105 protein-coding genes, 4 tRNA genes and 1 pseudogene (2 of these 110 running past the window's edge) are annotated in these 113,517 nt (G+C 63.0%); 73 read left to right on the forward strand and 37 right to left on the reverse strand.

All coding sequences use genetic code 11. The features are described 5' to 3' along the window. The 14 genes from X751_RS151060 to X751_RS150995 all read left to right on the forward strand — a co-directional run. On the forward strand, nucleotides 1-1,251 hold the 3' portion of the coding sequence (locus X751_RS151060; RefSeq protein ID WP_023744762.1) for a four-carbon acid sugar kinase family protein. 84 nt of this gene lie to the left of the window's left edge; 1,251 of the gene's 1,335 nt are visible here — the last part of the coding sequence; its start codon lies beyond the left edge, outside the window; it ends in the stop codon at nucleotides 1,249-1,251. Between the two features lie 233 nt (nucleotides 1,252-1,484). Further along, complete coding sequence (locus X751_RS151055; protein ID WP_023744763.1) at nucleotides 1,485-3,002, forward strand: FGGY-family carbohydrate kinase; 1,518 nt, start codon at nucleotides 1,485-1,487, stop codon at nucleotides 3,000-3,002. Then, entirely contained in the window at nucleotides 2,999-3,775 is a 777-nt protein-coding gene (locus X751_RS151050; protein WP_031193112.1) for a DeoR/GlpR family DNA-binding transcription regulator, read from the forward strand. The genes X751_RS151055 and X751_RS151050 overlap by 4 nt, the downstream gene beginning before the upstream one ends. Further along, complete coding sequence (locus X751_RS151045) at nucleotides 3,772-5,484, forward strand: glycerol-3-phosphate dehydrogenase/oxidase (protein ID WP_023744764.1); 1,713 nt, start codon at nucleotides 3,772-3,774, stop codon at nucleotides 5,482-5,484. Before X751_RS151050 ends, X751_RS151045 begins: the two co-directional genes overlap by 4 nt. A gap of 325 nt (nucleotides 5,485-5,809) precedes the next feature. After that, complete coding sequence (locus tag X751_RS151040; RefSeq protein ID WP_023706021.1) at nucleotides 5,810-6,823, forward strand: sugar-binding transcriptional regulator; 1,014 nt, start codon at nucleotides 5,810-5,812, stop codon at nucleotides 6,821-6,823. Nucleotides 6,824-6,943: 120 nt separating this feature from the next. Next, on the forward strand, nucleotides 6,944-7,504 hold the full coding sequence (locus tag X751_RS151035) for a DUF2291 domain-containing protein (RefSeq protein WP_245265775.1): 561 nt from the start codon (nucleotides 6,944-6,946) through the stop codon (nucleotides 7,502-7,504). Then, nucleotides 7,501-9,039, forward strand: coding sequence for a sugar ABC transporter ATP-binding protein (locus tag X751_RS151030; protein WP_023744766.1), 1,539 nt, complete (start codon nucleotides 7,501-7,503; stop codon nucleotides 9,037-9,039). The genes X751_RS151035 and X751_RS151030 overlap by 4 nt, the downstream gene beginning before the upstream one ends. Nucleotides 9,040-9,065: 26 nt before the next feature. Continuing rightward, the gene (locus X751_RS151025; protein WP_023681691.1) at nucleotides 9,066-10,199 is read left to right on the forward strand and encodes an ABC transporter permease; all 1,134 of its coding nucleotides are present in this window, start codon (nucleotides 9,066-9,068) and stop codon (nucleotides 10,197-10,199) included. Nucleotides 10,200-10,230: 31 nt separating this feature from the next. Beyond that, a complete protein-coding gene (locus tag X751_RS151020; protein WP_023744767.1) occupies nucleotides 10,231-11,178 on the forward strand; it encodes a D-ribose ABC transporter substrate-binding protein in 948 nt (315 codons plus the stop codon). A gap of 109 nt (nucleotides 11,179-11,287) precedes the next feature. Continuing rightward, nucleotides 11,288-12,847, forward strand: coding sequence for an FGGY-family carbohydrate kinase (locus X751_RS151015; protein WP_023744768.1), 1,560 nt, complete (start codon nucleotides 11,288-11,290; stop codon nucleotides 12,845-12,847). Then, the gene (locus X751_RS151010; protein ID WP_023744769.1) at nucleotides 12,844-14,361 is read left to right on the forward strand and encodes a glycerol-3-phosphate dehydrogenase; all 1,518 of its coding nucleotides are present in this window, start codon (nucleotides 12,844-12,846) and stop codon (nucleotides 14,359-14,361) included. Before X751_RS151015 ends, X751_RS151010 begins: the two co-directional genes overlap by 4 nt. Further along, the gene (locus X751_RS151005) at nucleotides 14,361-15,299 is read left to right on the forward strand and encodes a TIM barrel protein (protein ID WP_023744770.1); all 939 of its coding nucleotides are present in this window, start codon (nucleotides 14,361-14,363) and stop codon (nucleotides 15,297-15,299) included. The genes X751_RS151010 and X751_RS151005 overlap by 1 nt, the downstream gene beginning before the upstream one ends. A gap of 78 nt (nucleotides 15,300-15,377) precedes the next feature. After that, a complete protein-coding gene (locus X751_RS151000) occupies nucleotides 15,378-16,145 on the forward strand; it encodes a triose-phosphate isomerase (RefSeq protein WP_023744771.1) in 768 nt (255 codons plus the stop codon). Between the two features lie 26 nt (nucleotides 16,146-16,171). Beyond that, nucleotides 16,172-16,609, forward strand: coding sequence for an RpiB/LacA/LacB family sugar-phosphate isomerase (locus tag X751_RS150995; protein ID WP_023672592.1), 438 nt, complete (start codon nucleotides 16,172-16,174; stop codon nucleotides 16,607-16,609). A gap of 15 nt (nucleotides 16,610-16,624) precedes the next feature. Here X751_RS150995 and dhaL read toward each other — a convergent pair whose 3' ends face one another. The 3 genes from dhaL to X751_RS150980 form a co-directional block, all read right to left on the reverse strand. Beyond that, nucleotides 16,625-17,266 carry a dihydroxyacetone kinase subunit DhaL gene (gene dhaL, locus X751_RS150990; protein WP_023744772.1) on the reverse strand — a complete coding sequence of 214 codons (642 nt, stop codon included), beginning with the start codon at nucleotides 17,264-17,266 and terminating at the stop codon, nucleotides 16,625-16,627. A 24-nt stretch (nucleotides 17,267-17,290) separates the two neighbouring features. Continuing rightward, a complete protein-coding gene (locus tag X751_RS150985; RefSeq protein WP_023667709.1) occupies nucleotides 17,291-18,298 on the reverse strand; it encodes a dihydroxyacetone kinase subunit DhaK in 1,008 nt (335 codons plus the stop codon). A 207-nt stretch (nucleotides 18,299-18,505) separates the two neighbouring features. After that, nucleotides 18,506-18,580: transfer RNA gene (locus X751_RS150980), tRNA-Asn, on the reverse strand. Between the two features lie 231 nt (nucleotides 18,581-18,811). Here X751_RS150980 and X751_RS0133325 point away from each other — a divergent pair. From X751_RS0133325 to X751_RS150965, 4 genes are all read left to right on the forward strand, one after another. After that, entirely contained in the window at nucleotides 18,812-19,072 is a 261-nt protein-coding gene (locus tag X751_RS0133325; protein WP_031203994.1) for a PGPGW domain-containing protein, read from the forward strand. 336 nt (nucleotides 19,073-19,408) lie between these two features. Beyond that, nucleotides 19,409-19,482, forward strand: a tRNA-Cys gene (locus tag X751_RS150975). A gap of 110 nt (nucleotides 19,483-19,592) precedes the next feature. After that, nucleotides 19,593-20,267 (forward strand): protein-L-isoaspartate O-methyltransferase, encoded by a 675-nt coding sequence (locus X751_RS150970; protein WP_023744773.1) that lies wholly within the window; start codon nucleotides 19,593-19,595, stop codon nucleotides 20,265-20,267. A gap of 184 nt (nucleotides 20,268-20,451) precedes the next feature. Next, a complete protein-coding gene (locus tag X751_RS150965) occupies nucleotides 20,452-21,837 on the forward strand; it encodes a TolC family outer membrane protein (RefSeq protein ID WP_023667706.1) in 1,386 nt (461 codons plus the stop codon). A gap of 146 nt (nucleotides 21,838-21,983) precedes the next feature. Here the strand turns inward: X751_RS150965 and X751_RS1000000167495 are convergent, their stop codons facing one another. Next, entirely contained in the window at nucleotides 21,984-22,223 is a 240-nt protein-coding gene (locus tag X751_RS1000000167495; RefSeq protein WP_196814986.1) for a hypothetical protein, read from the reverse strand. On the opposite strand from X751_RS1000000167495, the gene X751_RS150960 reads away from it, so the two are divergent. The 5 genes from X751_RS150960 (at nucleotide 22,165) to X751_RS150940 (ending at nucleotide 30,496) form a co-directional block, all read left to right on the forward strand. Then, complete coding sequence (locus X751_RS150960; protein WP_023744774.1) at nucleotides 22,165-23,046, forward strand: PopZ family protein; 882 nt, start codon at nucleotides 22,165-22,167, stop codon at nucleotides 23,044-23,046. The two genes, X751_RS1000000167495 and X751_RS150960, sit on opposite strands and share 59 nt — an antisense overlap. 266 nt (nucleotides 23,047-23,312) lie before the next feature. After that, nucleotides 23,313-26,096: a valine--tRNA ligase gene (locus X751_RS150955; RefSeq protein ID WP_023744775.1), complete on the forward strand. Its 2,784-nt coding sequence runs from the start codon at nucleotides 23,313-23,315 to the stop codon at nucleotides 26,094-26,096. Nucleotides 26,097-26,456: 360 nt separating this feature from the next. Further along, nucleotides 26,457-27,671 (forward strand): OmpP1/FadL family transporter, encoded by a 1,215-nt coding sequence (locus tag X751_RS150950; protein ID WP_023701680.1) that lies wholly within the window; start codon nucleotides 26,457-26,459, stop codon nucleotides 27,669-27,671. Between the two features lie 289 nt (nucleotides 27,672-27,960). Beyond that, the gene (gene ilvD, locus X751_RS150945; protein ID WP_023744776.1) at nucleotides 27,961-29,685 is read left to right on the forward strand and encodes a dihydroxy-acid dehydratase; all 1,725 of its coding nucleotides are present in this window, start codon (nucleotides 27,961-27,963) and stop codon (nucleotides 29,683-29,685) included. Continuing rightward, on the forward strand, nucleotides 29,672-30,496 hold the full coding sequence (locus X751_RS150940; protein ID WP_023667701.1) for a tetratricopeptide repeat protein: 825 nt from the start codon (nucleotides 29,672-29,674) through the stop codon (nucleotides 30,494-30,496). Before ilvD ends, X751_RS150940 begins: the two co-directional genes overlap by 14 nt. Nucleotides 30,497-30,695: 199 nt before the next feature. Here the strand turns inward: X751_RS150940 and X751_RS150935 are convergent, their stop codons facing one another. The 4 genes from X751_RS150935 to erpA form a co-directional block, all read right to left on the reverse strand. Beyond that, nucleotides 30,696-30,995, reverse strand: coding sequence for a hypothetical protein (locus X751_RS150935; RefSeq protein WP_023744777.1), 300 nt, complete (start codon nucleotides 30,993-30,995; stop codon nucleotides 30,696-30,698). A 71-nt stretch (nucleotides 30,996-31,066) separates the two neighbouring features. Further along, nucleotides 31,067-31,861, reverse strand: a complete 795-nt coding sequence (xth, locus tag X751_RS150930; protein WP_023667698.1) for an exodeoxyribonuclease III — start codon at nucleotides 31,859-31,861, stop codon at nucleotides 31,067-31,069. An 8-nt stretch (nucleotides 31,862-31,869) separates the two neighbouring features. Beyond that, entirely contained in the window at nucleotides 31,870-32,262 is a 393-nt protein-coding gene (locus X751_RS150925; protein ID WP_023681658.1) for a VOC family protein, read from the reverse strand. A 4-nt stretch (nucleotides 32,263-32,266) separates the two neighbouring features. Next, a complete protein-coding gene (gene erpA / locus X751_RS150920) occupies nucleotides 32,267-32,614 on the reverse strand; it encodes an iron-sulfur cluster insertion protein ErpA (protein WP_027050337.1) in 348 nt (115 codons plus the stop codon). A 76-nt stretch (nucleotides 32,615-32,690) separates the two neighbouring features. On the opposite strand from erpA, the gene X751_RS150915 reads away from it, so the two are divergent. The 13 genes from X751_RS150915 to X751_RS150855 all read left to right on the forward strand — a co-directional run bounded on the left by X751_RS150915 (nucleotide 32,691) and on the right by X751_RS150855 (nucleotide 48,888). Continuing rightward, nucleotides 32,691-33,905: a deoxyguanosinetriphosphate triphosphohydrolase gene (locus tag X751_RS150915; protein WP_023688214.1), complete on the forward strand. Its 1,215-nt coding sequence runs from the start codon at nucleotides 32,691-32,693 to the stop codon at nucleotides 33,903-33,905. A 62-nt stretch (nucleotides 33,906-33,967) separates the two neighbouring features. After that, on the forward strand, nucleotides 33,968-35,731 hold the full coding sequence (gene argS / locus X751_RS150910) for an arginine--tRNA ligase (RefSeq protein ID WP_023744778.1): 1,764 nt from the start codon (nucleotides 33,968-33,970) through the stop codon (nucleotides 35,729-35,731). 103 nt (nucleotides 35,732-35,834) lie between these two features. Then, nucleotides 35,835-39,209, forward strand: coding sequence for an SPOR domain-containing protein (locus tag X751_RS150905; protein WP_023744779.1), 3,375 nt, complete (start codon nucleotides 35,835-35,837; stop codon nucleotides 39,207-39,209). A gap of 133 nt (nucleotides 39,210-39,342) precedes the next feature. After that, entirely contained in the window at nucleotides 39,343-40,362 is a 1,020-nt protein-coding gene (nagZ, locus tag X751_RS150900; protein ID WP_023681654.1) for a beta-N-acetylhexosaminidase, read from the forward strand. A gap of 174 nt (nucleotides 40,363-40,536) precedes the next feature. Beyond that, nucleotides 40,537-41,337, forward strand: coding sequence for a ScpA family protein (locus X751_RS150895; protein WP_023744780.1), 801 nt, complete (start codon nucleotides 40,537-40,539; stop codon nucleotides 41,335-41,337). Then, complete coding sequence (scpB, locus tag X751_RS150890; protein ID WP_023667689.1) at nucleotides 41,334-42,101, forward strand: SMC-Scp complex subunit ScpB; 768 nt, start codon at nucleotides 41,334-41,336, stop codon at nucleotides 42,099-42,101. Before X751_RS150895 ends, scpB begins: the two co-directional genes overlap by 4 nt. A gap of 180 nt (nucleotides 42,102-42,281) precedes the next feature. Continuing rightward, nucleotides 42,282-42,503, forward strand: coding sequence for a twin-arginine translocase TatA/TatE family subunit (locus X751_RS150885; RefSeq protein ID WP_023681650.1), 222 nt, complete (start codon nucleotides 42,282-42,284; stop codon nucleotides 42,501-42,503). An 86-nt stretch (nucleotides 42,504-42,589) separates the two neighbouring features. Continuing rightward, nucleotides 42,590-43,330 (forward strand): Sec-independent protein translocase protein TatB, encoded by a 741-nt coding sequence (tatB, locus tag X751_RS150880; protein WP_023688218.1) that lies wholly within the window; start codon nucleotides 42,590-42,592, stop codon nucleotides 43,328-43,330. Then, nucleotides 43,327-44,202 carry a twin-arginine translocase subunit TatC gene (gene tatC, locus X751_RS150875; protein ID WP_023667686.1) on the forward strand — a complete coding sequence of 292 codons (876 nt, stop codon included), beginning with the start codon at nucleotides 43,327-43,329 and terminating at the stop codon, nucleotides 44,200-44,202. Before tatB ends, tatC begins: the two co-directional genes overlap by 4 nt. 116 nt (nucleotides 44,203-44,318) lie before the next feature. Beyond that, nucleotides 44,319-45,623 carry a serine--tRNA ligase gene (gene serS, locus X751_RS150870; protein ID WP_023667685.1) on the forward strand — a complete coding sequence of 435 codons (1,305 nt, stop codon included), beginning with the start codon at nucleotides 44,319-44,321 and terminating at the stop codon, nucleotides 45,621-45,623. Then, a complete protein-coding gene (surE, locus tag X751_RS150865) occupies nucleotides 45,623-46,384 on the forward strand; it encodes a 5'/3'-nucleotidase SurE (RefSeq protein WP_023744781.1) in 762 nt (253 codons plus the stop codon). The genes serS and surE overlap by 1 nt, the downstream gene beginning before the upstream one ends. Before the next feature lie 26 nt (nucleotides 46,385-46,410). Beyond that, on the forward strand, nucleotides 46,411-47,064 hold the full coding sequence (locus X751_RS150860) for a protein-L-isoaspartate(D-aspartate) O-methyltransferase (protein WP_023667683.1): 654 nt from the start codon (nucleotides 46,411-46,413) through the stop codon (nucleotides 47,062-47,064). Between the two features lie 324 nt (nucleotides 47,065-47,388). Next, the gene (locus X751_RS150855; protein WP_023667682.1) at nucleotides 47,389-48,888 is read left to right on the forward strand and encodes a peptidoglycan DD-metalloendopeptidase family protein; all 1,500 of its coding nucleotides are present in this window, start codon (nucleotides 47,389-47,391) and stop codon (nucleotides 48,886-48,888) included. Between the two features lie 110 nt (nucleotides 48,889-48,998). On the opposite strand, the gene X751_RS150850 is transcribed toward X751_RS150855, so the two are convergent. Continuing rightward, a complete protein-coding gene (locus X751_RS150850) occupies nucleotides 48,999-49,874 on the reverse strand; it encodes an ATP-binding protein (protein ID WP_023667681.1) in 876 nt (291 codons plus the stop codon). Nucleotides 49,875-50,145: 271 nt separating this feature from the next. Between X751_RS150850 and yajC the strand changes: the two genes are divergently transcribed. The 5 genes from yajC (at nucleotide 50,146) to X751_RS150825 (ending at nucleotide 55,558) form a co-directional block, all read left to right on the forward strand. Further along, complete coding sequence (yajC, locus tag X751_RS150845; RefSeq protein WP_023667680.1) at nucleotides 50,146-50,493, forward strand: preprotein translocase subunit YajC; 348 nt, start codon at nucleotides 50,146-50,148, stop codon at nucleotides 50,491-50,493. Nucleotides 50,494-50,547: 54 nt separating this feature from the next. Continuing rightward, nucleotides 50,548-51,543: a hypothetical protein gene (locus X751_RS150840; RefSeq protein ID WP_023744782.1), complete on the forward strand. Its 996-nt coding sequence runs from the start codon at nucleotides 50,548-50,550 to the stop codon at nucleotides 51,541-51,543. 217 nt (nucleotides 51,544-51,760) lie between these two features. Further along, nucleotides 51,761-54,313: a protein translocase subunit SecDF gene (secDF, locus tag X751_RS150835; protein WP_023667677.1), complete on the forward strand. Its 2,553-nt coding sequence runs from the start codon at nucleotides 51,761-51,763 to the stop codon at nucleotides 54,311-54,313. 11 nt (nucleotides 54,314-54,324) lie between these two features. Continuing rightward, nucleotides 54,325-54,714, forward strand: coding sequence for an Mth938-like domain-containing protein (locus X751_RS150830; protein ID WP_023667676.1), 390 nt, complete (start codon nucleotides 54,325-54,327; stop codon nucleotides 54,712-54,714). Between the two features lies 1 nt (nucleotide 54,715). Then, complete coding sequence (locus X751_RS150825; protein ID WP_031203697.1) at nucleotides 54,716-55,558, forward strand: phytoene/squalene synthase family protein; 843 nt, start codon at nucleotides 54,716-54,718, stop codon at nucleotides 55,556-55,558. A gap of 36 nt (nucleotides 55,559-55,594) precedes the next feature. On the opposite strand, the gene trmFO is transcribed toward X751_RS150825, so the two are convergent. Next, nucleotides 55,595-57,007, reverse strand: a complete 1,413-nt coding sequence (gene trmFO, locus X751_RS150820; protein WP_023681640.1) for a methylenetetrahydrofolate--tRNA-(uracil(54)-C(5))-methyltransferase (FADH(2)-oxidizing) TrmFO — start codon at nucleotides 57,005-57,007, stop codon at nucleotides 55,595-55,597. A gap of 18 nt (nucleotides 57,008-57,025) precedes the next feature. On the opposite strand from trmFO, the gene X751_RS150815 reads away from it, so the two are divergent. Continuing rightward, a complete protein-coding gene (locus tag X751_RS150815; protein ID WP_156935994.1) occupies nucleotides 57,026-57,352 on the forward strand; it encodes a hypothetical protein in 327 nt (108 codons plus the stop codon). A gap of 171 nt (nucleotides 57,353-57,523) precedes the next feature. Here the strand turns inward: X751_RS150815 and X751_RS1000000165610 are convergent, their stop codons facing one another. Further along, nucleotides 57,524-57,667, reverse strand: a complete 144-nt coding sequence (locus X751_RS1000000165610) for a DUF1127 domain-containing protein (protein ID WP_023667673.1) — start codon at nucleotides 57,665-57,667, stop codon at nucleotides 57,524-57,526. A 51-nt stretch (nucleotides 57,668-57,718) separates the two neighbouring features. Further along, the gene (locus X751_RS1000000165615) at nucleotides 57,719-57,859 is read right to left on the reverse strand and encodes a DUF1127 domain-containing protein (protein WP_006335194.1); all 141 of its coding nucleotides are present in this window, start codon (nucleotides 57,857-57,859) and stop codon (nucleotides 57,719-57,721) included. 234 nt (nucleotides 57,860-58,093) lie between these two features. Between X751_RS1000000165615 and X751_RS150810 the strand changes: the two genes are divergently transcribed. The 3 genes from X751_RS150810 to X751_RS150800 all read left to right on the forward strand — a co-directional run bounded on the left by X751_RS150810 (nucleotide 58,094) and on the right by X751_RS150800 (nucleotide 61,308). Beyond that, the gene (locus tag X751_RS150810; protein ID WP_023744783.1) at nucleotides 58,094-59,206 is read left to right on the forward strand and encodes a DUF2157 domain-containing protein; all 1,113 of its coding nucleotides are present in this window, start codon (nucleotides 58,094-58,096) and stop codon (nucleotides 59,204-59,206) included. Continuing rightward, a complete protein-coding gene (locus X751_RS150805) occupies nucleotides 59,203-59,784 on the forward strand; it encodes a GDYXXLXY domain-containing protein (RefSeq protein WP_023744784.1) in 582 nt (193 codons plus the stop codon). The genes X751_RS150810 and X751_RS150805 overlap by 4 nt, the downstream gene beginning before the upstream one ends. Before the next feature lie 75 nt (nucleotides 59,785-59,859). Further along, nucleotides 59,860-61,308: an aromatic amino acid lyase gene (locus X751_RS150800; RefSeq protein ID WP_023744785.1), complete on the forward strand. Its 1,449-nt coding sequence runs from the start codon at nucleotides 59,860-59,862 to the stop codon at nucleotides 61,306-61,308. Between the two features lie 101 nt (nucleotides 61,309-61,409). On the opposite strand, the gene X751_RS150795 is transcribed toward X751_RS150800, so the two are convergent. Next, nucleotides 61,410-61,494: transfer RNA gene (locus X751_RS150795), tRNA-Leu, on the reverse strand. Between the two features lie 352 nt (nucleotides 61,495-61,846). Here X751_RS150795 and tig point away from each other — a divergent pair. The 4 genes from tig (at nucleotide 61,847) to X751_RS150775 (ending at nucleotide 66,047) form a co-directional block, all read left to right on the forward strand. Then, nucleotides 61,847-63,322 (forward strand): trigger factor, encoded by a 1,476-nt coding sequence (gene tig, locus X751_RS150790; RefSeq protein ID WP_023697608.1) that lies wholly within the window; start codon nucleotides 61,847-61,849, stop codon nucleotides 63,320-63,322. A 260-nt stretch (nucleotides 63,323-63,582) separates the two neighbouring features. Next, on the forward strand, nucleotides 63,583-63,963 hold the full coding sequence (locus tag X751_RS150785) for a cytochrome c family protein (protein ID WP_023667668.1): 381 nt from the start codon (nucleotides 63,583-63,585) through the stop codon (nucleotides 63,961-63,963). Nucleotides 63,964-64,113: 150 nt separating this feature from the next. Continuing rightward, nucleotides 64,114-65,046, forward strand: coding sequence for a heme o synthase (locus tag X751_RS150780; protein WP_023667667.1), 933 nt, complete (start codon nucleotides 64,114-64,116; stop codon nucleotides 65,044-65,046). Nucleotides 65,047-65,225: 179 nt separating this feature from the next. After that, entirely contained in the window at nucleotides 65,226-66,047 is an 822-nt protein-coding gene (locus X751_RS150775) for a DUF2189 domain-containing protein (RefSeq protein ID WP_023667666.1), read from the forward strand. A 62-nt stretch (nucleotides 66,048-66,109) separates the two neighbouring features. On the opposite strand, the gene X751_RS150770 is transcribed toward X751_RS150775, so the two are convergent. The 7 genes from X751_RS150770 to X751_RS150740 all read right to left on the reverse strand — a co-directional run bounded on the left by X751_RS150770 (nucleotide 66,110) and on the right by X751_RS150740 (nucleotide 72,560). Beyond that, a complete protein-coding gene (locus X751_RS150770) occupies nucleotides 66,110-66,508 on the reverse strand; it encodes a cytochrome C oxidase subunit IV family protein (RefSeq protein WP_023667665.1) in 399 nt (132 codons plus the stop codon). A 9-nt stretch (nucleotides 66,509-66,517) separates the two neighbouring features. Next, nucleotides 66,518-67,240: a heme-copper oxidase subunit III family protein gene (locus X751_RS150765; protein ID WP_023667664.1), complete on the reverse strand. Its 723-nt coding sequence runs from the start codon at nucleotides 67,238-67,240 to the stop codon at nucleotides 66,518-66,520. Nucleotides 67,241-67,253: 13 nt separating this feature from the next. Continuing rightward, a complete protein-coding gene (locus tag X751_RS150760; protein WP_023744786.1) occupies nucleotides 67,254-67,958 on the reverse strand; it encodes a cytochrome c oxidase subunit 3 in 705 nt (234 codons plus the stop codon). Then, a complete protein-coding gene (gene ctaD, locus X751_RS150755) occupies nucleotides 67,955-69,724 on the reverse strand; it encodes a cytochrome c oxidase subunit I (protein ID WP_023744787.1) in 1,770 nt (589 codons plus the stop codon). Before ctaD ends, X751_RS150760 begins: the two co-directional genes overlap by 4 nt. 22 nt (nucleotides 69,725-69,746) lie before the next feature. Next, a complete protein-coding gene (locus X751_RS150750; protein WP_023667661.1) occupies nucleotides 69,747-70,631 on the reverse strand; it encodes a cytochrome c oxidase subunit II in 885 nt (294 codons plus the stop codon). A 228-nt stretch (nucleotides 70,632-70,859) separates the two neighbouring features. Further along, on the reverse strand, nucleotides 70,860-71,786 hold the full coding sequence (locus X751_RS150745) for a DMT family transporter (protein ID WP_023705987.1): 927 nt from the start codon (nucleotides 71,784-71,786) through the stop codon (nucleotides 70,860-70,862). A gap of 132 nt (nucleotides 71,787-71,918) precedes the next feature. Next, complete coding sequence (locus X751_RS150740) at nucleotides 71,919-72,560, reverse strand: glutathione S-transferase N-terminal domain-containing protein (protein ID WP_031247081.1); 642 nt, start codon at nucleotides 72,558-72,560, stop codon at nucleotides 71,919-71,921. A gap of 160 nt (nucleotides 72,561-72,720) precedes the next feature. Here X751_RS150740 and X751_RS150735 point away from each other — a divergent pair, with 160 nt between their 5' ends. Beyond that, nucleotides 72,721-73,635 carry a LysR family transcriptional regulator gene (locus X751_RS150735; protein ID WP_023744789.1) on the forward strand — a complete coding sequence of 305 codons (915 nt, stop codon included), beginning with the start codon at nucleotides 72,721-72,723 and terminating at the stop codon, nucleotides 73,633-73,635. A gap of 25 nt (nucleotides 73,636-73,660) precedes the next feature. Here X751_RS150735 and X751_RS1000000165620 read toward each other — a convergent pair whose 3' ends face one another. The 4 genes from X751_RS1000000165620 to map form a co-directional block, all read right to left on the reverse strand. Continuing rightward, nucleotides 73,661-74,281 (reverse strand): isochorismatase family cysteine hydrolase, encoded by a 621-nt coding sequence (locus tag X751_RS1000000165620; RefSeq protein WP_198022440.1) that lies wholly within the window; start codon nucleotides 74,279-74,281, stop codon nucleotides 73,661-73,663. Between the two features lie 172 nt (nucleotides 74,282-74,453). Continuing rightward, nucleotides 74,454-74,852 (reverse strand): RidA family protein, encoded by a 399-nt coding sequence (locus tag X751_RS150725; RefSeq protein ID WP_023681625.1) that lies wholly within the window; start codon nucleotides 74,850-74,852, stop codon nucleotides 74,454-74,456. A gap of 189 nt (nucleotides 74,853-75,041) precedes the next feature. After that, complete coding sequence (radC, locus tag X751_RS150720) at nucleotides 75,042-75,809, reverse strand: DNA repair protein RadC (protein ID WP_023744792.1); 768 nt, start codon at nucleotides 75,807-75,809, stop codon at nucleotides 75,042-75,044. Between the two features lie 113 nt (nucleotides 75,810-75,922). Next, a complete protein-coding gene (gene map, locus X751_RS150715) occupies nucleotides 75,923-76,756 on the reverse strand; it encodes a type I methionyl aminopeptidase (RefSeq protein WP_023744793.1) in 834 nt (277 codons plus the stop codon). A 279-nt stretch (nucleotides 76,757-77,035) separates the two neighbouring features. Between map and X751_RS150710 the strand changes: the two genes are divergently transcribed. The 4 genes from X751_RS150710 to X751_RS150700 all read left to right on the forward strand — a co-directional run bounded on the left by X751_RS150710 (nucleotide 77,036) and on the right by X751_RS150700 (nucleotide 78,754). Then, entirely contained in the window at nucleotides 77,036-77,332 is a 297-nt protein-coding gene (locus X751_RS150710) for a DUF982 domain-containing protein (protein ID WP_023667653.1), read from the forward strand. Between the two features lie 146 nt (nucleotides 77,333-77,478). Then, a complete protein-coding gene (locus tag X751_RS150705; RefSeq protein WP_023681621.1) occupies nucleotides 77,479-77,754 on the forward strand; it encodes a DUF6074 family protein in 276 nt (91 codons plus the stop codon). 114 nt (nucleotides 77,755-77,868) lie between these two features. Continuing rightward, nucleotides 77,869-78,021, forward strand: coding sequence for a hypothetical protein (locus X751_RS1000000166975; protein ID WP_155923531.1), 153 nt, complete (start codon nucleotides 77,869-77,871; stop codon nucleotides 78,019-78,021). A gap of 64 nt (nucleotides 78,022-78,085) precedes the next feature. Beyond that, nucleotides 78,086-78,754, forward strand: a complete 669-nt coding sequence (locus tag X751_RS150700) for a DUF2161 family putative PD-(D/E)XK-type phosphodiesterase (RefSeq protein WP_023705981.1) — start codon at nucleotides 78,086-78,088, stop codon at nucleotides 78,752-78,754. A gap of 135 nt (nucleotides 78,755-78,889) precedes the next feature. On the opposite strand, the gene X751_RS150695 is transcribed toward X751_RS150700, so the two are convergent. The 3 genes from X751_RS150695 to phaC form a co-directional block, all read right to left on the reverse strand. Continuing rightward, nucleotides 78,890-78,964 (reverse strand) — tRNA-Glu (locus tag X751_RS150695). 332 nt (nucleotides 78,965-79,296) lie between these two features. Further along, nucleotides 79,297-80,418: a YcbK family protein gene (locus tag X751_RS150690; RefSeq protein WP_245265759.1), complete on the reverse strand. Its 1,122-nt coding sequence runs from the start codon at nucleotides 80,416-80,418 to the stop codon at nucleotides 79,297-79,299. Nucleotides 80,419-80,777: 359 nt separating this feature from the next. Further along, a complete protein-coding gene (phaC, locus tag X751_RS150685) occupies nucleotides 80,778-82,613 on the reverse strand; it encodes a class I poly(R)-hydroxyalkanoic acid synthase (protein ID WP_023744796.1) in 1,836 nt (611 codons plus the stop codon). 97 nt (nucleotides 82,614-82,710) lie between these two features. Between phaC and X751_RS150680 the strand changes: the two genes are divergently transcribed. From X751_RS150680 to recJ, 4 genes and pseudogenes are all read left to right on the forward strand, one after another. Further along, entirely contained in the window at nucleotides 82,711-83,121 is a 411-nt protein-coding gene (locus tag X751_RS150680) for a hypothetical protein (RefSeq protein WP_023744797.1), read from the forward strand. A 90-nt stretch (nucleotides 83,122-83,211) separates the two neighbouring features. After that, nucleotides 83,212-84,429 (forward strand): LL-diaminopimelate aminotransferase, encoded by a 1,218-nt coding sequence (locus X751_RS150675; protein ID WP_023681615.1) that lies wholly within the window; start codon nucleotides 83,212-83,214, stop codon nucleotides 84,427-84,429. 50 nt (nucleotides 84,430-84,479) lie between these two features. Further along, nucleotides 84,480-85,793: a homoserine dehydrogenase gene (locus X751_RS150670; RefSeq protein ID WP_023695460.1), complete on the forward strand. Its 1,314-nt coding sequence runs from the start codon at nucleotides 84,480-84,482 to the stop codon at nucleotides 85,791-85,793. A 248-nt stretch (nucleotides 85,794-86,041) separates the two neighbouring features. Next, a pseudogene (recJ, locus tag X751_RS01000000163790) lies at nucleotides 86,042-87,900 on the forward strand (single-stranded-DNA-specific exonuclease RecJ). 15 nt (nucleotides 87,901-87,915) lie between these two features. Here the strand turns inward: recJ and X751_RS150665 are convergent. The 3 genes from X751_RS150665 to folE all read right to left on the reverse strand — a co-directional run bounded on the left by X751_RS150665 (nucleotide 87,916) and on the right by folE (nucleotide 90,101). Continuing rightward, nucleotides 87,916-88,887, reverse strand: a complete 972-nt coding sequence (locus tag X751_RS150665; protein ID WP_023667624.1) for a patatin family protein — start codon at nucleotides 88,885-88,887, stop codon at nucleotides 87,916-87,918. 84 nt (nucleotides 88,888-88,971) lie between these two features. After that, complete coding sequence (gene hisI / locus X751_RS150660) at nucleotides 88,972-89,430, reverse strand: phosphoribosyl-AMP cyclohydrolase (RefSeq protein WP_023695458.1); 459 nt, start codon at nucleotides 89,428-89,430, stop codon at nucleotides 88,972-88,974. A gap of 35 nt (nucleotides 89,431-89,465) precedes the next feature. Then, entirely contained in the window at nucleotides 89,466-90,101 is a 636-nt protein-coding gene (folE, locus tag X751_RS150655) for a GTP cyclohydrolase I FolE (protein WP_023667622.1), read from the reverse strand. A 241-nt stretch (nucleotides 90,102-90,342) separates the two neighbouring features. On the opposite strand from folE, the gene X751_RS150650 reads away from it, so the two are divergent. Together X751_RS150650 and X751_RS150645 are read left to right on the forward strand one after the other, a co-directional pair. Beyond that, nucleotides 90,343-90,789, forward strand: coding sequence for an iron-sulfur cluster assembly scaffold protein (locus tag X751_RS150650; RefSeq protein WP_023691130.1), 447 nt, complete (start codon nucleotides 90,343-90,345; stop codon nucleotides 90,787-90,789). Nucleotides 90,790-90,829: 40 nt separating this feature from the next. Further along, entirely contained in the window at nucleotides 90,830-91,222 is a 393-nt protein-coding gene (locus tag X751_RS150645; protein WP_155923149.1) for a hypothetical protein, read from the forward strand. A gap of 27 nt (nucleotides 91,223-91,249) precedes the next feature. On the opposite strand, the gene X751_RS150640 is transcribed toward X751_RS150645, so the two are convergent. Further along, entirely contained in the window at nucleotides 91,250-92,167 is a 918-nt protein-coding gene (locus X751_RS150640; protein WP_023667619.1) for a LysR substrate-binding domain-containing protein, read from the reverse strand. 94 nt (nucleotides 92,168-92,261) lie between these two features. Between X751_RS150640 and X751_RS1000000167500 the strand changes: the two genes are divergently transcribed. The 3 genes from X751_RS1000000167500 to blaOXA all read left to right on the forward strand — a co-directional run bounded on the left by X751_RS1000000167500 (nucleotide 92,262) and on the right by blaOXA (nucleotide 93,884). Next, nucleotides 92,262-92,420, forward strand: a complete 159-nt coding sequence (locus X751_RS1000000167500) for a hypothetical protein (RefSeq protein ID WP_023667618.1) — start codon at nucleotides 92,262-92,264, stop codon at nucleotides 92,418-92,420. Nucleotides 92,421-92,543: 123 nt separating this feature from the next. Further along, nucleotides 92,544-92,912 (forward strand): membrane protein insertion efficiency factor YidD, encoded by a 369-nt coding sequence (gene yidD, locus X751_RS150635; protein ID WP_023667617.1) that lies wholly within the window; start codon nucleotides 92,544-92,546, stop codon nucleotides 92,910-92,912. 156 nt (nucleotides 92,913-93,068) lie between these two features. Next, nucleotides 93,069-93,884, forward strand: a complete 816-nt coding sequence (gene blaOXA / locus X751_RS150630; RefSeq protein WP_023695454.1) for a class D beta-lactamase — start codon at nucleotides 93,069-93,071, stop codon at nucleotides 93,882-93,884. A 13-nt stretch (nucleotides 93,885-93,897) separates the two neighbouring features. Here blaOXA and X751_RS150625 read toward each other — a convergent pair whose 3' ends face one another. After that, on the reverse strand, nucleotides 93,898-94,734 hold the full coding sequence (locus X751_RS150625; protein ID WP_023695453.1) for an SAM-dependent methyltransferase: 837 nt from the start codon (nucleotides 94,732-94,734) through the stop codon (nucleotides 93,898-93,900). A 207-nt stretch (nucleotides 94,735-94,941) separates the two neighbouring features. On the opposite strand from X751_RS150625, the gene thrS reads away from it, so the two are divergent. Further along, a complete protein-coding gene (thrS, locus tag X751_RS150620) occupies nucleotides 94,942-96,915 on the forward strand; it encodes a threonine--tRNA ligase (RefSeq protein WP_023667614.1) in 1,974 nt (657 codons plus the stop codon). An 85-nt stretch (nucleotides 96,916-97,000) separates the two neighbouring features. Beyond that, the gene (locus tag X751_RS150615) at nucleotides 97,001-97,939 is read left to right on the forward strand and encodes a GNAT family N-acetyltransferase (protein WP_023744799.1); all 939 of its coding nucleotides are present in this window, start codon (nucleotides 97,001-97,003) and stop codon (nucleotides 97,937-97,939) included. A 59-nt stretch (nucleotides 97,940-97,998) separates the two neighbouring features. On the opposite strand, the gene X751_RS150610 is transcribed toward X751_RS150615, so the two are convergent. Then, nucleotides 97,999-98,961, reverse strand: a complete 963-nt coding sequence (locus X751_RS150610; RefSeq protein WP_023701214.1) for a hypothetical protein — start codon at nucleotides 98,959-98,961, stop codon at nucleotides 97,999-98,001. A 165-nt stretch (nucleotides 98,962-99,126) separates the two neighbouring features. Here X751_RS150610 and X751_RS150605 point away from each other — a divergent pair, with 165 nt between their 5' ends. Further along, on the forward strand, nucleotides 99,127-99,711 hold the full coding sequence (locus tag X751_RS150605; RefSeq protein ID WP_023701213.1) for a nitroreductase: 585 nt from the start codon (nucleotides 99,127-99,129) through the stop codon (nucleotides 99,709-99,711). A gap of 106 nt (nucleotides 99,712-99,817) precedes the next feature. Further along, the gene (locus X751_RS150600) at nucleotides 99,818-101,719 is read left to right on the forward strand and encodes a hypothetical protein (protein WP_023744800.1); all 1,902 of its coding nucleotides are present in this window, start codon (nucleotides 99,818-99,820) and stop codon (nucleotides 101,717-101,719) included. Here X751_RS150600 and X751_RS150595 read toward each other — a convergent pair. Further along, entirely contained in the window at nucleotides 101,716-102,591 is an 876-nt protein-coding gene (locus tag X751_RS150595) for a CoA ester lyase (RefSeq protein ID WP_023710650.1), read from the reverse strand. The two genes, X751_RS150600 and X751_RS150595, sit on opposite strands and share 4 nt — an antisense overlap. Further along, nucleotides 102,591-103,043: a MaoC family dehydratase gene (locus tag X751_RS150590; protein WP_023667608.1), complete on the reverse strand. Its 453-nt coding sequence runs from the start codon at nucleotides 103,041-103,043 to the stop codon at nucleotides 102,591-102,593. Before X751_RS150590 ends, X751_RS150595 begins: the two co-directional genes overlap by 1 nt. 151 nt (nucleotides 103,044-103,194) lie before the next feature. On the opposite strand from X751_RS150590, the gene X751_RS150585 reads away from it, so the two are divergent. Next, nucleotides 103,195-104,316 carry a DUF2336 domain-containing protein gene (locus X751_RS150585; RefSeq protein ID WP_023744801.1) on the forward strand — a complete coding sequence of 374 codons (1,122 nt, stop codon included), beginning with the start codon at nucleotides 103,195-103,197 and terminating at the stop codon, nucleotides 104,314-104,316. Nucleotides 104,317-104,320: 4 nt separating this feature from the next. Here X751_RS150585 and X751_RS150580 read toward each other — a convergent pair whose 3' ends face one another. Together X751_RS150580 and parE are read right to left on the reverse strand one after the other, a co-directional pair. Continuing rightward, nucleotides 104,321-106,390 (reverse strand): FUSC family protein, encoded by a 2,070-nt coding sequence (locus X751_RS150580; RefSeq protein ID WP_023744802.1) that lies wholly within the window; start codon nucleotides 106,388-106,390, stop codon nucleotides 104,321-104,323. 101 nt (nucleotides 106,391-106,491) lie between these two features. Further along, on the reverse strand, nucleotides 106,492-108,546 hold the full coding sequence (parE, locus tag X751_RS150575) for a DNA topoisomerase IV subunit B (RefSeq protein WP_023744803.1): 2,055 nt from the start codon (nucleotides 108,544-108,546) through the stop codon (nucleotides 106,492-106,494). Nucleotides 108,547-108,803: 257 nt separating this feature from the next. On the opposite strand from parE, the gene cpaB reads away from it, so the two are divergent. The 5 genes from cpaB to X751_RS150550 form a co-directional block, all read left to right on the forward strand. Beyond that, nucleotides 108,804-109,709, forward strand: coding sequence for a Flp pilus assembly protein CpaB (cpaB, locus tag X751_RS150570; protein WP_023667604.1), 906 nt, complete (start codon nucleotides 108,804-108,806; stop codon nucleotides 109,707-109,709). 120 nt (nucleotides 109,710-109,829) lie between these two features. Further along, nucleotides 109,830-111,188, forward strand: coding sequence for a type II and III secretion system protein family protein (locus X751_RS150565; protein ID WP_245265760.1), 1,359 nt, complete (start codon nucleotides 109,830-109,832; stop codon nucleotides 111,186-111,188). A gap of 4 nt (nucleotides 111,189-111,192) precedes the next feature. Further along, the gene (locus tag X751_RS150560) at nucleotides 111,193-111,459 is read left to right on the forward strand and encodes a hypothetical protein (RefSeq protein ID WP_023744805.1); all 267 of its coding nucleotides are present in this window, start codon (nucleotides 111,193-111,195) and stop codon (nucleotides 111,457-111,459) included. Nucleotides 111,460-111,503: 44 nt separating this feature from the next. Then, entirely contained in the window at nucleotides 111,504-112,718 is a 1,215-nt protein-coding gene (locus tag X751_RS150555; protein WP_023667601.1) for a response regulator, read from the forward strand. After that, nucleotides 112,715-113,517 carry the 5' portion of a CpaF family protein gene (locus X751_RS150550; RefSeq protein WP_023667600.1) on the forward strand. The gene runs 619 nt beyond the window's last position, so the window shows 803 of its 1,422 coding nt (coding positions 1-803); the start codon lies at nucleotides 112,715-112,717; the stop codon falls past the right edge of the window. Before X751_RS150555 ends, X751_RS150550 begins: the two co-directional genes overlap by 4 nt.

The raw sequence follows: 113,517 nt of genomic DNA on the forward strand, positions 1-113,517 counted from the left end.
CCGACCGTGCTGTTCATGCGCCAGCCGGACGCGGCCATGCTTGCGCAGTTCAGCCACTGCCGCGCCATTGGATTGGCCGGCACCAGCCGCAGCGAGACGCCACAATGGATGGACACGCATCTGAGCGATGCCTTCGCCTGGCTGAAGACGCTGAATGCCGCGATCTGTCACTACAAGGTCTGCTCGACCTTCGATTCCAGCCCGACCATCGGCAGCATCGGTCGCGCCATCGAGATCGGCCGCTCGGTCTTCGTGCAGGACAGCGTGCCGCTGCTGGTCGGGGCGCCGCAGCTCAAGCGTTACACGGCCTTCGGTCATTTGTTCGCGGCCTATCGCGAAAAGTATTTCCGCATCGACCGCCATCCGGTGATGAGCCGCCACCCGACGACGCCGATGGATGAATCCGACCTGCTGATCCATCTGTCGCGGCAGACGGAGCTCACATCGGGGCTGGTCGATCTCGCGACGTTGCAGTCGGTGTCGCGCTCGGAAGCCTTCGACCGCTTGCTCGCTGAGGGCACCGACATCGTACTTGTCGATGTCGACAGCCTCGAGACGCAGGCGCTTGCCGGCAAGGGGATATGGCGCGCCCGCAAGCCGGGCGGTTCGTTCGTCGTCGGCTCGTCCGGGATCGAATATGCGCTGCTGGCCGAATGGGTGTCGAGTGGGACAGTCAGAGCTGAGCCAGGATTTTCGCCGCCAGGTGCCGCCGACCGGATCGCGGTCGTCTCGGGCAGTTGTTCGCCGACGACCGAACGACAGATCCGGCACGCTTTGACCGACGGCTTCGATGGCATCGAGGTCGATCCCGTCGAACTGATCTCCGAAGCTTCCGGAGATGCGATCGCACGCGCGACGGCAGCCGGTCGCGCCAGTCTGGAAGCCGGGCGCAGCGTCGTTCTCTACACGGCCCTTGGACCCGCGGCCGACAGGGGGGGCGAAATCGACCGCCAGGAAGGCGCCCGCCACAAGCTCGGGCGGGGCCTCGGCGAACTGCTTCGCGCGCTGACCATCGAGCAGAAGTTGCAGCGCGTGGTCGTTGCCGGCGGCGATACGTCGAGCCACGCGCTCGGCCAGATGGGTGTCGATGCGCTGACCGTGCGGATGCCGTTGCCGGCGTCGCCGGGCTCGCCGCTTTGCGTCGCTCACTCGCGTATTGAGGCGATCGATGGGCTGGAGGTGGCGCTCAAGGGCGGGCAGGTCGGAACCGACCGCTATTTCAGCGCCATCCGCGACGGCCTTAGCCGCTGACAACGCGTCGCTCCGGCAACCGCGAGATCCATCCGTGGCTCCCTGGCGCCGAAGCCTTTTTGTCGCGTATGTTGACGTTAAATTCACATAAAGATATGAGTTCTTTGTTGCGGCGAGGTGCTTTTGCCGTTTGTCCCCCTTGCTCAATCGGGGTTGTCGCCATGTGTTTCGCCCTTGCATCAGACTGCAGGATCGCCCTGTAGCAATCGCCAATGCTGAAAGAGGCGGTGATCATGCCCAGCCTGCTCGGAATCGATAACGGCCTCACGGTCACCAAGGCGGTCATCTTCGATGCCGACGGCACGCAATTGTCCGTGGCGCGTCGCCGGGTGCCGCAATCGATGCCCCACGCGCGCTGGGTGGAGCGCGACATGTCAGGCCTGTGGCAAGCAACAGCCGACGCCATCAAGGAGGCGATCGCGCTCTCCGGCAGGCCGGCGGAAGACATCAAGGCGGTGGCGGCGACCGCGCATGGCGATGGTCTCTATCTGCTCGATCATGATCGTCAGCCTTTGGGATCAGGCATCCTGTCGCTCGACAGCCGCGCCGGCGACATTGTCGAAAGGTGGTCCGCCGGTACCGTTTTCACCGATGCGCTGGCGACGACGGGCCAGACGCCGCATGTTTCGGCGCCGTCGGCGCTGCTGGCGTGGCTTAAGCAGAACGATCCTGATCGCTATGGCCGCATCGGCCATGTGCTGGCCTGCAAGGACTGGCTGCGCTTTTGCCTGACCGGCACGATCGGGACCGACCGCACGGAGGCCAGCACTTCATTCACGGATTTTCGCACGCAAGCCTATGCGCCTGAAGCGCTGCGCATCTTCGGGTTGGAGGATCTGTTCAACGCGCTGCCGCCGGTGGCGCATTCCGCTGACATCGCCGGTCAAGTCACAGCCGATGCCGCCGAAAGGACCGGCCTTCGCAAGGGAACACCGGTCGCCTGCGGCCTGCACGACGTGGCCGCCTCGGCGCTTGGCATGGGCGGCCATGAAGACGGCGTGCTCGCCATCGTCGCCGGCACCTATTCCATCAATGAAGTCGTCTCTTCGCAACCGCGCGTCGACCGGCGTTGGTTCTGCCGCAACGCCATCGATGCGGGCCGTTGGAACAACATGTCGATCTCGCCGGCCTCGACCGCGAACTACGACTGGTTTCTCGGCACGTTTTGCCGCGCGGAGCAGGACAGGACGGATGGCGGCTCCCTCCACGAATTGCTGGCGGGAGAGATCGACGCGGCGTTGAAGAAGCCTTCGACCATCCTGTTTCATCCCTATCTGTTCGGCTCTCCCTATGGCGATTTGGCCAGCGGCAGCTTTGTCGGCCTGCATGGCTGGCACAATCGCGGCGACATGCTGAAGGCGGTTCTGGAAGGCATCGCCTTCAATCACCGCACCCATGTCGAGGCCTTGCGCGACGGCTTTGCCGTCAGCGAGATCCGCCTGACCGGGGGCGGCTCGCGTAATCCTGCTTTCGTCCAGATGTTTGCCGACGTGCTGAACGCCCCGGTCACCGTCACCTCGACGGATGAGACCGCGGCCCTCGGTGCCGCGCTTTGCGCAGGTGCTGCGGTCGGCTTGTTCAAGACGCCGCAAGAGGGCGCCAGGCAGGTCGGGATGACGGAGCGGACGTATCAACCCGTGCCCGCCTCCAGTGCTGTGTTCAATGAGCGGTTTTCGCTCTACTGCCGCATAGCCGAGCAACTGAAGTCGCATTGGCCTGATATCGAAAGGCTGGCGGGGGTAAACGCATGATCAAGGCCGACGAACGACGAGAAGAGATCGCCGATTATGTGATCAAGCTCGGCCAGGTGCGCATCGATGATCTGGTCGAGCATTTCGGCGTGTCGCGCATGACCATCCACCGGCATATCGACCGGCTGGCGCAGCAGGGCGTGCTGCGCAAGCTGCACGGTGCGGTGACGGTCCAGCCTTCCGGCCTCTACGAGAGCGCTTTCCGCTACCGGGTGACCGTCAATCGAGCCGAGAAGGATGCACTGGCGCGGGCGGCACTGGATTATATCGAGGCCGGCCAGGTGGTGATGCTGGACGATTCATCGACGGCAAACGCGGTCGCGACGCTGCTGCTCGACGTCAAGCCGCTGACCGTCGTTTCCAACAGCGTCTCGACGGCGGGCCAATTGATCAATGTGGACGATATCGATTTCATCTGCCTCGGCGGCCAGTATCATCCCACTTACAATGCCTATATCGGCATTGTCTGCGAGAACGCCGTGGCGCAGTTGCGCGCCAATGTGCTGATCTGTTCGGCTTCGGCCGTCACCGGAACCACTGCTTTCATCCAGGATCCAAATGTCGTGCGGGTCAAGCAGGCGATGATGACCGCCTCCGTGAAGCGCATCCTTTTGGTGGACCACGCAAAATTCGACCGGATCGCGCTGCATGTCTTCGACGATCTGACCAGTTTCGACGCCGTGCTGGTGACCGAGGGCCTCGGCGATGCGCAGGCGCAGAGCCTCGAGCGGGCCGGGGTGAAACTGCGCATCGTCAAGACGAAAGCGCCATGAGCCGAACAGACGGAGCAGGGGCGGACAATCCCGCCGGGCGTCTCGCCGCGATAGCCGGGACCGGCGAGGTCGACGTCGTCATTCTTGGCGCCGGCATCAACGGGGCAGGGCTGTTTCGCGATCTGTGCGCGCAAGGTGTCAGCTGCCTGATCGTCGACAAGGCGGACTTCGGCTCGGGCACCAGTGCCGCGCCGTCGCGGCTCATCCACGGCGGCCTGAAATATCTCGAGACCGGCGAGTTCGGGCTGGTGGCGCAGTCGACGCTCGAACGCAATCTGCTTCTGCAAAACGCGCCGCACTATGTCAGCCCGCTGCCGACCGTCATCCCGATCTTCTCGTGGGGCAAGGGCATGCTGGCGGCGTTGCGAACGCTGTTCGGCTCGACCAGCGCGCCGCGCAGCCGCGGCGCCATACTGATCAAGATCGGGCTGATGATCTACGACTTCTATGGTTCGCGAAACCAGGTCATGCCGCGCCACCGCATGGTCGCGCGGCGGCAGGCGCTTGGCGAGATGCCGGCGCTCAATCCGGCGATCGTCGCCACCGGCACCTACTACGACGCCAAGATAAGTCACCCGGAAAGGCTGGTGCTGGAACTGATCCTCGACGGCTTGCAGGCTCACGCGGCGTCTGCCGGTGCCAACTACACGACACTGGCGGCTTCAGCCAATGGCGTGCTCACCTTCCAGCCGGAAAACGGCGCGGCCTTTTCGGTGCGGCCGAAGCTGGTGGTGAACGCCGGCGGTCCGTGGATCGACGACGTCAATGCGTTGCTTGGTGCTCCATCGAAGATGATCGGCGGCACCAAGGGCTCGCATATCCTGTTGAAGCATGACGAACTGGTCAAAAGCCTGGCCGGGCGCATGCTCTATTTCGAGGCCGATGACGGCCGCATCTGCCTGGTCTACGACTATCTCGGCCTGGCGCTGGTCGGTTCGACCGACATCAAGGCCGACAATCCCGACGCGGTGCGCTGCGAACCCGAAGAAGTCGACTATCTGCTCGACAGCGTGCGAACGCTTTTGCCGGGGATGGCGTTCGAGCACGACCAGATCGTCTACGCCTATAGCGGCATCCGGCCGCTGCCGACGTCTGAAGCAGCGACGCCCGGACTGATCAGCCGCGATCATTCGGCGCCCGTTGCCGAGCCGGACGGCAACAGGCCCTTTGCAGTCATTTCGCTGGTCGGCGGCAAATGGACGACGTTCCGCGGCTTTGCCGAGGAAGTCACTGATACCGTACTCAAGCGCTTGCAGCGCAGCCGCAAGGTGACGACGCGAGCCATGCCGATCGGCGGCGGGAGGGATTTCCCGGCCAACGCCCCGGCCCGCGCGGACTGGCTGGCCGAGGCACAGCAGGCAACAGGCGCCGGGGAAGGGCGCCTTGATCAATTGCTGTCGCGCTACGGGACCAGAGCCGTTGAGATCGCCAGGCATGCGTCGGATGATGAGGGTCGTCTGCCGGACTCGGACGGCTACGGCAAGGCGGAAATCGACTACATCGTGCGCAACGAATTCGTCGAACATCTGGCCGATGTCGTTATGCGCCGCAGCACGTTGGCGATAGGCGGCTCGTTGACGAGCCGCGACCTGACGGAGATTGCCGCGATCGCCGGGCGGGCGTTGGGGTGGAGCACCGAGCGCCTCACGCGGGAGGTCGAAGCCGCTGTTGTCGAGCTCGAGGGCAGGAACCTGATGCGGCTGGACTGATCGCTTGATCGCCGACGCCTAGCTTTTCCTGAGGCAATCCGATCGATTTGCCCTTGTTCCGCCGTGTGCATTAACCTTCCCATTTTGCACCCGGATTGGGATTTGCCGGCGCCTACGGGCTCATGCCGTCACTGGATACGGTAACACAAATTGACGTTAAATTAACAGTACCGTATGGTCATATTATATGCTCACCTTCTAATAGGCTCGCGTTGGCTGCCGAACGTCGGCTGAGGCAACCATCTGCGGAGGGATTGACAGCGGTGCAAAGGTATGAAAATTTTTGCACACAAAGATAATATTATCACCCTGGGGAGGGGATAGCTTGAATTCCGGCGGAAGCGCAAACCGCGACCATGAATCCAGCCTCGCCACGCGCGCGGCCTGGCTGCACTATGCCGGTGGTCTGACCCAGGCCCAGGTGGCCAAGCGGCTTGGCCTGACCAGCCTCAAGGCGCATAGGCTGATCACCAAGGCCAACCAGGAAGGTCTGGTCAGGGTCTTCATCGACGGCGACGTCGCCGAATGCGTCGACCTGGAACAGCGCCTGATCGCCGCCTATGGGCTCCACTATTGCGAGGTGGTTCCCGATCTCGATCAGGACGAACTGCCGCTCAAGGGGCTGGGCATTGCCGGCGCCCAGTTCCTGAAGCGCGAAATCGATCGCGGCGAAGACATGCTGATCGGCGTCGGCCATGGCCGCACGCTTGCCGCCAGCGTCGAATATCTGACGCGCGCAACTGCTGCTCACATCCGTTTCGTCTCGCTGCTTGGCGGCGTGACGCGCAAATTCGCCGCCAACCCGCACGACGTCATGCATCGCCTGGCAGAGCGGACCGGCGCGCAGGCTTTCGTCATGCCGGTGCCTTTTGTCGCCAATACCGCCGAGGACCGTGAAGTGCTGCTTGGCCAACGCGGCATCAGCGATGTGTTCGCTCTCGCCAGCCGGTCCGACCTGATGTTCGTCGGAATAGGCACGGCCGAGCGGGAGGCGTCGCTGGTCGCCACCGGCATGATCGAGCCTTCCGAAATCGATGAGGTCAAGCGGGACGGCGGCGTCGGTGAATTGCTGGCGCATTTCTTCGACGACAAGGGGCGTCCGGTCGAAACGGCGCTGTCGGAAAGAATACTGGCGCTTCCGCGCGATCAGTTGAAGGGCCGCAGGATCGTTGCCGTCGCCGGCGGCAAGGTGAAGGTGCGCGCCATCAAGGCAGTACTCGAAAGCCGTTATCTCAGCGGCCTGATCACCGACGAATGCACGGCCCGCGCGCTGGTCGAGCTCGACGATGCAGCCGGGACCGCGAAGCGCTACGTGAACGGAGGAACTTCGAATGCGTGACAACGGACAATCCGCACCGCTGGTGGTTGCATCATGAGCGCGAAGGCCACCGCCCGGCAAGCTTCGCCCGGCCTGCGCCGGGTGCTTGCCGGCGCTGCGGTTGTGGTTCTGCTCGGCGCCATGGCGCTCGACACCAAGGTGATCAAGATCGGCTCTGCCGGCGATGTTCGCAACGCCGTGTTTTCGGCCGCCGACTACGGCAAGTCTGAATTTCCCAAGGTGCAGGCCGATGTCGAAGCGCGTGCCGCCGACGCCGCGACAGTGGCGGCGGCGATCGCCAAGGACAGGGCGACGGCCGAAAAGGAATATGGCGTGCCGGCGGGAGTCGGACCGGTCATTTCGGTCAAGTTCACCTGCGTCGTCGGCGAGGGAAAATCGGGCATCTACAAGGTCGCCGTCGACGGTTTGCCGGACACGTTGACCGTCCGCGTACAGACTGGGCCGGCGATCAACGGAACCGAGCTTCGCGACGCCACCGGCAAGATCACCTTCGGCCAGTTCACCAACCAGATCGAGTATCAGGACGCCGGCTCGGCGCTGAACAACGAGATGAAGAAGGAGGTGCTGGCGAAAGTCGATACCAGTGCCTTGACCGGCAAGACAATAGCGGTGGTCGGCGTCTTCAAGCTGGTCAATCCGAAGAGCTGGCTGGTCACACCGGTGAGGCTGGACGTCAAATGACAATGGCTGCCGGCACAGAACCCGCGACTGGCGATGCCGTGCTTTCGGCGCGCAATGTCGTCATGTCGTATGGCGGCGTCCACGCGCTCAAGGGCGTCAACTTCGACATCCATCGCGGCAAGGTCACCACCCTGTTCGGAGAGAATGGCGCCGGCAAATCGACGCTGATGAAGATCCTGTCCGGCGTGGTGACGCCGACATCCGGCGACATCGTGCTCGACGGCAATCTCGTCAGCTTTGCCTCGTCTTCGGACGCGCGCGATCGCGGCATTTCGATCATCCACCAGGAGCTCAGCCTGGCGCCGAATCTGAGCGTTCGCGACAACATCTTCATGGGCCGCGAACTGCGCACCAGAACCGGCCTCGACTTCGCCGAGGAGGCGCGCCAGGCGCGGGCGCTGATGGCCGACCTCGAAGAAGACATCGATCCGATGACCCTGGTCGAGGACCTGCGCCTGGGGCAGCAACAGATCGTCGAGATCGCACGCGCGCTGTCGGTCGATTCCCGCATCCTGATCATGGACGAGCCGACCTCCGCACTCAGTGCGACCGAGGTGGAGGTGCTGTTCAAGGTGATCCGCGATCTGACCAGCCGCGGTGTCTCCATCGTCTACATCTCGCATCACCTCGAAGAGGCGCTGCAGATCACCGACTACGCCGTCGTGCTGCGTGACGGGGCGATCACGGCAACGGCCGAGGCCAAGGACATCGACCTCGAATGGATCGTCCGCAACATGGTGGGCGAGAATTTCGATCTCGGCTCGCCGCCGACCGGCCACGAGTTCGGCGCGGTGGCGCTGTCGATCGTGGATGTCAGCGTCACCGACGCTTCGGGTTCAGGCTACGTCGTCGATCATCTGTCGCTGGATGTCAAAGCGGGCGAGATCGTCTGCATCTATGGGCTGATGGGCGCGGGCCGCACGGAATTGCTGGAGGCCGTCGCCGGCCGTGTGCCCATGGCGGGCGGGCGGGCGCTGCTGGAGGGTGAGGACGTTTCGGGACTGACCATTGCCCAGCGCATCGCCCGAGGTCTGGTTCTGGTCCCCGAGGATCGCCAGCGCGATGGCCTGGTTCAGACCATGACCGTCGGCCGCAACCTGTCGCTTGCCAGCATCGAGGCATTCGCCAAGGGGCTCTTCCTCTCCCGGCAGAGGGAGCGCGCACTGATCGACGATTCGATCCGCAAGGTGACCATCAAGACCGCGGGCGGCAACGCCATGATCGGATCGCTGTCGGGCGGCAACCAGCAGAAGGTCGTCATAGGCAAGATGCTGACGACGAATCCCAAGGTCATCCTTCTCGACGAGCCGAGCCGCGGCATCGACGTCGGCGCGAAGGCCGAAGTCTTTCGCTTGCTCAGCGAGCGTGCCGCGCAAGGCCTGGCGGTCGTCTTCTCGACCTCGGAGGTCAATGAGTGCCTCAGCATCGCCCACCGCATCGTCGTCATGCGGCGCGGCAAGATTTCAGCCGAATTCGGCGCCAACGCCACCAAAGAGCAGATCATGGCCGCCTCCGGCGAAGCCGTGGTCGCCTGACCACAGAATTTCCGGAGCCCCGACCCATGAGCGATGTCAGCCAGGCCAGCAAACAGTCCAGCCCCAATGCGGGCGGAGAGGGCTTCGACGTGGCCAAGCTGCTGCTCGAAGGCCGGGCCTTCTTTGCCCTGATCGTCATCATTGTCGTCTTCTCGATCCTGTCGCCCTACTACCTCTCGGTGGCGAATTTCCTGACCATGGCTTCGCATGTCGCCATCTTCGGGATTCTCGCCATCGGCATGCTGCTCGTCATCCTCAATGGCGGCATCGACCTGTCGGTGGGGTCGACGCTCGGGCTTGCCGGCGTCGTCGCCGGTTTTCTGATGCAAGGCGTGACGCTGACCTGGCTCGGCGTCGTTCTCTATCCGCCGGTCTGGGTGGTCGCGGTGCTGGCCTGCATGCTGGGTGCGGCCGTCGGGCTTATCAACGGCGTGCTGATCGCGCGGTTCAAGGTTCCGGCCTTCGTCGCCACGCTCGGCGTCATGTACATGGCGCGCGGCCTGGCACTGCTGATGACCAGCGGCCTGACCTACAACAATCTCGGCGGCAAGCCGGAGTTGGGCAACACCGGTTTCGATGCTCTCGGCTTCAACCGCCTGTTCGGCGTGCCGACCGGCGTGGTGGTGCTGGCGGTCATCGCGCTGATCGGCAGCATCGTCCTGAACCGCACCGCCTTTGGACGCTGGCTCTACGCCTCGGGCGGCAATGAGCGCGCCGCCGAACTCTCCGGCGTTCCGGTCAAGACCGTGCAGATTTCGGTCTATGTGCTGTCGGGCATCTGCGCCGCCATTGCCGGCCTGATCCTGTCCTCGCAGCTGACCTCGGCCGGGCCGACCGCCGGCACCACCTACGAACTGACGGCCATCGCCGCCGTGGTCATCGGCGGCGCCGCACTGACTGGCGGCCGCGGCAATATTCGTGGCACCCTGCTCGGGGCCTTCGTCATCGGCTTCCTGTCCGACGGTCTGGTGATCATCGGCATCTCATCCTACTGGCAGACAGTGTTCACCGGCGCCGTCATCGTGCTCGCCGTGCTCCTCAATGCCGTTCAGTATCGCCGCCGTAGCAAGCTTCCAGCTTCGACGGGCGGCCAACCGACTTCTCAGAAACGGGGGAAGGCCGAACCGGCCAATCCTGCCCAAGGGAAGACTGCCAGCTGACTGGCAGCAACACCGCGTAATCATTGGAGGAATGTACATGAAAATCGTGCTTAGAAGTTTGCTTGCCGCCGCGATGGTGGTCGGGTTTAGCGCAGCCGCATCGGCCGCGGGCCTGATCTCGATCATCGTCAACGATCCGGCCAACCCCTACTGGCTGACCGAAGGCAACGTTGCCAAGGCCGAAGCCGAAAAGCTTGGCTATACAGCCAACGTCGCCGCCCACAAGGGCGACACCAATACCGAAAGCAATCTGATCGACACCGCCATCACCAACAAGTCGGTGGCGATCATCCTCGACCCGGCCAATGCCGATGGTTCGGTCGGCGCGGTGAAGAAGGCGATTGCCGCCAACATCCCGGTTTTCCTCGTCAATGCCGAGATCAACCAGGAAGGTCTTGCCAAGGGACAGCTCGTCTCCAACAACGCCCAGGGTGCGGCTCTCGGTGCCCAGCAGTGGGTGCAGGCGGTCGGTGAAAAGGGCAAGTATGTCGAACTGCTCGGCGCCCCGTCGGACAACAACGCCGCCACGCGCTCGAACGGCTACGCGACTGTGCTCAGCCAGTATCCGGGTCTCGAAAAGGCCGCTTCGCAGGTCGCCAACTGGGATCGTACCCAGGGCCATGACAAGATGCAGAGCATGCTGCAGGCCAATCCCGACATCATCGCGGTGATCAGCGGCAACGATGAAATGGCGCTTGGCGCGGTTGCGGCGCTGAAGGAAGCTGGCAAGCTCGCCGGCATCAAGGTCGGCGGCTTTGACGGTTCCCCGGATGCGGTTGCGGCCATCAAGTCCGGCGAACTGCAGTACACCGTGCTTCAGCCGGTGGCCATCTTCTCGGCCAAGGCTGTGCAGCAGGCCGACTCGTTCATCAAGTCGGGCGCTACCGGCGCCACCAGCGAGAAGCAGCTGTTCGATTGCCTGCTCATCACCAAGGACAATGTGGACAAGTACACCGCACCCTTCGTGCTGTCGGAATAAAACGTGCTCAGGGGGTGTCCTTTGCGGACACTCCCTGGCTCTTCCACGGCTCCAGACAATAAAGACTGCTCCTTGTGAATTGCCTTCATAACCATCCGGAACGTGCGGCATGAAAGACCTGCTGATCGGGATCGACGCGGGAACGTCCGTGATCAAATCGGTCGCTTTCGATCTGTCGGGGCGGCAGCTTGCCATGGCGTCGGTGACCAACAGCTTCGTCACGCTGGAAGGCGGCGGCGCCGAGCAGGACCTTAATCAGACCTGGCGCGACATGGTGCTGACCGTCCTCGATCTGGCGACGAAAATTCCAGACCTCGCGCGGCGAACCGCGGCCGTCGCGGTCACCGGGCAGGGCGACGGCACCTGGCTGATCGATGGCGACGGCATGCCGGTCGGGCGCGCCTGGCTCTGGCTCGATGCGCGCGCCGGACATCTGGTGGACGAGATGCGCGGCGATCCCCGGGATCGCACGCGGTTCGCGATCACCGGCACCGGGCTCAACGCCTGCCAGCAGGGCGCTCAGCTCAGCTGGCTGAAGAAAAACAGCCCGGAAATCCTGGAGCGCGCCGCCAATGCCTTTCACTGCAAGGATTGGCTCTATTTCAAGATGACCGGCAAGCGCGCCACCGATCCTTCGGAGGGAACATTCACCTTCGGCGATTTCCGCTCGCGCAGCTATTCCGACGAGGTGCTCGACATTCTCGATCTGACGTCGCACCGCCGCCTGCTGCCCCCCATGCTCGAAGGCACGACCGACCATCATCCGCTTTCTGCGTCGGCAGCAGGCGAGACCGGCCTGCTTGCGGGCACGCCGGTGGTGCTGGGCTACGTCGACATGGTCAGCACCGCGCTCGGCGCCGGCCTCTATGATCCAAGCGGCAATGTTGGCTGCACGGTCATCGGCTCGACCGGCATCCACACGCGCCTGGCGCGCACAGCCGACGATGTCATCCTCAACGACAACGCGTCCGGCTACACGATCGCCATGCCGGTTCCCGGCGCCTATGCGCAACTGCAATCCAATATGGCGGCGACGCTCAACATCGACTGGCTGCTCGGCCTGGCGCGCGACTTGCTGACCGCCAGCGGCGCAAAACCTTCGGGCGACGAATTGCTGAAAGCGCTCGATGTCTGGGTCGAAGGATCGGAACCGGGGTCGCTGGTCTATCAGCCTTATATCTCGCTTGCCGGCGAACGCGGCCCGTTCGTCGATCCAGACGCGCGCGCCGGCTTCATCGGGCTTTCCGTCAAGCACGGTTTTGGCGATCTGGCACGCGCGGTTCTTGAAGGATTGGCCTTCGCGGCCCGCGATTGCTACCAGGCAATGGGCAGCGTGCCCGGCGAAATCCGCCTGTCTGGCGGCGCCGCGCGCAGCCCGTCGCTGCGCGGTATCATCGCTGCGGCGACCCGCGCGCAAGTCAGGACCAGCAGCCGCCAGGAAGCCGGCGCCGCGGGTGCGGCGATGATGGCCGCAGTCGGGCTTGGCGTCTATCGCTCGATGGATGATTGCTGCGCCGAGTGGGTGACGCCGCTGCTGGGCGAATGCGACGCCTATGACGAGGCGCTTTCGCAAACCTACGATGCGCTGTTTCCGTCTTTTGTCGCGGCGCGTCAGGCGCTGCATCCGGTGTGGAAATCGATGGCGCACCGCACAGGAGCTAAGTCTTGAGCGATACAACGGATATTGTCGATCTCTTCGTGATCGGCGGCGGCGTCAACGGCGCCGGTATAGCGCGCGATGCCGCCGGCCGTGGGCTGTCGGTCATCCTGTGCGAGAAGGACGATCTGGCGCAAGGCACCAGCTCGCGTTCCGGCAAGCTGGTGCATGGCGGTCTGCGCTACCTCGAATATTACGAGTTCCGGCTGGTGCGCGAAGCGCTGATCGAACGCGAGGTGCTGCTTGAGGCGGCGCCGCACATCATCTGGCCGATGCGCTTCGTGCTGCCGCACAGCCCCGAGGACAGGCCGGCATGGCTGGTCCGGCTCGGGCTGTTTCTCTACGACCATCTTGGCGGCCGCGAGCGGCTGCCGGGAACGAGGACGCTGAACTTGAGAACAGCGCCGGAAGGGGCGCCGATCAAGGACGAATTCAAGCGCGGCTTCGAATATTCCGACTGCTGGGTCGATGACGCCAGGCTGGTGTTGCTCAATGCGCTCGATGCCAGTCAGCGCGGCGCAAAAGTCTTCACCCGCACCGCCTGTATTGCTGCCCGGCGCGAAGGCGGCATGTGGTCGATCCACATGCAGGATGGCCGCACCGGTGCGGTGACGAAGGTCCGCGCATGCGGGCTGGTCAATGCGGCTGGGCCGTGGGTGAATGACATCGTCAGCCGCGTCGCCGGGCAGAATTCCACCCGCAACGTTCGCCTGGTGAAGGGCAGCCATATCGTCGTGCCGAAATTCTGGGAGGGGCGGCAGGCCTATCTTATCCAGAACAACGACAAGCGGGTGATCTTCGTCAACCCGTATGAGAACGATCTGGCGCTGATCGGCACGACGGACATTCCCTACGAGGGCCGGCCCGAAGAAGTGGCGGCCGAGGCCAGCGAAATCGATTATCTGATCAAGGTGGTCAATCGCTACTTCAAGCGACAGCTCACCGCGCAAGACGTGGTCTACAGCTTCTCGGGCGTGCGTCCGCTCTATGATGACAATGCCGACAATCCAAGCGCGGTGACGCGCGACTACATCTTCGAACTCGACGCCCCGAACGGTGGCGCGCCGCTGCTTTCTGTGTTCGGCGGCAAGATCACCACCTTCCGCAAACTGTCCGAACATGCGCTGGAAAAGATCCAGCCCTTCTTTCCGACCATGAAGAAGGCCTGGACGGCCAAAATTCCCCTGCCGGGAGGCGACCTGCCCAACGCGGATTTCGAGCAGTTCCTGGGCGATCTGCATGCCGAGTTCTCGTGGCTTAGCCCGTCGCTGGTGAAGCACTATGCTCGAAGCTACGGCACGCGCACGCGCGCTCTGCTGAAAGGGGTAAAAGGCGAAGCCGATCTCGGCCGGCGTTTCGGCCCGGATTTCTATGAGCGGGAAGTTGTCTTCCTGTTCGAGACCGAATGGGCGATGACCGCCGCCGACGTTCTCGAACGCCGGACCAAACACGGGCTGCATATCAATGCGGCCGAGCGGAAGACATTCGAAGACTGGTGCACAAAGACCATGGCGGCGGTGAACTGATGGCCTTCACGCTTTCGCTGAACACCAACCCGCTGGTCAATCGCTTCGCCGATCCCGACGATCTGATCGACGCCATTGCCTATGGCATCGGCATCCGCGACGTGCAGCTGACGCATGAATTCGTCAATCCGGGTTGGCCGGCGGCAACGATCGTCAAGTTCGTTCGCCTGTTCAACAGCGCGCTGGCGCGGACTGGCGTGCGGATCACCTCCGGCATGACCGGTCCCTATGGCCGGCTCAACCATTTCGGCCATCCGGACGCGGATGTGCGCCGCTATTATGTCGACTGGTTCAAGACCTTTGCCGACATTTCCGCCGAGCTTGGCGCGTCGGGCATGGGCACGCAGTTCGCCATATTCACCTACAAGGATTTTGACGATCCGCAGCGGCGCGCGGCGCTTCTCGACATCGCGCTCGAATGCTGGCGCGAAGTGGCCGAGCACGCCAAGGCGGCGGGCCTGACCTATTTGTTCTGGGAACCGATGTCGGTGGGGCGGGAGTTCGGCCACACGATCGAAAGCTGCGTCGAATTGCAGGGCGCCATCGATACGGCCAAGCTGCCGATCCCGATGCAGATGATGGTCGACATCGACCATGGCGACGTGACCTCGCCCAATCCTGACGACACCGATCCCTATGCCTGGGCGAAAGCGTTCCCGTTGCGATCGCCGATCATCCACATCAAGCAGTCGTCGATGAACAAGGGCGGGCACTGGCCGTTCACGGCCGCATACAACAAGGATGGCCGCATCATCCCGCAGAAGCTGCTCGATGCAGTGCGGGCGGGTGGCGGAACCGACAATGAGATTTGCCTCGAACTTTCCTTCCGGGAGAGGGAGCCGGTCGATCATCAGGTTATTGCAATGATCCGCGAGTCGGTGGATTTCTGGGCGCCTTACATCGACAGCGGCCGCGAAAGTCTCACGCCTCGCGCTTGAGGGAAAGCGTCGGCCCGAAGGCCGGCGCGTAGACCCGGAAACACGCATCATCCGAATTTCGGATCGAAGGAGAGAAGAATGGCCCCGTATTGGGTCGGCACGAGCTGGAAGATGAACAAGACGCTGGCGGAGGCGCTGCAGTTCGCCGAGGCATTGGCGGCGTTCGTGCCGGGCTTCGATCCGGCGATACAGCCTTTCGTCATTCCGCCCTTCACGGCGGTGCGGCAGGTCAAGGCGGCGCTCGCCAACACCCGCGTCAAGGTTGGCGCCCAGAACATGCATTGGGCCGATGCCGGTGCCTGGACGGGCGAGATTTCGCCGGTGATGCTGAGGGATTGCGGGCTCGACCTGATCGAACTCGGCCATAGCGAGCGTCGTGAGCATTTTGGCGAAACGGACAAGACCGTGGGACTGAAAACCGCAGCGGCAGTCAAGCACGGCTTCGTACCCTTGATTTGTGTCGGCGAGACGCTGGCCGAGCGCGAGGGCGGCCGCGCCGACACAATTCTGACCGCGCAGGTCTTGGGCGCGCTGCAGGGTCTCGCAAACAATGAGTTGTCGGCAGAGATACTCTTTGCCTATGAACCGGTGTGGGCGATCGGCGAGAAAGGCATTCCGGCCAGCGCCGACTATGCCGACAAGCAGCAGGCGCTGATCAAGCAGGTCGCAGCAACCCGGTTGCCGACCGCCCCGCTTGTGCTCTACGGCGGCAGCGTCAATCCCGGCAACGCGGCTGAACTGATTGGCCAGCCGCGTATCGATGGGCTGTTCATCGGCCGCTCGGCATGGCAAGCGGAAGGCTATATCGACATTCTCAAAAAGGCGTCGGCCGCCATCGCGCGCTGACCACGAAAACGAAGGAGTTCATTGCCATGAAGATCGCACTCGGAGCCGACAGCGCCGGCAAGCCGCTGCTCGATGTCATCGCCAAGCATCTCGCCACCAAGCCAGAACTGCAGGTCGTCGATCTCAGCCAGGCCGGATTCTACGCCGATATTGCCGCTGCGGTCGGCCACGAAATTGTCGACGGCAATTACGACCGCGCCATCCTGTTTTGCGGCACCGGCATCGGCGTCAGCATCTCGGCCAACAAGGTGCCCGGAATCCGTGCCGCGCTAACCCACGACACCTATTCGGCGGAACGCGCTGCGAAATCCAACAATGCCCAGATCATCACCATGGGTGCGCGCGTCATCGGCCCCGAACTGGCCAAATCGATCGCCGACGCCTGGCTGGCCTCGGAGTTCGATCCGAACGGTCCCTCTGCCGCCAACGTGCAGGCTGTCGACAAGCTCGACGCGAAGCGCTGAGGATCCGCTCCCGACCTAGCCGGTCAAGGCGATCCGCATCGCCTCGATGACGGTTACGGCGGACGCCGCGCCTGGATCCATATGGCCAAGCGAGCGTTCGCCGAGGCGGGAGGCCCGGCCCTTGGTGGCGATCATCGCCTTGGTCGCCTCCGCGCCGGCCTTTGCCGCCTCGGCTGCAGCCGCGAGGCTGCCGGCCAGCCCCTTGCCGGCGGCCAGTGCCTCGCCCGCAGCCGTCGCGGCCGGCGCCCACGCATCGATCATCGTCTTTTCCCCAGGCTCGGCCTTGCCGCGATCCTGAATGCCTCTGGCCATCGCTTGGAACATAGCGACCGCGTCGGCGTCGTCGAGCGTCGCCTTGCCCTTGACGGCGGCCGCGCCGCGCATGAATGCCGTGGCATAGAGCGGGCCCGAGGAGGCGCCGACGGCGTTGAGGAACGACTTCGCCGCCGTGTTCAGCAAGATGGTCGGATCGGTGGTCCCGTCGTCCAATGCGGCCACCGCGTCGCGTGCCGCGGCAAATCCCAACTCCATGGCAATGCCGTGGTCGGCATCGCCGATCACCCCGTCAAGCGCGCACAACCGGTCCCGGTCGGCTGACATGGCGTCGGCGATGGCAACGAACATCGCGGCAAGGCGGGTGGTGTCGATTGTTGTCATCTGTTGTTCCTTGCCGTCCCCAGTTTACCCGGCGCGAAACATGGCGCAGTCGCAAGGGTGGTCGAGCATCGTTTGCAACTCGTCGTCGAGGTGGTGCAGCGTGATCGAAGCGCCGGCCATTTCGAGCGAGGTGCAGTAATTGCCGACCCAGCTTGCGTGAATGGATACACCGATATCGTCAAGCCGCTGCTTCACGCGCCGGTTCATGATGTAGAGTTCCATCAGCGGTGTCGAACCCAGCGAATTGACCAGCACGGCGACCTTCTCGCCGCGTGCCGGCGCCATCTCGGCGAGAATCCTGTCCAACATTTCGTCGGTGATCTCGTCGGCCGTTTTGAGTTTTCCGCGTGCGATGCCGGGTTCGCCATGGATGCCCATGCCGATCTCCATCTCGTCGGGTCCGATTTCGAAATTCGGCCGGCGGGTTTGCGGCAACGAACAGGGCGCCAATGCGACGCCCATGGTAAAGGTGTGGTCGTTGGCTTTCCCGGCAATGCGTTCGCATTCATCGAAAGACAACATGCGGTCGCAGGCGGCGCCTGCCGCCTTGAAGATGAAGAAGTTCCCTGCGACACCGCGCCGCTTGTGCCTGTCACCAACGGGCGCGGAAGCGACGTCGTCGGTGCTCAGCACCGTGCGCACCTCGATGTCGTCCATCGCGGCCATCTCGGCCGCCATGTCGAAATTCATGACGTCGCCGGCATAGTTGCCGTACATGAACAGCACACCGGCGCCGCCGCTCGCCGCCTTGGCGCATTCGAGGATCGGGTCGGGCGGCGGAGAGGCGAAGACATTGCCGATCGCCGCCGCGTCGGCCAGCCCCTTGCCGACGAAGCCGAGAAAACTCGGCTCGTGGCCCGAGCCGCCACCAATGACGAGGCCTACCTTGCCTTGGCGCGGTCCATCGCGGGCGATGATCGAGCGCGGGCTTCCGTCAACGGCTTTGAGATGGCGGGGATGCGCAGCCAGGATGCCTTCCAGCATCTCGTCGACGGCCCGATTGCCGTCATTGATGATCTTCTTGGTTTGCACCAACGTCCTCCCGATTTGGTATTTTCATAGGTGATACCGGGCGTTATCAGGCTGCCTTCGGGCGAGGGCAGGGGCGCGATGCCCACCAAACTGCCTCGATCGGCTTCGTAGCTGTTACCAGCCGTTCTGGCAGAAGCTAAGCGGACCGAAGTGCGCGGACAATGGCGCTGTAGTGTACAAGATCGCACCACGGCTTAGAAAAGGCGGTGGCTCCCCGGGCCGGATTCGAACCAGCGACCAACCGGTTAACAGCCGGTTGCTCTACCACTGAGCTACCGGGGAATAGAGGCTCTCATGTGAGTGGCGCAGCCTATAGCAAACCCTTTTCGGCTTTGCAAAGAAGCATTTCGCATTTTTTAGCGCATTTTCACCCAATGGTTTCTGGCAATCGCCGGATGACACCACATATGAGCCGTCTTGGGCGCCGTCGGACCTTGGTCGGCGGAACATGAACGGCGATTGCAGCCTTTAGCGCATATGGCTTTATCGAAGGCAACCGGATCGACTTTCGACATGACTGCAGCAGACGAAAACCAGGCACCGGCGCGGAAAATCTCGGTGTTCGGGCGCGAGTTCACCATGCCGCGCTCGCGCGGGCTGAGGATCGCCATCGGTATCGTTCTGGTGTTTTTCGGCCTTCTCGGCTTCCTGCCGATTCTCGGCTTTTGGATGATTCCGCTCGGCCTTTTGGTGCTTTCCTACGAATTTGCCGCGGTGCGCCGCCTGCGGCGCCGGTTCGTCGTCTGGTGGGAACGGCGTCGCCGGCCAAGTTGAAAGCGATGGCGCGCGATCCCGGAGCGGCCGCTTCGCTTTTCCAGCCCGTCGCAGATTTCCCCCTCAAGATCTCCTTGAGAACGGCAACTGCTGGTGCCAGCCGCGCGCGATATGCGGTGAAAGCCGGTTTGCACCCGCTGCGTAAAGCTGCGGGTTCGAGTTTCGCCGGTCGCGCAGCCATGCTTGACGAGCGGCCAATATGCCGGTGCGCCAAGCGCTGAAATCGCTCGGGAACCACGTTGCGGCGGCTGATGAGGAAAGCGCGCCGGAATGCCGCGCGGACGCTTGACGACCTTTCGCTGCCACCATATTGAGTTCGCTCGCCGGGAGCGATGAGGCCTCGTGGCGGAGTGGTTACGCAGAGGACTGCAAATCCTTGCACCCCGGTTCGATTCCGGGCGAGGCCTCCAGTCGCTTCAGCTCCCGCATGTCGGGGGCTTGAGTTCCGGGCGAATGCGCCGCAGTGTCGGCGCGACAAGCGCATTTCAGCGCATTGGCTTTTTGACGGATTGGTTGGGACATGAGCGCTGATTTTTCCGAACTTCGCGTCAAGATGGTCGACGGCCAGGTCCGCACCACGGATGTGACCGACGCAGCATTGCTCGATGCCATGCTTGCCGTGCCGCGCGAGGCCTTTGTCGGGGCCGGCCAACAGGCTCTCGCCTATATTGACGAGGATATCCGCATCTCCGACGGCACCAATGGCAGCGGTGCGCGCTACCTCATGGAGCCGTCGCCATTGGCCAAGCTTTTGCAGTTGGCCGAGATCGACGCTGGCGATTCGGTGCTCGATGTCGGCTGCGGCACCGGGTATTCCGCGGCGCTGCTGTCCAGGTTGGCCAAATCCGTCGTGGCGCTGGAAAGCGATACAGCACTGGCGGAAGCAGCCAAAGCGGCGCTTTCGGCGCAGGGCTGCGATAACGTCACGGTGGTCACCGGCCCACTGCCGCAAGGTCATGCCGCCAAGGCGCCCTACAATGTGATTCTCATCGGCGGCAGCGTCGAGAAAGTGCCTGCGGCGCTGCTTGACCAGCTTGCCGAAGGCGGCCGGCTGGTGGCTGTGGAAGGGCAGGGCAATGCGGGCGTAGCCCGGCTCTTTTTCAACGCAGGGGGGGTTGTAACCGGAAGACGGGCATTTAATGCGGCAATTAAGCCACTACCCGGATTTGAACGCATTCATGCCTTCGAGTTCTAAGTGATTTTGCCTTGCAGCAAAGACTCTGTCATGTTGGCTTACGATTGAACAATCGTTGCTGATTGGTTAACCGGGGTTTCGGGAGCTGTCAGCGGGGGAACGATAGATCGACGCGGCGCTGGCCGATCCCTAGGGATGGGCTGGCGTGGCGTGGTTCCCGTGCAAAACGAATGAGGGATATAAAGTGCCGTCCTTAGCCAAGAGTCTGTTTGTTACCGTCCTCATTTCCGCGACAGCGCTTTCGCCGATAGCCGCCTCGGCGGAAACCATTCTCGGCGCGCTTTCCAAGGCCTACCAGAACAATTCCTCGCTGAATTCGGCCCGTGCCGGCGTGCGCGTCACCGATGAGGGCGTGGCGATCGCCAAGTCGGGCTATCGCCCGGTGATCACTGGTTCGGCTGACATCGATTACACCTCCAGGCACCTAAACGGCAGGAACGCGAGCCTGGCATTGACCACCGGCAGCTTCGGCGTTCGGATTGACCAGACGCTGTTCGACGGCTTCCAGACCAAGAACAGGGTCGCGTCGGCCGCTGCACAGGTGAGGGCCTCGGTCGAGGGCCTGCGCAACACCGAAGAGAACACGCTGTTCAACGCGGCGAGCGCCTATATGGACGTGATTCGCGACCGCCAGGTGGCGGTGCTGACCGAACAGAATCTGCAGTTCCTGACCGAGCAGGCGCGCGCGGCACGCTCGCGCTTCGAGGTCGGCGAGGGCACGCGCACCGATGTGGCGCAGGCCGACGCGTCTCGTTCGGCCGCGGTGGCGCAATTGAGTGCTGCCCGTGCGCAGGCTCTGGCCAGTGCGGCAACCTATCATCAGATCGTCGGTGACGAGCCGGGCAAGCTCAAGGCCGCGTCGCCGTTGGCGAAGCTGTTGCCGAGGAGTCTCGAGGCGGCGATCGGCATTGCATCGAACGAGCATCCGGCCATCCTGGCCGCCCTACATTCCGTCGATGCAGCGGGATTTGATGTAAAGACGCAGGAAGGTGCGTTGCTGCCGCAGTTGACTGCCAGTGCCGGCCTTTCCCATGCCTATCAAAATACTGTACCTGGCGCGGGGAATTCGGACGGCGACTCCAATGCCGCCACGGTCGGCGCGACGCTGACCGTTCCGATCTATTCGGGCGGCCGTACCTCCGCACTCGTTCGTCAGTCGAAGGAATCGCTCAGCCAGGCTCGCATCGAGGTGGATGTCAGCCGTGACTCGGTGCGCCAGGCCGTGACCTCGGCATGGACGCAATACATCGCAGCGCGGGAAAGCGTCGACGCTAATCGGCAGGTGATCGCGGCCGCACAGTTGGCGCTCAACGGCGTCATCGAGGAGCGCAATGTCGGACAGCGCACCACGCTCGACGTGTTGAATGCCCAGAACGCCGTCATCTCGGCAAAGATCGACCTCGCCAGCTCCGAGCGCGATGTGGTTGTAGCCAGCTACGCCATCCTGTCGGCCATGGGCCGCCTGTCGGCCGATCGCCTGGCGTTGAATGTGGTGAAGTACAAGCCTGAAGAGCACTACAGAGCCGTCAAGGACAAATGGATCGGGCTGCGTACGCCGGACGGTCGTTGAGCCCACCTGGGCGGCTCAAATCCCGCCAGGGTTGAAGCATTTCACGCCGCGCTTCCCATGGATGCGCGGCGTTTGTCTTTTGTAGCCTAAATTGTTGAAATCCGGCGTCTTCCGAGATTGGGGATTCTCGGATGGCGATCCGTCGGCTACGCTGTCGCCATGATTCGTATCCGGCTTTGCCGGACAGGAATCCAGGAACGGGTCACTACAGCGCCACGCGTCCGATGGATGCGCAAAGGACGCTGTAGAACTTTGATTTGCGCCTGATCCTCTTCGAAAATCGAAAATCGATTTTCGGGATCATGCGCGGGGGCGGCGGATGTGACGATGGCGACGGCAAGCAGCGCACAGCGCGAACCTTCCATGGAAGAAATACTGGCTTCCATCAGGAGGATCATCGAAGACAGCGACACCGGCCGCAAGCTGCCGGGCGACGCCGATGAGTTGCGCCAGGACCTTGTGCCGGCCGCCGGGCCTGTTTCGGATGTCGAGGCATTCCGCAGCGAATTGCACAGCTCGACCGAAAGCAAGAAGCCGGTGACGCTGGCCGAGGTGCAGGCCCAACTGGCCGAGCCGGTGGTTGCGCGGCCGGAGCCGCGCTCCGATCCGTCGCCAGTGAAGCCTGCCATTGCGGCAAATGCCACGACCGCCGCGCCACCCGCGCATGCTCCGATGACCCTGGCGGAAGTGAGCGCCAGGATAGCCAGCGAGCCTGCTCCCGCCGTCAGGGCAGAAGCTGCAGTGCGGGCAAAGGCGGAAACCACCGACTCGATCGTCACGGATTGGCGCCGCGAAATCGCGGCGGTTGGCAATCAGACAAAACCGGCTGAGACAGTACGGCAGCCGGAGATCAGGCAGCCAGAGACTGAAAATCGGCAGGCAGCAATCGCGGAGGTCGAGGCTTTCGAAGACGATCTCGCTGCCGAGCCGGCTTTCGAGGCTCATCCTTCGCGCAGCGAGCACGCGCGCCCGGCCGATACAACTCCGGTTCGGTCGGCGATCGTTTCGGAACATACGGGACGGCAGGTCGCAGCCGCCTTCGGCGAGCTCTCCGACGCCTTCGCCAGCCGCAGCAAGAAGACCGTCGACGAGATGGCCGAGGAGATGCTGCGGCCGATGTTGCAGGACTGGCTGGACAACAATCTGCCGACGCTGGTCGAGCGCCTGGTACGCGAAGAAATCGAGCGCGTCGCGCGCGGCGCGCAGTAGACATCACCATAGCCCGTTCCGGATTAAGGCGCCGCCTTCGGGCGACGCTTTCGCTGCAGGTCAGCTTCCGGCCGATGTCGCGAACACGATCAGGTTACCGTCGGGATCGCTGACGATGAAGGTGCAGGCATGGCCTTCCCGTTGAAATGACCAGGGCCCCGCCTATTTGCGTTGAAGGACTGAGGCCGCCCTCGCGGTTGACTTGGCCAAAACCTTCCGATTTACACCGGGTCAGCAAAACTCCCGACCGCGCGGACCATTTTCCCATGCTTGAAAAGACCTACGACGCCAAGACCGTCGAGCCCAGGATCGCCAAAATCTGGGAAGAGGCGGACGCATTTCGCGCCGGCGCCGGCGCCGAGGAGGGGGCGGAGGCCTTCACCATCGTCATCCCGCCGCCCAACGTCACCGGCTCGCTGCATATGGGCCATGCACTCAACAACACGCTGCAGGACATACTCGTGCGCTTCGAGCGCATGCGCGGCAAAAACGTGCTGTGGCAGCCCGGCATGGATCATGCCGGCATCGCCACGCAGATGGTGGTCGAACGCCAGCTGATGGAAAAGCAGATACATCGCCGCGATCTCACCCGCGAACAGTTCATCGACAAGGTCTGGGAGTGGAAGGCCGAGTCCGGCGGCGCCATTTTCAACCAGCTGAAGCGGCTCGGCGCCTCGGCGGACTGGTCGCGCGAACGCTTCACCATGGATGAAGGCCTGTCCAAGGCCGTGCTCGAAGTTTTTGTCAGCCTCTACAAGGAAGGGCTGATCTACAAGGACAAGCGCCTTGTGAACTGGGACCCGAAGCTGTTGACGGCGATCTCCGACCTGGAGGTCGAGCCGCAGGAGGTCAATGGCAATCTCTGGCACTTCCGCTATCCGATCGAGGGCGAGATTTTCGATCCGGAAAATCCTGGGACATTCATCACCGTGGCGACGACACGGCCCGAGACGATGCTGGGCGATACGGCAGTCGCCGTGCACCCGGACGACGAGCGCTACCGGCATCTGGTCGGCAAGAATGTCGTGTTGCCGATCGTCGGCCGGAAAATTCCGGTTGTGGCTGACGAGTATTCCGACCCGGAAAAGGGTTCCGGCGCCGTCAAGATCACGCCGGCGCACGACTTCAACGATTTCGAGGTTGGCAAGCGCCACAAGCTGCCGGCGATCAACATCCTGACCATCGAGGCGGCAATAACGCTCAGGGATAACGAGGATTTTCTCGCCGGGCTCGACGTGACGCCGGAGCGCCAGGCCGTCTGGGACGAGCTCGACGGTCTCGACCGTTTCGTCGCGCGCAAGAAAATCGTCGAGCTGATGGAGGCCGGCGGCTTCCTCGACAAGATCGAGCCGCATCGCCACGCCGTGCCGCATGGCGACCGCGGCGGCGTGCCGATCGAGCCGTTTCTGACCGAGCAGTGGTATGCAAACGCCGCCGAGCTGGCCAAGCCGGCGATCGCATCGGTGCGCGAAGGCCGTACCAACTTCGTGCCCAAGAACTGGGAAAAGACCTATTTCGACTGGATGGAGAACATCCAGCCCTGGTGTATTTCACGCCAGCTATGGTGGGGTCACCAGATCCCGGCCTGGTACGGGCCGGACGGCCGGGTCTTCGTCGAGAAGACCGAGGAAGAGGCGCTGGGCGCCGCGATCGAATATTATCTGGCGCTGGAAGGTCCATGGAAGGCCTGGGTCGAGGACAAGCTCGAGACCTTCAAGCCGGGCGAGATCCTGAGCCGCGACGAGGACGTGCTCGACACCTGGTTCTCGTCGGCGCTTTGGCCGTTCTCGACACTGGGCTGGCCGGATCACACGCCGGAGCTGAAAACCTATTACCAGACCGACGTGCTGGTGACCGGTTTCGACATCATCTTCTTCTGGGTCGCCCGGATGATGATGATGGGCCTGCATTTCATGCACGAGGAGCCGTTCCACACCGTCTATGTGCATGCGCTGGTGCGCGACAAGAACGGGCAGAAGATGTCGAAGTCGAAAGGCAACGTCATCGATCCGCTCGACCTCATCGACGAGTTTGGTGCTGACGCACTGCGCTTCACGCTGACGGTGATGGCGGCGCAGGGGCGCGACGTAAAACTCGATCCGGCGCGCATCGCCGGCTACCGCAATTTCGGCACCAAGCTGTGGAACGCGACACGCTTTGCCGAGATGAACGAGGTCGCGCGCAATGACGATTTTTGGCTGAACGACGCCAAGTTGCCGGTCAACCGCTGGATCCTGACCGAATTGACCCGGGCGTCGCACGCGATCACCGAGGGCATCACCTCATACCGCTTCAACGAGGCGGCAGGGGCTGCCTACCGCTTCGTCTGGAACCTGTTTTGCGACTGGTATCTCGAACTGCTCAAGCCGGTGTTCATGGGCACTGACGAGGCGGCCAAAGCCGAAAGCCGCGCCTGCGTCGCCTTCGTGCTCGACGAGATCTACAAGCTGCTTCACCCGATGATGCCGTTCATGACCGAGGAGTTGTGGGCGCAGACGGCGGGCGAGGGCCGGACGCGCGCAACGCTGCTTTGCCACGCCGCCTGGCCGTCGCCGGACTTCGAGGACGCGGACGCGGCCGCCGACATCAACTGGCTGGTCGATCTGGTGTCCGGCATCCGCTCCGTGCGCTCCGAAATGAACGTGCCGCCGGCGGCGATCGCACCGTTGGTGGTGGTTGGCGCCAGCGTCGAGACCCGGCAGAGGCTCGACCGCCATGCGTCCGCCATCAAGCGGCTGGCGCGGGTCGGCGATATCTCGCTGGAGGACGCGGCACCCAAGGGCTCGGCCCAGATCGTGGTCAACGAGGCGACGGTCTGCCTGCCGCTCGGCAGCCTGATCGATCTCTCCGCCGAGGCGGCGCGGCTGCAGAAAGAACTGGCCAAGGTGACCGAGGAAATCGCGCGGTTGCACAAGAAGCTGTCGAATGAACGGTTCGTCGCCAGCGCGCCGGAAGAGATCGTCGCGGCCGAGCGCGAAAAACTCGACGAATACCGCGATCAGCAGGAGAAGCTTTCGGTGGCGTTGACCAGGGTGCGCGACGCTGGTTGAGCGCTGGATTCGCAAGGCGCCGGCAAGTGCTTGGCGGCGGTTCTTTTGCTCGAACAACAGGCATTCCGTAAGGTTAATATTGACGTAAACGGAAAGTTTCAGCCCCATTGTTGCCATAATGTAACAATCGGGCCAAATAGCTCCGAAAGGGCTTGTTTTTGAGGTTTTTGTGACGGGTTTCACAGAATTCTTTCGCTGATCTGCCCCCGGAAAGTCGTTTTTCGGCCTTGCTTCGGAACCAGCCGCTGTGCCGGAAAGGCAGCCGGCTCAGGTGTACATGTACGCTATGTGAATTCATTGTTGCGCCGTTAACCCGAATTGGTTCTAGCTTGACCCACTAGTATTTCGGGGAGGATATCCATGAACAATCTGCGTTTTAAAACACTGCTGGGGGCGGGGTGTTTTTCGCTGGGCTTGATCGGTTCCGTACATGCCGGCGGCATCGAGCGCGGTGGCTACGACATCGACCTTCTGTTCGATCCGGCGCGCTTCGCCACCGAAGCCGAGGCGACCTACGTGATGCCTGAGCGCAAGCTCAAGAATGCCGTCGACGGCAACGCGACGCTCAACTTCAAAAGCACAGCTGATGACAGCGAAGGCTACTGGGTGCCGCGCATAGGCTTCAAGGCCGAGGTGGTTAAAGACGTCGACTGCATGGCTGACTATTCGCAGCCTTGGGGCGCGCATACGAATCCTGGCATCTGGAACGGCTCTTTCTCCAACATCGAAACCGATATCAAGAGCAATAATTACGCAGCCACCTGCTCCTACAAAATGGATGCCGGCAAGGGCCAGCTACGTTTTATCGGCGGTGTCTTTTACCAAGAAGTCTATGGTTTCAAGGAAAGCTTCATCACGCCGCTGGCGCCTGGCGCCGTTGGCCGCGTTGACCTAAAGGGTACCGGCTGGGGCTGGCGCGCCGGCCTTGCTTATGAGATCCCCGAAATCGCGCTGCGTGCCAGCCTCGTTTATAACTCGCAGGTCAAGTTGGACAATCTTGAGGGTACGCTCGACCTATCGCAAGTCGGCCAGGGTAAACCTGACATCTACGGTTCCGCGTCTATGCCGGATTCGGTGGAATTGAAGCTTCAGTCAGGCATCGCGCCTGGCTGGCTCGCTTTCGGCTCGATCAAATGGGTCAACTGGAGTGTGCTGCAGAGCATTCCGATCTGCTCGCAAGCAACCAAGGGCCTTGCACCTTGCACGACGATTTCCCCATTTCCAGTTAGGCTAACCTCGCTCGACCTGATGTACCGCGATGGCTGGACGGTGACCTCCGGCATCGGCCACAAGTTCAATGAGCAGTGGAGTGGTGCCGCCCAGCTATCTTGGGATCGCGGCACGTCGCACGGTGTTGGCTCGCAGACCGATACCTGGACGCTCGGTGGCGGCGTCGCTTACACGCCAACCGCCAACATCGAAGTGCGGTTGGCCGGCGCGGTTGGTGTACTGACCAGTGGTCACTCAGGCACGTTGACTGACGAGAATGGCTATGAGGCCGGTACCGACGTCAGCTACGACTTCGGCAACGATCTGGTCACGGCAATTTCGGGCGGCGTCAAGATCAAGTTCTAAGGCTCTGAAAATTATAACGAAAGGCCGGGTATAGCCCGGCCTTTTTGTTTTGTGGGTGGACCATCGAGCGATGACGGAAAACTTGGTGTTGCAAATCCGTCGCATCACTTTCACCTCTCGCAATTGTGACGTTTTGGCAACAGTTCCCGACCAACCCCCGCGCTACAGCCTCGCCCGAAGAAATTGCCCATTTCCCGCCATAAACCCGGCGCACCTCGAATTCGTCTCGGGACACGCGCCACAAGGCTCGGCGATGAGGCAGGCCGCACCGCCCGCGGCAAGGAAGAGAATGGACGCCAAAGTCATCTCCAAGGCCAAGCTCCCTAGCCGCCATGTGACCGTAGGTCCGGCGCGTGCGCCGCACCGTTCGTATCTCTATGCCATGGGCCTGTCTGCGGCCGAGATCGCGCAGCCGCTGGTCGGCGTTGCCTCCTGCTGGAACGAGGCGGCGCCTTGCAACATCTCGCTGATGCGCCAGGCGCAAGTGGTCAAGAAAGGTGTGGCCGCCGCAAACGGCACGCCGCGCGAATTCTGCACCATCACCGTCACCGACGGCATCGCCATGGGGCACCAGGGCATGAAGTCGTCGCTGGTGTCGCGCGATGTCATTGCCGATTCGGTCGAACTCACCATGCGGGGCCATTGCTACGATGCGCTGGTCGGCCTTGCCGGCTGCGACAAGTCGCTGCCCGGCATGATGATGGCCATGGTGCGGCTCAACGTGCCGTCGATCTTCATCTATGGCGGCTCGATCCTGCCGGGCTCTTATCGCGGCCGCCAGATCACCGTGCAGGACGTGTTCGAGGCGGTCGGCCAGCATTCGGTCGGCACGGTCAGTGATGCCGAACTGCTCGAGATCGAGCAGGCGGCGTGTCCTTCCGCCGGCTCCTGCGGGGCCCAGTTCACCGCCAACACCATGGCCACCGTCGCCGAGGCCATCGGCCTGGCGCTGCCGTACTCCTGCGGCGCGCCGGCGCCTTACGAGATGCGCGACCGCTTCAATTTCGCCTCGGGCGAAAAGATCATGGAGCTGATCGCCAAGAACATCCGTCCGCGCGACATCGTCACGCTGAAGGCGCTGGAGAATGCGGCAACCGTGGTCTCGGCCACCGGCGGCTCGACCAATGCGGCTTTGCACCTGCCGGCGATCGCTCATGAGGCAGGCATCAAGTTCGACCTGTTCGACGTTGCCGCGATTTTCGAGAAGACGCCCTACATCGCCGACCTCAAGCCGGGCGGCAAATATGTCGCCAAGGACATGTTCGAGGCCGGCGGCATTCCGCTGTTGATGAAGACGCTGCTCGACCACGGCTATCTCCATGGCGACTGCATGACCGTGACTGGCCGTACTTTGGCCGAAAACATGGAGCATGTTGCCTGGAATGATAGCCAGGATGTGGTCCGTCCCGCCAACCGACCAATCACCCAAACCGGCGGTGTCGTGGGCTTGAAGGGCAACCTTGCCCCCGAAGGCGCGATCGTGAAGGTCGCGGGCATGACGGAGCTGAAATTCTCAGGTCCGGCACGGTGTTTCGATTCGGAAGAGGAATGTTTCGAGGCGGTCACGCACCGCAACTACCGGGAAGGCGAGGTTCTCGTCATCCGTTACGAAGGTCCGCGCGGCGGCCCGGGCATGCGCGAGATGCTGTCGACGACGGCGGCGCTCTACGGCCAGGGCATGGGCGGCAAGGTCGCCCTCATCACCGACGGTCGTTTTTCGGGCGCGACCCGCGGTTTCTGCATCGGCCATGTCGGGCCCGAAGCTGCCGTTGGCGGCCCGATCGGGCTCTTGAAAGACGGCGATGTGATCTCGATCGATGCAACCAAAGGCAGGATCGCGGTCGACCTGTCCGAGGCCGAACTGGCAACGCGGGCGAAGGCCTGGAAGGCGCGCACGACCGACTATCAGTCGGGCGCGATCTGGAAATACGCACAGACGGTAGGGCCTGCCCGCCACGGCGCGGTCACCCATCCCGGCGGTGCCAAAGAAACACATTGCTATGCGGATATCTGAGTTGTTGAGGTCGTCTGTCCTTCCGGCACTGGTCGCTGTTGCGATCTTTGGCGCCGTGGGCCAGGCCATGGCCTTCGACGACAAGGTGTTCGACGACAAGACCGGCGTGAAGCCGCAATCGAGCCCATGGGCCGTGTTCCAGTTCGGCTTCTCCGCCTACAAGAGCGGCCATAAGGAACAGGCGGTCGAGGCCTATAAATACGCCGCCGAGAACGGCCAGATCGGCGCCACCTGGAAGCTCGCGCGCATGTACGCCGAAGGCGACGGCGTGACGCGCGACGACTATGCGGCCTTCAAATTCTTCTCCGAGATCGTCGATCAGGATGTCGAGCCGGGATCGCCGGAGGAAAGCTATGTCTCCGACGCGCTGGTGGCGCTGGGCGACTATCTCCGGACAGGCATCCCCGGCAGCCCGGTCGAGGAAAACGAGGTCGCGGCGCAGGAATATTACATGCGCGCGGCCGCCAATTACCGCAACCCGAACGCCCAGTTCGAGATGGGCCAGATGTTCCTGAAGGGCGAGGGCGGCGTCAAGGCCAGCGTCAAGCAGGCCGGCCGCTGGTTCCAACTCGCCGCCGAAAAAGGCCATGCCGGCGCCCAGGCGACTCTTGGCAATCTTCTGTTCCAGAGCGGCAAGATCGTGCGCGGGCTGGCCATGATGACCGCCGCGCTCGAACGCGCCTCGCCGAGCGACCAGCCGTGGATCCGCGGCATGCAGGAAGAGGCATTTGCCGCCGCCGGCGAAGCCGACCGTCGCACTGCCATTTCGCTTGCCGACGACATCCTGACCAAGGGCGGCGGCGACCAGTGAAATTGCCAATCTCCCCCCTTGAGGGGGAGATGCCCGGCAGGGCAGAGGGGGCGCTGTCCCGCTGGCATTTCAGTTGACTAAAGTTTGCCCGGGTTGGACTGAGAGGGTGAGCTTGTTTGACCGAAAGGTCGCGTTTCTTCGCGCCCCCCTCTGGCTTGCCGGCCATCTCCCCCTCAAGGGGGAAATTAGCTCACATCCATCAGTTCTCGGTGAGTTCCGCCGGCGCCGCTCTGTGTACCGGCATCGAGATCGGCGTGACGTGCAGATGCGGCTTCATCGTGGTGTCGGGGCAGCTGTCGCCGATCTTGGTCCATGAGGTGTTGTTGAGCACCAGGTCGCAGCGGGCCATATGGCTCTTGTCTGAAACCGTCAGGCAGGTGACCTGGCCGACCTGGTAGGACTTGCCATTGGCCAGGCACTGCTGATCGGCAAGTGCCGCTGCAGGAGAGGCTATGGCAAATGCCAGACCGATCGGGCAAAGGAGGAATCGTAGTGCCATGGAACCCCAGCCGCCATGCTGATCTCTGACTGAATGGCGCGATTGTGGCGACATCAGGGTTTCGGCTGATATCAGGCCGGCAGCAGCGCCAGATCGATCGCCACCGGCACATGGTCGGAAGGCTTTTCCCAGGCGCGCACGTGCTTTTCAATCGAGGCCGAGGAAAAGCGGTTGGCGGCTTCGGGCGACAACAGCAGATGGTCGATGCGGATGCCGTTGTTCTTCTGCCAGGCACCGGCCTGGTAATCCCAGAAGGTGTAGACGTCGGCCGCATCGGTGACGGCGCGCACCGCCTCGGTAAAGCCGAGATTCTTCAGTCGCCGGAAGGCCTGCCGCGTCTGCGGCTGGAACAGCGCATCGCCAAGCCAGTTCTCGGGGAAGCGCGCATCGACCGGCTCGGGGATGACATTGTAGTCGCCGGCCAGCACCAGCGCCTCCTCCAGAAGCAGCCGCTGCTCGGCCCAGCGATGCAGCCGCTCCATCCAGGCCAGCTTGTAAGGAAATTTCTTCTCGTCATCGATGGGATTGCCGTTGGGCAGATAGAGCGAGGCGACGCGCAGCGCGCCCTGGTCGGTCGAGAACACGCCCTCGATGAAGCGCGCCTGCTCGTCGGCGTCATCACCGGGCAGGCCTCTGATAACCTCGTCGAACGGAAGTTTCGACAGTAGGGCGACGCCGTTAAAGCCCTTCTGGCCATGGGTTTCCACGTTGTAGCCAAGCGCCTCGATCTCGGCGCGCGGGAACTGCTCGTCGACCGACTTGATCTCCTGCAGGCAGACGATGTCGGGCTGGCTTTCGCTCAGCCAGTGGGTGAGGTTGCCTATGCGGGCGCGAATGCCGTTTATGTTCCAGGTAACGATTTTCATGGGCGGCCTCAGGGATGTTCGGGCGAAAGACGTTCGACAAGCCCGATCGTATTGCCTGCCGGGTCCTTTAGAAAGGCCATCCACTCGCTTTCCCCTGCCGTTCCGAACGTGCCTTCGGTGTCGTTGTGGACGAGCGCCGGCGGTGCGGTGAAGGGAACGCCGGACGCTTTCGCCTCGGCGTGGAAGGCTTCGAGCCCGGCTATATCGAGATAGACGGTGCCGGCCGGAACGCCATCGGTGAACAGCAACCTGATATCACCGGCCATGATGAAGGCGATGCCCGGCGGATCGTAGCGGGCATGAACGCTGAGGCCGAGCACATCGTGCCAGAAGGCTAGCGTGACGTCGAGGTCGCGCCCGGCCGACAGTGCGACCTGACGGACCGCGCCGACGCCGGACATCTGCCTAGATGGAGAAACTGGTGCCGCAGCCGCAGGAGGCGACTGCATTGGGGTTGCGGATCTGGAACGACTGGCCCATCAGATCGTCGACGAAGTCGATCACCGAGCCGCCCATATAGACCAGCGACAAATCGTCGATCAGCACGGTGGCGCCGTCCTTTTCGATGGCGACGTCATCGTCATTGCGCGTATCGACCAGGTCGAACTTGTAGGAAAAGCCGGAGCAGCCGCCGCCCTCTACGGAGACGCGCAACGCCGTCTTGCCGGCCTCGCCAGAGACGATTTTCGCGATCCGCCTGGCGGCGGACTCGGTCATCTCGACTTTCATGGCAGTCTTGGCATCAGCGCCCATGGGCGTCACCTTGCTTTCGGTTTCACATGATAGGTATGAAGCGGGAAGGGGCAAGTCAACTGCGGCGGCATCAGCCATGACAAATGAGCTTGGCGACATTGGGTTCGGCTATCGGCCGCGCGCGGCCTATGCCAGCGACCCAGCCAGGTCGCGCGGGCGGCTCTATGACGAGGTCGAGAGCCCGACTCGCACGCCATTCCAGCGCGACCGCGACCGTATCATTCATTCGACTGCCTTCCGCCGCCTGAAGCACAAGACGCAGGTGTTCGTCGCCCATGAAGGCGACCACTATCGCACCCGGCTGACGCATTCGATCGAGGTGGCGCAGATTGCGCGGGCTCTGGCGCGAGCGTTGCGCGGCGACGAGGATCTGGCCGAGGCGGTCGCCTTGGTGCACGATTTCGGTCACACGCCGTTCGGCCATACCGGCGAGGACGCGCTGAACGAGCGGATGGCCCAATGGGGCGGCTTCGACCACAATGCGCAGTCGCTGCGCGTGGTGACGCGGCTGGAGCGGCGTTATGCCGAGTTCGACGGGCTGAACCTGACCTGGGAAACGCTGGAAGGCCTGGTGAAGCACAATGGCCCGCTGACCGACGCCAAGGGAAAAGGGCTCAAAGGCCCGGTGCCGCAGGCGATCCGCGACTATTCCGAGTTGCACGACCTCGAACTCGACCATTTCGCCGGCATCGAGGCGCAATGTGCTGCGATCGCCGACGATATCGCCTACAACACCCATGACATCGACGACGGCCTGCGCTCCGGCTTCCTGACCTTGGACATGCTGGAAACGGTGGCGCTGCCGGGATCGATCCTGGCAAGCGTGCGCGCGCGCTATCCGGGCCTGGACGATGTGCGCACCGGCCATGAGCTGATGCGCCGGCAGATCACGATGATGGTCGAGGATGTCATTGTTTCCACCACCGCCAATCTTGAGCGCATCAAGCCTGACAGCGCCGAAGCGGTGCGGGCGGCGGGCGAAACGATGGTGACCTTTTCCGCTGACGTGGCGGCGACCGAGAAGGAATTGAAGACCTTTCTCTACAAGCATCTCTACCGGCATGACGAGGTGATGCGCGTGCGCACTCAGGCCGAGCAGATCGTGCGCGACCTGTTCGATGTCTATTACGCCGATCCGCGCGCCATGCCGGACGGCTGGCGGGAGGGGCTCGACCGGGCGGAGGACCGCATCAAGGCGCGCAGCGTCGCCGATTTCCTCGCGGGGATGACGGATACCTACGCCTTGAAGGAACACCGCCGTCTGTTTGACCATACGCCCGATTTAAGCTAGGGCGGGCGCGATTTGCCGGCCAATGAGCCGGTTCCCCTGCACAGTCCGCCAGAGCAAGACCCATGAACATCTTCGCCGATTTCAGCGCGCGAATCACAAAAGCCGTCGAAGCGCTTGATTTGAAAGACAGTAATGGCGTTTCGCCCGACCTGTCGCGCATCGCCGTCGAGCCGCCGCGCGACGCCAGCCATGGCGATCTCGCCACCAATGCGGCGATGGTACTGGCCAAGCCGACAGGGCACAACCCGCGGGCGCTGGCCGAGCGGCTGGTGGAAGTGCTGCGCAGCGACGCCGATGTTGCCGAAGCCGACGTCGCCGGTCCCGGCTTCGTCAATCTCCGGCTCAAGGACGCTTTCTGGCAGGCACATCTGACCGCGGTGCTCGGCGAGGGGCAAAACTACGGCCGCTCGACCATTGGTGGCGGCAAGAAGACCAATGTCGAATATGTCTCGGCCAATCCGACCGGGCCGATGCATGTCGGCCATTGCCGGGGCGCGGTTGTCGGCGACACGCTCGCCAATCTGATGGCCTTCGCCGGCTATGACGTCACCAAGGAATACATCATCAACGACGCCGGCGCGCAGATCGACGTGCTCGGGCGTTCGGCCTTCCTGCGCTACCGCGAAGCGCTGGGCGACGACATTGGCGAGATACCGGCCGGTCTCTATCCCGGCGACTATCTTGTGCCGGTCGGTCAGGCGCTGGCTGCCGAATTTGGCCGCAAGCTCTTGCAGATGCCCGACGATCAGTCGCTGGCAATCGTCAAGGACCGCACGATCGACGCCATGATGGTGATGATCCGCGAGGATCTGGCGTTGCTCAATGTGCATCACGACGTTTTCTTCTCCGAGCGCACGCTGCATGCCGACAATGCCAAAAAAATCCGCTCGGCGATCAACGATCTGACGCTGAAGGGCCATATCTACAAGGGCAAGCTGCCGCCGCCCAAGGGCGAGAAGCCGGACGACTGGGAAGACCGCGAGCAGACGCTGTTCCGCTCGACGGCGGTCGGCGACGACATGGACAGGGCGCTGGTCAAGTCCGACGGCTCGTTCACCTATTTCGCCGCCGACGTCGCCTATCTCAAGGACAAGGTCGACCGCGGTTTCGTCGGCCTGATCTATGTGCTGGGCGCCGACCATGGCGGCTACGTCAAGCGGCTGGAAGCGCTGGCGCGGGCGATTGCAGGCGATGATCTGAAGCTGCAACTCACGGTGCTCCTGTGCAATCTGGTGAAGCTGTTTCGCGATGGCGAACCGGTTCGGATGTCGAAGCGGTCGGGCGACTTCGTGACCTTGCGCGAAGCGGTGGAGGAGGTGGGCCGCGATGCGATCCGCTTCATGATGCTCTACCGCAAGAGCGACGCGCCGCTCGACTTCGATTTCGCCAAGGTCACCGAACAGTCCAAGGACAATCCCGTGTTCTACGTGCAGTACGCTTCGGCGCGCTGTCATTCGGTGTTCCGGCAGGCGAGCGAGCAACTGGGCGAGGCCAATTTCGACCGCAACAGCCTGGCCGCGGCCTCGGCGTCGCTCACCGATGAGGGCGAGATCGGCCTGATCCGGAAGCTGGCTGAATATCCCCGGCTGGTCGAATCTGCGGCCCTTGCGCTGGAGCCGCACCGGCTGGCATTCTACCTCTACGATCTGGCTTCCAGCTTCCATGGACACTGGAATCGGGGCACCGAGAATGCCGACTTACGTTTTGTTAAGGTTAACGACCGACAATTGACTCATGCCAGACTAGGGCTGGTGCAGGCTGTTTCGGATGTTTTGACCTCCGGCCTGACGCTGATTGGGGCTGATGCGCCCACTGAGATGCGTTAGGTTTAACTAAAACACCTGTCACCATTTGCCCACATTGCGCTGGTAAGGGCCAACCCTACGCGACGTCCATGGCGTCCGAATGAGTGCGAGTTCGGGAACAATAATGGCAGACAGAACCCAGCTGAGAGTAGCCGACAACAACGACATCGCCGAAGATGATCCGTTCGCTGAACTGACCAGGATCATGGGTTTCGATCCGCGCCAGCCGGTCAAGCCGCAGGCGCCAGCCGTCGAGACGGCTGCGGACGAGGGCGATTTCGACATCGACCTCGAGAAGGAGTTGATGGGCGAATTCGGCGATGAAGTCGGTTCCATGGAGGCCAGCCAGCCAGCTCCCGAGGTTCACCAGCCTGCCGCTGAGCCCTACGAACCTGCTGCCGAGATTCGCGAGCCGGCTTTCGAAACCACCGATGCCGCGATGGACGATGCGCTGGCTGCTTCGCTGGAATATGATTTCGTCTTCGACGATGCCGCCGATCTGGATTTCGGCGCTGCCCCGCAGGCTGCGGCTGCTCCCGTTGAACCCTCGTTTGCCGAACCTTCGTTTGCCGAGCCCGCATTCGACGAAGCTGCATTCGACGATGATTTCGACAATGCCGTGGCCAGCTCGCTGGAAAACGTATCGCCGCTCGAAGACGACCTGCCGATGGACGACGACCTTGCCGCTTCGCTCGAGCAGGGGTTGCTGCTCGATGACGATGCGACCGTCGCCCATGCCGCAGATGTCGCCCAGGTTGCTGCTGCGCCCGCCGACGATGTCGCGTTCGACGATGATTTCGACAATGCCGTCTCGATGTCGCTGGAAGACGAGCTGACGCTGGACGGTCCTGCGCCGGCGCAGGACCAGTATGCCGCGCCAGTAGCCGAGGCGCCGATCCATACCTTCGACGCCGTCGGCGCCGCCGACCACGCTGTTGCCGACGAGGATTTTGCGGTTCATTTCGATGACGCGATGGCCGATGTCGACATGGACTTTGCAGCCGAGCATTTCGAGCCTCAGGCTTTCGAGGCTCAGCCTGTTGAGGCCGAGGATCCGGAAGAGCGCGATCTGGATGTCAGCGATCTGCAGGTCAGCGCGCCGGTTGAGATGGATGCGCCGGAAGTGGACGAGACGCCGGCCTGGACCGTGGAGGCCAGCCCCTCTCATGAGACTGCGCACGAAGCATTCGACGATTTCGATCTGAGCATCGATGATGCGCTTGCCGATCACGAGCCGGTGGCCGAGACCGCACCCGCTCCGGTTCAGCCAACTCCGGTCGCACCAGCCTATGTGGCGCCTACCAATATGGCGACCCCGGCCGCTCCGGTAGCTGACGAACGGACGTTGGAAGATGAACTCAACGCGCTGCTTGGCGCCATGACCACACCACGCCCGGCGCCAGTCGCGCCGATTCCGGTGGTCACCGAGCCCACCAGGGCTGCCGCCATCGAGCCCACCAGGACTTATGAGCCGGTTGCCCCGGTGCAGCGGTCCGTCGCGACGCCGGTCGCTCCGGTCGATAATCTCGACTGGGACCTGGACGAACACGCGCCTGCTCCTCAGGAGGCCCAGGCGGACGATGCCGATTTCGACGATCTGCTTGCCGGCGAACTTGAAGGCCATGTGCCCGAGATCGAGTTCGATGATCACGCCTTCGACGCGGCGCTGGCCAACGGCATCGATCTCGGTCATGACGATACGGCAGCACCGGTCGCTGGCGATTGGCGCTCGACGCCGCCGGAGCCGGCGCGTTCGTGGAGCCGCGTGACTCCCACCCCGGCCCAGCCTTCCTTTGCAGCGCAGCCGCAAGCTTCTTTTGCAGAAAAGCCGTCCATGCCGCCGGCGGCAGCGCCAAGCTATCGCGACCAGCCGGTTGCCGCTGCTGCCTATGTGGCGCCGACGCCATCGCGCCAGGCGCCGCCTCAGGCCTATGACGAGATGCCGGATGTCGAGACGGTCGATGTGCCGGAGCGTGTGGTGGCGATTGCCGACGACCTCGACATTCCAGAACTCAGCTTCGAGCAAGACGAGCCGGCCGCCTATGACGACATCGACGCCGAATTCGCCGGCATGCTCAACGACATGAACGCGGTGGAAGTGGCGCCGCCCACTGCCGCACGCAGTGCCGGCTATGATGACGATTCCTACAGTTCCGGCTTCGGTTCGGGCCACGAGCTCGACCAGCGCGCCTATGCGGCGCGGCCAGCCGAAGTGCTTGCAGCCACGCAAGCTCACCACGCCGATGCCGCCGGCGGCTTCGACATGGACGATCTGCCCGGCAGCCAGCCGGTTTCGCAGGCCGACGATTTCGCGGTCGACGAACTCGACTACGATCCGGATCTGGACGAGGCAATGGCGGTGCCGGGCCTCGCCGAGCAGGAAGCCGCACGGCCGCGCAGGAGCGGCCTGCTGGTCGCGGGGGTCGTTGCTGCGGTTGCGATTGCCGGCGGCCTTGGCGCCTTCGCCTTGTCGTTCGGCGGCAAGGGCGGCAGCGATGCGCCGGTCATTGTCAAGGCCGACAACAGGCCGATCAAGGTCAAGCCCGAAAATCCGGGCGGCGCCGTGGTGCCGAACCAGGACAACAAGGTTTATGATGCGGTCGCCAAGGGCACCAAGCCGGCCGAGCCGGTTCAGGAGAAGCTAGTCACCAACACCGAAGAGCCGGTCGATGTGAAGGCGCAGGAGCCTGAAAGCCGCGTCGTCGATCTGTCGCCCGACGATACCGACGCTGCCCCAGGCCCCGACGCTGCCGGCAACCCCGAAGCTGCCGTCAACCCCGACGCGGCTGTCGCGCCGGCGCCAAAATCCGAGGACCGCATCGCGCAGGTGCTGCAGGAAGCCGACAAGAACCCCGATACCGTCGCCGTTGCCCCGCGCAAGGTGCGGACCATGGTGGTCAAGCCCGACGGCTCGTTGGTGGCCCGCGAGGACTCGACGCCGGCCGCGCCGCAGGTTGCGGCGACTGAGCCGCTTGACCCGGCGCCGCAGCACGTCGCCCCTTCGGCCGATGCCGAGCAGACCGGCACCGTGGCGCCTGCCGATCAGGCAAATAGCGACCAGGCAAGTGCCGAGACCGCCAAGCCGGTCAAGCCGGTGAAGCCGGCGGCCACGCCGAAGGCTGAGACCCAGTCCGCCAACACGCCGCAGACGGTTGCCGTAGCGCCGCAGCGCCCGTCCGACCAGCCGGTCGACGTGGTCGGCGAGGTCAAGCCCGACCAGGTTGCCTCCATCCCGGCGACGGCTTCGACATCGGGCGGTTCGTGGTCGATGCAGATCGCTTCGCAGCCGACGGTCGAAAGCGCCCAGGCCAACTACGCCGACCTGCAGCGCCGCTATGGAAATGTGCTCGCCGGTCGCACCGCCAACATCGTCAAGGCGGAGATCGCCGGCAAGGGCACCTTCTACCGTGTCCGGGTGCCTGCGCAATCGCGCAACGATGCGATCAATCTGTGCACCAGCTACAAGGCTGCCGGCGGCAACTGCTTCGTGTCTCGGTAAGGCCGGATCCAATTATCAGAGCCGGTGCGTTCCCAACGGTCGCGCCGGCTTTTTCATGTGGATGGGCGAGAGGTTGAGGCGCTTGCCGTCCGGGGAGATTCCCTTTGCCGGCGCGAAGCCCTAAACTGGTGGAATGACCGAATCAAAATCCATGATCCTCGGCTGTGCCGGGAAATCGCTGACCCGCGAAGAAATCCGTTTCTATCGCAATGAATGCCCGTGGGGCTTCATCCTGTTTGCGCGCAACATCGGCGAAACCGAGCAGATCCGCGATCTGGTCGCCGAAATGCGCGACTGTATCGGGCGCCCCGATGCGCTGGTGTTCATCGACCAGGAAGGTGGCCGGGTGCAGCGCCTGCGGCCCCCGCTGGCGCCGAACTATCCCGCCGGCGGCGCGCTCGGTGCATTGTGGCGCAAGGACCATGATGCCGGCACCCGCGCTGCCTGGCTGATGGCGCGGCTGCATGCCTTCGACCTGTTACGCTACGGTATCTCTGCCGATTGCCTGCCGGTGCTGGACGTGCCGATCGAGGGCGCCAGCGACGTCATCGGCGCGCGCGCCTATGGCAAGGAGCCGCGCCCGGTCATCGAACTCGGCCGCGCGGCGGCGGAAGGGCTGATGTCGGGCGGCGTGCTGCCGGTCATGAAGCACATTCCGGGTCACGGGCGCGCCTTTGCCGACACGCATTTCGAACTGCCTGTGGTCGATGCCTCGCTGAGCGACCTGCAGCGGCATGATTTCGCCCCGTTCCGCGAGCTTAGCCATCTGCCGATGGCGATGACGGCGCATGTCGTCTACAGCGCCATCGATCCGAACAACCCAGCGACCACCTCAGGCAAGGTCATCGACGAGATCATCCGCCGCGAGATCGGCTTCGACGGGCTGTTGATGAGCGATGACACCTCGATGAAGGCACTTTCTGGGGATTTCCCGACAAAGGCGGCCTCGATCCTTGCGGCGGGCTGCGATCTGGTCCTTCACTGCAATGGCGTTTTCGAGGAGATGGCGGGCATCGCATCGCGAACCACGGGACTTGAAGGGACGTCGCTGGAGCGCGCCAAGCGGGCGCTGACCTATATAAGGGATCGCGACCGGGCCGACGAAACCGAGATACGCGCCGAGTTTGCCACCTATTTCGATGCGGTGGCCTAGAGACGGATGATTTCAGGTCTGTTCGACCTGAAATCTGAATCCGTCTCTAAATTAGATAGAGAGAGCATGATGTCGTCCGAAAACCGCTTCACACTTTTCGGCATCATGCTCTAACCAGAGGTAAAGGAACAAGTGGCGGAGACATTGGACAGCAAGGCTGCGAAGGCCGCACCGATGGACCGTCTGTGGGCCGAGAACGACGATTCACGGGTCACCGGCGACCCGTCGCTTGTCGTCGACGTCGCCGGGTTCGAAGGTCCGCTCGATCTCTTGCTGCATCTCGCCCGCAACCAAAAGGTCGATCTGTCGCGGATTTCCATCTTGGCGCTGGTCGAGCAGTATCTGACCTTCGTCGAGACGGCGAGGGCGCTAAGGCTTGAGCTTGCCGCCGACTACCTGGTGATGGCGGCGTGGCTGGCCTTCCTCAAGTCGAAGCTCCTCATCCCCAAGCAGCCCGGCGACGAAGGCGAAAGCGGCGAGGAACTGGCCGCGGTGCTGCAGTTCCGGCTGAAGCGTCTGGAGGCCATGCGCGACGCCTCGGCAAGGCTGGTCAACCGCAACCGGCTCGGCCGCGACGTGTTTGCACGCGGCATGCCTGAAATGGTCATCGTCGAGAAGCGTAACGCCTATTCGGCCTCGCTCTACGATTTGCTCACCGCCTATGCGCAGCAGCGCCAGAAACAGGCGATCACCAATGTGACAATTGCCCGGCGTGGCGTGTGGTCGCTCAAGGATGCGCGCGATATCCTGACCCGGCTGATCGGCTCGCTGCGCGACTGGACGGCGCTGGACAGCTATCTGATCAATTACCTGACCAGCCCGGACGAACGGCGTACCGCGATTGCCAGCTCGTTCGCGGCGTCGCTGGAACTGGTGCGCGAAGGCAGCATCGAGATGCAACAGGACCAGGTGTTCGCGCCGCTCTATCTGCGCGGCCGCGCGCAACCAATCAAGGCAGTCGAGGTGGCATCATGAGCGAACGCGCCAACGCTTCGGTTATTCCGTTCAAGGTCGAAGAAGAGACCGAGGAGGGCATTATCGCCCAGGACCCGACTGATACCCTGCTTCTGAATCCTGGCGAACGGCTGCATATGGCCGAAGCCATACGCATGGCCGAGGCGATCGTGTTCGCCAGCGCCGAGCCGGTCAGCGAAAAGCAGCTCGCAGCCAGATTGCCCGATGGCATCAGCATTGCCGCTGCCATGGCTGAGCTGCAGCAGATCTATGCGCGGCGCGGCGTCAATCTGGTTCGGGTCGGCGATGCCTGGGCGTTCCGTACCGCCGGCGATCTCGCCTTCCTGATGAGCCGCGACACGGTGCAGCAGCGCAAGCTGTCGCGCGCCGCGCTCGAAGTGCTGGCGATCATCGCCTACCACCAGCCGGTGACGCGCGCCGAGATCGAGGACATCAGAGGCGTCGAGACCTCGAAGGGCACGCTGGATACGCTGCTCGAAACGGAATGGGTGCGCATGCGCGGCCGCCGCCGCACGCCCGGCCGTCCCGTCACCTACGGCACGACAGACACTTTCCTCGACCATTTCGCACTGGAGGAGATCCGCGATCTTCCCGGGATGGACGAACTGAAGGGGGCAGGGCTGCTCTCCGGCCGCATGCCGTCGAATTTCGCCATCCCGTTGCCGCCGGCCGATCCGGACGCGCTGACCGAGGACGAGGATGCGTTGACCGACATCGATCTCGAGGAACTCGGCCTGCTGACGCCGCGCGTCACGGAAGATTGACCGCAAGCCGCTGTCAAAAAGCTGCATTGCTGCGGTAGATGCGCCGATTGGTAGCGGGCAGCTTTGCCGAAAATGCGTGACATAAGCCGCGCCTTCATAAACTTTGTCGCTGTTGTGTTTGAATCCCAACGCGAAAACGCATAGATCATCGCCAGGGAAAACATTCGAGAGAGAGTTACAATGGGTTCATTTTCGATTTGGCACTGGATGATCGTGCTGGTGATCGTGCTGCTGGTGTTCGGCCGCGGCAAGATACCCGAGCTGATGGGCGATATGGCCAAGGGCATCAAGAGCTTCAAGAAGGGCATGGCCGATGACGATACCGCCGAAGACAAGCGCACCGTCGAGCACCGCCCGGACGAGACCGTTTCGGCAGTGAAGGAAAAGGCCAGCAAGAGCTGAGCCGAAGGTTGTTGCTTTTGTGCAAGTCGTTGTCCCAAAACCGCTTCGCACTTTTGGGCGACAAGCACTAGTCGGAACTGATTGCCATGTTTGAAGTCGGCTGGACCGAAATGCTGGTGATCGCGATCGTCATGATCGTGGTCGTCGGACCCAAGGATTTGCCCAATATGCTGCGCACCTTCGGCCGCACGACGGCGAAGCTGCGTGCCATGGCCTCTGACTTCCAGAAGCAGTTCAACGAGGCGTTGAAGGAAGCCGAGCTCGACGACGTCAAGAAGTCGGTCGATACGCTGCGCGGCCTCAATCCGGCGGCCGAGATCCGCAAGCAGCTCAATCCGTTCGAACAGGCGGCAGCAGAGGTTCGCTCCGGCGTCGATGCGGTGATGAAGCCGAAGCCCGCCGTCGACCCCGCAACGCCGGCGGCAGAAACACCACAGGCGGCCGAGCCGCTCAAGAACGGCGCGACGGTGATGCCCGGCGTCAACGGACCGGAAACAGCGCCGGCGGCGCCGATCCTTCCGGCGATGACCGACGAGGCGGTGGTGACACCGGCTGCAGCAACAGCAGCGCCACGAAACGCGCGCGCCAAGGGGGCTGCGATATCAAAGGCCCCGGCAACCAAAACAGCGGCAGCCAAGGCAGCACCGGCAAAGCCGGCGCCTGCGGCGAAGGTTGCGGCCAAGCCGTCAGCGGCGCCCGCCAAGGCTGCACCCGGAAAAGCCGCCACCAAGCCGGCTGCTGCACCGAAGGCAGTCACAAAGGCGGAGCCGAAGCCTGCGCCGGCCACGAAGCCCGCGTCCAAGAAGACGGCGGGGGCCGCCAAGTGAGCATTACGGACAGCGAAAAGGACGAGATCGAGAAGTCGTCGGCTCCGCTGATGGAGCATCTGATCGAACTGCGCCGGCGGCTGATCTGGTCGATCGGCGGTTTCTTCGTCGCCTTCCTCGTCTGCTTCTTCTTTGCCAAGAAGCTGTTCAATCTTTTGGTCGTTCCGTTCAAGTGGGCCACGCAGTGGGCCGGGCTCGATCCGCACAAGGTCGAGCTGATCTATACGGCGCCGCAGGAATTCTTCTTCACCCAGGTCAAGCTCGCCATGTTCGGCGGCATGGTCATCGCCTTTCCGCTGATCGCCACGCAGATCTACAAATTCATCGCGCCAGGCCTCTACAAGAACGAACGCAACGCCTTCCTGCCGTTCCTTATCGCATCGCCGATCCTGTTCCTGATGGGAGCGTCGCTGGTCTATTTCTTCTTCACGCCGATGGTGATGTGGTTCTTCCTCGCCATGCAGCAGGCCGGCACCGACGACCAGGTGCAGATTTCGCTGCTGCCGAAAGTGTCGGAATATCTCAGCCTGATCATGACGCTGATCTTCTCCTTCGGCCTGGTGTTCCAGCTGCCGGTGGTGACCAGCCTGATGACGCGCGTCGGCATGCTGTCGTCGAAGGCGCTGGCCGAGAAGCGCAAATGGGCGATCGTCATCGCCTTCGTCGTCGCGGCGGTGCTGACGCCGCCTGATCCGATGAGCCAGATCGGTTTGGCCATCCCGACCATCCTGCTCTACGAGGTGTCGATCTGGGCGGCCCGGCTGATCGAGCGCGATCAGGTCAAGCAGAAGCTGGCGCGCGAGAAGCAGGAAGCCGCCGAAGCCGTGGCCGAAAAGGCGGCGGACGCGTCCTCAAAGCAGGCTCGTTCATAGGCTGTCGCGTTCGGGTATCCGCGTTAGCGGAAAAACGCGACAGCCGCTGACCCTCATCTTGCATCGATGAAGGATGCGGTTTACCCCCTCAGCCTTATTCTGAGGACGAACCAACCATGCTTGATATCAAATGGATTCGCGACAACCCGAAGGCCCTTGTCGAGGCGCTGGCCAAGCGCTCGTGGTCGGCTGACGAGGCGCAGTCCACGGTCGATGAGCTGATCAAGAAGGACGAAGCGCGGCGCGAGCACGTCACCGAGCTGCAGACCAAGCAGGAACGCCGCAACGCCGCCTCGAAGGAGATCGGCAACGCCATGCGTTCGGGCGACACGGCACTTGCCGAAAAGCTCAAGGCCGAAGTCGGCGATATCAAGACCTTCATCCAGAATGGCGAGGCGCGCGAGCGCGAGCTCGACAAGACGCTGAACGATGCGCTGGCGGTGCTGCCGAATGTGCCGCTCGACGACGTGCCGGTCGGCAAGGACGAGCACGACAATGTCGTCAAGCATATCGTCGGCGAGGTGCCGACTCGGCCGAACTGGGTGAAGGAGCATTTCGAGATCGGCGAAGCGCTCGGCATGATGGATTTCGAGCGGGCGGCAAAGCTGTCGGGATCACGCTTCACCGTGCTGAAGAGCGGGCTGGCGCGGATGGAGCGCGCCATCGGCCAGTTCATGCTCGATCTGCACACGACCGAGCATGGCTATGAAGAAGTCATCCCGCCACTGATGGTGCGCGACGAAGTGCTTTTCGGGACCAACCAGCTGCCGAAATTCGAGGACGACCTGTTCTTCGTGCAGCATGGCGATGGCCGGCTCGGGTTGATTCCAACCGCCGAGGTCCCGCTCACCAACCTGGTGCGCGAAGAAATCACGGCCCATGAAAAGCTGCCGCTGCGCTATACGGCGCTGACGCCGTGTTTCCGCTCGGAAGCGGGCTCCGCCGGCCGCGACACGCGCGGCATGTTGCGCCAGCACCAGTTCTACAAGGTCGAGCTGGTCTCGGTCACCGACCAGGAGTCTTCGCTCGCCGAGCACGAGCGGATGACGCAGTGCGCGGAAGAGGTGCTGAAGCGACTGGAGCTGCCGTTCCGCACCATGGTCCTGTGCACGGGCGACATGGGGTTTGGCGCGCGCAAGACCTACGACATCGAGGTCTGGCTGCCCGGCCAGAACGCCTATCGCGAAATCTCGTCCTGCTCGGTCTGCGGCGACTTCCAGGCCAGGCGCATGGATGCCCGCTACAAGGACCGGGATGGCAAGGGCAACCGCTTTGTGCACACGCTGAACGGTTCGGGCACCGCTGTCGGCCGTGCGCTGATTGCCGTCATCGAAAACTACCAGAATGAGGATGGCAGCGTAACCATTCCTGAAGTGCTGCGGCCTTATATGGGCGGTCTGGCGAAGATCGAATCGAAGTAATGCGCATCCTTCTGACCAATGATGACGGCATCCATGCCGAGGGCCTGGCGTCGCTCGAACGCATCGCCCGCACGCTGTCGGACGATGTCTGGGTCGTGGCGCCGGAGCAGGACCAGTCCGGCTACGCGCACTCCCTGTCGATCTCGGAGCCGCTCCGGCTGCGCAAGATCGGCGAGAAACACTACGCCGTGCGCGGCACGCCGACCGACTGCGTCATCATGGGCGTCAAGAAGATCCTGCCTGGCGCGCCGGACCTGATCCTGTCCGGTGTCAATTCCGGCGCCAACATCGCTGACGACGTCACCTATTCCGGCACCGTCGCCGGCGCCATGGAAGGCGCGCTGCTCGGCATCCGCTCGATCGCACTCAGCCAGGGTTATTCCTATGTCGGCGAGGACCGCGTCGTTCCCTATGAGACCACCGAGGCGCTGGCGCCGGCGTTGCTGAAAAAGCTCGTCGCCATGCCGCTGCCGGACGGCGTGCTGCTCAACGTCAACTTTCCCAACTGCCTCCCTGAGGAGGTTGCCGGCACCGTCGTGACGTCGCAGGGCAAGCTGGTGCACAGCCTTTGGGTCGACGAGCGCCGCGACGGGCGCGGCCTGCCTTATTACTGGCTGCGCTTCGGCCGCGAGCCGGTCGAGGGCAAGCAGGGCACCGATCTCCATGCTCTGCACAACCGGCTCGTGTCTGTGACGCCGCTGCAGCTTGACCTCACCGCGCATGAAATCCGTGACCAACTGACCAAGGCGCTGTCTGAATAAGGTGTTCGCATGAAGAAGGTTCTGGCATGAACTTGCCGCTCGACGATCGCGAGGGTTTTGCCGCTTTCCTGCTGCGCCTGCGCGGCCAAGGCGCGGTGCCGAAGGCGCTGATCGCAGCCTTCGAGGCGACGCCGCGGCGCGGCTTCCTCAACGGCCAGTTCCATTCCATCGCCTGGTCGGACGGCATGCTGCCGATCGAATGCGGCGAGGCGATCGAGGGCGCCGATCTGCAGGCGGCGGTGATTGCGGCCCTGGCAATAGAGCCCGGCAACCGGGTGCTGGAGATCGGCACCGGCTCGGGCTACACGGCAGCGGTGATGTCGCGGCTCGCGGCGCGCATCGTCAGCGTCGACCGCTACAAAACGCTGGCCGAGCAGGCCAGGCAACGCTTCGAGGCGCTCGGCATCGGCAATGTCATCGTGCGCCAGGCCGACGGTTCCAACGGGCTTGCCAATGAAGCGCCGTTCGACCGCATCGTAGCCTGGGCGGCTTTCGACAGCCTGCCGCGCTTCCTGCTCGACCAATTGTCGAGCGGCGGCATCGTCATTGCCCCGATCGGGCCGGAGGAGGGCGAGCAGGTGCTGGCCAAGCTGACCAAGGTCGGCAGCCGCTTCGAGCGCGAGGATATCGGCACCGTGCGCCTGCAGCCGATCCTGCGCAGCGTCGCGGCGGTTATTTAGGTGCGCTGATATTCATGTGAGGCCGGCCTGCAAATGGCAGGTTCCTGCGCTTCCGGTGCTCACATGTTTGAGTACGCTCCGCTCCGGCCTTCGCCGGTCGAAGCCGTCATAAATGCCTCCGCTCTATGAAGGCTACGGCCGGCGTAGGCCGGTTCTCAGAACCTGTCATTTTCGACTCGGCCTGACCTGAATCTCAACGCACCTTCGGCGCGTTCGAAAATGTTTTAAGAAAATTTGCGTCTGATTCTATGGGGTTAACCCGCCAGTAACATTAACGCGCTTTAATCATGACCAGTGTGTACCGGGTCTGTGCGGGTTAGTGCGATGCAATTCAGTGTTTTGAAGGCAAACGGGCGTACTCTGTCGCGGGGCTGCGCTGTCCTCATGCTAGCCGGAGTGGCGGCGGGGTGTAGCTCCCAAGTCTCGCGGTTCAATGGTGTCGACGACGTCTTCACCTCTTCGACCAACAATCAGCGCGCCATCATCGACAAGCAGAGCACTGCGCAGCCCTATCCGGGCGATGTGGCGGCCGAGCCGATCGCTGCGGCACCTGTCGATGGCAGCCATAACCAGTCGGTCAGCCGCTCCAGCCTGGAGCCAGTCACCGTCCAGCAGCTGCCGCCGCCGAGCGCGCCCAAAGCTGCTCCGATGCGCACCGCTTCCGCGCCGGCGCTTGCACCGGCACCGCATGTCGACAGAACGACTACCGGCACCGTCCAGCCGGCGAGGCCGTTCAAGAATGCCGGTGACTCCGATCCGAAACCACTTGCGGCTGGTACGCCGCATGCGACCGAGATCGTGGTCAGCGACGGCGAGACCATTTCCGGCATCGCTCATCGCTATCATGTGCCCGCCGACGTGATCATGAAGGTCAACGGCTTGAGCGCCACCAAGGGGCTGAAGACCGGTCAGAAACTGGTCATCCCGGCCTATGCCTATTCAAGCAAGGGGACAGAGCCGAAACTTGCCGACGGCAAGCCGGCAAACAGCCCCAAGGCGCCGGCGCCGGAGAAGGTCGCCGTACTGCCGCAGCAGCCGAAACTCAAGGACGGCAAGTCCGCCGCGCAGGTTGACGCTTCGGCAGCGAACAAGCCGAAGACCGACAAGCCGGCGCAGACTGCCTCGGCCGCGCCAAAAGCCGGCGCGGGCACCTACACGGTCCAGTCGGGCGACAGCCTGTCCTCCATCGCCAGGAAGACCGGCGTTGGCGTCGTGGCGCTGAAGCAGGCGAACGGCATGCAAGACGGCCTGCTCAAGATCGGCCAGACGCTGAAGGTTCCGGCAGGTGGCACCGCAACGGTCGCCAGCGCCAAGCCGGCCAAAGTTGATCCGGTGACGACCGCGACCACCCAACCGGCGGCAAAGCCGACGGAGACGCTCGCCACCTACACGCCGCCGAAGAAGGACGCCAAGGTCATCCAGCAGGCCGAGGACGACGATGCTGTTGCGCCCGATGCCACCGGCATCGGCAAGATGCGTTGGCCGGTGCGTGGCCGCGTCATCTCCAATTTTGGTGGCGGCAAGGATGGCGTCGACATCGCCGTGCCTGAGGGGACGCCGGTCAAGGCGGCCGAGAACGGCGTGGTCATCTATGCCGGCGACGGCCTCAAGGAATTCGGCAATACGGTGCTGGTGCGCCACGAAAACGGGCTGGTCACCGTCTATGGCCACGCCAGGTCGATCGAGGTGCAGCGCGGCCAGAAGGTCAAGCGCGGCCAGGAGATCGCGCTGTCGGGCATGAGCGGCACCACCGACTCGCCGAAACTGCACTTCGAAGTGCGCAAGAACTCGGCCCCGGTCGATCCCTCAGGTTATCTCGAATAGTCGGGAATAGAACAATAAACGTTTTGCAGGCCGTCTGACCTCCAGTCCGGCCCGCCGGCTCAGCCCGCTCCGCAAGGGGCGGGCTTTTTCAGTGACCTGACGGAAATCAATCAGTCGTTCAGCGGCTTGCCGAGCCGGCCGGCCAGATCCTGAGTGAATTGCCAGGCGACGCGGCCCGAGCGGCTGCCGCGTGTCGTTGCCCATTCCAGGGCGTCGGCGCGCAGCTGCTCCGGGTCGATCTTCAGTCCATGATGGGTGGCATAGCCGTTGACCATATCGAGATATTCGTCCTGCGAACATTTGTGGAAGCCGAGCCACAGGCCGAAGCGGTCGGACAGCGAAACCTTTTCCTCGACCGCCTCGGACGGGTTGATGGCGGTCGAGCGCTCATTGTCGATCATGTCGCGCGGCAACAGGTGCCGGCGGTTCGACGTGGCGTAGAAGATGACATTGGCCGGGCGGCCCTCGACGCCGCCTTCAAGGGCTGCCTTCAGCGACTTGTAGGAGGTGTCGTCATGGTCGAAGGAGAGGTCGTCGCAAAACAGGATGAAGCGAAACGGCGCCGCCTTCAGCAGGCCCATCAGCCTGGGCAGCGTGTCGATATCCTCGCGATGGATCTCGATCAGCTTGAGCGGCAGGTCGGATTTGGCCTGGGCGTTGATCTGCGCATGCACGGCCTTGACCAGCGAGGATTTGCCCATGCCGCGCGCACCCCACAACAACACATTGTTGGCGGCATGGCCGGCGGCGAAACGTTCCGTGTTTTCGACCAGAATGTCGCGCACGCGGTCGACGCCGCGGATCAGGCCGATGTCGACGCGGTTGACCTTGCGCACCGGCTCGAGATAGCCGGGGTCGGCCTGCCAGACGAAGCAATCGGCAACCGCAAGATCGGTTTGCGGCACCGGCGGCGGGGCGAGGCGGGTGACCGCCTCGATCAGGCGGTCGAGCTTTTGGTTCAGGGCCTCGATGGTGCTGTCGGTCATGTCTCGTCTTTTATGTTTCCGCACGAACGTGCGTAGGGGCCGAAATCGTCTTGATCCGGGCGAGATAGAAACTGGTTCCAAGCTTTTGTTTGGGCATGATCTTTTGCGAAAACCACGCCCGTATTCCGGGAGCATGCTCTAACACGGGTCAACCGGCCGGAAAAGCAGCTGAAAGCCCGGCCGCGCGGTTGCATTGGTAACTTTACCCACTATATTCCGGCCAAATTTGGCGAGGCCGCCCTACGGCCTTCTTCGTAACCAGGAGTTCTTGATGTTCGTCACACCGGCATACGCCCAAGCTACCGGAACTCCGCTTGGTCCGTTCGGGGATATCGGCATGATACTCCCGTTCGTTCTGATCTTCGTGATCATGTATTTCCTCATCATCCGGCCGCAGCGCGCCCAGTTGAAGAAGCGCCAGGAGATGATCTCGGCCGTGCGCCGTGGCGACACGGTCATCACCGGCGGCGGCTTCGTCGGCAAGGTGACCAAGGTGATCGACGACAATGAGCTTGAGATCGACCTTGGCGGCGGCACCAAGGTGACGGCGCTGCGCTCGACGATCGCCGATGTTCGGGTCAAGGGCGAGCCGGTGGCCAATCAGAACGCCAAGAAGTAAGCCAGTTTCCCAAGCGGAGCGATCCGCGGGCAGAGCTCTGACAAAAGACGGCGTATGGTCCATTTTTCGCGCCTGAAAATGATCCTGATCTGGCTTGCTATGGCCACAATGCTCGTCGACGCGCCCAGTCTTCACGCTGCCGGCGCGGACGTGCTGCTTCGATTGGACGCGACCGATGTGATCGATCGCCGGTTGGAGGCGACGCGTGACGAAATCAGGACGCTGCTGCGCGATGCAAGGATCGGCTATACTGGTCTTGCTAAGTCGGGTCGGGCCGTTCAGGTGCATATCACCGACGCCGCTCAGGTCGGCGCGGCCAAGATGGCATTGGAGGCGGTGACTGATCCTGTCCTTGGCAGCGCTGGTCCGGTCCAGGAAGTGATCCTGGATGATACCGGAGCAGCGTTGCTCAAGTTCACGGTAACAGACACAGGTATCAAGTATCGGATGTCGATCGCGCTTGCGCAGTCGATCGTGGTCATTAAGAATCGCCTGCGTGATCTTGGTGTAGCCGACCCAGTAGTGCGGCCAGAGGGCGAAGACGGTATGCTGGTCCGGACCTCGGGCGTTGCGGATTTGCAAAGGCTGAGGAGAATTCTCACCCGAACCGGAATGCTGACTTTTCAGTGGGTTGATGAGTCGATGCCGGTCGCTGATGCGATCAATGGCCGGACGCCCGCTGGCTCGGTGGTGGTTTATTCGAAGGACGATCCACCGGTTCCCTATCTGGTTGAGAGCCGAACGATCGTTTCCAGTGATGACATTGTCAATGCTCAGGCGACTCCCAACTCCGTCACAAATGAGCCGGCGGTTTCGTTCACCTTCGATTCCAGGGCAACGGCACGCGTTGCGCAGGCGACCTCGCAGAATGTCGGCAAGCTATTTGCGATGATCCTCGACAACCAAGTGCTTTCGGTGCCAGTCGTCCGCGAGCCAATTCTTAACGGCCGCGGCCAGATATCGGGCAACCTCACCAAGGAGAACGCCGATGATCTGGCCTTGCTTTTGCGTTCCGGACCGATGCCTGCACGATTGAAAATAGTCGAGTAGCGCACGATAGCGCCCGGCGGTGATCAGAATTAGAATGGAACCGACAGAGGCGATTGACGCCGAAACCGCTGCCGGCGGCAGCGCCAAATTGACCTCAGCGCGCTCGACAATCGGCGAAGTGCGGGTTAAGGGCGAGCCGGTGGCAAATAAGAACGCCAAGAAATAACCGAATTGTCGGCGGAACGATCCGCCAGTACGCCCTGACGGACAACGCCATATGCTGTATTTTTCGCGCCTGAAGATGATCCTGATCTGGATCGCCGTGGCCGTCACATTCATCCTTGCCGCGCCAAATCTCTTCCCGGCCAGCACATTGGCGCAATTGCCCAACTGGGTGCCGAAGCGGCAGATGACGCTTGGTCTCGATCTGCAGGGCGGTTCGCACATCCTCTTGCAGATGGACCAGAATGATCTCGTCAAGGCGCAGCTGGAAACGACGCGCGACGAGATCCGCACGCTGCTGCGCGATGCCAAGGTGGGCTATACCGGCCTTGGCGGCACCGGCAGGACCGTACAAGTGCGCATCACCGATCCAACCCAGATCGATGCCGCCAAGGCGGCGCTTAAGCCGCTGACCGATCCGGTCGCCGCCGGCCTGTTCACCGGTGGCTCCATCCAGGAAATGTCCCTGGATGATTCCGAAGCCGGGCTGCTCAAATTCACCGTCACCGACGCCGGCATCAAATACCGCACCTCAGCCGCATTGGCGCAGTCGATCGAAGTCGTCGAGCGTCGCGTCAACGAACTCGGCACCACCGAGCCGATCGTGCAGCGGCAGGGCGACGACCGTGTGCTCGTCCAGGTGCCGGGCCTGCAGGATCCGCAAAGGCTGAAGGAGATCATTGGCCAGACCGCCAAGATGACCTTCCAGATGGTCGATACCTCGATGTCGGTGCAGGATGCGCTGAACGGCCGCCCGCCGGCAGGCTCCTCGGTGCTTTATTCGCAGGACGATCCGCCGGTTCCGTATCTGGTGGAAAATCGCGTCATCGTGTCCGGCGAGGATCTTGCCAAGGCCACCGCAACTTATGATTCCCGAAACAACGAGCCAGTGGTTTCGTTCGTCTTCAACTCGCGCGGTGCGACACGGTTCGGCCAGGCGACGCAGCAGAATGTCGGCAAGCCGTTCGCCATCATCCTCGACAATCAGGTGATTTCAGCGCCGGTGATCCGCGAACCGATCCTCGGCGGCAGCGGCCAGATTTCAGGCAATTTCACCGCCGAAAGCGCCAACGACCTCGCCGTGCTGCTGCGCGCCGGTGCGTTGCCGGCAAAGCTGACCGTGATCGAAGAACGCACGGTGGGCCCGGGCCTCGGCCAGGATTCGATCCATGCCGGCAAGGTCGCCGGCATCATCGGCTCCATTCTCGTCGTCGCCTTCATGTTCGTCGCGTACGGACTTCTCGGCTTCCTCGCCAACATTGCGCTCGCCGTGCACGTGGCGATGATCGTCGGGGTCTTGTCGCTGCTTGGCGCGACGCTGACCTTGCCCGGCATTGCCGGTATCGTGCTGACCATCGGCATGGCGGTCGATTCCAACGTGCTGATCTATGAGCGCATCCGCGAGGAGCGACGGGCCGGCCGTTCGGTCATCCAGTCGATCGACACCGGCTTCACCAAGGCGTTGGCGACCATCGTGGATTCCAACGTGACGTCGCTGATTGCCACGGTCGTGCTGTTCTATCTCGGCACCGGACCGGTCAAGGGCTTCGCCATCACCTATGCCATCGGCATCCTGACCACGGTGTTCACCGCCTTCACCTTCACCCGTCTGCTGGTGTCGATCTGGCTGCGCCGCGCGCGTCCGAAGGAATTGCCGCGTGCGCCGGTGACCTTCGTTCCGGCCGGCACGAAAATCCCGTTCATGGGCATCCGCCGCTGGACCTTCGCACTGTCCAGCCTGCTGTCGATCGCGTCGGTTATCGGATTCCTGACCATCGACATCAACTACGGCATCGACTTCAAGGGCGGCTCGATCATCGAGGTGCAGTCCAAGCAAGGCGACGCCGATATTGGCGATATCAGAAGCCGGCTGTCGGAGCTAAACATCGGTGAAGTGCAGGTCCAGCAATTCGGCGCGCCGAACGACGTGCTGATCCGCGTCGGCACCCAAGATGGCGGCGAGAACGCCGAGCAGACCGTCATCGACAAGGTGCGCGGCGAGCTCCAGGACAATTACGATTTTCGCCGCGTCGAGGTGGTGGGCCCGACGGTTTCGGGCGAGCTGGCCAAGCAAGGCACGATCGCCATGATCATCGCGCTGATCGGCATCCTGGTCTATGTCTGGTTCCGCTTCGAATGGCAGTTCGCGGTCGGCGCGATCGTGGCGACGGTGCACGATGTGGTGATGACGCTGGGCTTCTTCGTCATCACCGGGCTCGAATTCAACCAGTCTTCGCTGGCTGCGATCCTGACCATTATCGGCTATTCGCTCAATGACACGATCGTCGTCTATGACCGTGTTCGAGAAGATTTGCGAAAATACAAACGAATGCCGCTCCCGCAATTGTTGAACAACGCCATCAACGAGACGCTTTCGAGAACGACGCTGACTTCGGTGACGACCATCCTGGCGCTGCTGGCGCTGGTGTTGTTCGGCGGCGAGGTGATCCGCTCGTTCACCATGGCGATGCTGTTCGGCGTCGTCTTCGGCACCTATTCGTCGATCTTCATCGCAGCGCCCTTGCTGATCCTGTTCAGGCTCAGGCCGCAGGGAGCGAGCGCCGATGAGGAGAAGCCGGTTGGTGGCGGCAAGGCCATGGCGACCTGACGGCCGCGCTGGTGGCAAAAGGCATCGTCATTCGCGAGGCGCATTTCCCCGGACGGGCGCCGATCGAAGCCTACGGCAATGGCGGCTTCCGCTTCGCCGACATGTCGCATCGCGGCTCGCTTCTTTGCCTGCCCTCCGGCATCCATGGCTGGGAGCCGGCCGATCCGCTGGCCCTGACGGCGGCGGATTTCGACCTGCTGCTGGCCGAGGCCGACAAGGTCGAGATCCTGCTGGTCGGCACAGGCAAGGATTTGCGGCCCTTGCCGGCAGCACTTCGGGCGGCGCTGAAGGCGGCTGGCATTGGCTCCGACCCGATGTCGACGGGGGCAGCGGTGCGGACCTACAATGTTCTGCTTGCCGAAGACCGCGCCGTGGCCGCGGCGCTCATCGCCGTCGACTGACGTGACCGATACAGCTGACATCGTCATGGAGGCGGTGCGCGCCGGCGACCATGACCGCTATGTCAGCGCACTCTATGCACCGGCCGACAAGCGCGCGGCGCTGTTTTCGCTTTACGCCTTCAATGCCGAGATTGCGTCTGTCCGAGACCGCATCCACGAGGCATTGCCGGGCGAAGTGAGGCTGCAATGGTGGCGCGATGTCATCGCTGCTGAAGCCGCAGCCACAGGCAACCCGCTCGCCGATGCGCTGAAGGCGACGATTTCTGCCCATGGCCTGCCCAAAACTGCCTTCGACAACATGCTCGAGGCCCGCATCTTCGACCTCTATGACGATCCGATGCCGTCGCGCACCGATCTCGAGGGCTATTGCGGCGAGACGGCGGCCGCGCTGATCCAGCTGGCGGCGATGGTGCTCGATCCCAATGAGGCGCCGCGCTTTGCCGAACTGGCGGGCAGGGCCGGCTGCGCCCAGGCGATGACCGGCCTGTTGCTGCTGTTGCCGCTGCATCGCCGACGCGGGCAATGCTTCGTGCCGGCGGATATCCTTGCCGCGGCCGGCTCGTCGCCGGAGGAGTTCGTCAGCGGCGACGGCGGCCCCGGCGCTCAGCGCGCGGTGGCTGCGATGATTGCATTGGCGCAGGAGCATCTCCGCGCTTTCGAGCAAGGGGCGTCCGCACTTCCGGAAACGCTGCGCCCGGCGTTCCTGCCGCTGGCGCTGACCAGCGCCTATCTCGGCAAGATGGGCAATGGCCGCTCGCCGCTTGGTGGCGCAGCCCGGCTTTCGGCTCTGCGCCGGCATTGGCTGTTGCTCAGGCGCGCAACGCGGGGATGGCCAGCGAGTTGACGTAAACGTCAATCGCGTTAGGACTCTGAGACTTGGCTATTCAGCAGCTTCCGCTGTTTGCGCCGGCAGCCCTAGCCACTCCCGACAATCTGCCCGCGCGCGTGAGGTGATCGCGTGGCGCTTGGCCACCGTCTTGTCCTTGCCGCGCAGGCGTTTGCCTTCGGTCTTCGGTGCTTCCACCGGCGGGAACAGGCCGAAATTGACGTTCATCGGCTGGAACGAGCGTTTGCCCGGCTCGTCGTCTGAGACGATGTGGCCGCCGGTGATGTGGTTGAGCAGGGCGCCGAAGGCGGTGGTGAGCGGCGGCAGGGACGGCGCGTGGCCGAGACGCTCGGCGGCGGCGAAGCGGCCGGCGAGCAGGCCGATCGCCGCGCTCTCGACATAGCCCTCGCAGCCGGTGATCTGGCCGGCAAAGCGCAGGCCGGGCCGCGACTTCAGCTGCAGGGAAGCGTCGAGCAAGGTCGGCGAGTTGATGTAGGTGTTGCGGTGCAGGCCGCCGAGGCGCGCGAAGTCGGCGTTTTCCAGGCCCGGAATGGTGCGGAACACGCGCACCTGCTCGGCATGCTTCAGCTTGGTCTGGAAACCGACCATGTTGTAGAGCGTGCCCAGCGCATTGTCCTGGCGCAGCTGCACCACGGCATAGGCTTTTACCGTCGGATTGTGGGCATTGGTCAGCCCCATCGGCTTCATCGGCCCGTAGCGCAGCGTCTCAACGCCGCGCTCGGCCATGATTTCGATCGGCAGGCAGCCGTCGAAATAGGGCGTGCCTTCCCACTGCTTGAATTCGGTCTTGTGGCCGTCGACCAGCGCCTGTACGAAGGCGAGATACTGGTCCTTGTCCATCGGGCAGTTGATGTAATCCTTGCCGGTGCCGCCGGGCCCAACCTTGTCGTAGCGCGACTGGAACCAGCAGGTGTCCATGTCGATCGTGTCGAAATGGATGATCGGGGCAATCGCGTCGAAGAAGGCCAGTGCGTCGGCGCCGGTCGCCTCGGCGATCGACTGGGCGAGCGAAGGTGCGGTCAGCGGTCCCGTGGCGATGATCGCCTGGTCCCATTCCGCCGGCGGCAGGCCCGGCACTTCCTCGCGCTCGATGGTGATCAGCGGGTGCGCTTCAAGCTTTTTCGTCACCGCGTCGGAGAAACCGTCGCGATCCACGGCCAGCGCGCCGCCTGCCGGCACCTGGTTGGCGTCGCCGGCACTCATGATCAGCGAGCCGGCCAGCCGCATTTCGGCATGCAGCAGGCCGACGGCGTTGTTCTCGGCATCGTCGGAGCGGAAGGAATTGGAACAGACAAGTTCGGCAAGCCCATCGGTCTTGTGCGCATCGGTGCCGCGCACCGGGCGCATCTCATGCAAAATGACGGGAACACCGGCTTGTGCTGCCTGCCAGGCGGCTTCGGAGCCGGCGAGGCCGCCGCCGACGATGTGGATAGGATTTTTGCTCATGAGCGCCGGAATAATCGCTTGGCGCGCCGTTTGCAATTGGCCGGTGCGAGCGTGGGTCATTGTCGTGCAACGACGGAGCTCGAGTTTCTTATGTCCGCGGCGACGCTTGGATGGCGGCGCAAAGCGCCTCGATCGACCGCAAGCACAGCCGCAAACCTGCCCCAAAAACAACAACACCCGCCGCGGGAGGAGGTGCGGCGGGTGTCGTTTTTGGGGCCGATCCTCGGGAGGAGGTGGGGATCGGCCGTATTCGCCATCGCCGGGGAGGAGGTCGGCTTTGACGAAATTCTTTTCGCCGGATCGAGGGAGGCGAAATCCCTGGAAGAGGAACTGCGTTCACTTTGAAGACGAACTAGCGTTCGCTTCGGAAAGACGAACTGCGTTCGCTTTGGAAACAGCGCCCGCCGCGGGAGGAGGTGCGGCGGGCGCCGTTTTGGTGGTCAACCCTCGGGAGGAGGTGAAGGCTGACCGTATCCGTCAGGGTCGGGGAGGAGGTCGACCCTGGCGAAATTCTTGTTAGATCGTCGCCCTGCGGGCGATGATCTTGATCTCGTCACGGACGATGCCGAGATCATGGAGCTGACGGTTCGAAAGGCGACCCAGCTCGGTAACGGTGTCGCGGTAAACGCGCCAGTTACGATAGTTGCGGATCAGGTTCATTGTCGTTCTCTTTTTCAAAACTGGTTCGGACCATTTGCGATCCGAAGAGGATTAGACCGCCTTGCGGGCGACGTAGTGGATGTCGCTGCGGCTGATGCCGAGGTCGGTCAGTTCACGGTTCGACAGGCGGCTCAGCTCGGAGACGGTGTCCCGGTAGCGGCGCCAGTTGCGGTAGTTGCGGATCAGGTTCATGGTAGTGCTCGTTTCGTCTTTCTTCGGATCATTCCGTTTGTGTACGAACAGTAAATAGGCTGGGTTATATCGATTTAAAAGTGCTGTTGGCGCATGGCAGCAATGCAAATTGTGCAATGCAACATTAACGCGCATTCACGCTTCGTCATGAAGAGACCCGAATCGGAAAATGACGTTGCGTCAACGATTTGAGCGGATCGGCTGTCAGAAAGACCAATCTGGGGGAGAAGCGGCATGGCGAGCTATTCGTCGCGGGCGAGGGCCGATATCGGGCGGTGGCTGCAGGCCGGCCTGATCGACGCCAAGACGGCCGATGCGCTTAAGTGCGACATCGACGCAAACGAGCGCAAATCGCTGAGCTTCGGCACTATATTGGCCATGATGGCAGCGCTGCTGTTCGGCGCCGCGATCCTGCTCTTCGTCGCCGCCAACTGGGACGCGATCCCGCGGCTGGTGCGGGTCGCGGCGCTGTTTGCCGTCATTCTCGCCGGCTATGTCGGCGGCGCGGTGTTGAAGATGCGCGACCATGCGGCGATCGGCGAGGCGCTGTGGATCGTGGCCGCCGCGGCCTTCGGCGGATCGATCGCGCTGATCGGCCAGATGTACCATCTCACGGGTGACGAAGCCTCGGCCATCGTCACCTGGGGCATCGGCACGGCATTAGCCGCGGTGGCGTTGCGCTCGAACCCGCTGACGGTCGCTGCCGTCGGCATATCCGTTGCCTGGCTGTTCGTGCGCGCGTTCGACTTTTATGACCGCCCCGTATTTCCGGATTTCTTCGTTATCATGGCGCCGGTGCTTTTTGTCGTCTCGTTGTGGACGCGCAGCCAGCCGGCACGCCACCTGATCATTCTTTCGGTCATTTTCTATATCGCGGTGCGCGGCCTGGACCAGAACACGCTCGCCCTGGCTATTCCTCTGGTCGCGGTGTCGGCGCTGCTGTTTGCGGTTTCCATCTTCGCCGCCGGGCCGGCCGACCGGATCTTGCAGCTCGGCGGGCGGCTGCCTTTGCACGCCTTGACCGGCTTTCTCACCGGGCTGGCGATGATCCAGATCGAACTGGGCGATGACAACGCCTTCAGCAACGGCTTTGCCGTCGCCTCGGTTATCGCGCTGGCCGGGATTGCGGCGGCGATCGTTCTGGGCGGGCGCGAGAGCAGGGGGCTGCGCTGGGTTGCCTATGCCGGCTTTGCCTTCGAGCTCGCCATTATCTACGTCGTGACCTTGCAGACGATGCTCGGCACGGCCGGCTTCTTCCTGGCTGCCGCGGTGCTTTTCGGCATCCTGGCTCTCGTCATCATCCGTGTGGAAAAACGCATGAAGGCCCCGGAAGGAGCGGCAGCATGATGTCGGGAAAGAAACTTGTCATCTCGGCGCTGGTCCTGGCGCTCGTCCAGATCGGCTTCCTGAGCTGGATCATCGCCGGCCGCGCGGCGATCCTGCGCAACGGCAAGGAGGTCTTGCTGAAAGTCGAGCCGGTCGATCCGCGCGATCTGCTGCGCGGCGACTATATTATCCTCGACTATGAAATATCGCGCTTGCCGGTGAAGCTGATCGCCAACATCCCGGCCGGCCAGCTCGTGAGCGAGAACACGCCGATCGTGGTCCGGCTGAAGCCGGGTGCCGACGGCTATTGGCATGCGACCACGGCCTGGTTCGGCAAGGCTCCGACGCCGGCGACCGCCGACGAAGCCGATATTGTCGGCCAGGTCGCGCCGGGCTGGACGCTTGATCCTGAATCCACGATCGCACCGCAATACGGCATCGACCGCTTCTACCTACCTGAGGGCCAGGGCATGGCGATCCAGAACGACATGCGGGTGCGGCCATTCGGCGTGCGCATCGCGCTCGCCGCCAGTGGCCAGGCACAGATCAAGGCGCTGATGGACGGCGACAAGACATTGTTTGAGGAACCGCTCTACTAGAAGACATTACCCAGGGCATGGATTTCGGCAGCGATCGATCGCTTCGCCTTCATGCAAACCAGACGGGCGAAGACAATGCCGATTACGGTGACGACGCGCGAAGATATCAATCTCGATGCCGTTTTGCGCGTCGCCTGGAGAAACGACACGGTCGAAATCGGCGACAAGGCCTTGCAACGCATTGCCGAATGCCGCGCCTCGTTCCTGAAACTCATTGAGTCCGATCCGCCGCCGGTCATCTACGGCGTCACCACCGCCATGGGCGAGCTGGCAAGCCGCAAGCTCGAACTTGACGAGCGCGACCGCCATGCGCGCATCAAGGCGTATGCCGCCGCCACATCGTTCGGTGAGCCATTGCCTGAGCGCGTCGTCAGGGCGATCGTGCTGGCACGGCTGACCAATTTCATCGAAGGCAATGCCGCCACCACGCCGCGCATCGCGCTAGCCGTTGCGGCGATGCTCGACGGTGGACCGATGCCGGTGGTGTCGTCGCAGGGGCAGGGCGGCGCCGGCGAGATCCTGGCGCTCTATCCGCTGTTTGCCGCGCTTACCGCTGGCCTGGAGCTCGAAGTGAAGGAGCGGGGCTCGCTGATCAACGGCTCGCCCTGCGCTGCCGCCCTTGTGGCGGACGCAGCACTTGCCGCACGCCGTCGCGTCGCGATGGCGCACAAGGTGTTTGCGCTGTCGATCGAAGCCTTTCGTGCGCCGCTCGAGCATTATGATGCCGCGCTCGACGGGCTGTGGGGCGACGCGCACGAAGCGGCCGCCTTGCAAGGGTTGCGGCAATACCTGGTTGGCGCCGGCGACGGCCGGCGCAACTATCAGGCGCCGGTCAGCTACCGCATCGTGCCGCGCGTGCTCGGCCATGCGCATCGGGCGCTGGCGGGCGCCGAGCAGGCGGCGACCGTGTCGCTGGCCTCGATCTCGGACAATCCGGTCTATATCCCGCCCGACGATGCGCATCCGCTGGGACGCTGCATCTCCACCGGCGGCTACCACAATGCCATGGCGACACCGGCATTGGACGATCTGGCGGCGATCTGGGCCGATCTCTGCCTGCTTTGCGACCGGCACGCCTCAAAGCTGCTGAACGGCAAGGTGTCGCTGCTGCCCGACCTGTTGATGACCGGGCGGCATTGGGCCGACAGCGATGGCCATGGCAATGTCGGCTATGTCCCGATGGCGATCACCGGCTATCTCGAACAGGCCAAACTCGCGGCGCAGCGCACCTTCATTCCGGGCACCGAATCGGCCGGCGCCGGCCAGGACGACGTCGCCACCACCGCATTCTTCGCCTGGACCAAGGAAGCGACGGCCGGCCGCTGCCTCGATGCGGCAATGGCGATGCTGGCGATGATCGCCTCGCAGGCCCTGTACGTGACTGAACGCGCCGCGCCGCCGGCATTGCAGGATTTTGTCGCGGATATCAGGAAGATCGTGCCGCCGGTCGACGCCGACCGGGTGCTGGGGCCGGAGCTGGCGAAATTGGCGGAGTGGTTTACCGGTCAAGTGTTTGAAGTGTAGGCCGTCGCCGCCAGTCCTCCTACGCCACGGCTTCGGAGGACACCCTTCGCTTTATCAAGCTCCTGGGTGGCCTGCCACCCGAAGCTCGATAGAGCGAAGGGTGGTGCGGATGAAGGGACTCGAACCCCCACGCCTTTCGGCACTGGAACCTAAATCCAGGGCGTCTACCAGTTCCGCCACATCCGCATTTGTCGGCAATCCCATGTAGCCATCATTCTGTCAATGTCGGGGCGAAAATGTCTGCCGTTGGGGCGGTCATTCGCTGCAACGCGAAGATGGTTGAAAATTGGCCTCGCCTGTGACAAAAGGCGTGTCAAATGTGACGGGACGCGCCGATCCGCTTCTGCAGAATGTGATAAGAAGTAGGAAAAACAAGAACTTATTCACATCTTGGAACGCAGTTTGGAAGAATTTGAGCCGTAATTTCGGTCAAATCGCCAGGTTCCGTACCAAAAGCCATTCCCGGCAAGATTGTACCGGCAGGCTGTGAACGGCAAGACGCCGTGGCAGCCTCTTTGGTGAAGATAAAGGTTTTACGATGCAGGTCACCGAAACGCTCAACTCCGGTCTCAAGCGCGAGATCAAGATCACCGTGCCGGCCGGTGATATGGAAGCCAAGCTGATGGCGCGGCTGTCCGACGCCAGGAACAAGGTCCGCATCAACGGCTTCCGTCCCGGCAAGGTGCCTGTGCAGCATTTGCGCAAGGTCTACGGCAAGTCGTTCATGGCCGAAGTGGTCAATGAGATCCTCAACGATTCGACCCGTTCGATCATCACGGGGCGCGGCGAAAAGGCCGCCATGCAACCTGAAGTGATCATGACGGAAGATGAGAAAGAGGCCGAGAAGATCCTGGCCGGCGGCGCCGACTTCGAATTCCGCCTCAACTACGAGGTCATCCCGGCGATCGAGATCAAGGATTTCTCCGACATCAAGGTGACGCGCCAGGTATTCGAAGTGCCGGACAGCGAGATCGACGAGCAGGTCCAGCGCGTTGCCGAATCGGCGCGCAGCTTCGAGCCGAAGACCGGCAAGGCCGCCGAAGGCGACCGCGTTTTGATCGACTATCTCGGCAAGATCGACGGCGAGGCCTTTTCCGGCGGCGCCGGCACCGACCAGCCGCTGGTTCTGGGTTCCAAGGAATTCATCCCGGGCTTCGAGGACCAGCTGATCGGCGCCAAGGCCGGCGACGAGAAGCAGGTCACGGTCACTTTCCCGGAAAACTACCAGGCAGCGCATCTGGCCGGCAAGGAAGCCACCTTCGACGTCACCGTCAAGGAAGTGTCCAAGCCCGGCGCGCTGGAAATCAACGACGAGATGGCCAAGAACCTCGGCCTGGAATCGCTGGAGCGCCTGCGCGACGTGGTGCGCGGCCAGATCGAGAACCAGTTCGGTTCGATGACCCGCCAGAAGGTCAAGCGCCAGCTGCTCGACCAGCTTGACGCGGCCTATTCGTTCGAGGCGCCGTCGAAGCTCGTCGATGCCGAGTTCAACAACATCTGGACCCAGGTCAACCGCGATCTCGAAGCCGCCGGCCGTACCTTCGCCGACGAGGAGACGACGGAAGAAGAGGCACGCGCCGAATATCTGCGGCTTGCCGAGCGCCGCGTGCGTCTCGGCCTGGTTTTGGCCGAGATCGGCGAGAAGGCCGGCGTCACCGTTTCCGACGAGGAACTGCAGCGCGGCCTGTTCGAGCAGGTGCGCCGCTACCCGGCCAACCAGCAGCAGGAAGCCTTCGAGTTCTATCGCAGCAATCCGGAAGCCCTGAACACGCTGCGCGCGCCGATGTTCGAGGAGAAGGTCGTCGACCATCTGCTCAGCCAGATCTCGGTCACCGACGTCAAGGTCAGCAAGGAAGAGCTGATGGCTGACGACGAAGAGGGCGATACCGCCAAGGCCAAGCCGGCGAAGAAGGCCGCTGCCAAGAAGGCCGACAAGGCTGAAAAGGCCGACGACGCGGAAGAGCCGAAGAAGAAGGCAGCCCCGAAGAAGAAGGCCGCCAAGGACGCCGAATAAGCGTCTGACGACAAGATCAGAAAAGGCCGCCCTCGAGGCGGCCTTTTTCGTTGTGGCGGATGTGCCTTGAGCCACCGCAGCCCACCTGAACCTTTGTACGGTCGACCTGTTCTACCTACCGGCCAGATTCTGTGGTACACAGGTGGCGCAATTCCATCTGGGGAGGAGCGGAGAATCTATTCTGCCGTGCAGGGCGCATGCTGGTGCTACCGGCATGTGCAGACCGTCTGAGGAAAATTTGACGATCAGGGAGGAATGCCATGCGCTTGGTTGCGTTTTTCGCCGTTGTTTCCGTTGCAACTTTCATCGCCAATCCATCGCGGGCACAGGACGCCGCGGCGGGCGAGAAGGTCTTCACCAAATGCAAGGTCTGCCACGTCGCAGACCAAGACACCAACAAGATAGGCCCTTCGTTGCATGGCGTTATCGGCCGGACGGCCGGCACGCATCCGGATTTTAAATATTCCGAAGCCATGATCGCGGCCGGCACATCCGGCGTCAAATGGGATGAGCCGACACTGACGACGTATCTTCACGACCCCAAGGCAATGGTCAAAGGGACGAAGATGGCGTTTCCCGGCCTCAAGAAGGACGAGGACGTCGCCAACGTCATCGCCTATCTGAAGCAATTTTCCCCGTAACCTGGCTCTTCGGCCGGCCAGAGCGTTTCACCGTTTCACGGAAACGGCGATCCGCTCGATCTCTTTGTTCTTACGCAATTCCGGGCGGAACCCCATACACTTTCCTGGAATTGCTCTAGGCTGCCCGGTTTCCATCGATGGTCGTCTCAAATGTCGGTCAAGGAAAGCCTCAAGGATACCGGCGTCCGCCTCTCGGAAGCGACGGCCAGTGATTTCTTTGCGCTCTTGAAGCCTCGGGTCATGGCCCTTGCCGTGTTTACCGCCTTCGTCGGTCTGATGGTGGCGCCCGGCGCGATGAACCCGGTCATCGCCGTGATCGCCATAGGTGCGATTGCGGTTGGAGCGGGAGCGGCCGGCGCGCTCAACATGTGGTACGACGCCGACATCGACGCGCTGATGTCGCGCACGTCAAAGCGGCCGGTTCCGTCGGGCCGCGTCACGGCGGGCGAAGCCCTCGGCTTCGGCCTGGTGCTTTCCGCACTTTCGGTCATGACGCTCGGCGTGCTGGTGGGCTGGCTTGCCGCGTCACTGCTGGCCTTCACCATCTTTTTCTACGTCGTCATCTATACGATGTGGCTGAAGCGCTCGACGCCGCAGAACATCGTCATCGGCGGCGCGGCGGGTGCGCTTCCTCCGATGATCGGCTGGGCAGCGGCCACCGGCGCCATCGGCATTGAAAGCCTGATCCTGTTCCTGATCATTTTCCTGTGGACGCCGCCGCATTTCTGGGCGCTCGCACTGTTCAAGGCCGGCGACTATGCCGCTGCCGGCATCCCGATGATGCCGAACGTGGCCGGCCAGGCCTCGACCAGAAGGCAGATCTTCGCCTATTCACTGCTCCTGGCACCAATCGGCGTGCTGCCCTGGGCGTTCGGATTCACGAGCGGGGTCTATGGGATTGTTTCGGCTGCATTGGGCTCGGGTTTCATCTGGCATGCCTGGAACGCCCTGGTCGTCCTCGACAAGGAGATGAAGCCGGCCAAGGCGCTGTTTGCCTATTCGATCTTCTATCTTTTCGCGATCTTTGCCGTGCTGCTTGCCGATACCATCGCGATACGCGCGTTCATGTCAGCCGGAGGGTGACGGCATGACGCTGTGTTCGGAAACCTCGCCTTCCGGGAGCCTTTTGTAAGAACGGGCGACAAGCTCCAGTCAATGGAGTATATTGATTGCGGTGCAGGTCGCGGTTCGCGTGGCCAGTCATGCAGAACGGCAGCACCGTGAAACCGCGACCTTGCCGGACCTGGTCTGGAGGAACGGGCATGACAAGTTTTCACGTGATTGCAGGCGCCAGCGAAACGCTGGAACACACCAAAATCCGAAAAATCAGCGTTTCCGATCTATTCGATGCGCTCAAGCGCGGTGTTGACGATTTTATGGTCAAACCGTCGCACATCGTCTTTCTCTGCCTGATCTATCCGCTTGTCGGCGTGGTGCTCGCTGCCTGGACTTCGGGCGCCAATGCGTTGCCGATGTTGTTTCCGCTGGTGTCCGGCTTTGCGCTGATAGGTCCATTCGCGGCGATCGGCCTCTATGAGATCAGCCGCAGACGAGAAGCCGGGCTCGACACCTCCTGGACGCACGCTTTCGAGGTCAGGAATTCTCCGGCCCTGCCAGCCATCGCCGCAGTCGGGATCATGCTGGTTGCAATCTTCATCGCCTGGCTTTTGGCGGCGCAGGTGTTCTACGAATATCTCTTCGGCCCGGCTCCGCCTGTATCGATTTCGGGCTTCATCAATGAAATATTTGCCACCGGACGCGGCTGGTCTCTGATTGTCCTGGGGCACGCCATCGGCTTCGTCTTCGCCGCGGTGGTGTTGTGCACGACGGTTGTCGCCTTCCCATTGCTGCTCGACCGCGACGTCGGCGCCTACGAAGCCATCCACACATCGGTGCGAGCGGTGCTGGCGAACCCGATCCCCATGGCTGTCTGGGGACTGATTGTCGCCGTCGCCCTGATCATAGGCTCGCTGCCGGTGTTTGCCGGGCTGGCGGTCGTGCTGCCGATCCTGGGTCACGCCACCTGGCATGTCTACCGCAAGGTTGTGGAGCCGCCATCGTCCCCGACGCGGGTCGGCCTCTGACCCTGCAGATCAGCTGATGGGAAGCTTCATCTCCGGTCTTTGACCGGAGATGAAGCTGTGCGTCAGGGCCCCGGTCCGAAGAAGGACAACCGGGTGAGAAGCGTGTAGTCCGCTTCGAAGAGCATCATCGCCACGAACACCAATATCAGAAGCGGCGGCAGGATGATCGCATAGGTCAGGGCCAGCCGCTCCCAGGCCATGTGCATGAACACGGCGACGATCAGCCCGGCCTTGAGGATCATGAAGATCAGGATCAGAGACCATCTGAGATAGCCGTGGATGCCGAGATAATCGACCATGTAGGAGCAGGCGCTGAGGATGAACAGCCATGCCCAGACCACCAGATAGAGCTTGATCGGATGTTCCTGATGAACCTCCGCGACGCCGGTCGATGGCCCTTCATGCGCATGATCAGAGTGCAGCGCGTGTTGCCCGAGGCCGTTTGCGGTTGCTTCAGCCATGTCAGCCTCTCACCAAAGGTAGAAGAATGCGAAAATGAACACCCAGACCAGGTCGACGAAATGCCAGTAGAGCCCCATGATTTCGACGTTCTCGTAGCGACCCCTGCGGCTGGTGAAGAAGCCGGGACGACCGACGTCGTAGTCTCCACGCCAGACCTTTCGCGCCACGATGATGAGGAAGATCACCCCGATCGTCACATGCGTGCCGTGGAAGCCGGTGATCATGAAGAAAGTCGAGCCGAATTGTGCCGCGCCCCAGGGATTGCCCCACGGCCGTACCCCTTCGGTGATCAACTTGGTCCATTCGAAGGCTTGCATGCCGACGAAGGTGGCTCCTAGCGCTGCCGTCAGAAGCATGAGGATTGCGGTTTTGCGGCGGTCGCGGCGATAGCCGAAATTGACCGCCATGGCCATCGTTCCGCTGCTCGATATCAGCACGAAGGTCATGATGGCAATCAGGATCAGTGGAATGTCCGAACCGCCGATGCGAAGCGCAAAGACCTCGCTCGGATTGGGCCACGGCACACGTGTGGAGACGCGCGCGGTCATGTAGGAGAGCAGGAAGCAGCCGAAGATGAAGGTGTCGCTGAGCAGGAAGATCCACATCATGGCCTTGCCCCAGGACACGTTCTTGAACGCGCGCTGATCCGAGGACCAGTCGGCGGCGATGCCTTGCCAGCCTGCGGGCCGCGTCTCCGTTTGGCCGGTATGCGTCAGTGTCGTTTCTGCCATGCTCCTCGACCTCCTAGGTCAGCAACTGCCGGCAAATATCGATGAACGTCGCGGCCCAGCCGGCTAAAAGAGCGAAGATGGCGAGCCAGACGAAAAGCAGGAAATGCCAGTACATGGCGCATAATTCGACGCTGAGGCGAAGCCGTTCCGGCCGTGCCCCGTTCCAGGCGCCGGCGGTTGTCCTGCCCAGGCCCACCAGCCCTCCCACTATATGCAGGCCGTGCATCCCGGTTATCAGATAGAAAAAACTGTTGGCCGGATTGGAGGCCAGAAAATAGCCATCGGCGGTCAGGTCCCGCCATGCCATGAACTGCCCGATGAGGAAGGCGATCGCGGTGAGCCCAGCCGCGGCAAGGCCGAGCCTGACCGTGTCCATCTGGCGCTTGCGCGCCGCGATCGAGGCGCATTGCAGCGCAACGCTGCTCAGCACCAGCATGCCGGTGTTGAGCCAGAGCAGGCGTGGGATGGGCAGCGGCTGCCAGTCCGACAGCGCCATACGCATGAAGTAGGCGCTGGTGAACAGCGCAAACAGGCAGCCGACCACGGCGAGGAAGACACCGAGGCCAATCTTGGCGGTCGGCAGGCTCGATCGGTCGAAGGCGACAAAATCTCCTGCCACACCTTGCTCGAGCCATGGTTTCGCCATCAGCCGCTGATGCGAGAGCCACCAGCCGGCAAAGCCGGCGATCACGAGAAGGAAGACCAGGATGACGCTCATGCCGGCTCCCTGGAGGGGCCGAACGTGCCCGGCATGTTTTGCGGAATGAAGTCCTCCTTGGCGCCCGGCACGCTGTAGTCATAGGCCCAGCGATAGACGATCGGCAGATCCTTGCCGAAATTGCCATGCGCCGGTGGCGTCTGCGGCGTTTGCCATTCGAGTGTCGTGGCTCGCCATGGATTGCCACCGGCCTCGCGCCCATGGCGGATGCTCCAGATAAGATTGAACAGGAAAACGATCTGGGCGAAGCCGACGATAAACGCCATGATGCTGATGAACGAGTTCAGGTGATGCGCCGACTCCGTCATGACCGTCACGTCGGTCAGTTCGGCATAGCGCCGCGGCACGCCCATCAGGCCGATGTAATGCATGGGAAAGAAGATCAGGTAGGCGCCGAGAAATGTGACCCAGAAATGGAACCGGCCGAGCGTCTCGTTCAGCATCCGGCCGGTGACCTTCGGGTACCAGTGGTAGATCGCGCCGAAGATGACGACGATCGGAGCAACACCCATGACCATATGGAAGTGAGCGACGACGAACATCGTGTCCGACAGCGGGACGTCGACGACGACGTTGCCGAGAAACAGCCCGGTCAACCCGCCATTGACGAAGGTGACGATGAAAGCCATGGCAAACAGCATCGGTATGGTGAGATGGATGTCGCCCCGCCACAGCGTCAGCACCCAATTGTAGACCTTGATCGCCGTCGGGATGGCGATGATCAGTGTCGTGGTGGCGAAGAAGAAGCCGAAATAGGGGTGCATGCCGCTGACATACATGTGGTGCGCCCAGACCACGAAGCTCAGCGCGCCGATGCCAACGATGGCCCAGACCATCATCCGGTAGCCAAAAATGTTCTTGCGCGCATGCGTGCTGATCAGATCGGAGACGATGCCGAAGGCCGGCAGCGCCACGATGTAGACTTCCGGGTGGCCGAAGAACCAGAACAGATGCTGGAACAGGATCGGGCTGCCGCCATTGTGCTGTAGCTGTTCCCCCATCTCGACAACTGCGGGCATGAAGAAGGAGGTTCCAAGCGCGCGGTCAAGCAGCATCATCACGCAGGCGACGAACAGCGCCGGAAAGGCGAGCAGCGCCATGACGGTGGCGGTGAAGATGCCCCAGACGGTCAGCGGCAGGCGCATCATCGTCATGCCACGCGTGCGGGCCTGCAGCACCGTCACGACATAGTTCAGACCGCCCATGGTGAAGCCGATGATGAACAGGATCAGCGAAACGAGCATCAGGATGATGCCCAATTCCTGGCCGCCAGGTGTGCCGGTCATGATGGCTTGCGGCGGATAGAGCGTCCACCCGGCGCCGGTCGGTCCGCCGGGCGCAAAGAAGCTCGACACCAGCACCAGCACGGCAAGGAGGTAGATCCAGTAGCTCAGCATGTTGACATAGGGAAAGACCATGTCGCGGGCGCCGACCATCAGCGGGATCAGGTAGTTGCCGAAGCCGCCGAGGAAGAGTGCCGTGAGCAGGTAGATCACCATGATCATGCCGTGCATGGTGATGAACTGGTAGTAGGCCTCGGGGGTGATGAAATCGAACGTGCCGGGGAAGCCGAGCTGCAGCCGCATCAGCCAGGACAGCACCAGCGCGACCAGGCCGATGGCCGTTGCGGTCGCCGAATACTGGATGGCAATGACCTTGGCGTCCTGCGAGAAGACATACTTCGTCCACCAGCTGTGCGGATGGTAAAGCTCCATTTCCGCGACTTCGGCGGGCGGGACGGCATCTGCAGGCGTGATATCGACCATAGGCGGAGCACCTCCGTGCCCTTCAGCGGGACCCGACAGTTTCGAGTTTTGCCGCAACTTCTAGAGCTGACGCCGTCGCGTTGCCCGGCGCCTGTTCCACCGAGCCCGTCTGCTGCGGCGCCGACAACTGCGCGAACGTCTGCTGCTGGTCGAGCCAGGCCACATAGTCCTGCTCGGTATCGACCATGACGATGCCATGCATCATCGGGTGCCCCTGGCCGCACAGTTCGGCGCACAGAACCTGGAAGGTCCCGGTCTTGGTGGGGGTGAACCAGAAATAGGTGACCGAGCCCGGTATCATGTCCATCTTGGCGCGGAATTCCGGAACGTAGAAATCGTGCAACACATCGATCGAGCGCAGCAGCATCTTGACCGGCTTGCCGACCGGCAGATGCAGGTCGGCCGCTTCGACCACGACGTCGTCCTGGCCGCTGGGATCCTTGGCGATCACGCCCAGCGGATTTTCAGCGGTGACGTCGCGGGTGTCGGATGTGCCGAGTTTGCCGTCCTTGCCGGGCAAGCGGAAGCTCCACTGCCATTGCTGGCCGACGACTTCGACCACGGTTGCGTCGCTTGGAACGTTGACGAACCGGCTCCAGACAAACAGGCCGGGAACCAGCATGGCGGTAACACCCACTCCGGTGACGATCGTCAGCCACCATTCGAGCCGCTTGTTCTCCGGTTCGTAGGCCGCCTGGTTGCCTTCGCGGTGACGGAAGCGGAAAACGCAATAGGCCATGAATAGGACGACTGCGGCGAAGACGACGCCGGTAATCCAAAAGGTGATGATGATGGTGTTGTCGATATAGTCCCAATTCGAGGCAATCGGAGTCCACCACCATGGGCTCAGGAAGTGGAACAACACCGAGCCCACGACGATCAAAACGAGTACAACCACTATGGGCATGTCCCGTTCCTCCCGGTATTTCAGGGGGCGCGAAGCCGTCCCGGGAAAATACCAAGTGCATCATGCGTGATTTGCGATCGAAATTCTAGAGCCGGTTGTGGAAGGAGCGAAAAATTGCTTCTGCGGCGCCCGGACCTTGCTTCGTTGGTGACGCCGGAGCGACACCTGACCCCCCAAATCAGGGAGGGCAGGGGCTGGTTTGATTCGGCTTGCCTTGTTCCAGCGGGATCAAAGCGCCTTGATGATGATGCACCCGGCCAAAAGCAGCACGACGCCGGCGAGCCGCATGCCGGAGACAAGCCGCTGCGGCAGGCGGAACCAGCCGAAGGTGTCGACGAAGATGCCGGCGACCTGCTGGCCGGCCACCGTCAGGCTGACGGCAGCTGCCGCTCCGATGACGGGGATGGCGGTGAACACGGTCGTGACATAGGTGGCGCCGGCAAAACCTCCGAGCCAGCCCCACCAGGGCATCGACGACAGGCCGGCGAGGCGAGGGCGGGGCGTCTTCGTCAGGGCAAGCGCGATCAGAAGCACCGCGGCCATGGCCAGCATCGCCACCAGGAACGAGATGGTGCCGACCGCAAACGGCGCGCCGCCAAGGTCGTGCCGAAGCAAGGCGTTTACAGCGCCTTGCACCGGAAGCACGGCGCCTGCCAGCAGCGCCAGTCCGATCCACCCTGGTCTTGAGGATGCGGTATTGTCGGCCGCGCCCTTCTGTCCCAGAACGATGAGGGCAGCCCCGGCAAGCAAGACGAGCATGCCGAAGGCAGGCCCGGCTCGCAGTCCGGCTTCGGGGATCCCGAGCCAGCCGAACGTGTCGAGGGCGAAGGATGCAAGCATCTGCCCAGCGATGAAGAGCCCGACGGACACGACGGCGCCAAGGCGAGGGAACAGAAGAATGGTCGAAACGACGTAGAAGGCCGAAGCCATGCCGCCGATCGCATGCCACCATTCGGCTTGCCGAACGGCAAGCAGAGCCGGTGTCGTTCCGGTGAGGGCCGTGATCGACAACAGCACGATGGCGCCGACCGCGAGCTGAAGCGTGGTCGCGGCAAAGGGTGAGCCGACCGCCTTTGAAAGTTGGGCGTTGGCGCCAGCCTGCACTGCGAGCAGGCCACCGGCGACAAGCGCCAGAGGGATGAAGAGGATTTCCACGATCGTATTCCTTGAATGCGGGGTGCGGCGGCTAGGGCATGATCCCAAAAAGTGGGTGCCGGTTTTTGGAAAAGATCATGCTCCAACAAAGGGTTAGATCATGATGAGATTTCAACCAAATCTCCTCATGATCTAAGCGGCAGCCGATGCTTCGGGCAGGGCGGGAACGGCAATGCCTCTGACAACTGCGGAGCGTCGGCCTATGGCGGCATACCAACGCGCCAGGTCTGGCGCGTCATCGAGGCTGAGGCCGAGCCTGGTGACGGCCGCGTTGATCCATGGCCATGTCATCACATCGGCGATGCCGTAGCTTTTGCCGACGATGTGCTCATAGTTCTTGAGCCGGCTATTGAGCACTCGGAAGACGCGTCCGGTTTCGCGCTCAAAACGCTCGATCACGTAAGGGATTTTTTCCGGCGCGAAGATTTTGTAATTCCACAATTGGCCAAGCGTCGGGCCGACATGGGCCGCCTGGAACAAGGTCCAGGTCAGCGTATCGTCCGCCTCCTGCGCGCCCACCGGCTGAAGCTTGCCCGACCGTCGCGCCAGGTAGTGCAGCATGGCGCCGGATTCGAAGACCGTGCGGCCGGCGTCCCGGTCGACGATCACCGGGATCTTGTTGTTGGGATTGAGCGCCAGGAAATCAGGCTTGGTCTGGTCGCCCCTTTCGATGTCGACCAAGCGGACCGAGTAGGGCAGGCCGACCTCTTCCAGCATGATCGAGGCCTTGTGCCCGTTGGGTGTCTGGCAGGTGTAGAGTTCTATCGGCGTCATGGCTCTTCTCCGCGACTGTTTCTTTTGTCGTCGGACTCCATATGGCGTGCGTGCATGCGCAGATCGACATGCCGATTCGCCCGCTTGCTCTGCGTTTTTGCACAGCGAAGCGTCATTTTGACTCGCAGAGCGCAGCGCTTTCTTTTATCATTCTGCAAGAATGCACAGCTCACGCGATATCGACTGGGAAGATCTGCGCATGGTGCTGGCCGTCGCCGATGGCGCTTCGCTGGCGGCGGCGGCTCGGATCCTGGGCGTGAACCACACGACTGTGCTGCGGCGCGTCAACGCCTTCGAGGCGCGGCTGGGTATCCGCCTTTTCGATCGGCTGCCGACTGGCTATGCCCTCACCGCGGGCGGCGAGGAACTGCTGGGCGCGGCACGCACAATGGCCGAGACGGTCAATGAACTGGCGCGCAAACTGTCGGGGCAGGATCTCAGGTTCGAAGGCAGGTTGCGGGTCACCACCACCGATACGCTGATGGCGTCGGTGCTGCCGCCGATCCTGGCGGCGTTTCATAAGCTCCATCCCGGCATACGGGTCGAGGCGATGACGCAGAATTCCATCGCCAACCTGACGCAAAGGGATGCAGACGTGGCGATCAGGCCGGTGTCGCAACCGCAGGAAATCCTGGTCGGCCGGCGCATTTCGGGCGTCGCCTTCGCCGCCTACGCGACACGTTCCTATGCCGAAACGCTACCCCCGGAGCCGAGATTGGGTGCGCTGCGCTGGATCGCGCCCGACGACAGCCTGGCCAACACCGGCGTCGCCCGCTGGATGCGGTCGTCGCTGCCCGATGTCGAGATCGCCATGCGCGCCGATTCCCTGGTGACGATGTCGCATGCGGCGGGCGCCGGAATCGGGGTTGCGCCGCTGCCCTGTTATCTCGGCGACAGCCTGCCCGGGCTTGTAAGGGTCGGAGGGCTGATCGAGGAGATCGGCTCGGCGCTGTGGGTGCTGGTGCACGACGATTTGCGCCGCACGGCGCGCGTTCACGCCTTCACCAAATTCGTCTCCGGCGAATTGCAGCAGCGGCGCGACCTTCTTGAGGGCAGGCTCGGCGCCGGAGCTTGAGACGCACGCCAGCTGACGCTGGGGTTCAACTCCGCAACAGGTTCCCAAGCTCGGCAACCGTCATCACGCGCCCGAACACCTTGCCTATGATGTCGAGGGTTGCATTGTGCGATGCCTCGTCCAGTCCGCCATTGGCGTCGCTGATGAAAGCCACCTTGTAGTCGCGCATGAAGGCGCTCCGCGCGGTGGATTCGCAGCAGATGCTGGTCACGGTGCCGATGATGATCACCGTGTCGACCCGGCCTGCGCCACGGATGTTGCGCAACACCGTCTCGAGCTGCGTGTTGTGGAAGGCATCGTAGCGGTGCTTCTTGATGACGACATCCCCAGGCAAGGGCGCAAGCGCGGCGACGATTTCGGCGCCGGCGCTGCCTTCCCGCATTCCTTTGGTTTTCAGCTTCGGCTGATAGCCGGTTTCCAGCGGCGAGATATCGAAATGGTCGCTGAGCACATGCTGGGTGTAGATAACCGGGACGCCTTGCGCGCGGCAAAGCTCGACCACCTGCCGCATCGCCGGAATGCGATGGCGGGCCATGGCCACTTCCATGACGGCGCCCTCATCGACGAAGTCGCTTTGCATGTCGATGACCAGGAGGGCTGCGCGTTGCTTGTCGAACGCCCATGGTTCGTCGCCGGGCTGGGGCATTGCGTGTTTCCTCTTTCCGACGTTGATCAGGTGAGCAGCAGGCTCTTCATCGAGACATCGCAATTCCTGCCGATGACGATGTGATCGTGGATGGATGGAGAGATCAAGGTCGTGGCAATCTCGCAGCGAGTTCCGGGATTTGTTTGGGCGACTTGACGCGTCCTCGCTTGGCCTACGGGTCGATGACCGCGATCGCATCGATCTCTATCAGGTAGCCGGGAGACATCACCGCTATCCCGACCACTACGTTTGCCGGCTTGTGATCGCCGAACAGCTCGATCTGGGCCGCTTCGATGATCGGCACGTGTTCGTCGCGTTTGTAATCGACGATGTAGATCGTGATCTTGCAGACTTGCTCGGGCCGAGCGCCGGCGGCAGCAAGCGCTCGGCCGAGATTCCCGAACGCCAGGCGCGCCTGGACTGCGAAATCACCATGGCCAACGAGCTTGCCGTGTATGTCCTCTGGCTGCTGGCCCGAGACGAACACCAGCTTGCTTCCTGTCGCAACGACGACCTGGGAGTACATTTCCGGAATCGGCAGATCATTTGGATTTATGCATTCGAGCGTCATTGAATAGATCTCCTGCAATGGCTGTGGCTGCTTCGTATTCGCGGGTCTACCACATTGTCGCCGAAGCGGGCGCTTCCGTCGCAATATCACTTCTACACCGCAAGCGTGGGCATTTGAGCCAAAGCGGAATGTTGCTGATTGGCTCGCGAGCGGTGGCGTTTGGGATGACGGCACCGGCGCCCATCAGGCTCAGATCAGCAGCAGGCCCTTCATCGAGGCGTTGCCTTTCTTGCCGATGATGATGTGGTCGTGGACGGCTATGCCGAGCGGCTTGGCGCTGTCGATGATCTGCTTGGTCATTTCGATGTCCGCGCGCGATGGTGTCGGATCACCTGAAGGGTGGTTATGCACCAGGATGACGGCGCTGGCCGACAGTTCGAGCGCGCGCTTGATCACTTCGCGCGGATAGACCGGCGTGTGGTCCACGGTGCCGACCTGCTGTACCTCGTCGGCGATCAGCACGTTCTTCTTGTCGAGGAACAGGATGCGGAAATGTTCGCGGTTCTCGAACGCCATCGCCGAGCGGCAGTACGCAAGAAGCTGCGTCCAGTTGGACAGCACCTCGCGGTCGCGAACCTCGGTCCACGCCATGCGCTGCGCGGCAGCGGCAATCACCTTCAGGTCGACCGCCACGGCGGGGCCGATGCCCTTCACCTCCTGCAGCAGCGCCACCGGTGCGCCAAGCACTTCGCCAAAAGTGCCGAAGCGCGCCAAAAGCGCCTTGGCGATCGGCTTGGTGTCGACGCGCGGGATCAGGCGAAACAGCAGCAGTTCGAGAAGCTCGTAGTCGGGCAGGGCGTCTGCGCCGCCGGCAACGAAGCGCTCGCGCAAACGGTCGCGATGGCCGTGATAGTGTGGCGTCTCGGTCAGTTTGTCCTTGGGCGCCTTGTCCTTCGCCGGCGGTTCAAGCCACCGCTCGGAGAAGAACCCCCGTTCGTCGTCGCCACTCTTCCCCATCGACCCCCCACACTCCCCGAAGGCTTCGACGGCAGATTAGAGCGGTAAGCAGCGCGCGGTCGAGTTTTTTCGGCGACGGCGCCTCAAAGCCGCGGCTTGAGGCGATCTTGTTTTCAGCTGACCGCCGGCAGGCCGGGGCGGTCGAGCTTGTTTGGCGACAGGGTGAAAATCTCGCAGCCGGTTTCGGTGACGCCGATCGTGTGTTCGTACTGCGCCGACAGCGAGCGGTCGCGCGTCACCGCCGTCCAGCCGTCCGACAGCACTTTCACATGCGGCCGGCCAAGATTGATCATGGGCTCGATGGTGAAGATCATGCCCGGCCGCATCTCGACGCCTTCCGAGGCGGTGCCATAGTGCAGGATGTTGGGTGCGTCGTGGAACAGCTGGCCAACGCCGTGGCCGCAGAAATCGCGCACCACCGAGCAGCGCTCTGCCTCGGCATAGGTCTGGATGGCGGCGCCGATGGCGCCGGTGCGGGCGCCGGGCCGGACCGCCGCGATGCCGCGCATCAGGCACTCGTGGGTGACTTCGAGCAGGCGTTCGGCGGCGCGCTTGATGGTGCCGACGGGATACATGCGCGAGGAATCGCCGTGCCAGCCGTCGAGGATGTAGGTGACGTCGATGTTGACGATGTCGCCATCCTTCAACGGCTTGTTGTCTGGAATGCCGTGGCAGACGACGTGGTTGATCGAGGTGCAGGACGATTTGGTGTAGCCGCGGTAGTTGAGCGTCGCCGGTAACGCGCCTTGGTCCATGCCGAATTCGAAGACGAAACGGTCGATGGTCTCGGTGGTGACACCCGGCTGGACCATCGGCACCAGTTCATCAAGGCAGCGCGCGGTGAGATCGCAGGCCTTGCGCATGCCGGCAAATCCTTCTTCGCCGTAGAGGCGGATCTGGCCGGTGTTCCTGAGGGGTGCCGTGGCGGCGTCGAGATAGGTGACCATAGTGTCCGTTTGCCTGTAAGCGGGCGGCGCATACCAGCCCGTTAGAAAATTTCCCCAGATTTGGCACTGCAAGCCGCAAGGTTCAAGGAAGAACTGCCGGCAATGGACTGATACTGGCGATATTCCTGGCTTGCGCGGCCGCTCAGATGACATCCAGGTGCGCGATCTCCTCCGAATGCCGAGATCGCACTGACGACACATTTTCGCGCAAAAGCAGCCAAAGCAACTTTTGACGACGAACGGCGTTGCTGTGGTCGACGCCAGTTCGGGAGATATAGAATGGACAGATTGCAATTCGAGGTGCCGGTGCGCATCGCGCCCGCGCCCGGGCTGCCGGTAGAGGAAATATACAGCGTCGAACAGGCGCTGGATATCCTGCATGACTGGCCAAAGAAGCGACAGGGCAAGGTCTATGAAGCGGCGTTCAATGCCTGCTTCGGGGCCACGGTGGATGTGGTCAAGACTGAGGACGCCTGGCGCGCCTTCATGGCGTTTTGCCGGGTCAGTGGGCTGCTGGCCAGGGATATGATGGTTACGGCCAAGCGCGCCGGCGAGGCGAGGGGCCTGAGGGTCTAGAGTTCTGCTTGGCCTGGAGGCCGGCCAACCGACTCGTTCCAATCGGCGCGGACTCCGCGGCGTTAAGGTTCCGTTTCCGACTTCACAGCTAGGCATGAGCCATAGAGCAGCGTCTGATTCGTTGCGTCGGTTTCATGGTGCAGAACATGTCTTCAGCCAATGTGCGTACCTTCCCGCTAGATCGGCAGACCGTGCTGGTGCGCGAGGTCGCCGCAAGGCTGGGCAGACTGCACGGCGACACGGCCACGTCGTTCTGGAAGGCCACGGCGCGCGAACTCCTCGACAAGGCGGTCGCGGCCGGCTGCGATGCGGCTTCGGCGGCCAACGATGTCCGCCGGTTTTTCGCCGCGGTCCAGGACGAGATGCATTTCAAGGCGGACGATGCCGCACCAGGGCAGCGCCGGACGCGCACCCGCCCTTAGCCTCAAAACACACGCGCTCATCATTGTGTGGCCAACCGTGGACCGGTCTTGGCGTCGACGGATCTCGGGTCTTACGCTGTCGATTGTGCCGTCCCAGCCACGGCGAGCGCCTTGTTGAACGCGAGACAGGCGATGAAATACTGGTCGCGCTCGGCCCTGGCGACGTCGGTCATCGCCAAGGAAATCGTCGAGCGCTATGGCGGGACTATCATGCCGGAGACCTGCCTGACGGCCGCCTTGCAAACAGTGGGTCTCAAGGCGGCTTAGCGCAAGGCGTCGGCCTCTCGGCGATCCCTGTGCCGACCCGATCCGAATCGGCTATGCCTGCGCGATGCAGGAAACGTCTCTCTACATCCCGGTGAAGCGGTTTCTCGAGAGCCTGGAATTCACGGTCAAGGGCGAAGTCGGGCACTGCGATATCGTGGCGGTGCGCGACGGCGAGCCGCCTGTGCTGGTCATCTGCGAACTGAAATTGCAGTTCAACCTCGAACTGGTGCTGCAAGGTGTCGATCGCGCCGCGGCATGCGACGAAGTGTGGCTGGCCGCGCGCATGTCGGCGCGTGGCAAAGGCCGCGAGCACGACCGCCGTTTTCGCGCGCTGTGCCGGCGGCTCGGCTTCGGGCTTCTGGCTGTCAGCGGCAAGGGGGAGGTCGAATTGCTGCTCAGCCCGGCCGCTCTGCCGCCGCGTCGCGATCCAAAGCGGCGCTCGCGGCTGATGGAGGAACACCGGCGCCGGCGCGGCGACCCGGTGGTGGGCGGCGGTTCGCGCGCGCCGATCATGACCGCCTACCGGCAGGATGCGCTGGCCTGCGCCGCAGCCATGACCGACGGGCCGAAACGCCCGCGCGATCTGAAAGCGATTTCGCCGCGCGCCCCCAGCATCCTATTGGACAATGTCTATGGCTGGTTCGCCAGGGCCGAGCGCGGCGTCTACGCGCTGACCGAAGGCGGCCATGCGGCGTTGCAGCGCTGGCCACAGGTGGCGCACGACCAGGGATGAGTGGCCGGAGATTGCCGCGAGCAGGCGCCGAGGGAAACAGCCGCTGTTCGCCGTTTCAACCGATTCGCCGCGCCACCGTTCCAGCCGCTGCTAGTTCGGCGGCTGCCGCGAGGCTTCTTGTTTTCCTGAAAGATCTGGTACGCCCAAGGGGAATCGAACCCCTGTTACCGCCGTGAAAGGGCGGTGTCCTAACCGCTAGACGATGGGCGCGCTCAGACGAAGCGGCTTATAATTGCGTTGTTGCCAACCGGCAACCCATCAGCCGCCAGATGCGGAAACTTTTTTCAAGAGGGGCGAAAAGGGCCAGTTTGGTGAGCCAGCCCAGGTTTTCTGCCCTCGCGTCATTGCACATCTTTCGAGATTAGCCTGAACGCCCCGCGCAGTCGTCATCCTATGGTCTGCGCTGCGTCGCTGCGCGCCTTGCTTCGCCATAGGATGACGAAGTCGCGGGTGCCTCGGCTAATCTCGAACGTCGCTGATAGCTAATCGGGAAAAACGGCAGGCTGCTAACGGCCCCTCGGCCCGTTTGCCGAATGGGGATGCTAACCCCGCCGGCGGCAGCGCCAGTTCCAGTCGCGCTCGGGGCCGACGTCGACGTGAACGGATTCGGTATGGCAGTAGGTGCCGACGCCGCCGCGGCCGGGCATGGTTCGGATGTAGCTCGCCAGTTCCCATTTCGAGACGCCGGGAACCTGGATGTCGGCGGCGGCGCAATACATGTGCAGCGAATTCTTGGCGCCGTTGGCGCGGCGGTTGCGGGCCGGGTCGCGGTAGCCTGATGTGACCATCATCTTGCGGCCGTAATGGCCTTCGATGGTCTTCAGCACACGCACCAGCGACGGCTTCAGGCAGGCGACGTCGACGCTCTCGTTTTGCTTCAACAGGCCATTGGGCGCCAGCCGGGCGAGGCCGGCGGCGGAGGCCACCTGATAGGCGCCGCCCGAACCCTCGTCCTCGTTCAGGTCGACGTCGCTTTCGTCGTCGAGGCCGGATTTGCGCTTGATCTCGAACAGCGCCGTCTGGCGCACGCCGGGCAAGGCATCGCTGCCGGTGATGTGGTTGCTCTCGTTGCCAAGCGAGGCAAGCTGCAAGGGCTTGTCGGCGGAATTGGCTGACGCTAGCGTGATGATCGGCTTTGCCGGGGCGGCCTTCTGGGAAGCAACCGCAGGCTGTTCGCCCGAGCGCGAGTTGACCAGCGGAGCAGGTGCCGCCGAGGTTGGCGTGGTGCTGAACAGTGAGGCCAGGAAGCCCTTCTTCGGCGTGTCGATCTGCTGGGGCGCGGCGGTCACGTAGACCTCGTTGGTCGCGGGCGCCGCTGCCGTCGCTTTCGGTGCGGTCACGCCGGCATCGGCGGCGGCGATCTTCTGCGCCACGGCGTCCGTTGCGGCCGCGGTCTGTGCTGACTGCTGCAGCGACTGCGGCGTCTGGCCGACAATGGTTTCGGAGCCGGCGGGAACATTGACCGGGAAGCCGGTGCCGGGCTTGGCCACCGGCACATAGGCGACCTGCTCGGGCAGTGTCGCATCGCCCGCTGCCGTCATCATCATCTGCGGCCCGGTGGATGTGACCTGCACGGTCGAATCGCCCGGCGCCGCAGGGCTGGCGCCGGAAGCCGCGGCGATGTCAGAAGCGGTCGCGTTGTAGCCAGGCATGCCGGCGGACATTGTGGGGTCGCCAGCGGAGGTGCAGGACGCCAGAAGCACGGAGAAAAGCGCTGCCGCTATAGTGCGACCTTCTCTCCCCGCGAGACGCGATCCTACTGATTTCAAAACTAGATTCCCCCTCGGTGTCCGGTCGGCCTGCTATTGGTGCGGCGTCGAAACGTTCACATCCAATAACCTTGTGTTCCCAAACCGGAAACGAGACTTGTGTCAATTCTGCAAGCCTCTGAATTATTTGCTGGTTGGAGGCCAATTGAGGCTTCTTGAAGGTTGACGACACCATTTCGCCCCGTTTTGCCGGCCCGTCAACTCACCAGACATTACATTCCGTTACACACAGGCACCTGCAAAAGGTGCCGGCGTTACACGCGGACCTTCACATAGGTGCCGGGGGCATCACCCAGGGTTTTCATATTCTTGCCCGGTTTGCGGGCCGGAACGAGGGTGTCGTCCTGGGTTTCGATCCAGTGCTGCCAGTGCGTCCACCAGGAGCCGGGATGCTCCACCGCCGAGGCGAGCCACTGGCCAAAATCGCCCGTCGGTTTGCCGCCGGTCCAGTACTGGTATTTCTTGGCTGCCGGCGGGTTGACGACACCGGCAATGTGGCCGGAACCAGCCATCACAAACTCGACGTCGCCGCCGAAATATTGCGAGCCGAGAAACACCGAAAGGGCCGGCGCGATGTGATCTTCCTTCGACGCCAGGTTGTAGACCGGGATGGTGACGTCGGCCAGCGACACAGTGCGGCCGGCGAGTTCCATCACGCCACGAGTCAGATTGTTCTCGAGATAACAGTTGCGCAGGTAGAAGGAGTGGTTGGCGGCCGCCATGCGGGTGGAATCGGCGTTCCAGTAGAGCAGGTCGAAGGGAAGGGGATCCTTGCCGCGCATGTAATTGTTGATGACATAAGGCCAGATCAGGTCGCCCGAGCGCAGCATGTTGAAGGCGGTCGCCATCTTGGTGCCGTCGAGGTAGCCCTTTTCGTTCATCGATTTCTCGACCGCTGCCACCTGGTCCTCGTCGACGAAGACTTTCAGGTCGCCGGCATGGGTGAAGTCGACCTGCGTGGTGAAGAAGGTCGCCGATTTGATGCGGTTGTCGCCTTCCTGTGCCAGCAGTGCGAGTGCGGCCGCCAGCAGCGTGCCGCCGACGCAATAGCCGATGGCGTTGACCTCTTTCTCGCCGGTCGCCTTCTCGATCGTGTCGAGGCCGTATTGCAGGCCTTCCCGTATGTAAGCTTCCCAGCCCTTGGCGCCGTGCCGCTCGTCGGGATTGATCCAGGAGATGACGAACACGGTATGGCCTTGCTCGATCGCCCAGCGGATGAAGGACTTTTGCGGGTTGAGATCGAGGATGTAGAACTTGTTGATCCAGGGCGGGCAGATCAGCAGCGGGCGCTTGAGCACCGTCTCCGTCGTCGGATCGTACTGGATGATTTCGGCGACATCGCTGCGCCCGACCACCTTGCCGGGAGATGTCGCGACGTTCTTGCCGATCTCGAAGGGCGAATAGTCAGCTTGTCTCAGCTTCAGGTCGCCCTTGCCGGCGGCGATGTCTTCGGCCAGCATCTTCATGCCGCGCACCAGGTTTTCGCCATTCGAGGCGACGGTTTCTCGAAACAGCTCCGGATTGGTCAGGATGAAGTTCGACGGCGAGATGGCATTGGACACCTGCTTGACGTAGAAGCTGGCCTTATGGCGGGTGTGATCGTCGAGGCCTTCGGCGTGCTCGACCAGGTCGGCCGCCCAGCGCGAGGTGACGAGATAGGCCTGTTTGAGGAAATCGAAGAAAGCGTTGCGACCCCATTCGGGGTCTTGAAAACGCTTGTCGCCGCGCTCGGGCTTGACCGCATCTTCGGGCGCCTCGGCATTCGGGCTAACCTTCTGGATGGCGTTGCCCCAGACCGTCATGTAGCCGGCGAACAGTCGCGTCTGCGCTTCCAGCGCGCGTTGCGGGTCGGCCAGCCAATATTCGCTGAGCTTGGAAAAGGTTTTTACCATGTCGACCACGGGTTCGGCGACATGATCGCGCACCTCGCCCTTTTCGCGCGGCTCGGCCCAGGCGGAGGCGGCTTTGCCGGCCTGCTCGACCATGCGCGCCATGTTCAACGCGAAGCGTTCCGGGTCTTTCACCAGATATTGCTCGACGGTCGAAGATTGATCATCTTCCGCTTTGCTCGAATCAGGTGTTTTGGACATGGCTCGCGGGGTTCCTCCCGAGGCGTTTTCTTGACATATTATCATGGGACATCTGACCGGGTCCAATGCGCTGTACCCCGGCTGCCAGGAAAACAATATGACGATTAACACCGGCGAGACCATTTTTTCGGGGGCAGGCCGCTTTTGCCGCATCGCGGTTGCAATCGCCTGTCTGGCGCCAGGGCTGCTGGCGGCAAGTGGCTGCACGAGCGCCAACACCGGCAACGGGATGAATGTCGGCCTGACCCAGGGCGCGCAGGACACCGGCTCTTATCCCAATCTCAACATCCCACCGCAGGTGGCGGCAAGGCAACTCACCCCTGAGGAGACGCAGGCCAAGCTTGCCCAGTTGAAGGGCGAACAGCAGGGGCAAGTGGCCAAGGGCGGCGGCGGTGCCCCGTCCACCAGCCCGGCGGCGCTGAATTCGCTGGCGAAGAACCATGGCAAGGACACGCTGAAGCAGATCGAAGCCAAATGCGATCCCGCCCTCGACCCTACCTGCAAATAAGGCTATATCGCGCGCCGAAAGCGGTCTTTGCCAAGGGCGCCTAGCCAAACCAACTGTGCTGAAGCCAATCTTAAATCGTCTGGAACTGACATGGAAGAATTTCACAAGGTCCGCCGGCTTCCGCCCTACGTGTTCGAGCAGGTCAACCGGCTGAAGGCCAGCGCCCGTTCGCGCGGCGCCGACATTATCGACCTTGGCATGGGCAATCCCGACCTGCCGACTCCGAAGGCGATCGTCGACAAATTGTGCGAAGTGGTGCGCGATCCGCGCACGCATCGCTATTCCTCCTCGCGCGGCATCCCAGGTCTGCGCCGCGCCCAGGCCGCCTATTATCAGCGCCGTTTCGGCGTGAAGCTCAATCCCGACACGCAGGTGGTGGCGACGCTCGGTTCGAAGGAAGGCTTCGCCAATATGGCGCAGGCGATCACCGCGCCGGGCGACGTGATCCTGTGCCCCAACCCGACCTATCCGATCCATGCTTTCGGCTTCATCATGTCGGGCGGCGTCATCCGTTCGCTGCAGGTCGAGCCGGATGACGGCTTCATCCCGGCGCTCGAGCGCGGTGTCCGTCATTCGATCCCGAAGCCACTGGCATTGATCCTCAACTATCCGTCTAACCCGACGGCGCTGGTCGCCTCGCTCGATTTCTACAAGGACGTGGTCGCCTTCGCCAAGAAGAACGACATCATCATCCTGTCGGACCTTGCCTATTCGGAGATCTATTTCGACGGCAATCCGCCGCCTTCGGTGCTGCAGGTGCCGGGCGCCATCGATGTCTGCGTCGAGTTCACCTCGATGTCGAAGACCTTCTCCATGCCCGGCTGGCGCATGGGCTTTGCCGTCGGCAACGAGCGGCTGATCTCGGCGTTGACGCGGGTGAAGTCCTATCTCGATTACGGCGCCTTCACGCCGATCCAGGTGGCGGCGGCGCATGCGCTGAATGGCGACGGCGCCGACATCGCCGAAGTGCGCGAGGTCTATTTGAAGCGCCGCGACGTCATGGTCGATGCCTTCAGCCGCGCCGGCTGGACCATTCCGGCACCGGCTGCCTCGATGTTCGCCTGGGCGCCGATCCCGGAGCCGTTCAAGCATCTCGGCTCGCTTGAGTTTTCCAAGCTCCTGATCGAGCACGCCGACGTGGCGGTGGCGCCGGGCATCGGCTTTGGCGAGCATGGCGACGATCACGTCCGCATCGCGCTGGTCGAGAACGAGCACCGGATCCGGCAGGCGGCGCGCAACATCAAGCGCTTCCTGGCGTCCAGCGCCAAGCAGCCGAACAATGTGGTGCCGCTCGCCGCGCATCGCTAAAGTCGCCGCACATCTTATTCGAGCAGATTTTTTGAGGGGCGTCGCCGGGCATGGCTGAAGCGTTGCGTGTTGGAATTGCGGGTCTGGGTACGGTCGGCGCCTCGGTGGCGCGCGTGCTGCGCGACAAGGCAGCGGAGCTGACGCGCCAGTGCGGACGCGATGTCATCGTCACGACCGTTTCCGCGCGCGATCCCAAGCGCGACCGTGGCGTCGACCTCAGCGCCGCCAAATGGTTCGATGATCCGATCAAGATGGCGCAGGCCGCCGATATCGACGTCTTCGTCGAACTGATCGGCGGCGACGAAGGGGCAGCGCGCGCGTCGGTCAAGGCAGCACTTGAAGCCGGACGTCATGTCGTCACCGCCAACAAGGCGCTGTTGGCCAAGCACGGCGTGGCGCTTGCCGAAATCGCCGAGAAGAGGGGCGTGCTGCTCAACTACGAGGCGGCAGTTGCCGGCGGCATCCCGGTCATCAAGACGATGCGCGAGGCGATGGCCGGCAATTCGGTCACCCGCGTCTTCGGCATCCTCAACGGCACCTGCAACTACATCCTGACCCGCATGGAGGCCGAGGGCATCTCCTTCGACGAGTGCCTGAAGGACGCGCAACGGCTGGGCTACGCCGAAGCCGATCCGACTTTCGATATCGAGGGCCATGACACGGCGCATAAATTGTCGATCCTGACCAGCCTGGCCTTCGGCACCAGGATCGCCGCCAACGACATCTACATGGAAGGCATTTCCAATATCAGCCAGGCCGATATCCGCGCCGCGGGCGACCTTGGCTACCGGATAAAATTGCTCGGCGTCGCGCAGCGCACCGACAGCGGCATCGAGCAGCGTGTGCACCCGACCATGGTGCCGACCGCGTCGGTGATCGCACAGGTGCATGGCGTTACCAATGCGGTGGCCATCGAAACCGACATTCTGGGCGAACTGCTGCTCTCCGGCCCGGGCGCCGGCGGCAACGCCACCGCGTCCGCCGTGGTCGGCGATATCGCCGACATCGCAAAGAGCCGGCCGGGCTTCCAGCACGGTCCGGTGTTCGGCCTGCCGGCCAAGGAACTGCGCCCCTACAAGAAGGCGCAGATGCGCAGCCATGCCGGCGGCTATTTCATCCGGCTGACCGTGCACGACCGCATCGGCGTCTTCGCCGCGATCGCCAAGCGCATGGCGGACAACGACATTTCGCTGGAATCGATCGTCCAGCATGCCGTCAGCGGCGAGACGGACGCGCAAAAGACGGTGATCCTGGTCACCCACGAGACGACGGAAGCAGCGGTGCGCAAGGCTGTCGACGGCATCACCAAGGACGGCCACCTCACAGACAAGCCGCAGGTTATCCGCATCGAGCGTGCGGGCTAGGCCAAGTCATTTTTCTCCTTTAACCGATTGATGCTGCTGCTGAAAATGGTTTCGGACGCCATAATGCTCTCTCTCTTTGATTTGGAGCCGGATTGAGATTTCAGGTCGAACCCACCAGTCATCATCGGGTTCTGGCGGAGGCGTGAGCCGCGAGATCAAGGCGCGTCACCAGGAGGTGGAAAAGTTGAGACTTTCCTGTTTAGCCGTCGCATATTGCCGGAAATGACAATCTGTAGACTACGCCTCCTATGACGGGCGACAAACGCTTCTTCCTCGACGTCAGGCAGTCGGCGACCGGTGTTTCCTGGGAACACCGGTTGAGCGAGCGGCAGGACATGACTGCGCTGGCCATAGCGCAGGGCCACGGCGTGCCCGACATTGTGGCGCGCGTGCTCGCCGGGCGCGGCGTCACCGCGGACCAGGCCGAGCGCTTCCTCGATCCGACGATCCGCAATCTGTTGCCGGATCCGGCTTCGCTGACCGACATGGGCAAGGCTGCGACCCGCATCGCCGAAGCGGTCATGGCCAAGGAGAAGGTGGCAATCTTCGGCGACTACGATGTCGACGGCGCCGCCTCTTCGGCGTTGCTCAAGCGCTTCCTGACGCATTTCTCGGTGCCTTCGGAGATCTACATTCCCGACCGCATCTNTCTTCGGCGTTGCTCAAGCGCTTCCTGACGCATTTCTCGGTGCCTTCGGAGATCTACATTCCCGACCGCATCTTCGAGGGCTACGGCCCCAATCCGGAGGCTATGCGCGAACTGGTCTCGCGCGGCGCGACGCTGATCGTCACCGTCGATTGCGGCACCAACAGCGCTGTCTCCATCGATGCCGTCAAGGCCGCAGGCGCCGATGTGGTGGTGCTCGACCACCATCAGGTCGGCGGCCCGCTGCCGGAGGCGACCGCGGTCGTCAATCCCAATCGCGAGGACGACCTTTCCGGGCAAGGCCATCTGTGCGCCGCCGGTGTCGTCTTCCTCACTCTGGTGCAGACGGCGAGGGTCCTGCGCAGCCGATTGCCCGACGCAGCGCCACCGGACCTGTTGTCGTTGCTCGACTTGGCGGCGCTGGCCACGGTTTGCGATGTGGTGCCGCTCATCGGCGTGAACCGCGCTTTCGTCGTCAAGGGACTGCAGATGGCGCGGCAGCAGAAGAATGAGGGGCTCGCCGCACTGGCGCGGGTGTCCCGCATCGGTGAGCCGATAAGCACCTTTCATCTCGCCTATCTGATTGGGCCGCGCATCAATGCCGGCGGCCGCATCGGCGATGCAGCACTTGGCAGCCGGCTGCTCGCCACCGACGATCCGGTTGAGGCCGGGACCATTGCCGAGACACTCGACCGGCTCAACCAGGAACGCCAGCAGATGGAGCTGGAGATGCTGGCAGCGGCGCGCGCCGAGGCTGACGCCGAACTTGCCGGCGGCAACGGGCCGGCCATCATCGTCACCGCCAGCACCAATTGGCATCCCGGCATTGTCGGCTTGATCGCCTCGCGGCTGAAGGACCATGCGCGGCGGCCGGCCTTCGCCATTGCCTTCAACGCCAATGGCATCGGCACCGGCTCTGGCCGTTCGGTGTCGGGCTTCGATCTCGGACGGCTGGTGCGCGCAGCCGCCGATGCCGGGCTGATCGTCAAGGGCGGCGGCCACGGCATGGCCGCCGGCATCACGGTGGAACGCGCCAAGCTCGGCGAACTCCGTGCTTTCTTCGAGGAGCGCGCGGCGGCCGAAGTGTTCCGGCTGCAGGACGAAGAAAGTCTGGCCGTCGACGGCGCGCTCGCCGCCGAGGGCGCGACGATTGCTTTGCTCGATGCATTGGAAAAGGCCGGGCCTTTCGGCGCCGGCCATGTCGCGCCGGTGTTCGCGCTGCCGCGCCATCGGCTGGCCGACGCGCGGGCTGTCGGCACCAACCACATCCGGGCTGATCTGCAGTCGGAAAGCGGCGGCCGCATCCAGGGCATCGCCTTTCGATCCGTCGATACCGCGCTGGGCGAATTCCTGTTCAAGAACAGGGGCAACACGATCCATGTAGCCGGCTCGCTGTCGGGGAATTATTGGAACGGCAACCGCACGGTGCAGTTCCGCATCACCGATGCGGCCAAAGCCTGACATTGCCGAACTGGTTTAAGCGAGAACCGTCTGCAGCCGCTTCAACTCGCTGATCTGCGCCATCGTCGCCTGGTAACCGACGCTGATCGCCTCATCCGCGCGGTGGAATTCGGTCAAGCCGATATGGCTGAGTTTCGGTTGCAGCGACATGTCGGGCGGATCGCCCGCCAGCCTTGCGCGTGAAATCCGGTCCTGGATGATGTTAAAGGCTTCGACCATGACGCCGGTGATGCCGAGACGGCTCTGGTGCGGCTGGTGGTCGGGGCTGGCCTGGCCTGGCCGGGGCGCGTCCTTCTCGATGAGCAGTTCGCCGGCGCTGTGCTTGATGACGGCGGCGCGGCCGAACAGATCGTAGTGAAGGTTGACCGCGACGACCAGCGGCTGCTCGTAGGCGCGGCAGACCGAAACCGGAACCGGGTTGACCAGCGCGCCGTCGACCAGAATGCGGCCGTTGCAATTCACCGGTTCGAACACGCCGGGCAGCGCATAGGAAGCCCGCATCGCGGTGATCAGCGAACCGCTGGACAGCCAGATCTCATGGCCGGTGCGAATTTCGGCGCCAACGGCGACGAAGGGTTTCGTGAGATCCTCGAAGCGGATGCCTGCCATGTGCTCGCGCAGCCTGACGTCCAGTTTCATGCCGCCGAACAGGCCGCTGCCGCGCAGATTGAGATCGAGCAGGCCGAAGATGCGCCGCTTGGTCAGGCTGCGGGCGAACTCCTCGAGTTCGTCCAGCTTGCCGGCGAGATAGCAGCCGCCAACCAGCGCGCCGATCGAGGTGCCGGCGATCATCGAGACTTCGATGCCGGCTTCGTCGAGCGCGCGCAGCACGCCAATGTGCGCCCAGCCGCGTGCGCAGCCGCCGCCCAGCGCGAGCGAAATGCCTGTCTTGCCCGCGGGTTGCGGGTCAGGCACCCCGCCGGACGATGAGGGGCCATTGGCCTCCCGCACGTCCGGTCTGCTACGCAATGACGCCCACTCGAGCATCATGATCTCCCTTGTCCCGCGTCCGTTCTACAGGAAGGACGTTTGAGAATAGTGAATATGAGTGGTTTGCGACTGTTGAATGGTTCACGCGGGCTTCCGATAGGTTTTTTCCGCATCGAATAGCGGCGTGCTGCCATCGTCGGCAAGCGTTGCCTTGCCGCCGATTAGCCCCACCGTCCGATAAAAACATGAACGCCGGCCGGTGTGACAAGTTGCGTCGTGGCCCAACACTTTGACGCGCAACCATATGGCGTCCTGGTCACAATCCGTGAGCATCTCGACGACGGTCTGAAAATTGCCTGATGTTTCGCCCTTCTTCCACAGCGTGCTGCGCGAGCGCGACCAGTAGTGCGCGATGCCGGTTTCGAGCGTCAGCGCCAGCGCCTCGGCATTCATATGCGCGACCATCAGCAGCATACCGTCAGCGGCGTCGGTGACGACGACGGTGACCAGCCCGGCAGCATCGAAGCGCGGGGAAAACACCGCGCCTTCTTCGAGAGCCTTCTTGTCTGATGGAGCCTTGGGAAATGTTAGTGCCGACATCGCCGGTCCTTGATCTAGCGATGCCGGCGAGAGGCTTACGCCCCGAGGCCGCGCACCATGGTGACGAAACGGACCTGTTCCTCGGGCGTGTCCTTGAACACGCCGGTGAAGGTCGAGGTCAGCGTGGTGGAGCCCTGCTTGCGGATGCCGCGCATGGCCATGCACATATGCTCGGCCTCGATCATGACGGCGACACCGCGCGGATTGAGCACGTCCTGGATGACGCCGGCGATCTGTGCGGTCATGGCCTCCTGAGTCTGCAGGCGATGGGCGAAGATATCGACCACACGGGCGATCTTGGACAGGCCGACGACCTTGCCATCCGGGAGGTAGCCGACATGCGCCTTGCCGATGATCGGCACCATGTGGTGCTCGCAATGCGAGTGGAACTGGATGTCCCTGACGATGACGAGATCGTCATAGCCGGCGACTTCCTCGAAAGTGCGGCCGAGCTCTTCGGCCGGGCACATGTCATAGCCGTTGAACATTTCGAGAAAGGCCTTGGTGACGCGCTTGGGCGTGTCGATCAGGCCCTCGCGGTCCGGATTGTCGCCGGTCCAGCGCAACAGCGTGCGCACGGCGGCCTCGACCTCGGCTTCGCTCGGCCTGTCGGTGACCGGCTTGTCCAGATAGTCGGAAGGGGGCATTATTTTCTTGATGACGGCATCCATAAAGGCGTCTCCCGTAGTTCCTCTCTCAGGAGGAACGAGTTGAACGGACCACGACCTTTCGGGTGCTGAAAACTCGCCCGGTTTCCAGCCCGCAAGCGGCGTGAACGAAATGGGCAAGGACGATGGCTTTGCGTTGCCTTGTCGATACCCGACTGCCACCATTATATATGCTCGTACGCAGCGAATGAAAGACGGTACAACGGCAATCGCTGTTCGCTTGGCGGCGACGGATTGGAAAAATATGATTGACGACGTCTACAATGCGAAAATTCTGGGATTTGCCGGAAACATCGCCCGCGTCGGCCGGCTCGATCATCCGGATGCGACGGCCAAGGCCCATTCCAAATTGTGCGGCTCGACGGTGACCATCGACCTCAAGATGGACAATGGCGTCGTCACCGATTTCGCGCATGACGTGAAGGCCTGCGCGCTCGGCCAGGCCTCGTCCTCGATCATGGCTCAACATGTCATCGGCGCCAGCGCCGACGAATTGCGGGCGGTGCGCGACACCATGCTGAAGATGCTCAAGGAAAACGGCGCGCCGCCGCAAGGCCGCTTTGCCGATCTGAGATATCTGGAGCCGGTGCGCGACTACAAGGCGCGCCATGCCTCGACCATGCTGACCTTCGATGCGGTCGTCGATGCCATCGGTCAAATCGAGAAGAAACGCGCAGAAGAAGCAGCGTGACATAGCGCGGGCTTCGCGCAGGACATGACGGAGGAAGTGTTTGCATTGGTTGATGGTGGCTTCGGGCCTTGTGGTTTCGCTGGTCACGAGTGGCTATGCTGCCGGCGCAGAAAACGCCTCGCAGCAGAAGGCTGCCGCCTACCTCGCTGACAAGCTGGCTGGCTGCTGGATTATCCCCGTCGGCGACGAACTTGTGGCCACACGCGTCAAAATCAGCTTTAACCGGGATGGTTCGCTGGCGGCGCCGCCGAAGGTACTCAATCTTGCAACAGAACCACAGGGCAAGAAGTTCGATGACAGCGCAGTTCGGGCGATTACCCGTTGTGCGCCCTTCATTGGCCTTGCGATTTATGCCGATAGCTACCAGGCTTGGCGCGAGACGACGGTCAATTTCGACGGCCGAGTGATGTCATCCGGCGCGCAGCAGAAATAGAACCGAGGGCTTAAGAAGCACGACGGCTTAGGTCTGCTGTTCCTGCGCCCGTCTGCTTTCGGCAAATTCGCTTCTCACCCAGTCGGCAAAGGCCTTAGCCGGCTCCGGCAGGTCCTTCAAACTCCTGGCCACCAGCCAGTAGGCGCCGGATGCGACGTCGATGTCGAACGGCTTGATCAGCGCGCCGGACGCAATCTCCTCGCCGATCTGCAAGAGGTCGCCCAGCGCCACGCCGTGGCCGAGCAGGGCGGCCTGCTTCGACAGCGACACATCCGCCAGCATAGGGCCGCGCGCCGGAATGGCGTCGGCGGCGACGCCAGCCGCTTCGAACCAGCGCGCCCAGCCCTGACGATTTTCCTCGTGCAACAGCGTGTAGCGGGCAAGGTCGAGCGGCTTTTCGAGGGCAGGGCCCGATCCCAGCAAGGCCGGCGACAGGACCGGTGAATCGACGGTCGAGGCTAGCCATTCGGCCTCGCTGCGCGGCCATGAGGTGGCGCGCGCGCTGAAGCGCAAGGCGAGTTCGGGCTGATCGCTGCGGAACTCGATCGGCCTTGGGTCAACTTCGAGGGAAACGTCGATATCGGGCCGCAACTGGCTGAAGCGGTTGAGCCGCGGCAACAGCCATACCGAGGCCAGCGACGGCTCGACACTGACGCGGACCACCGACTGCGCCGGAACAGCCACCAGGTCCGAAAGCAGCCTGTCGATGTCATCGAAACTCCTGACCAGCTGATCGAGCAGGCGCTGGCCGGCCTCGGTCAACTCGACGCGGCGGTGATGACGGTGGAACAAGGGCTGGTGCAGGAACTGCTCGAGTTCGCGGATCTGCCGACTGATGGCGGCCTGCGAGACGAACAGCTCCTCGGCGGCCCGGCTAAAGCTCAATTGCCGGCCGGCTGCCTCGAAACTTCGCAACGCCGTCAGGGGCAACCGTCCGCGCTTCATTTCGCATAACCCGAAGTTATCCGAACCGGAAATTATACTCGTTTGAAGACGAAGGCCAGCGGGCGTCTAATCCGCTCTTAGAGGAGACACGGACATGATCCAGTTTCTGGAAATCTTTGGCGATGTGATGCGGATCGCGACGTTTCAATGGCGTGGCGACAGGCAGCATCATGTGCAGCGCACCGAGCAAAGGCCGGCCACCCGCTGGGCGGCTCCAGCGGAGCGGCATCCCTTTCGCCGCTCGCGACCCTGAAGCCGACAAAGAGGCGAGTGAGTGAAGAGGATTGCGTTTGCCGGCCGAAGCTCACATCTATCGGTTTGGAAACGCAAGCTGACCCGGAAGCCGGTTTCGGGTCGCGTTCGGAAAGAGACTGCGGTGGGCGACCAGCATCGGCATGTGCATGCCGCCGGACGGACCCGGCGCGGGCGCAACTGGCCCGGTCCCTGGCGCAAAACACCCGGCCGCATTTTCGGCACGTCGCTGGTGCGCCTCTATCAACTGACGCTGTCCGGATTTGTCGGCAATTCCTGCCGGCATCTGCCGACCTGTTCCGAATACGCGCATGAGGCGATCGCCCGCCATGGTCTGTGGGCCGGCGGCTTCATGGGGCTGTTCCGCGTGCTGCGCTGCGGCCCTTTCGGTTCGCATGGCATCGATCGCGTGCCGGAGGTACTCGATCAGCGCTATGTCTGGTTCATGCCATGGCGTTATTGGCAGATCGGCAGGAAGCGCGGCGAGGCCTGACGGCGGGCGCGCTGGTCCCTGATCCAGATCGCCAGCGCGGCATTTCTTTACAATCCGGTAAGGTTAACAACGGGCTGCACAAAGACTGCGCATTTGAGTCAAAATCGAGCCAAGACACTTCGCTAAGCGCCTCCTGTCATTCCCAGGAGAGCCCACATGCGTCGGATCGAAACCCATCCCTTCATCATTGCCGCGGTCCTCTTCCTGCTGGCCTGGTTTCTGGGATTTCCGATGCGGGCGCAATCGGCGCCGCTTGGCGATTTCGCCTGCACGCTTATCCAGGACGCGGCGAGCGGCGAGACGCTCTATCAAAGCGGCGTCTGCGACCAACGCGTCAGCCCGGCGTCGACCTTCAAGGTGCCGCTGGCGCTGATCGGCTACGACAGCGGTGTCCTCAGCGACGCGCATACACCGAGCTGGGATTACAAGCCTGAGTTCAACGCCGTGAAGCGCGACCACAAGGCCGTCGACCCGACGATCTGGGAGCGCGACTCGATCGTATGGTATTCGCGCGAGATCGTGCGCCGGCTCGGCGCAAAAAGCTTTGCCCTCTACGTCTCGAAATTCGGCTACGGCAACATGGATGTCTCGGGCGATGCCGACAAGGACAACGGGCTCACGCAATCCTGGATAAATTCCTCGCTTGAGATATCGCCGGTCGAACAGACAGCCTTCCTGCGCCAGCTGCTCGCCGGCAAGATGCCGGTTTCTGCCAAGGCGCATGAGATGACCCGAGCCATCCTGCCGACTTTCCAGGCCGGCGGCTGGACGGTGCGGGGCAAAACCGGCAGCACCAGGCTGGGAAACAGCAAGGACAAGCGCGCGCTGGGCTGGTTCGTCGGCTGGGCCGAAAAGGGCGGCCGCCGGATCGTCTTCGCCCGGCTGGTCGTCGACACCAAGCCGATCGACATGCCGAAAGGCCCGGCGACACGCGCGGCGTTACTGAGGGAGTTGCCGCAACTGGTGAAGTGAACTTGCTTTAGCTTCAAGTGCTCCGGCGGGCACGAAGGATGTGGCCGCCGGAATTCCTTGTCTCCGCCTTTGGCGTCCTGGAGAAGCGGGCGGCGATGTCGCTGCTTTCCAGATCTTCGATCTCATCGAAGCCGAGCTCGCGCAGCGATTGCGCCAGTGCCGCGGGCACGAAGAAGCTGATCCAGGGCTCTCCGGCAGCGGCGACGCGCGCCGCATGGAAAGAGAGGGCAGCCTGTCCAGCCGCATCGCGGTTCTCGGCCGGCTCGCTGTAGTCGAAGACGACCTCCGAACCGGGCATGCCGGCAATCCAGGACAGGGTGCTGAAGATTGCGTCCTGGCTCAGATACGGAACGACACCCAGCCAGATGAAGAAACTGGGCTCGGTCTGCCGCAAACCGGCCGATGCCAGGCCATCCGCGGGGCGCTGGCGCTCGAAGTTGACCGGCACGAACATGGTGGCCCGCGGTTCGGCAAGACCAGCATCGGCGATGCATTTCCGTTTCCAGGCCTGTGTCGCCGGGTGATCGACTTCGAACACCGCGACATCAGGGTACGGATTGCGCAGCGAGAAAGTGTCGAGGCCGGCGCCGAGCACCACCACTTGCTGGACGCCCCGGCGCACCGCCGCAGCCAGCCAGTCCTCGGCGAGGCGGGCGCGCGCTGCCACGAACAGGCGCATGCGCCGGCTGCGCTCACCTTCCTGCTCGAGCTCCTGCACCGTCGGTGCGGCATCGCCCAGTATCGCACTCGCATATGGGTCGCGAAACAGCGCCGCCTGCTGCGAGAACTGGTGGAGGGCCCGCATGCGCGCGACGCCCAAGGCGGTTCGGCTGGATTTTGCGTCTTCCATGCCGGGGATTCCAACCTCGTGTCGGGGAAATTCGCAAGCCTGTGCGACTGGCCTGCGACATCTGTCGCGCCATTTCCTGACAGCTGCGCCAACGACGGCTCTTTACCTGATGCCGCGTGGCCTCTAAAACCCGCCCGCTGCCGGATGCCTCCGGCTTCACACCACGACCACCCGCGCTCGTTTGCGGGACTGGATAGGAGATACCCGATGCTGAATTCCGTTTCCCTGACATTTCCCGATGGCTCCGTCCGCGACTATGACGCGGCGATGACCGGTGCGGGCCTCGCCGAATCGATCTCGAAGTCGCTGGCCAAGAAGGCTGTCGCCTATGCCATCGACGGCACCGTTCGCGATCTTTCCGACCCGCTTGGCAAGTCCGGCAAGGTCGAGATCATCACCCGCAGCGATCCGCGCGCGCTGGAACTCATCCGTCATGATGCAGCACACGTGCTGGCGGAGGCCGTGCAGGAACTGTGGCCGGGAACGCAAGTGACCATCGGGCCGGTGATCGAGAACGGATTCTATTACGACTTCGCCCGCAACGAGCCGTTCACGCCTGACGATTTCCCGGTGATCGAAAAGAAGATGCGCGAGATCATTGCGCGTAACAAGCCGTTCACCAAGGAAGTCTGGTCGCGCGACAAGGCGAAAAAGGTCTTTGCCGAGAAGGGCGAGCGCTACAAGCTCGAGCTGATCGACGCCATTCCCGAAGACCAGGATCTCAAGATCTATTCCCAGGGTGACTGGTTCGACCTCTGCCGCGGCCCACACATGGCCTCCACCGGGCAGATCGGCAACGCCTTCAAGCTGATGAAGGTGGCCGGCGCCTATTGGCGTGGCGATTCGAACAACCCCATGCTGACCCGCATCTACGGCACGGCCTGGGCCGAGCAAGCTGAACTCGATGCCTACCAGACGATGCTGGAAGAGGCAGAGAAGCGCGACCACCGCAAACTCGGCCGCGAGATGGACCTGTTCCATTTCCAGGAAGAGGGGCCGGGCGTCGTCTTCTGGCACGCCAAGGGCTGGAAGATGTTCCAGAATCTGGTCAACTACATGCGCCGCCGCCTCGACGAGCAGGGCTACCAGGAGGTCAACGCACCGCAGGTTCTCGACAAGAGCCTGTGGGAGACGTCTGGCCACTGGGGCTGGTATCGCGATGCCATGTTCAAGGTGACGGTGGCCGGCGACGACACCGACGACGACCGCGTGTTCGCGCTGAAGCCGATGAATTGTCCGGGCCACGTGCAGATATTCAAGCATGGGTTGAAATCCTATCGCGATCTGCCCGTAAAGCTTGCGGAATTCGGCAATGTGCATCGTTACGAACCGTCCGGCGCCTTGCACGGGCTGATGCGCGTGCGCGGCTTCACGCAGGACGATGCGCACATCTTCTGCACCGAGGAGCAGCTGGCCGCGGAGTGCCTGCGCATCAACGATCTGATCCTGTCGACCTACGCCGATTTCGGCTTCGACGATGTCAGCGTGAAGCTGTCGACGCGGCCGGATAAGCGCGTCGGCACCGACGAGGCCTGGGATCATGCCGAGGCGATCATGGGCAACGTGCTGGATACAATCAGGACGCGCTCGGGAAACCGCATCAAGACCTCGATCAATCCGGGCGAGGGCGCTTTCTATGGGCCGAAATTCGAATATGTGCTGAAGGACGCCATCGGCCGCGAATGGCAGTGCGGCACCACGCAGGTCGACTTCAATCTGCCGGAACGCTTTGGCGCCTTCTACATAGGTTCGGATTCGGAAAAGAAGCAGCCGGTGATGGTGCATCGCGCCATCTGCGGTTCGATGGAACGCTTTCTCGGCATCCTGATCGAGCATTATTCCGGTCATTTCCCGCTGTGGTTCGCGCCGCTGCAGGTGGTTGTGGCGACGATCACCTCGGATGCTGACGACTATGCGCGAAAGGTCGTCGCACAGTTGAAGGCGGCAGGACTTTTGGCCGAACCGGATCTGCGCAACGAGAAGATCAACTACAAGGTGCGTGAGCATTCGCTGGCCAAGGTTCCTGTGATCCTCGTATGCGGCAAGCGCGAGGCGGAAGAGGAGACGGTCAACATCCGCCGGCTCGGCTCGCGCGATCAGGAATCGCTCAAGCTGGCCGACGCGCTGAAGCTGCTTTCCGACGAGGCTGTTTCGCCCGACCGAAGGCGCAGCGCGGCCTGAGCAATCAATATTTCGGAGAAATGGCGGTGGAGCGATCCACCGCCATTTTCACATGCCTGTCACGCCAACCTTGTAACGAGCCCCCATGCTCAAGCTGAAGATACGGGAAAGGCCGTTTCCCGAACTCTCCTACGCCAATGCGAGCCAGCCGGCGCTGACGCGCTGGTTCATCCATTCCATTGAAGGTCTGTCGGGGCGCGACCGGTATGCCGCGCTCTATGATTTCTGGCGCCGCCAGGTGGCGCCGACCGGCGAGCGCGTGTTCAGCCGCATGCTGGAGCTGATCGACGTCGAGGTGCGCAGCACCGATCGGTGGCCGCCGGCGGGGCTGCCGGACACGCCGCTGGTGATCGTAGCCAACCACCCGTTCGGCATTGGCGACGGCATTGCCGTGCTGTCGCTCGTCGAGCAGCTCGGGCGTCCGTTCCGCGTCATGATCCACAAGGATCTGCTGAAGATCCGCGAGATGGAACCGTACTCGCTGCCGATCGACTTTTCCGAGACCAAGGACGCGGTGAAGAACAACATGGCGGTGCGCCACGAGGCAGTGCGGCTGTTGAAAGAGGGCGTCACCATCGTCGTATTTCCGGCCGGCGGCGTCGCCACGGCGCCGAAAGGCTTTGGCCGGGCGCGCGACCTGCCGTGGAAGATGTTTCCGGCGCGCCTCGTGCAGGACGCCAAGGCGTCGGTGGTGCCGATGCATTTTTCAGGTCAGAACGGCCGGCTGTTCCATCTGGTCAGCGGTCCGATGAACATGGCCGAGCGCGAAGGAAGGCTGGCGAAATTCGTCGGCAAGGCGTCGCTGACGTTGCGCCTTTCAATGCTCATCCGCGAATTTGCGCGGCTGTCCGGCAAGGCGATCGACGTGCGCGTCGGCGATGTGCTGAGCTGGGATGAGTTGGAGCCATTGCGCGACCGCAAGACGCTGCTCGACCGTCTTCATCGCGGTGTCTTCGACCTAGCGCCCGACGCGCCGCGCGGCCGGGTCCACTTCCTGCAGCGCCGCCTGTGCAAGGCCGCCTGACGTAGCCCTGAACTACCACTTCAACTGAGCAGCCAAACCGATGCCAATGGGCGCGCCGGTCAGTCGGCGCCTTCCTCCGGATCGATCGCAGAGGCATCAGTGGCCAGCACCTCGATCTCCTGGTTCTGCCCAGCGACCACGGTGAAATCCTTCTGGTAGATGCGGTCGCGGTTCTTGGCGATGATGGTGTATTGGCCTTCGGCCAGCACCATCGAGGCGAAGGCGCCGACGGCCTCCTTGATCGGATCGCCGGATTCGTTGAGCAGCGACCAGGATGTATCGGCGATGGCCTCGCCGCCGGTCTCGCGCACCAGCTTCATGGTCTCCTCCGCCGCGCGATGCTCGACGGTGGCTTCGGTCAGCTTGCCGGCTTCGACACGGATGTCAGAACGAATAACGGCATTGACCGCGCCATAGGTGGAGACGACATGATAAACGCCGGCGTTGAGCCGCACGACGCTGTTCGGCTCGACATCGGGAATGATCAAAGCGCGGTCGCCATTGGCCTCGGCGGTGCCCTCATAAATGGAGAAGCGCAGTTTTTTCGGCGGAATACGCGCGCCGCCCGACAGCACCGCGTCGAGCTTGAGGCCGCCGGCATCGAGCACCAGGCTTTCGCGCCTGGCGTCCTTGCCGACGGTGATGCGCTTGGTGGCGCCGGCGCGTCCGTATGAGGCGTGGACCAGATAGCTGCCGGGTTCGAGCTGGAACACGGCGCTGCCGCCATGCGCGGAAGCCACCATCGGCAGCTTGCCGTCGCCGGCGGCCTCGGGCTTGAAGACGCGCCAGACGATGCCGCGCGTGATGTCGGCGCCCTTGTCGGTCAACTGCGCCGACAGCGTTATGGCACCGCCGCCACCGAGTGCCAGCGGCGTCTCGCCCTTGGGCGGTGCATAGCTCGAAATATCGGGGAGTTTCAGATTGCCGATGCCGTCGGCATTCTGCGCCATGGCCATCGAGGCCGGCGCAAACAGCGCTACGGCGAGCCAAATCAGGAAAAGGCGCGATCTCCCCTCAAACATGCCTTGCGTTGAAGCCCAAGGCGGTGGCAATTTCAAGGCTTAAGAGTCCGACCGCCTTGGCAACAGGTTCTTTCGTCCGGCGCGCCCGCGCCAATGCCCGAGCCGCCCCGATCCGCAATGGCGCGCTTCAGCTCAAAATCGAGTGCTTTAGGAGACCTGGCCCCCATGGCGTCGCCGATCATCGACTTCCTGCTGACCCGAAACTCCGCACCGATTCCTGAATTGAAGGAACCGGCGCCCAGCGATGGCGATATCGCGACCATGATCGCGGCTGCAAGCCGTGTGCCCGATCACGGCCGACTGGAGCCGTGGCGCTTCATCCTTTATCGCGGCGAGGCGCGATTCGAGATCGGCAGGAAGCTGGCGGCGCTCGCCGAACAGCGCGAAGGGCCGCTGCCGGAAAACCGCCGCAACCAGGAGCTTGCGCGGTTTTCCCGCGCGCCGCTGGTGATCGGCGTGGTGTCGGTTCCGAAGGACAATCCAAAAATCCCGCAATGGGAAATGTTCCTGTCCGGCGGCATGGCGGCGCTGAACCTGATGATTGCAGCCAATGCGCTGGGCTATGGCACCAACATGATCAGCAACTGGTATTCCGATGTGGCCGAGGGCAGGGCGATCCTGGGGTTGGCGCCGCAGGAGCGCGTCGTCGGCTTTATCCATATCGGCTCCTACCAGGGCCCGGCGCCGGAACGGCCGCGACCCGATCCGGCAAAGCTCTATGCCGATTATGAGGGGCCGTGGAACGGCTGACACCCGAAAGCGATTCCCCTTTATTTAAACACAGGCTAAGACAGCGGCTTCGGCGAGCGTTGGGGTTGGCGCATCGACCATAGGGATATTGGGGGACGCCGGCGACATGAAGAAACGAGACTCGCTGGGAACCCGGCTGCGCTACGGGTTTGACAAGAGCATGGCCGCCGGCCCTATCGCGCTGATCGGCTGGCTCGCCGTCGCTTCCCTGCTGATCATCATCGCCGCCGCGGCTTTCCTTGCGGTGACCCGCATCGCGCCGGAGGGCGGCGAACCACTGAACTTCTTCGAAGCATTCTGGGAATCGCTGATGCGCACGCTCGATTCCGGCACGATGGGCGGCGACACCGGCTGGGCCTTTCGTCTCGTCATGCTCTTTGTCACGCTCGCCGGCATCTTCGTCGTGTCGGCCCTCATCGGCGTGCTCAGCGCCGGCGTCGACAGCAAGCTCGATGAATTGCGCAAGGGCCGTTCGCGGGTGCTGGAGAGCGACCACACCATCATCCTCAACTGGTCGCCGTCGATCTTCGACGTCATCTCCGAACTCGTCATTGCCAATGCCAGCCGCCGCCATCCGCGCATTGTCGTCATGGCCAATATGGACAAGGTGGCGATGGAGGACGAGATCGCCGCCAAAGTCGGCAGACTGGGCAATACACGCATCATCTGCCGCAGCGGCGACCCGACCGACCTCTACGATCTGGCCATCGTCAACCCGCAGACCTCGCGCTCGATCATCGTGCTGTCGCCGGACGGCGACGACCCGGATTCGCAGGTGATCAAGACGGTGCTGGCGCTGGCCAACGACCCGAACCGGCGCACGGCGCCCTATAACATCGCCGCCGAGATCCGCGACGGAAAGAACGCCGAGGTCGCCCGCGTCGTCGGCGGGGCCGAGGTACAGCTTGTCCTGGCCGACCAGCTGATCTCGCGCATCGTCGTGCATTCGAGCCGGCAGTCGGGTCTCAGCGGCGTCTATTCGGAGCTGCTCGATTTCGACGGCTGCGAAATCTACACGACCGAGCAGCCTGATCTCACCGGCAAGACCTTCGGCGAGGCAGTGATGGCGTATGAGCATTGCACGCTGATCGGGCTCTGCGACCAGCAGGGGCGCGTCAATCTCAACCCGCCGTCGGAGCTGGTAATCGGCAAGGACACGCGCGCCATCATCATTGCCGAGGACGATGCCGCCATCAAGCTGGGAAGCGCCGGAGCCAAGATCGATGCCGCGGCGATTCTTCGCCATCAGCCCATCGAGGCGAAGCCGGAGCGCACGCTGATCCTTGGCTGGAACCGGCGCGGTCCGATCATAACCTATGAACTGTCGCGCTATGTCGCGCCTGGTTCGATCCTGACCATCGCCGCCGATACGCCAGGCCTCGAACAGGAAGTTACCGGGCTGCCGGTCGTCGGCGACAATCTGTCGGTTTCCTGCCGGATCACCGACACGTCGAGCAGCACAGCACTGGCAAGCCTGGACGTGCCTTCCTACGACCACGTGCTCGTCCTCGGCTACAGCGAGACCATGGCAGCGCAGCCCGCCGATACGCGCACGCTGGTGACGCTGCTGCATTTGCGCAAAATCGCAGACGATGCCGGCACGCATATCTCGATTGTTAGCGAAATGATCGACGTGCGCAACCGCGAGTTGGCGGCGGTGACCAAGGCCGATGACTTCGTCGTCAGCAACCGGCTGGTCAGCCTGATGCTGGCGCAGGCATCGGAGAACCAGCATCTCGCCGCGATCTTCGATGACCTGCTCGACGAGGAGGGCTCCGAAATCTACATGCGTCCGGTCGGCCACTATGTCGCCATCGATCAGCCGGTGACGTTCTGGACGATCGCGGAATCGGCGCGGCTGCGCGGCGAGATCGCCATCGGACATAGGCGCGTTCGCGCTGCGCAGAGTGATGAGCGGGCTCTGGGCGGCGTCACCGTCAACCCGTTGAAGTCGCAAGCGCTGGCCTACCTGCCTGAGGACCGGGTCATCGTGCTGGCGCGGGACTAAACCCCGACTGCCTTGGCGCGAGCCAGAAGCCGTTCGGCGAGCCTGAGATGCGGCCGGTCATACATCTTGCCGTCAATGCCGACCACGCCGGGATTTCCGGCCGCCTCGAAGGCCGCGACGATGGCCTGCGAGCGTTGCACTGCCTCCGCCGATGGCGTGAAGGCGGCGTTGATGACCGGCACTTGCGCCGGATGGATCGCCATCTTGCCGGTAAAGCCGTCACGCTCGGCCTCCGTGCATTCGGCTTCGAAGGCGGCCATGTCGCGAAAGGCGGGGAAAACCGTGTCGATCGCCGCGACTTCAGCTGCGCCGGCGGCAAGGATGGTCATGGTGCGGGCAAGGCGGAAGACATCGGTGTAGCGGCCGTTATCGTCGCGCGCAGCCTGCGCGCCGATCGCCGCCGACAGATCTTCGGCACCCCAGGTGAGGCCGGCAAGCCTGGCGCTTGCCCCGGCATAGGTCGCGGCGGCCAGCAACCCAGCAGCGGTCTCGGTAATGATCGGCAGGATCTTGATCGCGCCATCCGGCAATCCGTTTTCGGCCTCATGTACGCGGAGCTTTACGGATAGCTGCTGGACATCCTGGCCGCTGTTCGACTTCGGCAGCATGATGCCGTCGGGTTTGACCGGAACCAGGGCGGCCAGATCATCGTCGGTCAACCCGGTCGATAGGTCGTTGACTCTGATATAGATGGCGGAGCTTGTCTGCTGCCTGTTGCCGGCAATAAAGCGTGCTGCGATGTCGCGTGCCGACGGCTTGTTTTGTGGCGCCACGGAATCCTCAAGGTCGACGATGACCACGTCGGCGCCGGCGCCAAAACCCTTCTCCAGTTTCTTTTTGGAATCCCCGGGCACAAACAGCAGCGAGCGCATCAGGCCGCCTTTTTCATCATCATCGCCTGGCGCGTGCATTTGGCAACGAGCACATCGTTCTGATTGTAGGCGTGATGCTCGAACTCGACGATGCCGCGGTCCGGCTTCGATTTCGAGTCCCTGACTGAGAGCACCGTCGTTTCGACACGGATGGTGTCGCCGTGGAAGACCGGGTGCGGAAACACCGTCTCCTTCATGCCGAGATTGGCAATTGTGGTGCCGACGGTGATGTCATTGACGGAAATGCCGATCATCAGGCCGAGCGTGAACAGCGAATTGACCAGCGGTCTGCCCCATTCGCTCTTGGCGGCGAAGTCGAAGTCGATGTGCAGCGGCTGCGGGTTGAGCGTCATCACCGAGAACAGCATGTTATCGCTTTCGGTGACGGTCTTGCGCAGCGTGTGCCGAAAGACATGTCCGACGACGAACTCTTCGAGATAAAGCCCGGGCATCGTTTTTCTCCTCCGCTGCCTGACGGTTGATAGGCGCTGCCCATGCCACCCGCAAGCCAGTTAATAAACATGGTGAACCGTTCGTAAACCATTTCTGCCTAGGGTCATTCCTGGGGCCGGAAGCTTTCCGGCAAGGGGCGTAGCAGGCAGTATGGTTGTCTCGCATTTTCTCAAATGGATCTACACCGCGAGAGTTTCGGAGCGCGCCGCGGCGGCGAGCGCGCTGGCCCGCGCCTACGTCAATTCCGACCTGCCTTTCGAAGACCGTTGCGCGGCCGAAGCGGCGCTGACGCTGCTGCTCGACGACGCCTCGTCGAAGGTGCGGCTGGCTATGGCCGAAGCGCTGTCGATGAGCCATCACGCGCCGCTGCAGATCATCAGCGCGCTTGCCTCCGATCAGCCGGAAGTGGCAGCCCTGGTGCTGGCGCGCTCCCCGCTGCTGACGGACGCCGACCTGATCGACCGCGTCGCGGCCGGGCACAAGGCGACGCAAAAACTGATCGCCGACCGGCCGGTCGTTTCGATGGCGGTTGCCGCGGCGATCGCCGAGATCGGCGAACCGGAAGCGTGTGCGGCGCTGCTCGCCAATGACGGCGCCGATATCGCGTCGCTCAGCTTCCGCCGCATGGCCGAGCGGCATGGCCATATCGCTCATTTGCGCGAGGCAATGGTCACGGATGTGCGGCTGCCGGCCGACTGCCGGCACATGCTGCTGGTCAAGCTCGGCGAAACGCTGAAGGCTTCGCCGCTGGTGATGGCGCTGATGGGGGCGGCCAGAGCCGAGCGGGTCACGCGCGATGCTTGCGTCAAGGCTTCGGTGCGGCTGGTCGAAGGCACGCGCACTGAGGAACATGCGGCACTTATCGAACATCTGCGCCTGCGCGGCGACCTGACCGCAAGTTTCATCATCCGTGCCATTGCCCACGGCAAGGTCGACTTTTTCGGCTCGGCCCTGGTTGCGCTCAGCCAGCAGTCGGAGCAGCGGGTGCGGGCCTTGCTCGCAGGCGGCCAGGACGTTGCGTTGCAGGCGCTCTTCCGCAGCGCCGGCCTTGCCGCTTCCACCCATGGCATCATCCTGCGCGCGCTCAAAATCTGGCGCGAGGTCGCCAACGGCAAGCGCCTCGCCGGCGTGCAGGAGGTCAGCTGGCTGATGCTGAAGGAGCTTGGCGGTCCGGCCACCGAGGGCGATATCGCCGGCCTGGTCAAGTCGATCCACCTCGACGCGCTGCGGGAAAACGCGCGCGGGCATGCGCTGGCGATAGCCGCGGCCTGACGCCCTAAACTCGGTCCTTGGCGAAGAAATCCGGGAAATCCTCGATCGCGGCGGCGATGATGCGCAGCGAGGCTGCGATCTGCAGCATATCCGCACCGCCGCTGCGCTCTGAAAGGCTGGCTGCATATTGCCGGGCCACAGTGACAGTTGCTGTCTGTGGATCGCCGGTTGCGCGAAAGAGCAGTTCACGCGCGAGGCCGCGCAGGAAATTGGCGATCGAGAGCGCGGTGTCGGTAGGAGTGGACGGCCTCTGCTGCGCGGCGCGCAGGCGCAGGATTTCGAGGCCGACGGTAACGGCGGCGACCCCGCCGCCCAGGATCGCATCGCCTTTCCTGCCGGCATTTTGCAAGAGCGGCATCAGCTGGTTGATGCGGTCATAGGCCAGACTCTCGAAGGCCGAACGCCGCGGCACCCGCTCATGCAGGCACAGCCGCGCCAGATCCTCGCGCATGGCGCGCACGATGCGGTTGGCCGCGCGCCATGGATCCACCGGCAGCACCACGATGAAGACGCAGATAGCCAGCAGGATGCCGACCAGCACCGACGCCGAGCCGGCGAAGAACGGGCCTGGGGCATAGGTCATCGCCTGATGCGGGCTGAGGAAGGCGAGGAAATTGATTGCAAAGGCCGTCGCCACGCCGACGGTGCGCGGATTGGCCATGCCCAGCGCCGTCGGTACCAGGATCGGCACGACAAACAGCGTGAACCAGCCGAAGCCGGGCAAAGCAGGCAGCGCGACCTGGCCAACAAGGAAGGCAAAGGGCAAAGCCAGCAGCGTACCCTTGAAGAAGCCCCAGGACACCCGCACCGGGTCAGGCCGCGCGGCGAAAAGACTGGAGACGACCGCAACGAGGATAACGGTGCCGGCCGCGTCGGACCATTTCGTCGTCAGCCAGAAGGCGGCGACCGCCAGCGTGGCAAGGGCGGCGCGTATGGCATTGCGCGAAGCCCCGGGATAATCGCGATGCACCACCAGCGCAGGCAGCTGCATGTTGCTCCGGCTCGGGCGCGTCACCGGTGCGCGCAGGGCGTCGAGGCCGCGCAGCACCTGCTTGAAGGCTTCGGCGAAATCGGCGGCGATGGTGAGGCGCGTGATGGTGCCGACCCTGTCGTCGCCCTGATCGGTCGAGGCGTCGGGCATTTGCCGGGCCTTGCCGGCAATCGCGTCGAGCCGCGTCACCCAGGGCGACGTGTCCTCCAGCGCCTCGGGCGTGGCTGCCAGTTCGCTGACCAGCGACTGCAGTTCCGAGCGCACCGGAATGAGCGCTGCGTTTTTCGGCGCGGCGTGAGAATGCAGCGCGCGTGCCGCCGACAGCGCCGACAGAAGCTGACCGATGGTGAGGCGGACCGGATGGGCGCGGGTGGCGAAGCTCGGGGCTTCGAGCCGGGCATAGGTGCGCATCTCGGCCAGCATCTGGGCGTCCGTGATCAGCTTGCCGTGCAGGCCGGCCAGTCTCGCCGGGTCGCCGCCGGAAAAAGCGCCGCCCGCATAGGTTGCAAGGTCGAGGATGCTGCGCTTCAGCCTGGAGATGATGGCGTCAGCGGCCAGCTTGGGCAGGATCAGCCGGCTGGTCAGGCCGGCGCAGACGATGCCGAGCACGATCTCGGCGCAGCGCGCGACAGCGAGATCGACGATCACATGCGGCTGGCCGAAAGCCGGCAGCCCAATGATCATCGCGGTATAGCCGGCAAGTGCGGCGCCATAGGCTTCCGGATTGCGCAGCAGCGACGAAACCAGCGTGCACAGCCCAATCCAGACGGACAGCGCCGTGACCAGCAGCCAGGGATTGGTGCCGAAAACCGAGGTGATGCCGATCGCCGCAAGTCCACCGGCCAGCGTGCCGAGCAGCCGGTAAAAACCTTTCGCCAGCACCATGCCGGCGACCGGCTGGGCGACGATGAAGACCGTCATCATCGCCCATTGCGGGTGGTCGAGTTTTAGCGCGTAAGCAGCGAGAAGCGCGATCAGACCGGCCGAAACCGTGCGCAGGGCGAAAATCCAATCCGAGCGCGTCGGCTGCGTCAGGCCCGCCAAACTAGTTTCGAAGTAGCTCTTCAGCCGCGCCCAGATCACAAGCTGGTCTCCGTATCGGAAGCGCAGGCTAGAGCAGTTCCAGGAAAAGTGTGAAACGGTTTTCCGCCCGGAACTGCGTCAAAACGAAGAGTTGCCGGCGCTCAGATATCCAGCACTTCCGTCGCGGCGAATTCGGCGCGTTCCTGGATGAAGCGGAAGCGGGCTTCCGGCTTGGTGCCCATCAGCGCGTCGACAGCATCCTTGGTCGCGGCCACGGCGTCGATAACATCGACCCTGAGCAGCGTGCGCTTCCTCGGGTCCATGGTGGTTTCCTTGAGCTGCGCGGCCATCATCTCGCCCAGGCCCTTGAAGCGGCCGATCTCGACCTTGGCGCGGCCGGTGAATTCGGTGCGCAACAGCTCGTCCTTGTGCGCATCGTCCCTGGCATAGGCAACCTTGCCGCCTTGCCGGATCGAATAGAGCGGCGGCACCGCCAGATAGAGATGGCCGCCATTCACCAGGTTCGGCATTTCCTGGTAGAAGAAGGTGATCAGCAGCGAGGCTATGTGAGCGCCGTCGACGTCGGCGTCGGTCATGATGATCACGCGGTCGTAGCGCAAATCCTCGTCGCGGTATTTCGAGCGCGTGCCGCAACCGAGCGCCTGAATCAGGTCCGATATCTGCTGGTTGGCGGCGAGCTTGTCGTTGCCGGCGCTGGCGACGTTGAGGATTTTTCCGCGCAGCGGCAGCACCGCCTGGCTCGCACGGTCGCGCGCCTGCTTGGCCGAGCCGCCGGCCGAGTCGCCTTCGACGATGAACAGTTCGGCGCCCGCGGCGGCGTTCTGCGTGCAGTCGGCGAGCTTGCCGGGAAGGCGCAGCTTGCGCACCGCGCTCTTGCGCGACACTTCCTTTTCCTGGCGCCGGCGCACCCGCTCGTCGGCGCGCGCAATCACCCATTCCAGCAGCTTGGAGGCTTCCTGCGGATTGTCGGCCAGCCAGTGGTCGAAGGGATCGCGGATGGCGGTCTCGACAATGCGAATGGCTTCGATCGTTGCCAGCCTGTCCTTGGTCTGGCCGACGAATTCCGGCTCGCGGATGAAAACCGACAGCATGCCGGCCGCCGAGATCATAACGTCTTCGGAGGTGACGATCGAGGCGCGCTTGTTGCCGACCAAGTCGGCATAGGCCCGAAGCCCGCGCGTCAGCACATTGCGAAAGCCGGCCTCATGCGTGCCGCCTTCGCCGGTCGGGATGGTGTTGCAGTAGGAGTTGACGAAGCCGTCACCGCCGAACCAGGTCACCGCCCATTCCAGCGAGCCGTGGCCGCCCTGTTTTTCGCTCTTGCCGGCGAAGATCTCGCGGGTCACCTGGAAGTCGTCGCCAAGCGATGCCTTGAGATAGTCCTTCAAGCCGCCGGGGAAATGGAACTCCGCCTTGGCGGGCGTCTGGTCCTTTTCCTTGATCAGCGATGGGTCGCAGCTCCAGCGGATCTCGACGCCGCCGAACAGATAGGCTTTCGAGCGGGTCATGCGATAGAGCCGCGCCGGCTCGAAGGCGGCGCCCTTGCCGAAAATCTGCTCGTCGGGATGGAAGCGGATTTTGGTGCCGCGCCGGTTGTGCACTTCGCCGAGCTGCTCCAGCCCGCTCACCGGAACGCCGCGCGAGAACCTTTGGCGGTAAAGCTGGCGACCGCGCGCGACTTCGACTTCGAGATGGTCCGACAGCGCATTTACGACCGAGACGCCGACACCGTGCAGACCGCCGGAGGTCTCATAGACCTTGCTATCGAACTTGCCGCCCGAATGCAGCGTCGTCATGATGACTTCGAGCGCCGGCTTCTTGAATTTCGGATGCGGATCGACCGGAATGCCGCGGCCATTGTCGGTAACGGTCAGAAACCCGTCGGCCGACAGCTCGACATCGATGAAGGTGGCATGGCCGGCGACCGCCTCGTCCATCGAATTATCGATGACCTCGGCAAACAGATGGTGCATCGCCTTGTCGTCGGTGCCGCCAATATACATGCCGGGACGGCGCCGCACCGGCTCCAGCCCCTCCAGCACCTCGATGTCGGCGGCGCTATAGCCCTCGCTGCCGTCCTTGGTCGCGGCAGGACGCTTCGTGGCCTGCACCAGCGGGTCGGCCGGGCGCTCCGGTGTCCGAGCCGGTTGGGGCTGCTTTTCCAGATTGCCGAAAAGATCGTTGTTGTCGTCCATGCCTGCCATAGAATCCGGTGCCGCGAATCACCCGTCGATACTGCCACGCTTTTCGGCGCCAAGCGACGGAAGTTCCTGTTACGTTCGGGGATTAAACCCTTCTTATCCTAAAACCTTTCGATAACCAAGCTGGCGGAAATAGGTCCCTGCGGAGCGGGCGCGATTCCTGAATCTTTAACAAAGCGGCCTAGCGTCGCCTCAACAAAACAAAAGACCACGAATGTCAGGGGTTGGTTGTGAGGGGCAAGGCCATAACGATGATTGGCATCGCTGCCGTCTTCGGCGCGATTTCAATCTTTGCCGCGGATTTCTGGGTGAAAAGCCAGGCCAAGGCCGATGCCGAAGAGAAAACGGCGTCGATCCCGGCGCCCGCCGTCCCCAAGATCGTCTTCAAGACCATCGTGGTGGCCAACGCGCCGTTGCGTTACGGCATGGAGCTTGACCGGGCGCAGCTCAGCGAAATCCCATGGTCCGAGGATTCGGTGCCGCAGGGCGCGTTCACCACAGTCAATGCATTGCTCGCCGAAGGCAGCCGCGTGGTATTGTCGCCGATCGAGATCAACGAGCCGGTGCTGATCAGCAAATTGTCGGGGCCGAACGGCCGCGCGACGCTATCCAACATGATGACGCCCGGCATGCGGGCGGTGACAATCCGCACCGACGAGATCGCCGGTGTCGGCGGCTTCGTCATGCCGGGCGACCGGGTCGACGTGGTGCTGACACGCGATGCGGGCGAAATCCAGGAAGTGGCCAAGAACGCGCAGGGCGCTGCCGGATCGACCGTTACCTCCGAGATCGTCGTCTCCGACGCCAAGGTGCTGACCGTGGGGCAGGGCGCCGACGAGCGCCAGACCACACCGCAGATCGCCAATTCCGTCACCATCGAGGTGACGACCGAAGGCGCGCAGAAAGTGGCGCTTGCCCGCACCGTCGGCACCTTGTCGCTGTCGCTCCGCTCGGCCGCAGACGGAGGGGCCGCCAAGGACGGCGTCACCACCATCTCGTCCTTCGGCGGATCGGTCGCCTCCGGCGTCCAGGCCGCTGCCGGCGCGCTGTTCACTGCCGCGACCAAGGAGCCTGAGAAGCCGAAATTCAAGACGATCATCGTGACGCGCGGCACGCAGGTCGAAGAATACCAGGTTCCTGCGCGGGACCAGCAATAACTGCCGGTGGGGACCGGGCGAGGGACGGGACAGATGTCGGGACTTCATGCATTTCGAACTACGAAAGGGCTGCGCCCAATGCGGGCGCTTGCGGTGGGGGCTTGCCTGGCCGCGGCCGCAATGCTCGGCCTCAGTGCGCCAGCCAAGGCCGACAACGATATCGTCCATGTCTCGTCGACAACGAATGCGTCGATCAAGGTAGCCAAGGGCAAGCCGAAGACGGTCATGACCAATGCCGCCTTCTACCAGATCGTCATCGGCGATCCGGAGATCGCCAACGTCAATCCGCTGACCGACAAATCCTTCTATGTGCTGGGCAACAATCTCGGCACCACCGGCATCGCGCTGTTCGACGAGAACAAGCAGTTGGTCGGCACCGTCGACATCGAGGTGACGCTGGACACCGACCAGCTGGCCAGCACCATTCGCGCCAGCGTGCCGGACGCCAAGATCAAGGTCGGCTCGGCCAATGGCCGCGTCGTGCTGTCGGGCGAGGCCGATGACGCGGTCGCCGCCGAGAAGGCAAGCAAGATCGCCAGCCGCTTCTCCGGCAATGAAGAAGTGATCAATTCGGTCAACATCTCGTCCTCGCAGCAGGTTCAGCTCAACGTCCGCTTCGTCGAGATCAATCGCCAGGCCGGACAGGATCTCGGCGCCAAATACAGCGCCAATTTCGCTTACGGCATTGGCGGGCGCGACGTCACCCTCGATCCTGGCACGGTGCCGGGAGCCAGAAATGGCGAGATCATCGGCCGGCTGCTGTCCAACGGCCTGTCGATCGACGTCGCCATCAAGGCGCTGGAGGAACGTGGTCTCGCCAGGCGGCTGGCCGAGCCGAACCTGATCGCCCGCTCGGGCCAGACGGCAAGCTTCCTCGCCGGCGGCGAGTTCCCGATCCCGGTCTCCGAGGACAATGGCAAGATTTCCGTCAGCTACAAGAAATACGGCGTCAGCCTCGACTTCACGCCGACGGTTCTCAAGGACGGGCTGGTGAGCCTCGACATCGCGCCGGAAGTGTCCTCGATCGACGCTTCGGCCTCCTACAATATCGGCAATATCTCGGTCCCGGGCTTTATCGTGCGCCGCGCCAAAACATCCGTCGACCTGAAGAATGGCCAGAGCTTCATGATCGCCGGCCTGCTGCAGTCACAGAACGACATTACCACATCGCGTCTTCCCGGCCTCGGCAAGCTGCCGGTGCTCGGCTCGCTGTTCTCCTCCAAATCCTATCAGCGGCGCGAGACCGATCTGGTGATCATCGTCACCCCCTATCTGGTCAAGCCGGTCGATCCGTCGAAGAAGCTGCTCGAGCCGACCGACGGCACGCAGCCGGCCAGCAATGTCGACTATTTCCTCAACAACACCGAGGAAGTGAAATCGTCCGAAGCCAATCGTGCAGTGGCAATGGCCAGCGGCAGTACGGCACAGCCGGCCGCGGTCACCACCGTCGGGCATTTCCTCGACCTGCCGAAGGATTGAAGCCATGCGCGTGGAATCATGCATCGCCCTGCTGATCGCCGGCCTCGCCGGCGGCTGCACCAGCGACGACTATGTCCGCTCCGAGGGACCGACGATTGCCGCCGGCAACGCACAGGCCGCCAATACGGCAATGCAGATGGTCGATCCCTGGAAATACGGCGTCCAGAACACCAGGCTGCTGGTGCCGGCGCAGCGCGGTGAGGCGGCAGTCAACGCCGCCGACCAGGCTGCTGCCGCCAAGGCCGTGCAACCGACAGCGACAACCGATTGATTTGCCCGGTGATTTGACCGGGAATGACCTGACAGGCTGACAAAATGGCAAGCGGCATCAAGACCAAGAAGATCCTGCTGGTGTCCAGCGACCGGACCTTTGCGCAGGATACGCGCACCGCGTTCGCGGCCTCGGAGGTGATCCAGCTTTCGACCGTCGAGAAGAACATTACCGAACTGCGCGGCGAGGTCCAGGAAGCCGATTTCGGCGCGCTCATCGTCGACATGGATGCGGCAAAGCTGGAAGAGATCGAGTCGCTGCAGCGCATCATGCGCCGGCTTGAAGGCCGCGTTCCGGTGGTCGTCGTCACCCAGGAATTCAACGCAGCCGCAGTGCGTATCCTGGTGCAGCTCCAGGTCGCCGATTTCCTGGTCAAGCCGATCACCACCGCCGATCTGGTGCGGTCGGTCGTGCGCGCGCTGCAAGGGCCGGGGCGCGAGGAAAACACCGAGTCGCAGATCTATACCTTCATGCCGGCCGCCGGCGGCGTCGGCACCACGACGCTGGCGCTGCAGACCGCCTTCCAGCTGCATCATTCGGTGACGCGCGGCGCGTCGACCTGCGTGGTCGACCTCAATTTCCAGCAAGGCGCCTGCGCCGAATATCTCGACCTCGAGCCGCGCTTCGACATCACCGAAATCGAGAACCAGCCCGAGCGCCTCGACCGTCAGCTGCTGGATGTGATGCTGTCCAAGCATGCGAGCGGGCTCTGCGTGCTGGCGGCGCCAACGCATCCGTCGGAAATGCGCTCGTTCAAGACCGATGTCGTGGTGCGCATGCTCGATCTCGTCTCGGCCTATTTCGATAACGTCGTCATCGACATGCCGCGCACCTGGTTTCCGTGGACGGAGACGGTGCTGCTCGGCTCCAACAAGCTCTACATCGTCGCCGAAATGACGGTGCCATGCCTGCGCCACACGCAGCGGCTGATCCAGGCGGTCTACGAGACGGCCGGCAAGGAAGTGAAGCCGAACGTCATCGTCAATCGTTTCGAGCAGAAGATGTTCGACAACGGCATCAAGCAGGCGGATGTCCAGGAAATCCTGGGCGAGCATTTCGTCGGCGGCATCTCCAACAATTACCGGCTTGTGCGTGAAGCAGTCGACCGCGGCGTGCCGCTGCATGAGATCGACCCGAACGCCAATGTCGTCAACGATCTGAAGAGGATCATCCTGCCGGAAGAAGCCGTGGTGACGCCGGAGAAATCGCGCTCGCTGTTCGGCATCGGCAGGGGCCTCCTGAAGAGGAAAGCCGGATGACCAGCCGCTTCTCGACCCTGCAGAACCGTGACGTCCGCGCGCTGAAGCCGGCCGAGGCGGCGCCGGTCGCGCATCACGCCGTGGTCATCCCGACGAACCGCAAGGCCTTGCCGCCGAAGCCGGAGACAACACCGGGAAAAAGCGCCAACAAGGTGCTCGATGCCCGCGTGCGCATCCACCGGCTGCTGCTCGAGGAAATCAACCTGGTCGCGCTGGAGCGCCTGCCCAAGGATGAGATGCGCCGGCAGGTGCAGGAGTTCGTGTCGGAAAAGACCCGCCAGGAGCGTATGGCGATCAACACCGTCGAACTTGAAGCACTGGTCGATGACATCGTCGATGAGATGGTCGGCCTCGGCCCGCTGGAACCGCTGCTCAAGGACCCCGACATCAACGACATCCTGATCAACGGCCACCAGAACTGCTTCGTCGAAAAACGGGGCAAGCTGCAGCAGGTCCATATCCCGTTCAAGGACGAGGCGCATCTGTTGCGCATCGTCAACAAGATCGTCGCCGCCGTCGGCCGCCGGGTCGACGAATCGCAACCGATGGTCGATGCCCGCATGCTCGACGGCTCGCGCTTCAACGCCGCCATTCGCCCGGTCGCCGTCGACGGGCCGCTGGTGTCGATCCGCAAGTTTTCAAAGAACAAGCTCGGCCTGCACAAGCTGGTCGAGTTCGGCGCCATCACCCAGAATATGGCCGAGGTGCTGGCGGCGGCAGTCCACGCCCGCAAGACGACCATCATCTCGGGCGGCACCGGCACCGGCAAGACGACGATGCTCAACGCATTGTCAGCCTT

This window comes from Mesorhizobium sp. LNJC394B00 (assembly GCF_000502555.1).
GTDB lineage: Bacteria > Pseudomonadota > Alphaproteobacteria > Rhizobiales > Rhizobiaceae > Mesorhizobium.

Bases quoted from the DNA above. Each gene is read 5' to 3' on its own strand.
- X751_RS151055 (WP_023744763.1), top strand. From the start codon at position 1,485: ATGCCCAGCCTGCTCGGAATCGATAACGGCCTCACGGTCACCAAGGCG.
- X751_RS151050 (WP_031193112.1), top strand. From the start codon at position 2,999: ATGATCAAGGCCGACGAACGACGAGAAGAGATCGCCGATTATGTGATC.
- X751_RS151045 (WP_023744764.1), top strand. From the start codon at position 3,772: ATGAGCCGAACAGACGGAGCAGGGGCGGACAATCCCGCCGGGCGTCTC.
- X751_RS151035 (WP_245265775.1), top strand. From the start codon at position 6,944: ATGGCGCTCGACACCAAGGTGATCAAGATCGGCTCTGCCGGCGATGTT.
- X751_RS151030 (WP_023744766.1), top strand. From the start codon at position 7,501: ATGACAATGGCTGCCGGCACAGAACCCGCGACTGGCGATGCCGTGCTT.
- X751_RS151025 (WP_023681691.1), top strand. From the start codon at position 9,066: ATGAGCGATGTCAGCCAGGCCAGCAAACAGTCCAGCCCCAATGCGGGC.
- X751_RS151020 (WP_023744767.1), top strand. From the start codon at position 10,231: ATGTACATGAAAATCGTGCTTAGAAGTTTGCTTGCCGCCGCGATGGTG.
- X751_RS151015 (WP_023744768.1), top strand. From the start codon at position 11,288: ATGAAAGACCTGCTGATCGGGATCGACGCGGGAACGTCCGTGATCAAA.
- X751_RS151005 (WP_023744770.1), top strand. From the start codon at position 14,361: ATGGCCTTCACGCTTTCGCTGAACACCAACCCGCTGGTCAATCGCTTC.
- X751_RS151000 (WP_023744771.1), top strand. From the start codon at position 15,378: ATGGCCCCGTATTGGGTCGGCACGAGCTGGAAGATGAACAAGACGCTG.
- X751_RS150995 (WP_023672592.1), top strand. From the start codon at position 16,172: ATGAAGATCGCACTCGGAGCCGACAGCGCCGGCAAGCCGCTGCTCGAT.
- dhaL (WP_023744772.1), bottom strand. From the start codon at position 17,266: ATGACAACAATCGACACCACCCGCCTTGCCGCGATGTTCGTTGCCATC.
- X751_RS0133325 (WP_031203994.1), top strand. From the start codon at position 18,812: ATGACTGCAGCAGACGAAAACCAGGCACCGGCGCGGAAAATCTCGGTG.
- X751_RS150970 (WP_023744773.1), top strand. From the start codon at position 19,593: ATGAGCGCTGATTTTTCCGAACTTCGCGTCAAGATGGTCGACGGCCAG.
- X751_RS150960 (WP_023744774.1), top strand. From the start codon at position 22,165: ATGGCGACGGCAAGCAGCGCACAGCGCGAACCTTCCATGGAAGAAATA.
- X751_RS1000000167495 (WP_196814986.1), bottom strand. From the start codon at position 22,223: ATGGAAGCCAGTATTTCTTCCATGGAAGGTTCGCGCTGTGCGCTGCTT.
- X751_RS150955 (WP_023744775.1), top strand. From the start codon at position 23,313: ATGCTTGAAAAGACCTACGACGCCAAGACCGTCGAGCCCAGGATCGCC.
- X751_RS150950 (WP_023701680.1), top strand. From the start codon at position 26,457: ATGAACAATCTGCGTTTTAAAACACTGCTGGGGGCGGGGTGTTTTTCG.
- ilvD (WP_023744776.1), top strand. From the start codon at position 27,961: ATGGACGCCAAAGTCATCTCCAAGGCCAAGCTCCCTAGCCGCCATGTG.
- X751_RS150940 (WP_023667701.1), top strand. From the start codon at position 29,672: ATGCGGATATCTGAGTTGTTGAGGTCGTCTGTCCTTCCGGCACTGGTC.
- X751_RS150935 (WP_023744777.1), bottom strand. From the start codon at position 30,995: ATGGCACTACGATTCCTCCTTTGCCCGATCGGTCTGGCATTTGCCATA.
- xth (WP_023667698.1), bottom strand. From the start codon at position 31,861: ATGAAAATCGTTACCTGGAACATAAACGGCATTCGCGCCCGCATAGGC.
- X751_RS150925 (WP_023681658.1), bottom strand. From the start codon at position 32,262: ATGTCCGGCGTCGGCGCGGTCCGTCAGGTCGCACTGTCGGCCGGGCGC.
- erpA (WP_027050337.1), bottom strand. From the start codon at position 32,614: ATGGGCGCTGATGCCAAGACTGCCATGAAAGTCGAGATGACCGAGTCC.
- X751_RS150915 (WP_023688214.1), top strand. From the start codon at position 32,691: ATGACAAATGAGCTTGGCGACATTGGGTTCGGCTATCGGCCGCGCGCG.
- argS (WP_023744778.1), top strand. From the start codon at position 33,968: ATGAACATCTTCGCCGATTTCAGCGCGCGAATCACAAAAGCCGTCGAA.
- X751_RS150905 (WP_023744779.1), top strand. From the start codon at position 35,835: ATGGCAGACAGAACCCAGCTGAGAGTAGCCGACAACAACGACATCGCC.
- nagZ (WP_023681654.1), top strand. From the start codon at position 39,343: ATGACCGAATCAAAATCCATGATCCTCGGCTGTGCCGGGAAATCGCTG.
- X751_RS150895 (WP_023744780.1), top strand. From the start codon at position 40,537: ATGGACCGTCTGTGGGCCGAGAACGACGATTCACGGGTCACCGGCGAC.
- scpB (WP_023667689.1), top strand. From the start codon at position 41,334: ATGAGCGAACGCGCCAACGCTTCGGTTATTCCGTTCAAGGTCGAAGAA.
- X751_RS150885 (WP_023681650.1), top strand. From the start codon at position 42,282: ATGGGTTCATTTTCGATTTGGCACTGGATGATCGTGCTGGTGATCGTG.
- tatB (WP_023688218.1), top strand. From the start codon at position 42,590: ATGTTTGAAGTCGGCTGGACCGAAATGCTGGTGATCGCGATCGTCATG.
- serS (WP_023667685.1), top strand. From the start codon at position 44,319: ATGCTTGATATCAAATGGATTCGCGACAACCCGAAGGCCCTTGTCGAG.
- surE (WP_023744781.1), top strand. From the start codon at position 45,623: ATGCGCATCCTTCTGACCAATGATGACGGCATCCATGCCGAGGGCCTG.
- X751_RS150860 (WP_023667683.1), top strand. From the start codon at position 46,411: ATGAACTTGCCGCTCGACGATCGCGAGGGTTTTGCCGCTTTCCTGCTG.
- X751_RS150855 (WP_023667682.1), top strand. From the start codon at position 47,389: ATGCAATTCAGTGTTTTGAAGGCAAACGGGCGTACTCTGTCGCGGGGC.
- X751_RS150850 (WP_023667681.1), bottom strand. From the start codon at position 49,874: ATGACCGACAGCACCATCGAGGCCCTGAACCAAAAGCTCGACCGCCTG.
- yajC (WP_023667680.1), top strand. From the start codon at position 50,146: ATGTTCGTCACACCGGCATACGCCCAAGCTACCGGAACTCCGCTTGGT.
- X751_RS150840 (WP_023744782.1), top strand. From the start codon at position 50,548: ATGGTCCATTTTTCGCGCCTGAAAATGATCCTGATCTGGCTTGCTATG.
- secDF (WP_023667677.1), top strand. From the start codon at position 51,761: ATGCTGTATTTTTCGCGCCTGAAGATGATCCTGATCTGGATCGCCGTG.
- trmFO (WP_023681640.1), bottom strand. From the start codon at position 57,007: ATGAGCAAAAATCCTATCCACATCGTCGGCGGCGGCCTCGCCGGCTCC.
- X751_RS1000000165610 (WP_023667673.1), bottom strand. From the start codon at position 57,667: ATGAACCTGATCCGCAACTATCGTAACTGGCGCGTTTACCGCGACACC.
- X751_RS1000000165615 (WP_006335194.1), bottom strand. From the start codon at position 57,859: ATGAACCTGATCCGCAACTACCGCAACTGGCGCCGCTACCGGGACACC.
- X751_RS150810 (WP_023744783.1), top strand. From the start codon at position 58,094: ATGGCGAGCTATTCGTCGCGGGCGAGGGCCGATATCGGGCGGTGGCTG.
- X751_RS150805 (WP_023744784.1), top strand. From the start codon at position 59,203: ATGATGTCGGGAAAGAAACTTGTCATCTCGGCGCTGGTCCTGGCGCTC.
- X751_RS150800 (WP_023744785.1), top strand. From the start codon at position 59,860: ATGCCGATTACGGTGACGACGCGCGAAGATATCAATCTCGATGCCGTT.
- tig (WP_023697608.1), top strand. From the start codon at position 61,847: ATGCAGGTCACCGAAACGCTCAACTCCGGTCTCAAGCGCGAGATCAAG.
- X751_RS150785 (WP_023667668.1), top strand. From the start codon at position 63,583: ATGCGCTTGGTTGCGTTTTTCGCCGTTGTTTCCGTTGCAACTTTCATC.
- X751_RS150780 (WP_023667667.1), top strand. From the start codon at position 64,114: ATGTCGGTCAAGGAAAGCCTCAAGGATACCGGCGTCCGCCTCTCGGAA.
- X751_RS150775 (WP_023667666.1), top strand. From the start codon at position 65,226: ATGACAAGTTTTCACGTGATTGCAGGCGCCAGCGAAACGCTGGAACAC.
- X751_RS150770 (WP_023667665.1), bottom strand. From the start codon at position 66,508: ATGGCTGAAGCAACCGCAAACGGCCTCGGGCAACACGCGCTGCACTCT.
- X751_RS150765 (WP_023667664.1), bottom strand. From the start codon at position 67,240: ATGGCAGAAACGACACTGACGCATACCGGCCAAACGGAGACGCGGCCC.
- X751_RS150760 (WP_023744786.1), bottom strand. From the start codon at position 67,958: ATGAGCGTCATCCTGGTCTTCCTTCTCGTGATCGCCGGCTTTGCCGGC.
- ctaD (WP_023744787.1), bottom strand. From the start codon at position 69,724: ATGGTCGATATCACGCCTGCAGATGCCGTCCCGCCCGCCGAAGTCGCG.
- X751_RS150750 (WP_023667661.1), bottom strand. From the start codon at position 70,631: ATGCCCATAGTGGTTGTACTCGTTTTGATCGTCGTGGGCTCGGTGTTG.
- X751_RS150740 (WP_031247081.1), bottom strand. From the start codon at position 72,560: ATGACGCCGATAGAACTCTACACCTGCCAGACACCCAACGGGCACAAG.
- X751_RS150735 (WP_023744789.1), top strand. From the start codon at position 72,721: ATGCACAGCTCACGCGATATCGACTGGGAAGATCTGCGCATGGTGCTG.
- X751_RS1000000165620 (WP_198022440.1), bottom strand. From the start codon at position 74,281: ATGCCCCAGCCCGGCGACGAACCATGGGCGTTCGACAAGCAACGCGCA.
- X751_RS150725 (WP_023681625.1), bottom strand. From the start codon at position 74,852: ATGACGCTCGAATGCATAAATCCAAATGATCTGCCGATTCCGGAAATG.
- radC (WP_023744792.1), bottom strand. From the start codon at position 75,809: ATGGGGAAGAGTGGCGACGACGAACGGGGGTTCTTCTCCGAGCGGTGG.
- map (WP_023744793.1), bottom strand. From the start codon at position 76,756: ATGGTCACCTATCTCGACGCCGCCACGGCACCCCTCAGGAACACCGGC.
- X751_RS150710 (WP_023667653.1), top strand. From the start codon at position 77,036: ATGGACAGATTGCAATTCGAGGTGCCGGTGCGCATCGCGCCCGCGCCC.
- X751_RS150705 (WP_023681621.1), top strand. From the start codon at position 77,479: ATGTCTTCAGCCAATGTGCGTACCTTCCCGCTAGATCGGCAGACCGTG.
- X751_RS150700 (WP_023705981.1), top strand. From the start codon at position 78,086: ATGCAGGAAACGTCTCTCTACATCCCGGTGAAGCGGTTTCTCGAGAGC.
- X751_RS150690 (WP_245265759.1), bottom strand. From the start codon at position 80,418: ATGTCCGCCGGCATGCCTGGCTACAACGCGACCGCTTCTGACATCGCC.
- phaC (WP_023744796.1), bottom strand. From the start codon at position 82,613: ATGTCCAAAACACCTGATTCGAGCAAAGCGGAAGATGATCAATCTTCG.
- X751_RS150680 (WP_023744797.1), top strand. From the start codon at position 82,711: ATGACGATTAACACCGGCGAGACCATTTTTTCGGGGGCAGGCCGCTTT.
- X751_RS150675 (WP_023681615.1), top strand. From the start codon at position 83,212: ATGGAAGAATTTCACAAGGTCCGCCGGCTTCCGCCCTACGTGTTCGAG.
- X751_RS150670 (WP_023695460.1), top strand. From the start codon at position 84,480: ATGGCTGAAGCGTTGCGTGTTGGAATTGCGGGTCTGGGTACGGTCGGC.
- X751_RS150665 (WP_023667624.1), bottom strand. From the start codon at position 88,887: ATGCTCGAGTGGGCGTCATTGCGTAGCAGACCGGACGTGCGGGAGGCC.
- hisI (WP_023695458.1), bottom strand. From the start codon at position 89,430: ATGTCGGCACTAACATTTCCCAAGGCTCCATCAGACAAGAAGGCTCTC.
- folE (WP_023667622.1), bottom strand. From the start codon at position 90,101: ATGGATGCCGTCATCAAGAAAATAATGCCCCCTTCCGACTATCTGGAC.
- X751_RS150650 (WP_023691130.1), top strand. From the start codon at position 90,343: ATGATTGACGACGTCTACAATGCGAAAATTCTGGGATTTGCCGGAAAC.
- X751_RS150640 (WP_023667619.1), bottom strand. From the start codon at position 92,167: ATGAAGCGCGGACGGTTGCCCCTGACGGCGTTGCGAAGTTTCGAGGCA.
- X751_RS1000000167500 (WP_023667618.1), top strand. From the start codon at position 92,262: ATGATCCAGTTTCTGGAAATCTTTGGCGATGTGATGCGGATCGCGACG.
- blaOXA (WP_023695454.1), top strand. From the start codon at position 93,069: ATGCGTCGGATCGAAACCCATCCCTTCATCATTGCCGCGGTCCTCTTC.
- X751_RS150625 (WP_023695453.1), bottom strand. From the start codon at position 94,734: ATGGAAGACGCAAAATCCAGCCGAACCGCCTTGGGCGTCGCGCGCATG.
- thrS (WP_023667614.1), top strand. From the start codon at position 94,942: ATGCTGAATTCCGTTTCCCTGACATTTCCCGATGGCTCCGTCCGCGAC.
- X751_RS150615 (WP_023744799.1), top strand. From the start codon at position 97,001: ATGCTCAAGCTGAAGATACGGGAAAGGCCGTTTCCCGAACTCTCCTAC.
- X751_RS150610 (WP_023701214.1), bottom strand. From the start codon at position 98,961: ATGTTTGAGGGGAGATCGCGCCTTTTCCTGATTTGGCTCGCCGTAGCG.
- X751_RS150605 (WP_023701213.1), top strand. From the start codon at position 99,127: ATGGCGTCGCCGATCATCGACTTCCTGCTGACCCGAAACTCCGCACCG.
- X751_RS150600 (WP_023744800.1), top strand. From the start codon at position 99,818: ATGAAGAAACGAGACTCGCTGGGAACCCGGCTGCGCTACGGGTTTGAC.
- X751_RS150595 (WP_023710650.1), bottom strand. From the start codon at position 102,591: ATGCGCTCGCTGCTGTTTGTGCCCGGGGATTCCAAAAAGAAACTGGAG.
- X751_RS150590 (WP_023667608.1), bottom strand. From the start codon at position 103,043: ATGCCCGGGCTTTATCTCGAAGAGTTCGTCGTCGGACATGTCTTTCGG.
- X751_RS150585 (WP_023744801.1), top strand. From the start codon at position 103,195: ATGGTTGTCTCGCATTTTCTCAAATGGATCTACACCGCGAGAGTTTCG.
- parE (WP_023744803.1), bottom strand. From the start codon at position 108,546: ATGGACGACAACAACGATCTTTTCGGCAATCTGGAAAAGCAGCCCCAA.
- cpaB (WP_023667604.1), top strand. From the start codon at position 108,804: ATGATTGGCATCGCTGCCGTCTTCGGCGCGATTTCAATCTTTGCCGCG.
- X751_RS150565 (WP_245265760.1), top strand. From the start codon at position 109,830: ATGCTCGGCCTCAGTGCGCCAGCCAAGGCCGACAACGATATCGTCCAT.
- X751_RS150560 (WP_023744805.1), top strand. From the start codon at position 111,193: ATGCGCGTGGAATCATGCATCGCCCTGCTGATCGCCGGCCTCGCCGGC.
- X751_RS150555 (WP_023667601.1), top strand. From the start codon at position 111,504: ATGGCAAGCGGCATCAAGACCAAGAAGATCCTGCTGGTGTCCAGCGAC.